Genomic DNA, 86,709 nt, shown 5'->3' on the forward strand with positions numbered 1-86,709 from the left:
GAGGGCGATGGCCAGGCCAGCGGCGGTGTGTGCGGGGGTCGGGTTCTGGCCGGTGGGGTGGTTATCGGTCATCGTGGTGGCCTTCCGGGGCGTGGTGGGTGGTGCTGGTGGACGATGGGGCCACCACGCCGGAAGGCCTCCTGGGGGAGGACCGGTTGGGAGTCGCACCGCGGGCCTTAGGCCTCGGAACCGGAGGCCCGGGTGCGCACCCAACATACCCACTCTCGTATTGCGTAGCAATACGGTTCGAGGTTCTATGTGTGGGCCATGTCGACAAACCGGCTGTAGTGCCCCTGGAACGCAACCGTGACCGTGGCAGTTGGCCCGTTGCGGTGCTTCGCCACGATGATGTCCGCCTCGCCGGCGCGCGGGGACTCCTTCTCGTACGCGTCCTCCCGATGGAGAAGCATCACGATGTCGGCGTCCTGCTCGATGGATCCCGATTCGCGGAGGTCGGACACCATGGGCTTCTTGTCGGTGCGCTGCTCCGGTCCGCGGTTGAGCTGTGACAGGGCGATGACGGGCATGTGGAGCTCCTTCGCGAGGAGCTTGAGGCCGCGAGAGATCTCGGAGACTTCCTGCTGGCGGCTCTCGGCGGCCTTCCCGCCGTTCTGCATGAGCTGCAGGTAGTCGATGACGATCATCTTGATGCCGTGGCGCTGAACCATGCGCCGGGCCTTGGCCCGGATGTCCATCATCGTGAGGTTCGGGGACGCGTCGATGTAGATCGGGGCCTGCTTGATCTCGGCCTGGGCGGTCGCGAGGCGCGTCCAGTCGTCCTCGGTCATCGATCCGCTGCGGATGTGGTGCAGGGCGACCTTCCCGGTGGCGGACAGCAGCCGGTAGTTGATCTCGCGGCGGCCCATCTCGAGAGAGAAGAACGCGGTCGGCATATCGCCCTTGACGGAGCAGGCGCGGATGAAGTCCATGGCGAGGGTGCTCTTGCCCATCGCGGGCCGTCCAGCGACGACGATGAACTGCTCGGGGTGGAACCCGGTGAGGAGCTGGTCGAGGTCCATGAACCCGGTGGGAAGGCCGGTGAGGTCGGTGCCGCGGCGTCCGATCTCCTCGATCCAGTCGATGTCCTCCTCGAGGGTGTCGCCGGCCAGGGCGTAGTCCTCGTCGGCGTTCTCGTCGGCGACCTGGAACAGCTCGGCGCCCGCGGTGTTCAGGTCGTCGGCGAGTTCACCGTCTGCGTAGCCGAGCTGGGTGATGCGGGTGCCCGCTTCGACGAGGCGGCGGCGGGTGGCGCGCTCCTTGACGATGTCGGCGTAGTACGAGGCGTTCGCCGCGGTGGGCACGGCCTGGACGAGGGTGTGGAGGTAGGTGGCGCCGCCGACCTTGGTGAGCATGCCGGTCTTGGCGAGCTCGGCGGCGGTGGTGATGGGGTCGGCAGGCTCGCCCTTCGCGTACAGGTTGAGGATCGCCGTGTAGACCATCTCGTGGGCGGGCCGGTAGAAGTCGCGGCCTTTCAGCTTCGCCTCGGTGACGACGTCCTCGATGGCGTCCTTGGACAGCAGCATGCCGCCGAGGACGGACTGCTCGGCGTCCAGGTCCTGCGGGGGCATCCGGTCGAACATGCCGCGGTCGCGGTGTGCGGGCTCGGCAGCCTGCGGGGGGATACTCATGGTGTGGCTCCTTCGGGAGTCCCGGAAGCAGCGGCCGGCCCTTGGACGGGGAATCACCGGCCGCTGCGCTCGTGTTCGGGGTCAGGCTCGGGCGAACTTCGGGTGGCACTCGGGGCACGGCACGTCACGCCCGTCAGGGAGCTCCCTGGTGCGCTGGTACGCGGCTGCGGGCCTCTCGCCGACGTTGCACACCCCACACCACTCCACAAGGCCGCCAGAAGCCGCCTGAGCCCCGGGAAGGGGCTTCTCCTCGACGCGGCGGCGCTTCAGGTTCCGCACCCGGTACGGCATAACCCTCGACGGGCGGGTCGCCGGCTTGTCCGCGTCGTCCTGGACCAGAACCAGCTCAAGGAACGTGTCGAACTCGTACCCCTGCGTGTGAGCTCTCGAGGCCAGCAGCGGGGCGAGCGCCCGCGCTTCGTCCGGACCCATCTGCCACTTCCCAGGGAGGTCCTGAAGGAACGCGTCAGCAGCCCGGATCTCCTCGGTGGTCGGCTGGTAGTCGTCAGCAGTCAGCGCGCACTGCTCGGCGTACCGGTCAGCCTTCGGCGCCCTTCCCTTGTTGCGGGGGTTAGGGGGAGGAGTACCTCCTCCTCCCTCCGGGGGGTGTGGGGGGGACGGCTCAATGCGTCCCGGAATTGGGGAAGCATTCTGACCTGCGGGAACACGCCTTCCACCACGTCCCGGAACTGGGGAACTGGTGTAACCGGATCCCTGGTTCCGGGAAGCATTCTGACCTGCGGCTTTCCCCGGTCGCCCAACTTCCCCATCCACCAGTTCCCTGGTTCCGGAACGTGTTCTGACCTGCGACTTCTCGGAGGGCTTCAGAGGGTCGCTGCCTACCTGGCGGGCCTGCCAGTCGGGGTTCCACGCCGGGTTGTCGTACAGCCTGTACGCGATTCGGCCCTTGCGGCCCGGGTGCTTCTCGTTCGGCAACTCGACCCGCAGCAAGTAGCCGGCCGCGATGATCCGGGTGAACGACTCGTACACCGAGTTCTTCCCGACGAGCTCCTCCCGATTCTTCGTCGACCGAATCCCGCGCTCCTTCAGTCGCTCCCACACCCTCAGCGGTGTGACGTCCATTCCGGAGGTGACGTCGAAGAGAACTTGCAGCAGCACGACGTAGTCGATGCCGTCCACAAGGTCGGAGCCCACACCCATGTGGGCAGGTACAGATACGCCGCTGACCGGCACTTTGGCGCGCGTGATGCCGCCGTTCTCGTTGAACTCCTCAGCCTGCGGTTTCACGCGGTCACCCCCGCCGTACGGAGGATCACAGAGCGTGGACTTGTTGGCGTGACTCTCGGGGCCGATACTGTGTGCATCGAGATCTGCTCTCTGAAGGTGGAGCTCGTTGATGCAGCGGGTTCCCGTCCGCTGTTGTGCTTGGAAGCCCGGTGGTCTGCGATCCGCCGGGCTTTCGCACGTCCAGGACTACCGCGTACCGCGGCTATGGCTGGACGTAAGCGGCTCACGACTCGCCGCCTGAAGCGCGGGGGTGCTCCCGGAAGAACGCGAGGAACGGCTCGGTCTCCATCACTGTGGCCTTGGCCAGTTCCCAGTACGGGTAGGGCCGGCCGTCGCCGAACGGCCAGTCCGGGTGTGTGGCTGCGATGTAGCGAATGCCCTGGTGGGTGATGTGCTCGACGATTCCGAGCTGGATGAGGAGTTGCGCGCCGCTCTGGTAGGTCACCGCGGGAGGGAGGCGGTGTTCGGTGGCGCTCACCACTGGTGGACGATCATGGAAGGGCACAAGTGTGCGCTGGTGGATCTCACTAGTAGGCTCCGGTGTGTGGGTTAACTCTTCGCGGGTTCTCTCACTGCTGCCGACTTCGCAGGTCGGTAGTGCTCAAAGGACGGCCGGGCGGGGTCGGTAGCCCCCTCGGCCGTTCGCGCGTCCGAGCTGGATGCCGGGACGCTTCAACGGTCAGGCGCCAACCCCCTCGGGACCGTCGCCCTCGATAGACCATCCATACCGCAGCGTCCACTGGTGCGTGGGCATGATGTGCTCGGTCACCTCGACGACGCGCCCCTCGGCGGTCCGGGCGATGTGGAGCAGCTCGTAGACGCGCGCGTCCTCGGCGAGCTCCAGAGCCTCGACCTCGGCCTGCGACGGAGGCCGGACGTTGATCTCCTCGGTAATGTCGGACTGCGCCTGACCCATCTCGGCAAGGCGGCTGATCATCCCTCCGGCCCCGGTGTCGATGTCCTCAAGGGCGCTCCCGAACCCGATGTCACCCGGCACGTAAGACGTGGCGAGCTGGACCGGGGTCTCGTCCGCGAGCATCCGGCGCGACCGCGAAAGGGTCGACACCTCGTCCGCTGACACTTCGAGCAGTTCGGCGATGCGCGCCGGCGGGGCGACCCGGTCAACGCTGACCTCGGACACGGCCCGCATCCCGAGCGCCTTCACCTCCGACGCAAAGGCGCCCCGAGACGGCGCCCCGTCGGCAGTGGCCTCCCGGAAGGTCTTCGTGTACCGGACGTTGGCGTCCCGGTGGATCTTGTTGAGCAGAGGGCTCACGGCGTAGTTGCGTCCTTTCTTGATCAGGTACCCCTCGGCCAGAAGCAGGCGGACTGCCTGACCAACGGTTCCTCGGTTGGTTTCGTACCGCGTGGCCAGCGTCGCGTCCCCAGGCAGTGAAGCGCCGGGCGCGAAGGTGCCGTCAGTGATGGCGGTACGCAACAGATCTGCGACATGGCGGTATGCCGGACGGTTGCTAGTCATGGTCAAAACCTTACCCGCAACACCTTTACTGGGCAACGCAATGCGAGCTATTGACATCGCATTGCGAGTTGGTGTTGAGTAGGTCACGTCGGAAACGGCGGGAGCCCTGAAATGCCAAACGGCCCTGGTGCTGAAGACACCAGAGCCGCTCAGGGGCCCGAAAGCCCGACGGACCGTGTTCCACCTGCTCAATCAGGAGGAGATCCGCGTGAATCAGCGTAGCCGCATCACCGGACAGACCGCACCCACCACCAGCAACGACATGGACGAGGCCCTCCGCCGCGTCCAGGGCCGACCCGCCCCCACCACGAGCCCCCGCCTCACCGCGACGGCGGTGGCGGCATGAGCTTCGTACCGGCCCCTCGCGTCGCCGACGTCTACGAGTCCCACGACCGGGAGCGCTTGCGCCTGAGGTCCGCGGCCTCCCCCTGCATGAACCCGATCCTCAGCGCCGAAGCGGCCGTAGCACAGACCGCGCTTCTGCTGGAGAACCTGACCCGGGAGCACGAGGAGAACCTCGACCGCCTCAACCGGGCACGCACTCTCCTCGGCCTGGACGCTGTCCCGCAGCCGATCTCGGCCCCGGAGCCGGCCCCCGCCACGCCACCGTCTTCCACGCAGCCCAAGACCACGCTGCCGCCGCGCCAGGCCAACATGCACCCGACGTACACCGACCACGCTGGTCGCATCACCAGCCGGGCCCGCCTCACCACCCTCACCAAGACCACCGGCTTCTTTCGCACCGCCACCGGCGAAACCTGGCGTTGGGTGGCCTCCGCCACCTACGTCGACCTCCTGGAGGAGCTGTTCGCCGGCGCACCGGTCGTCGCCACCCTCTTCGACCGCGGTGACGGATTCGTCGTCATCCAGGCGGTCCGCCCCGCGAGCCGCGTGGACTGGGACACCGACGAGTTCGACTTCAACGAGCACGCCGGACTGGGGCAGGCCACGGTCACCCACCGGCAGGGCATGAAGAAGATCCTCGCCAAGCAGAACGGCCTGGTCTGCGCGTCCTGCGACCGCAACCTCGGAAAGCACGCTCAGGCCGCCATCGCGGCAGAGCCCCTCAAGCCTACGGTCCTCATGTGCCGACCGTGCAAGGAGGACTGGCGCGACGCCCAGGCCGCCCGCCCCCTGAAGGCGGTGGCGTGATGGCCGCTCTCCCCGTCACCCCGCACCCGCGTCTCGTCGCGGAGATCGTCGACCTGGCCACCCAGTACGACTACGACGTCATCGACCTCATCGACAACGTCGAGTACGTGTTCGCGGTCATCGACCCCCAGTCGTACCTCGACGACGTGTTCGGCTCTCCCGACGCCGAAGCGTCCCTTGCCGCGTACGAGCAGCTGGTCACCGGCGAATGGGACGGCCGGCTGTGACCGCCGCCGAAGCCAACGCCAACGCTGCTACAGCGGCCGCGCTCGAAGCCGCCCGCGCCCAAGCCGCCCAGGACCTTGCGGCCGCCGAAGAAGCTGCCGCCCGCCTCCACCAGCTCACCGGAGGCGACCAGTGACCCCCAACCCCGTGCACACCGCCGGGAACGCGGTCCCCCCGCTCGACCCCGACCTCGCAGGTGTCCTCGACGACCTGGACGGCATCCACGCCGGCATCGACCTCATCCGCGACGGGATCCGCCTCCTCGCCCTCGACCGCCACACCCCGGACGGCACGCAGACGCTCCTCGCGACGCTCGCCGGTTCGGCCGGCGCCGACGTGGTCACCGCGGTGGCCCACCTCGTCGCCCGGTTGGCCAACGCCGACCTCAACCCCGCCCTCCACGGCCTCCCACTCGACACCCAGAAGACCACCCGCCACCTCGGCGAGCAGGCCGCCTACCACCTCGCCGACCCCGACCTCCACCAGCCCGCCTCCGAAGCCTCCGCCACCATTACCGGCACCTGAAAGGTCCGACATGTACGAGTGCGCGAACTGCGGGGCTTCCTGCGGCTACCGGCACCGGACCGGCGACCACCTGTTCTGCAGCGCCGACTGCCAGGCCGCAGCACCCAACGACGACACACCGATCTGGGACCCCCTGATCAAGGCACCGCCGACCGACACCACGAAGCGCCCGTTCTGACCCGACACCAGAAGGAGACCACCATGACCGCCACGAAGACCCTCACCGCCGACAGCCTCATCGCCGAGTACGCCGACGACATCGCGTTCGCCGCCGAAGAAGAGCAGCCCGCCACCACCGTTGACGACTTCGCCGCCCAGCTGCGGGACGCCATCCGGAACTTCGAACGCGCCGGAATCAACGGCGGAGACGAGCTGGAGAACGCGGCCACGTACCTGGTCGACGCCGCCACCAGCACCAACCCCACCGAGCAGGCCGTGTTCCTGAAGAAGGCCGCCAAGGGCCTGGCCTACGTCGACGACATGGTCTCCGAACTCCGCGACATGGTCTAACCCCCGCCCCCATCCGAAGCCTCCGCCGCCATCACCGGCACCTGAAAGGACCCGCACATGAGCACCCACGCCGACGCCATCGCCGCCGCCGACAACCTCCGCCGCGAACTCTCCGCCGCCGGAGCCCACCACGACCCCGCCGGCATGACCGACACCGACATCACCCGCATCACCGCCGCCGTACAGCACCTCGCCGCGGTCACCAACGGCAACCAGCACCAGACCCACGAAGCCATCCACACCGCCCACGCCGCCTGACCCGGCCCGCCCTGTCGTCACCAACCCCCACCGGTTGGTGACGGCATGGCAGCCCGGACCACCCCGGCCCTGCACCCCGCCACTCAACGACGAGAAAGGCACCCCGATGACCGCCACCGAATTCCGCCAGCAGCACGGAGACCCCACCACCTGGACCACCGCCGACATCGAAACCCAGCAGAACCTCGCCGCCTGCGACGCCCACCCCAACGACATCAAGGCCGCCGCCGACCGGCTCCGCGCACTCCTCGCCCCCGCCGCCTGACCGCCGCTACCCGCACCCGAAAGGACCGACCCGTGAAGCTCCTCCCGGCCAAGGCGACCAACCGGTCCCCCCTCCTCTGGCCCGCACTCGGCCTCTCCGCCGCCTCCCTCGCCTGGACCACCTGGAGCCTCGTCGACCTCCTCGGAGCAGGCCTCATCGGCGTCACCGTTGCCGCCGGCGCCGACGTCATCTGGGGATCCGTCATCATCGCCGAAGCCCGCGGCCTCCGCGTCGCCGTCGGCAAGAAGAAGAACCGCAACATCGTCTCCGCCTTCGGCTGGGCCTCCCTCCTCGTCGTCGCCGCCTTCCTCGCCCTCCACGGCATCCAGAAGGACAGCCTCGCCATGGCCGCCGCCGGCCCCTTCCTCCCCTTCGGCGCCAAGGCCGTCTGGGCCCTCGCCCTCGCCGACATGCGCGACCCCGCCGCCCTCACCGACAACGAGAAGAACACCCTCGCCGAGATGGAACGCCACATGGCGTTCGAGGAGGCGCAGCACCTCATCGAGATGCGGCGCCGCGAGATGGGCGCCGAACGCCAGATGTCCGAGGTGTCCGTCGACTTCGACATCGAACTGATGCGGCAGGACAAGACCCGCGAACTGATGCGCCGCCGCCCCCTGGAACTCACCGCCGGTGATGCGGCTGGCGATGCGCACCGCATCACTGATGCGCCGCACGACCGCCTCACCCCTGATACGGCCACTGGGTACTCCGCATCATCCGCCCAGCACACGATGCTCAACGCGGCCGCCCACCGCACCGACGCGGTTCGTGAAACCGCAGCTCAGACCCATGATGCGCCCCTGATGCGGACGACACGCGACCCGGCTGCGGCGCCCCGTATCGCCGGTGAGGCGCAGCACCTCGAAGGCCTCTCCAAGGCCGCCGCAGTCCGAGTGATGCGTGATGCGGACCCCACCGCATCAGCGCCGCAGATCGTGGAGCGCCTCGCGCATCACGGAATCGAAGCGGACCCCGGATACGTCCGCACCGTCCTTTCCCGCACTAAGCAGCAGCGCAACACCACGGAAGGCGGCTACCTGTGAGCCGCCACACCGCCCCGGCGCCGCAGACGGCCACCCCGTCTGCGGCCCGGACCCACGACCGCATCACCACCGCCCCGGTCACGCTCCAGCCAGCCATCGCCCCGGCCCCGCCGGCTGCCCCGGACTGGCCGACATGGGGGCAGCGGATCCTCCCCACCCCGCTCCGCGGTCTCCTCGTCGACCTCGGCATGTGGCAGGACCCCCAGCCCCTGCCGCCGTCCGGGCACCTCACCCAGACCATCGCAGTCCTCGACCGGTACGGATGGTGCCGGTCCCTCGACTACAGCCCCACCGGGCGGATGTGTATCCGCGGCGCCCAGAACCTCCTCGAAAAGACCGGCCACGTCACCCCCGCAGCCCGCGACCGGGCCGTCGACCACATGCAAACCGTCCTGTCCCGGCACGGCGTCACCATGCCGTTCCACGCTTGGAACGACCTCCCCCACCAGCAGTTTTCCAACATCCAGACCCTCCTCACCCGAGCCGCGTACACCGCACGAGCGAACGGAGAATGACCGTGACCGCCCCCGACAACCACGAGTTCGAGCGCATCATCCACGGCGGAATGCAGCCCCCCACCGCACCCCCCACCTGGGCCGACCCCACCCCCTACGGCACCTCCGCCGGGCACGCCCACACTGCCAAGACGGGTCTCACCACCCGCGGGAAAGCAGCCCTCGGACTCGGCGCCGCAGTCCTCGCCGGCGGCACCCTCCTCGGCTATCAGTCGTACTCCGCCAGCACCGCCCAGGCCGACCTCAAAGCCCAGGAACTCGCCCTCAAGTCCGAAGCTCTCGAGCTCGAGAAGCTCAAGGTCCTCAACGAGACGAAGACGGTCGCCGAGAGCAAGGCCACCGAGCAGGCCACAGCCCGTCAGACCGCGGTCGACACCTGCGTGAAGGGCCTCAAGAGCCAGGTCGGGAAGGGCTACGGCGCCCCGACGTACGGGGAGATCGTCGAGGACTGCCAGTCCCAGTACCCGGACACCTCCGCCACCACCGACATGCAGGCCGCCAGCTCGTCCAGCACCTCCTCCGGCAGCACCGGAGGAGGCATCAACGACGCCGCCGTCCTCGGCATCGGAGCCCTCGTCCTCCTCGGCGGGTTCGCCGTCCGGAAGAACACCCGCCCCAACCCTGCGTAACCAACCCGACCTACTACCTACCTCTTCCCGCGCCGAAAAGCCCCGGTCAACCCCCGCACAGGACGGGCAAGATCCGGGATTCTCCGGCGTGGGAAGTAGGAAGTAGGGACTACCGAGAGTGAGGAATGTGATGTCGGCAGACGCCGCACCGGCAGCCGCCACCACCCCCAGCATCGCGATTCCGCCTGCCCCGAACACCGCCCCCACGGCCACCGGGGCGGGCCCGCGGCAGAGCCTCCTCGCGTCCATGGTCGCCCCCGTCGAACCCGCCCGACCCGCCTTCACCCTCGACCCCGCAACCGCCGCACAGAACCCCACCCAGGGCGGCACCGACGTGCCCTCCGGAGGGGTCTCCAGCGCCTCCTTCCACGACGACACCACCCCCGCCGACACCAAGACGAACAACGCCTCCGGGAACGGCGCGGGGAAGCCGAAGCAGGGCATGATCCGGGCCCTCGTCCTCGCCGCCGCCGCACGGTGGGCGAAGGGCGGCGGCACCGCGAACAAGCGCCTCGACATGCACAAGGCCCGCGCCCAGGCCGACCAGGTCAAGGAGACCCGGCAGGTCACCGTGAACCGCAGCCCCGGCACCGGAGGGGGCACCGGAACCGGCAAGGGGGCCGGTGCCGGTGGGGGCCGCGACTCCAAGGGCTCCGGCACCGGCTCTGCGGGCGGGTCTGGCGGGAAGTCCCTGGACCGGAAGTCCTCCGGCGGCACCAAGAACAGCGGATCCACGGGGCCGAAGAACAACACCAGCCCGGCCAAGAGCCCGAAGAGTCCGTCAGCCTCCGACAAGAACAGCAACTCCCGCGGCTCCTCGGGGTCGTCGGGCTCCTCCGGGCGCGGTAGCACGGGCGGGACAGGGGCAGGCGGGTTCGGAGGCGGCAAGAACACGGGCGGCGGCCGGACCGACTCCAGCGCCACACCGAAGCCGACCAAGACCAAGGACACCGCGGCGAACACCCCGAAGCCCTCGGTCGCCCCGAAGGGCAGCGGCAAGACCAGCACCGGCGGCGGCGCGGCGTCCGGCGGGGCGAAGGGAAGCGCAGGCAGCGAGGGCAAGCCGGGGAAGGACGGCAAAGCCGGCCCCGCCCCGACCGCCCCCAAAGGGCCGTCCGCAGGCGGCAGCACCAACACCAAGGACGCCCCGGCCAGTCCCCGGATCCCGAAGCAGACCACCAACGACAAGAAGACCACCGACAAAGACGCCAGCGACACGGCCAAGGACCCCAAGGCCAAGCCGGACCTGACGAAGGACCAGAAGCCGAAGGACCCCGCCACCAAGGACAGCGACACCCCGAACAAGCCCGACCCGGCCGACAAGGCGACCGGCGACGAGAAGCAGCCCACCGGCAAGACCACCACCCCCGACCAGACCACTACCGCCGACGCCAGCGGGAAGCCCCTCGCCACCCAGCCAGCCCGCGAAACCGGCTACCGCGACGGCGCCCGTGCCGGAAAGGTCGCCGCCCACGTCCGCGCCTACCGTGACGGCGTGAAAGACGGCTGGGCCGACAGCCTCACCGCCGCCGACCACGAGAAGGCCCTCCTCGACGAGGCCCGCGAAGACCGCAAGCACAGCCGCGACGAAACCCGAGAGAGCGAGCAGCCCGTGGCCACCGTGATCGCCAGCAGCGCCGACCACCACGACACTGCCCCCGGCGGACCGCAGCCCATCCAAGTCGCCGGGATCGACGCCAAGAACCTCCACCTCGGCGACGGGGCCTCCCGCACCACCATCAGCCGCGGCGAAGTCCGCTCACTCAAGCAGTTCGAACGCCGCCTCGAGGAGCGGCTCGCCACCCTCCAGCAGACAGCCGACACCACCAAGCAGCTCCAGGCCCACGCCGAAGGCCAAGCCCAGCAGGCCCAGAACCTCCTCGAGCAGGCCAAGGGCGTCCAGGGCGGCGACAAGCTCGCCTCCGCCCTGTCCCGCCTCACAGAGGACGCCAAGAAGCAGGCCACCGAAGCCGAAGAGATCCACAAGCGGGCCGTACGGTCCGCCGACGCCTGCGCCGCCGTCCTCGCCAACGCTTCCACCCGCTACGGCGGCATGTACCAGGCCGTCGTCGACTCACCCGAAACACTCCCCGCCGAACTCACCTACTACCAGGGAGCCTGACCATGGCCACCGACATCCGGTTCCGGGAACTCCAGAAAGCCGTCAACGACCTCGGCAAGCAGGTCGTCCGCGCCTCCGAGATGATCCACCAGCACGGCGAGCACATCACCGGTGAAGCGCAGGACACCGCCCGCACCGCCGAAGGCATCGCCGCCATGGGCGTCGACCCCGAAACCGTCGCCGAGACCCAGCACCTCGCCCGCCTCATGGACGGACTGTCCGACTCCGCCCACGCCTACGTGTCCGCCGCCGACGCCACGGCCAAGTCCGCCCGCGCCGCCCACGCCCAGAACCAGGCCTCCCACGGCGGCATCGCCGAAGCCGTCGCCCGCTCCACGGTCCAGACCGACAACCTGCACCGCGAATGGCTCCGCGAGGAGTAACCCCACTGGGGCGGCCGCCCCGCCCCGGCCCCTTTCCCGCCCGGCACCCCCACCGTCAGGAGACCCCCATGACCACGCCCGCCACCACGACCACCCGGTCAGCCACCACCGAACGCGCCATCGCCATCGCCACCACCGCAGCCCCCATCGCCACCGGCATCCTCGCCCCCCTCCTCGACGGAGGCGCCGCCTTCACCGCAACCCTCGCCTACGGGGGAGCAGCCGGCTTCCTTGCCGCGAACTACATGGGCCGCCTCCCACCCGCCCTCCGCGCGAACCTCCCCGCCGCCGACATCGCGGAGGCTCACCGCGGCCCCCTCTTCATCTCAACGCTCACCACCGGCACTGCCCTCGCCATGGGCACCCTCATGGGCCCCGAAGGCTCCGACGCCCTCATGGCCGGCATCCTCGACCAGCCCACCATCCCCGGCATCGTCTCCCTCGGCTGGTGGGCCGCCGTCGCCCTCGTCCCCTTCAAGCTCCGCAATGTCCTTCGCCGCGTCCACCCCGCAGCCGCCCCCAGCCCTTCGGTCACCCCTCACGCAGCCCTGGCCACCGAAGCCGACCACATCGCCCAACGCTGGGGACACCACATCTCCCACCCCAAGACCGGCACCCACCGCGGCCAGATCCTCACCGTCAACACCGTCACCCCCACCCGCTGGGCCGGCATCATCACCGCCCCCGTCGGCGGCACCGTCACGGTCACCCCTGACGCCATCTCCTCCGTCTACCAAGTCCCCGCCGCCTGGATCACCCTCCAGCCCGGCGCGCACGCGGGGGAGCGGCAGATCACCGTCAACCTCACCCCACCCGCCGACGTCGACCCCACCACCCTTGCCGGGGCCTGGCGCAAGTGGGTCGCCAAGACCAACGGCATCATGGCCGGCACCCACCTCGAGGACGTCCAGGACGACCCCAACACTGGCGGCCAAGTCGCCTACGTCGTCGCCGGCGAGAACCTCGACCGGCTCCCCACCCCCGACCAGGCAAGCCTCGCCGGAGCCCTCCGCACCAACACGCTCCTCTGCTCCTACACCCACACGCCCGGAAACCCCCGCCGCGGCGAGATCCGCCTCATGAAGGAGAACCCGCTCCAGAGCGGCGTCCCCTTCCCCGGCCGCCACGTTCTCGAGATCAGCGCTGGCGGATACGTCCAAGTCGGCCGCCACGTTTCCGGCTTTCCCGCCCGCATCCAGTTCACCGACCCCACTCTCGGCGCCCGACACGTCTTCATCGCCGGCGTCACCGGCTCCGGCAAGGGCGGCCTCGTACAGATCGTCGCCCTCGCCGACCACGTCAACGGCCACGCCATTATCTACATCGACCCGAAGGGCTCCTCGAACCCCGACATCGAAACCATCGCCGCCTACTCAGGCCTCGGCGAAGAAGGCTCCATCCAGGGCCTCCGTGTCGCTTACGCCCTTATGCAGTGGCGGATCGCCGAGTCCGCCCGCCTCAAGATGAAGAACTTCGTCGCCACCCCGGAACGCCCCTGGGTCCGCGTCATCCTCGACGAAGCCCACGTGCCCCTTTCTGAACTCGAGGAGCACAAGAAGGAAGCCCAGACCATCCTCGAGGCGCTCGCAGCGAAAGCCCGCTCCCTCGGCATCATCCTCTGCATCGTCAACCAGGCCATGAACGCTGACAAGCTCGGCGGCTCCACCGCCCTGCGCACCAACGTCATCCAAGGCGGATCCCTCGTCATGCTCCGCACCGACTCCGGCCAGCAACACCTCGCCACCACCGGCTTCGAAGGCGTCGACCCCGGCCAGATCCCCGCCGCCTGGGACGTCGACCGCCCCCTCGTCTACGACTCCACCGTCACCCTCAAAGACCCCCGCACCACGTTCGGACTGGGCTACACCCTCGGCCCCGGCGGCACAGCCGAGATGATGCGCACCTTCATGCTCGAGTCCGCCGCCCCCCACATCGACAGCAGTGCGGTTGCGTACCCCGCAGACTGGCCCGACTGGGACAACCGGTACGACATTGCGAATACCCCGATCCTCGGAGGGGACCAGGCCGGCAGCGACTTCGACTTCCCTTCCACCCCCGGCACCCTCTCCGTTCCCCCGCCACCGAAGAAGCTGACCAGCACCGACGACAAGATCCTCCAAGCCCTTAAGGACGTCGCCGACCCCATCGGCCACGACACCGCGTACCTCCACAAGGACCAGCTCGCCACCATGACCGGATCCAGCGGATCCACCCTCGACAACGCCCTCACCCGCCTCACCAAGACGGGCCAGATCCACCGGCGCACCGAGGGCGACAAAGTCATCCGCGGCGAGTACGGGCCCGGCCCGGGGCCCGCAGACGACACCACGACCGAGACAGGCTGACCCTTGCCCCGCACCACCCGAACGGTCACCGCCCGCCTCCCCGGCGGGCGGTACCTCGTCGCCATCCTCGACCCTGACACCGCCGCCCAGCACAGCCCGCTGCGCCGCCACCTCCGCACCGAAGCGACCCAAGCGACCGAACGTCGGCAGGGACCGAAGGGGCCCGAAGCCGGAGAACTCCCGGCGGACGGCACCGGCCCAGGCTGACGATCCGGGGAAGAGCAGCCCGGACAAACCCTGATTCGTACGCCACGCTGGTACTGCACGGCCGGTCAGGGAGCCCCGGTGTCCCCGCGCCCACTCCCCGACCGGCCGGCCGCACACCGCGCCGCCCGGCCCCCAGCCGCCAGCGGCGCACAACGGCCCCTCCAGTACCCGAGGTCTGGAGGGGCCGCCGTACGTCCAGGACGTGGCCGGCTACTTCACCGGCTTCCACACCGCGCACCGCTCCGACGTGAACTGACCGTCAGACGACGCAATCGTCACCGTGATCGACCTGGCCGACGTCGCGAAATTGTTGTCGATGATGTCCCCGCCCTCCGACGTCCGCTCCCAATAGCAGTCCTCCACCCGGCCCGACGCCCGATACGTACCCGGCGGGATCGTCACCAGGTCCTCGTCCTCCTCCAACTGCTCCGCGGTCGGCTGCTTCGACGACACCACGTACGTGCCGTTCCCGAACCACCGCTCGTAGTCCCCGGACACGGCCTCCTTCACCGTCTTCGTCCACTTCGGGCACAGCTTCGGAACCCCCGCCAGCAGCATCGCTTCACCCGAGCCCTCCAGCATTCCGGACTCGACCAGCCACTGCGGCCGCGACGCCCCATCCACCGCGCTCACCGGCAGCGAGTCGCAGATGTCCCGCACGAACTCCGACGCCGACCCGTACAAGTCATCGACGATCCACCCCTTCTCGTCCGACATCCGGTCGATGTCACCCTCCGGCCCGGCCGCGTACACCGGCTCCGGATCTTCAGTCACCGGCGGCACCGTGCTCGGTACCACCTCCGGGCTCGACACCGCGGACGCCGGCTTCCCGTCGTCGCCCCCTCCACCGCACCCCGACACCAACACCACCGCAGCCAAACCAGCCGCCACGAACCCCACCCCACGCATCACTCTCATGCGCCGCAGAATGACACCCCACCAGAGCAGGGGGAAGGAAAACCGGGACATCGGGGATCATCAGTAACAGGCGCGGGGCCTAACCAGCACAACCACACACAGCGGGAGCCCTACCGCCATGGCAAAAGGAAAGCCCGTCGAAGCCGAAGTCTCCGCCCGCCGCGCCAAGCTCATCAGGCTGCGCCGCGAAGGCGTCCGCTACGACGACCCACGCATCCTGGACCTCGGATACAGCGACAGCGGTGCCGCCCGTAAGGACGTTATCCGCGCCCTTGAACGGAACCGCAACGAGGAAGCCGCCGAGGTCTCCGTCTACCGGCAGCAGGAGAACGAACGCCTCGACTCCCTCCTCGAAGCAGTCTGGGACAAAGCCACCACCCCCAGCCTCGTCTTCAACAAGGAGCGCGAGGTTGTCGCCGAGGAGATCGACCTCAAGGCCGTCGACACCGTCCTCAAGCTCATGGACCGCCGCGCCAAGCTCAACGGCCTGGACATGCCGCAGCGCACCGAACTCTCCGGGCCCGACGGCGGCGCGGTCCCGTTTGGCACCGGGTCCCTCGACGAGCTGAACGCCCTGATCGGCTTCGCCGGACAGAACACCCCCACGAAGGCGACCGCCAAGCCGAAGGACACCGGTGGCAACACCGACGGATGAGCTCCTCGAGGACGCACTGCTCCACGAATACCGGGAGCTGCCCGTCCCCGAACGGCGCCGTATCGCCCAAGCGGCCAGCCCCGACATCCGCCTCCGCCTCGCCTGGGTGGAGCGGCAGATGGCCATGGACCGCTCTCCGGGCGCCCTCGCATCCGTCCTTACCGAAGGCCGGGAGAAGCAGGCCCCGCACCTCGACATGATCGACGACGTGTTCCGGCGGATTGCCGCAGGGGAGCGAATGCAGGTGATGATCACCTGCCCGCCAAGGCACGGGAAGGCGCTGGCCCTTGAGACGCCCATTCCCACGCCGAAAGGCTGGACGACCATGGGCGAACTCAAGGCCGGCGATGAGGTCTTCGACGAGCTCGGGAAGCCGTGCACGGTCACCTGGACTTCGCCCACTTGGTACGACAGGCCGTGCTTTGACGTCGTCACCGACAGCGGCGGACACATCGTTGCGGACTACGCCCACGAGTGGAAGGCCAGCCTGGACCGGCGGTACCCCGATCGTCTCTACAACACCTGCGACCTCGCACGCACGCGCGCCAAGCAAGCAATGATCTGGACAGCGAACGCCCTCGAGCTCCCGGACCAAGAGCTCCCCGTACCGCCGTACCTGCTTGGAGCCTGGCTGGGAGATGGGCGCTCCGACGATGGCGGCATAACGGCGGACCCGGAGGACGCCAAGCATCTGCGAACCGTCATCCACGAGCTTGGCTACAAGACGGTCCAGTGGTCGAGGCCAACCGTCTTCGGTGTAGTCGGCTTGCGCAGCCAGCTCCGCAGTCTTGGAGTGCTCGGCAACAAGCACGTCCCGGCGCAGTACCTGCGAGGATCGATCGAACAGCGCAGGGCTCTGCTTCAAGGCCTCGTGGACACCGACGGGCATGTGGCCAAGGACGGGCAGGTCGAGTTTTGCAGTATCAAGCGAGGACTCGCGGAAGCCGTGCAGGAGCTGGTGTACAGCTTGGGCGGGAAAGCCTCGCTCATCACAGGAGACGCCACGCTCAACGGGCGCTTCATCTCCAAGAAGTACCGCGTGATGTTCTACATGGAGGGAGCCGCTCGGCTGCCACGCAAGGCAGCCAAGTGCCGTACCGGCATACGGAGCAACCGGCACTACGTCATGGCGATGCGGCGTAGCGCGACAGCCACCCGCTGTATCGAGGTCGACTCCCCATCACACCTCTTCCTGGCCGGTCGAGCCATGATCCCCACCCACAACAGCCAGCGCGCCTCCCGGTGGGGGCCGCTCTGGTACCTCCGCCGGAACCCGACCGCCCGGGTCATGCTCGCCTCGTACGGTGCCGAGCTCGCCGACGACCACGGGCGCTGGGTCCGCGACCAGCTACGCCTTCACGGCAACACCCTCGGCGTACGCCTCGACCCCGCCTCCCGGGCCGCGAACCGCTTCGACCTCGAAACTCCCCGCGGGTCATCCGTACGCGGCGGCATGGTCACTGCTGGCGTCGGAGGGTCGCTGACCGGCAAGGGATTTTCGCTCGGCGTCATCGACGACCCGTTCAAAGGTTCCGACGACGCGAACAGCCCTGCCCAGCGCCAACGCGTCTGGGACTGGTACCGGTCCGTGTTCTACACCCGCCGCGCCCCCGGCGCCTCCATCGTCCTCATTAACTGTATAGTGGGATCCATGAGAGCTTTGGGGGGAGATGGGCGCTGGAAGCCCATATCTGAGATTCGACCTGGCGACACGGTTGTGTCTCTGGCGGATGATCAGAAGACGCTTGTCACGGCCAAGGTCATGGGTCAGCGACTGTCCGGGGAGGACGCCACGCTCAACGTCGCGACGGATCGGCTGTCCCTTCGGGTGAACGGACGGCACCCCTTCGCCGTTCTTCGCTCGGACAAGGTGCGCCCTGATCCGCTGAAGGACCTCCACTGGGTCAGGGCGGAGGACTTGGAGGTGGGTGACCTCGTCATCACGACCAAGTCACTTCCGGACGACTACGTGGCGAGCGATGTCCTACCGGACGGGTCACCTGTCGATGAAGAACGCGCCTGGTTGCTCGGATACCTACTCGGAGACGGGTGGGCTGGGGAGAACAGACGAGCCAACGGCCGGATCAACTACTACGTGGCCTGCGCTAAGGGCAGCAGCCAGAAGGAGTGGAAGCAGGACCTGGATGATCGCTTGTTCGCAGCGCTGGATGGGTGGTCGCCGAACAAGGTCTACGAGACCAAGTTCGGGTACTGGCGGACCGAGTGGGCTGACGGAGGGCGACTCCTGCGCCAGATGGGTTATGGAAGCGGCGCGAGGGGCAAGCGCGTGCCGGACTGCGTTTGGGGCTGGTCTCCGAGTCTGCGGCGCGCGTTCCTGTTCGGATACGCAGAAGCTGACGGAGGGCTCCAGTACAAGGGGAAGAAGCGTGACACCGCGCCCGTGTGGCGTATCGGGTCGGTCAATAAGGAACTCCTCGATGACGTGCGGGACCTTGCGCTGACCTGCGGTGTCAGGCCGACCACCGTCTTCGTGGACAGGCCGCGTTGGCAGCAGCCTCCCGGGAGCCCGAAGCCGGTTCTCAGCACCCTCTGCAGCATCGGTCTCTCCTTCGGTCCATCCCACGCAGAAGGGCGGGGATCGATCCGAATCGGCTCACCACACCCGGCCCCTGAGCATCTGCGCTACGAGAGGATCAGGAGCATCACTCCCGGCCCTGCCTTGCCCGTATACGACCTTGCGGTCGAGGGAACGGAGAATTTCGTCGCCGAAGGGTTCGTGGTTCACAACACGCGCTGGCACGAGAAGGACCTCTCCGGGCAGATCCTCGACACCGAACCCGAGAACTGGACCCTGATCGACCTCCCCGCCCTCGCTCTCTCCGACACCGACCCCCTCGGCCGGCAACCCGGCGAAGCCCTCTGGCCCGAGCAGTACGACGAAGAGGAACTCGCCCGCACCAAACGAGCCGTCGGTGAACGTGTCTGGTGGGCCCTCTACCAACAGCAGCCCCGCCCCCTCGAAGGCGGCGTCTGGCAGTGGGCATGGATCACCGACAACCGCATCAACCCCGTTGCGTTCCGCGCCGTCGACCTCACCCGCGTCGTCGTCGCCCTTGACCCCGCGGGAGGCGACACCCCCGGGCACGACGAATCCGGGATCGTCGCCGCCGGCCGTTCCGCCGACGGCCACTACTACGTCCTCGCCGACCGCACCGGAAGCCATAGCGCCGAAGCCCGCGGCCGTGAAGCCTGCCTCCTCGCCCTTGAACTGCAAGCCGATGCCATCGCCGTCGAAACGAACTACGGCGGCGACATGGCCCGCCAGAACGTCATCCAGGCCTGGAACGAGCTCGAGCGGAATGGGCGCACCAAGGGGCAGCCGATGCCCCGGGTGGTGGACGTCACCGCGAAGAAAGGCAAACGCCTACGCGCCGAGCCCATTGCCCAGCTGTACGAGACGAACCTGGTGCACCACCTTGCCGAGTTCCCATCTCTCGAGACCCAGATGGTCACCTGGGTGCCCGGCATGGACTCACCCGACCGGCTCGACGCACTCGTCCACGCACTCACCGAGCTCGCCAACCCGGCCGCAGCGTCCGTCGGAACCAGTACGTACAGCGACCACCGCCTGACCGGGCGCCGCTGACCGGGGGCAGCACCAGAGCCCCGCGACCGTACGCTGATCACATGGCGCGGGGCCTGTCACAGAGGAGTTCTGGTGGGTCTCAGGCAGATCGCCATCCACGCATGGAGCTGGCTGAACTACAAGCCGGTGTACTCCGACGCGATGGGCATGCCCAACCGGCGGGCATTCCCCGAGGCCCAGGCCATGTGGGTGCCCGCCGAAGACGAGCGGCGCCTCGCCGCGTACAAGCTGCTGTCCGCGTACGACCACAACCAGGCCGCCGAGATCGCCGAGGTCGTCGACGGGGCATCCGCCCGCGACCGGCGCGAGTTCGGCGATCCGTCAATGTTCATCGACACGCTCGTCGCGAACGTCCTGGGGCGTGACCAGAAGATTGTGGTCCCCGGCGCCGAGCAGACCGCGGCAGGGGAGGCTGACGCAGCGTCTGTCGCCATGGCGGAACGCGTCCAGGACCTGTTGCGGGACTGGGCCAAGGCTGAGCTGCTGCCCATGCGCCTCCAGCAGTGCGAACGCAAGACCGTTGCCCTCGGGGACGGTGTGTACCGCATGGCGTGGGACCCGGCGAAGCGCCGGCCGACGCTGCGGGTCACAGACCCCGGGTTCTACTTCCCCGTGATCGGGGAGGACGACGACGGCGGCGAGTACCCGCGGCGCGTCCACTTCGCATGGGAGCTGCCCGCCGACCCCAAGCGGGGTCTCAAGGCCAGGTTGCGGCGCATCACGTACGAGCTGGACTGGATTCGGCCCCTCACCGTCGCAGGGGTCGACGAGACCGGCACGCGCGCCGTCCGAGCCCTGCCCCCGCCTCCCGACTCCGTCCCAAGCGACGCTGACGCCACCGAGCCCGTTGGCCCCGCCCTGACCCCTGGCGACATCATCGAGCCCGAGTCCGGGGCCATCGCCCGCCAGTACGCATGGAACGACGAGCCCTCCTACTTCACCTGCTACCTCACCGACGCCACCTGGATCATCGGCGACATCAAGGGCCCCGTCGACGTCGACTCCCTCCCCGCCGCCGGGGCCACCTACGCAACCCGGTCCGACGGAGAAGTCCTCGACCACCTCGACCTCCTTATCGACTTCATCCCGGTCGTTCATGTCCCCAACACGGTGCCGCCGGCCGAAGAGCACTGGGGGCAGTCGTCCCTCGCGAAGGCGTTGCAGGTCTTCGACGAGCTGGCCGGCTCCGACACCGACTCCGCCCGCGCGTCCGCAACCACCGGGCTGCCGATGCTCGCCGTGTCCGGCGTCAGTGACCCCCGGCAGGAACTGGCCGCGGGCCCCGGCATGGTCTTCAAGCTGGGGGACAACGGGCGCCTCACCGCCGTCGACACCTCCAACGCCCTGGCCGAACTCCGCAACCACGTCGCCGACCTCAAGGACCGGGCGTCAACGATCGTGCGCCTGCCTGCGGTGTCCCTGGGCACCCTCAGCCCGTCCGAGGTGCCGTCCGGGTTCGCCATGCAGATCAGCCTCGGCCCCCTCGACTCCCTCATCGGCAGCATGCGCCTGGCCCGCGAACACAAAGAAGCCCTCGTCCTCAAGTTCGCCCAACGCCTGTACATCGCAGGGCAGCACCCCGACTGGGTGGGCGTCACACCGCAGGACGCCGAACTGGTCCGCGGCCCGTACACGCCGACCGACAAGGCCGCTGTCCTCGAGCAGGTCGCCAACGGGGTAGAGAAGGGTGTTCTGTCTCTCGAGACGGGGGTGCGGATGCTCACCGACGCCGGTTTCCCCATCGACGACGTCGAGAGGGAGATCGAGCAGATTCAGTCCCGTCAGTTCGAGCAGGCCCGGTTCCTCGCCGACGCCCTCGGCAACGCGGAAGAGGTCGCCGACTTCCTCGGACGGCAGGCCCCGGAACAGCAGGAGGCTCCCGCCCCCGTCCTTCCCCCAGTCGGCAACGAGGGAGAAGAGGACGACGAAGACCCCCTGACCCAGGGGCAGCAGGGGAGCGGGGGCAACGAATGACGCAACCCGTGCTTTCCTTGGATCAAGGCGCGGGGCCTGGAACAAGTTTGGGAGGACTTGCGCTTATGCGTCGCCCCACGCAGCACCACCGCATCCCCACCACCCAGCCGGCGTGGATGCACCCCTACACCGGCGTGACCGCCCTCGGCGTGTTCTACAACGACGGCGGCACCCCCCCGGCCGGAGACTCGAACCCCCAGGACCCCCCGAAGCCCAGCCCGCCCGCCACACCCCGCACCTTCACCCAGGACGAACTCACCGCGCTCGCCGCGAAGGAGAAAGCCCAGGGGGAACGCGCCGGCGCGAGGGCCGCCCTCGAGAAGGTTGCCGCCGACCTCGGGTTCACGAACCTTGAGGACGCGAAGGCGTTCATCGAGGAAGGCCGCAGGGCCAAGGAAGCCCAGCTCACCGAGCAGGAGAAGCGGGAACGTGAACTCGCCGACCGCGAGGCCCGCGCTGACGCCCGCGAGAAGGCCGCCGCCGACCGGGAACGGGCCGCGACCCGTCGGGCCATCCTCGTCGGGCTCGGTGCGACCGGTGTAGACCTCGAGGACGCTGTCGCCCTTCTCCGTGTCCCCGACGACGCCGACGACACCGCGATCACCGAGGCTGCCGAAGCGCTCAAGGGGCGCCGCGGTGAGCTCTTCGGAGTCGCCCGCCCCAGTGACCCGGCGGCCGTCTCGGGGCTCCCCCCGGCCCCCGGCGGTGCACCCGCCGGAGGACCCCCCGCACGCCAGACCCCCACCGGTAAGCCCGGCGACCGAGGGCGCGAAATGGCCCGCCTGCGCGGCCACAAGCCCGCCGCATAACCACAGACTTCCCGGCCACTGGTCGGGGTTGGGACCACGCCCTCTCCTCGTGGACGCACACCCCACGGGGTGCAGCTGTCACCGCACGCCGCTTTCACGAGGAGAAGGCAGTGAACGACTTCCAGCCCTCCTCCTACACGGACAGCGTCACAGCCGACCGGCCGTGGCTCGCGTCCCTGGTAGGAGTCCAGGACACCAACACCATCACCCTCGACCTGAGCAAGTTCACCGCGGACACCCACTACGTGGTCTCCGCGAACCCGCTGCTCCAGGGTCGTACGGTCATGAAGTCCGGCATCCCTCTCGGGAAGATCACCGCGTCCGGGCTGTACGCCCCGTACGCGTCCGCTGCCGTGGACGGCAGCGAGGACCTCGCAGGGTTCCTGGTCTCCGAGATCAGCTTCAACCCCACCTCCGTGAAGGCTTCCGGTGCCCTTCTGTGGCACGGAGAAGTCTTCGCCGCAGAGCTCCCCGTCGCCCTCGACCCGGCCACCGTCACCTCCGTGGCGCCCGGCGTCAACATCCACTACCGGTAGAAGGAGGAGATCACTATGGAGGCTCTTGAGCTCCTCCTGCAGGACACCAACGACACCGACCTGACGGTGTTCGCCCGCTCCATCGACACCCCCGCGAACTACCGGCTCACCCAGGAAGTGCTGCCCGAGCGGCAGATCCAGGGCGTCCGGTTCAAGACGACGTCCGCGAAGCGGCGGGTCAACGCCGCGAAGTTCCGGGCGTACGACGCGCCGACGGCCATGGCGAAGCGCCAGGCCGAGCGAGTCGTGAACGAGGGCATGCTGCCCGCCCTGGGCCAGACCCTCGCCGTCTCCGAGATGGACCAGATCCTCCTCGACGTCGGCCACGGCCAGGACACCCAGCAGTACATCGACCTGCTGTACTCCGACGTGGAGCGGCACGTCGAATCCATCAAGACGGCACAGGAACTCGCCGCCGGCCAGCTCCTGGCCACCGGTGCGGTCAACCTCCCCGGCCTGGGCCTGGACGTCGACTGGAACGTCCCGGCGCTGAACATGCCGACCGCGGCAGTCCTGTGGGACGACCCGGCCGCCACCCCCCTGTCCGACGAGCGGGCGTGGATGGACTACCTCGTCGACAACGGCGCCCCCGCCCCGCGCGAGATCATCACCTCGCGTCGGGCTCGGGCACTCCTCGCGTCCAACGCCGAGTACCGGACCGCCTACTACGGCTCATCCACCGTGGGCGGAACCCCGACCGCGACGCTCGCACCGAACGAAGTCGACACGGTCCGAGCCCGCTACGGGCTCCCGCCGATCGTCACGTACGACGTGCAGGTGTGGAACGACGACGTCTACCAGCGTGTCCTCCCGGACAACAAGTGGATCATGGTGCCGAACGTTCCGGCCTCCGAGTGGGCACAGACCCAGTACGGAGTCACCCGCGAAGCCGCCAAGTTCACGTCCGGCACCAACCCGGCGCTCGTCCGGGAAGAGGCCCCCGGCATCGTCGTCGTCTCCAAGGTCGACGACAACCCCGTCCAGATCTACACCCGCGGCGCTGCGATTGGCATGCCCGTTCTGTACGTCCCGGACATCCACATCTCCGCGACCGTCCTCGGGGCGTGACCGCCATGGCCAAGCTCAGCAAGGCCGTGTACGTACGCGACCCGGAACGCCACCGAACCGTCGTCCTGCTCCCGGGCGAGGAACCCGCACCGCACCTTGCGGCACTGGTCACCAACCCCGACTGCTGGGAAGACGGCAAGGCGCCGTCCGCCCAGGACGACGCCGACACCCCGCCCAAGGACGAAACGGCCGCCAAGGGCGACGACTCCGAGGACACCAAGCAGGCCGCCCGTAAGACGGCGGCCAAGAAGCCGGCCCGGGGCCGGACGGCCGCCGATGAGGGCACCGGCGGCCAGTAAGCGGCGTGCGGGCCCGACCCCCTGGTGGGGCGCCAGGCCGGGCCCGCACCTGCACCCCTTCCCCCGCCCCTGACAGGAGGACCTGGTGGACACAGCCGTACAGGCCTGGCTGATCTCCCAGCTCGGCGCCGACACCGACCTCATAGACCTCACCGTCCGCTACACCCGCCTCGGCACCGCCCGTGCGGTGGCCCTCGAAGTGGTGCGCGAGCGCCTGGCCGCCCTGCTCGCCTCACCCGGCTCGGTGTCCGTGTCCGGGGTCGTCTCCGTCAACTTCGGCGCGAACATCACCGCGTACGAGCGGCAGATCCTGTCCCTCGAATCCGGTGAACCGCCCGCACCCGACGATCCGGACGACGGCGACACCAGGGACAGGCTCGGCATCATGTACCTCACCGAACGGCCCCGCCGATGAGCACCCCCACCCGGCGCCGCACCCTGCGCGCCCGCCTTCTGGACTTCATCCGCGGTGGAGTCAGCCGCCTTACAAGCGCGTGGCGGATCCTCACCGACGCCCAGAACCGGCTCCTCACCGCCCTCGCCTCCATCCGGCCCGGGCGCGCCGCGGCCGCCCGCATCCGCGCCGCCGTCCTCACCTTCCAGCAGGCCCTCGCCGCATTCAGCCGGGACACCGGGGCGTTCATCGAACGCTGGGCCGCCACCGACCTCCCCACCGCGTACCGCGACGGGTCCCTCGCCATGCTCGACCGGGCCGACCGCCCCCACCGCTCCTGGTCCTGGACCCGCCGGCACCAGAGCACCGTCACCACCCTGACCGCCCAGTATTACGCCGACCTCATGGGCCGCCTCCAGGAAGCCATCCGCCGGGGACAAGCCTTCCTCCGCGCCGCCCAGGACGCCGCCCGCGCGAGGGTCACCCAGTTTGACGCCGGGAGCTTCGACCCGGACGCTCTGCGCCAGCAGCACCCCCTCAACACCGTCATATACGTCAACGACGCCCGGCACCCCGTGGAGACGTGGGCGGGGGCCGCCTTGTCCTGGCAGGCCGTCACCACCGCCAACGCCGGGGCGGTCACCACGGCGTACGAGCAGCTCGGCTGCACCCGCGTCCAGGTCCGTGATGGGAACGGCTGTGGCTGGCAGAGCCACGACGACTCCGATCTTGCCGACGGCACCTACCGCAGCATCGACGACGCTCTCGCTCACCCCAGCGCGCACCCGAACTGCCAGCGCGAATTCCTCCCGCACTTCGACCGCCCCAACGCCCTAGGAGCCCTCGCATGATCAGCCCTGAGAAGTTCCGCAAGAAGCCCGTCGAGATTGAGGCCGTACACCTCACCAACGGCGTCGCTCCCGACGAAGTCGCCTCTTGGTGCGGGGGCCGAGTGGCCGCCCATCCTGAGCAGAACTACACCGGTGGAGCGATCGTCATCGAGATTGACACCCTCGAAGGCACCATGCGGGCCGAGCCCGGCGACTGGATCATCAAGGGAGTGGCAGGCGAGTTCTACCCCTGCAAGCCGGACATCTTCGAAGCCACCTATGAGGGGGCGGGCTCTACAGATGTCAGCTCGGATGCCGTTCGCTGCTGTGGTCGACCGCAGAACGGCATCTGCGTTCATGACGTCATCCAGCCTTCTCCGGGACGGTGAGCGTATGACCGCCCCGAGCATGGCCGATGAGCCCCGTCACGTCCGTATCACCGCCGACGGCGTCATGGGTTCCGTCGCAGTCGACGGCACCGACATCAGCAAGTCCGTCCAGGGTTACAACCTGGAACACCGCGTCGGCTCCGCCCCGCTCCTCGTCCTCTACGCCGCACCGCAGACCGGCGTGCAGTTCGACGGCCTCGCGCACGTCGCGGTCGGCGACCAGCAGGACCCCGGCGACACCGTCGCAGCGTTCCTCGCCAACATCGACCCCGCCGCCCTGAGCCGCGCCGCCCTGAACCGCGACGATCTCGACGGCACCCCCCACGAACTCACCCGCGCCATGCTCCAGACCCTCGCCGACATGGCCCTCGGCAAGGCAGGCACCTGATGGCCGGACTCGACCAAGCGCTCGCCGGCGTCACCCGATGGATCGGCAACAACCTCCTCATCGACACCGTCCGCGTCACCCGACCCGGCAGCGGCGAACCCGTCCTGAACACCAACACAGGCCAACTGGAGTACCCCGAAGGCGACGTCCTGTACGAGGGGCCGGGTGGGGTTTTCCCGTCCAGCGGTACCACTGAGCGGGCCGCTGTACCCGACGCGAGCCAGCCGTGGACACAGCAGCAGAAGCTCGCCTACTTCCTCTTCACCCCGCTGCCCGCGCCACCCCCGCCCGAGAGCGCCATTGTGTCCGTCGTCGCCGTGCACGACCCGGCCCGGACCGCGCTCCTCGGGCGCACCTGGACGTGCGCCGGACCGGGAATGGCCAGCACTGTCGAGGTCGTCCGCAAAACACCGCTGGACCAGAACACCATCCCGGCCGGCGTGGATGGTGGCATGTGACGCCCGATGAGATGGCCGACCGGCTCGACGCCGCCGCCGACAGCCTCGGCGACGCCATCGCCCGCCGCGTGGTGCACACCGCCGAACTCGGGCGCGGCATGATCCGTGCCAACGCCACCGGCCGCCCCGGCCCCAACGTCATCACCGGCAAATACCGGTCCTCGTGGGAAGTCGTCGGCCGGGCCATCCCGCACGGAGCACAGTGCACCATCGGCACCAACGCCCCCCAGGGCCGCCGCCTGGAGTACGGCTTCTGGGACATGACCGACAGCATCGGCCGGCACTTCTACCAGCCGCCGTACCCCCACGTCGGGCCCGCCGTACCCCGCATGGAAGCCGTCCTGCGTGAACAGATGCTCGGCGCCGTTCAGGAGGTGCTGGGATGATCGACCGCCTTCCCGTCACCATGGCCCTGTCAGCGCTCCTCGCCTCCGCCACCAGCCTGCCGGTCGGCCGGGGCAGCAAGCCGCCCAACATCCCACCCCCGTACTTCCTGCTGTACGCCATGCCCGCCGAACTGTCCGGTGCACCGCTGGCCGACGAACACGAGGACGCCTCGCTCGTCTACCAGGTGACCTCGGTGTCCGGACCGGACCCGTCGAAGCCAGACTCGCGGGGTGTCGCTGACCAGGCGGAGTGGATGGCCGACAAGGCGCGCAAGGCTTTCCTCGGGCGCGACCCGGCAACCGGATTGTGGCTGCGCACCCTCACCATCCCCGGCGTGAAAGTCACCGCCCGGTCCCTCGACGTTGAAGCGGGGGGAACGAATGATCCAGCCGATGCCATCATGAGTTACGTGCAGAGGTTCAGGTTCGACCTGACCCCCGCCTGACATCTGATCAGGCGTTTCACCGCACCGCGGCGGCCCCTTCGCGGACGTGCCACTCGTGGCCGACTCCCACACCGCATCGCATTCAGGGGCCACACGCCAGCAGGCACAGCCCCGGGACAAGGGGCCCACCATGGCCAGGTTTAACCGCAAGGGCGTCACGAAGATTCTCTTCGCCGACACGATCGCCGACACCGGATACATGCCGACGCTCGTCGAAGTCACCGGAGCCGAGGACTACACCAAGGCCATCGCCGCCGTCGACGGGTTCTCCATCGAGAACCAAGAGATCGACACCCCCGACATGGACTCCACGTTCGTGGCGAAGATCCCCGGCGACGACAGCGCAGCCGACAGCTCCCTGACGTTTTACGAGGACGACACCACCGACGACATCGAAACCGCCCTCGCCAAGGGCACCACCGGCTTCATCATCATCTGCCGCAAGGGCAAGGCCGCCAGCACCGCAGGCATGGACGTCTATCCGGTACGCGTCGCGTCGAACTCCGCGACGATCACCGCCGACAACGAGGCCGCGAAGATCGCCGTCCGGTTTTCCATCACCGACCGGCCGCTGCTCAACGCCACCGTCCCGGCTGCCTGACCCCCTCTCAGCTCCCGGCCGGGCCCGACAGCGTTTCGGGAAGGGGCGCCCGTTGGCGCCCGGCCGGGTCCCCTTCCCCTGACGGAGGACCCTCCTCATGACCACCGCACGAAAGACCGCCGCACCCAAGCCTCCCGCTGCCGCCGTAGCGCAGGATGCGCACTGGGCCGCGACTCGGGAGCGGCTCCTGGCCCGCGCCCGCCCCGTCCTGAAGCTGACGATCTGCGACGACGACGGGGCGAAGCAGGCCGTGTACGCCGCCCGGGCCGCCGAGCTGGAGGCCAAGGGGGAGGCGGAGCGCAGCCCGGAGGACGAAGCCGCCCAGGCCGCCCACCGGGTGGCCGCCGCCGCCCTTGCCGACGCGCAGGCAGCCCTCGACGCCGTGTCGATCCCGCTCCGCTTCCAGGCACTGGACCGCAAGACGTACAAGGAGCTTCTCGCCGCGCACCGGCCGACGGAGGAGCAGGCCGAGGACGGCTACGACTTCAACCTCGACACCCTCGGTCCCGTGCTCATCGCCGCCGCCTCCCTCGACGGGATCACCGAGGAGGACGCGCAGACGTTCCTCGATGACTGGTCGAAGGCGGAAGCCGAATCGCTCCTGAACACGGCCTTCGGGGTGCAGCGCGAAGAGCGCATGGACCTGGGAAAAGGCTGATCGCCGATGAAGCCTTTCGTGTCGAACTGGCCCTCTGCGACCGGTGGGGTATCCCGCACTCCCAGTTCCGGGGTGCAGGCGACGGCACGTGGACGGCACGCGACCGGGAGAAGGCACTGGCCTACCAGGAGTACCTCTCCACGGTGTGCCCGCAGTGCCGGACCCGGCACGACGACTGGGACCACGGCGGCCCCGACGAAGAGGACGCCTGGGCGGCCACCGTGCAGCTGTGCATCGGCTGCCAGGTCATCGCCGACAAGCAGGCCGAACTGTCCCGCGACAAGGGCGACGACACCCACGGACTCAAGGTCGCACTGATCCCCGCAGCGACCGCCGCGGCGATCGAAGCCGAACGAGAGCAGAAAGCACACCGCCGCCGGCACGGCGGCTGACAACGAAGACGAGAGGAGGGCGGCCGGTGGCCCACTGGAATCTCGACGTGTCCTTGCGCGGGCAGGGCAACAACCTTTCCCGCAAGCTCAAGACGGCGGCCGCCGACGCCCGCGACCTGGCCGACGCCGCCCGCGACGCCCAGAGCGAGGTCACCCAGCTCGGCACCGTATCAACCGCCACCGGGAAGGCCGTCAAGAAGCTCGGCACCGCCTCCGAAGCGGCAACCGCCCGGCTCCTCGCGATGGGAGCCCAGGCCAAGTCCGCTGCAAAGGACATGCGGAAGCTGGAACGGGACCTGGCGTCCGCGGACGCCCAGATCCGGGCCATGGCCAACGAGGTCAGCATCCGTGCTGAGCTCGACGACCAGACCGCTACCGGCACCGCGTCAGTACGGGCATCACTCGCCACCCTGGCAGGGCTCAGCCCCATCGGCCTGCGGGCCACCCTCGACGACGACACCGGGCTCGGGATTGCGGCCGTCACTGCTGCCCTCGCCAACCTGCGCGCCCAGAGCCCCGTCGACATCACCGCGACCTTCACCGGCGACAGCAGTCAGATGGTGACCGCCGCCACCGCCATCGGCGACCTGCGCGACCGGGCCGACAGCGCGGACACAGCCCTGGCCGCACTTGCCGCACAGTCCGCCACCACCGCGGCCGCCCTGAACACCGTCCAGCAGGAAGCCCGCGACGCCTCCCGCGCCCTCCGCACGCTGCGCGCCCGTGCCGCCGCCGCTGCCGAGGCGCTCGAGGAGCTCGGCAGCCGGGCCATCCTCGCCGCGACCGGGCTGCGCAGTCTCGGCGACGGGGCGAACACCGCCAACGGCAACCTGACCGCCCTGTCCGGGAACACCCGGACCCTGCGCGGCGACATGGACGACCTCGACGGCACCCTCACACGCGTCACCGGGCGCCTTGGAGGGCTGAGCGGGTCCCTCGGCACGGTCAGCACCACCAGCAGTGGCACGACCGGCAACATGCGGAACCTCATGGTCGCCGCGGTCGCCCTCGGTACCGCCCTCATCCCCATTGCCGCAGCCACCGCCCCGATCGCCGCCGGGCTCGCCGCATCCGGGGCCGCGATCGGAGCGTTCGGCCTAGCGGTAGGCGGTCAGATCGCCGCGCTCGCCGAAGCGTCCGAGGCCGAGACGAAATACCAGGACGCGGTCGACGAGCACGGCAAGTCCTCCGAAGAGGCCGCCAAGGCCGAGGCGGAGTACCTGCGGACCCTGGCCGACATGCCCCCCGCCGCCCGGGAATCCGCCGCCGCCCTGGCCGTCCTCAAGGACGAGTACAAAGACTGGTCGAACGCTCTGGCCGGCGACACCATGCCCGTCGTCACCAAATCCATGGGCCTCTTCCGTGCGCTCCTCCCGCACACCACCGGCCTCGTCAAGGGCACCTCCCGGGAGCTCGACCGGCTCCTCAACGTCGCCGCCGGCGGCATGACCACCCCCGGCTTCGACCGGTTCATCAAATCCTTCACGGCCTTCGCCACCGGGGCCCTGGCCCGCGGCACCACCCACCTGACGGGCTTCATCCAGGCCCTCAACACCGGCGAGATTGGTGCCGACCTCCGTGAGTTCATGGCCTACGCCCGCGAGCACGGGCCCCTTGTCGGTGAAACGCTGATGAACCTCGCGAAGGCCGTCATGACCCTGCTGGTCGCAGCCTCCGACATGGGCGTCAGCGTCCTTACCGCCGTCAACGCCCTCGCCCAGCTCGTCAACGCCATCCCCCCCGAGGCCCTGTCCACGTTCATCCAGCTGTACGCGGTCATGAAACTCGTGACGCTCGGCATGGCCGCCATGGGCGCCGTCGCAGGCGGGGCCGCGCTCGCCAACGTCACCGCGTTCGGCCGCGCCATGATGTTCGGTGGGGTCCGCCCGGCGATCGGCGGCGTCATCCAGGGCATGTCGGGGCTCCAGAAGGCTGCCGTTGCCCTCGGTGTTCTCGGCGTCGTGGCGATCGGCCTCGACATGCTGACCGACAAGGTCCGCGACGCGCCGCCGGATGTCGACAAGATGACGAGCAGCCTGGCCCGCTTCGCCGATTCAGGCCGCGTGGCCGGCGAGATGTCCCGCGTTTTCGGCAAGGACCTGTCCGGCCTGGTCGACACCCTCAGCGTGATGGGTTCGAAAGGTAAGGGTGCCGACTTCTTCGCGGCCTTCGAGAAGAGCCCGGTCAACCTGAAGGAGTCGAAGAAGGAGTTCGAGGCGTTCGACAAGAGCCTCGCTTCCCTCGTCACCGGCGGCAAGGCCGACCTTGCGGCGGCCGGGCTGGCCCGCGTCAAGGCGATGATGGAGGCGGCGGGGAAGCCGACGGCCGGAATGAAGGATCGGCTCACCGAGTACAAGGAGGCGCTGGCTGCCGCAGCGTTCGAGCAGCAACTTGCCGCCGACGGCATGGGCCTGTTCGGCCAGCAGGCGCAGGCGGTGCAGACGAAGCTGGACGCGCAAAAGGCAAGCACCGACGGTCTACGCCAGTCGATCGTCGCTTTGAACGAGACGAACCGGGCCGCGCTCGGCGGGATGATCGGATTCGAGGCCAGCATCGACGCCGCCGCGAAAGCGGCGAAGGAGAACGCCGGGGCCCTCAAGATGGTCAACGGCGAGCTCGACCTGAACTCCCCGAAGGCCCAGGCCGCAGCGACTGCTCTCCAGGACCTTGGGGCGAAGACCGACGAAGCAGCAACCGCCGCCCTCGACTCCGGAAAGTCGTGGGAGTACGCGAACGGGATCTACGAACGCGGCGAGCAGGCCATCATCAAGTCCGGCCAGGCGATGGGCCTCACCAAGGCCCAGGCCCAGGCCCTCGCCGCCACCGTGCTGACCATCCCGGAGAAGAAGGTCAGCACGATCGAGATGCGGCGCGAGGACGCCATCGCCGGTCTCGACGCCGTCATCGCGAAGATCAAGGCCACCCCCGGCAACAAATCCGTCACCGTGAAGGCCCTCACCGCTGACGCCCGCGCACTGCTCGACGAACTCGGCTACAAGACGAAGACACTGCCCGACGGCAGCGTCCAGGTCACCGCCCGCACCGGTAGCGCCCTGTCCGGTCTGCAGCAGGTCAAGTACGCCCGCGACAGCCTCTCCGACAAGACGATCACCATCACCACGAACTACCGCGTCACCGGCTCCACCGCCCGGCGTGAGGGCGCGCACGGATCCCAGCTCCGGGAAGCCGACGGCGGGATCGTCGACTACTACGCCGACGGCGGTATCCGCGGCCGCGCCACCCGGCACTTCGCCGACGGGTCCGAGAACCACGTCGCCCAGATTGCCCCTGCCGGCGCAATGCGGGTGTGGGCCGAGCCGGAGACCGGCGGGGAAGGGTACGTCCCGTTCTCTCCGTCGAAGCGCCCCCGGTCCCGGGCCATCACCGAGGAGATCGTGCGCCGCCTCGGAGGCGACCCCGCAGCGATCCAGTGGAACGCGGACGGGAACGTCACCGACTGGCGGTACGACCCCGCCAGCGGGTCCCTGTACTCGCCCACGGACGCAGGGCAGGCCGGGCACAAGACGAAGAAGGTGAAGGTCAAGGGCAAGAACGGCAAGACCACCACCAAAGACGTCGAATACTTCTCCCTGGCCGCAGTTGAGAAGCAGCTCAAGGCCAACTCGAAGGCCACCCGGGTCTGGAACAAGGACCTCGAGAAGGTCGCCGACCGGGTTGGTGGTGACGTCGCAGACGCCCTGGCCGCTATGGGCAAGGACGGTGTGGCCCTCGCGAAGAAGATGGCGAACGGGTCGACGAAGTACATCAACGAGATGGCGGCCGCCCTCCGTGGCCTGTCCGCGACGGCCAAGGCCAGCCTCACGGACTACACCCGGCAGCTCGACAAGGCCACCGGCGCCGACTCCGCGTTCACTCGCAATCTCGCCACCCTCGCGGCCCGCGGGTACGGGGACCTCGCCAAGCAGCTCGCCGCCCAGGGCGACACCGCAGCCCAGCAGCTTGCCGCCTCCGCCGTTGCCGACACCAAGAAGGCCGGCAAGGCGAACACCGCGGCGAAGAAGGCCAACACCGCCCTCACCGGCGACGAGGTCGACCAGCTCATCGCGATCATCGCCGCGATCAAGACCAGCAAGACGGGCATCCACACCGTCTCCGATGCCACCGGGCTCGGCGAGGACGCCATCATCGCCACCGCCACGAAGGCCCAGGCCCAGATCAAGTCGTCCCTCGGCGCCCGCGCGGCAAAGTTCATCGCCGACCTGGCCCGCGCCAACAAGGGGCTCAGCTACGAGAACGGCGGGATCCGGGAGGGCATCTACTCCACCCGCGGCGGCGCGGTGACCTTCGCTGAACCGTCCACCGGCGGCGAGGCGTACATCCCCCTCGGAGCCGCGAAGCGCGGCCCGGCCACGAACGTCCTCCGAGACGTGGCCTCCCGCTTCGGAGTCGGCCTCACCGACGCCACCAGCAGCCGCCCCATGGTCATCGTCCGCGAGGGCGGCGACACCAACGTCACCGTCCACACCGTCCGCACCGGGGCATCCGCCTCGGACATCGGCGCCCAGGTCGGGCGCAGCGTCCGCAGGGCGCGCAGGGGAGGGGTGAGCGCCCGTGCCGCCGCTTGAGCTGACGGACTGGCAGTACGACCTGGGCGGATTCCTCATGGGCGCCGGAACCTCTATCCAGGTCCTGGAGACTACCGGCCTCGGCCGGCCCCCGGTCCGGGACAACGACGTTGACCAGCCGTCCATGGACGGAGTGTTCGCCGGTCCGGACTACTACGGGGCCCGGCAGGTGCAGATCGACGCCGCGATCCGTATCCCCGGCGACCCTGCCGCCTGCCACGACGTCGTAGCCGCCCTCCAGGCCGACGCCGACGACCCCGCGGTCCGGCTGGCCGGCGGGGTAACGATGCCGCTGCGGATCCTGCGCCCCGGCCGTTCAGTGAAGCGCCTGGACGGCCGGCTGCGCCGAGTCGACCCCGAGTACCGGCAGGTCATCCACGGCTACGTGCCCCTGGACATCGAGTTCATCGCCACCGACCCCGGCTTCTACGCCGACGAGGAGACCACCACCGAGATCCCCCTCGGCTGGCTCACCGGCGGCGGGTTCGCGGCCCCGATCGTCGCCCCGATCTTCGTCCAGTCAGGCACCACCGCCGCCGACCGTCCCGGGTGGGCCATCAACGCGGGGACCGGGCACGCCTGGCCCGTCATCCGCATCACCGGGCCCGTCGCCAACGTGTCCGTCATCCACTCCACGTCCGGCCGCCGCCTCGACCTCCCCACCCTCAACCTGACCGCGGGCCAGTGGGTGGAGATCGACACCCGACCCGGCTACCGAACCGTCACCCGGGAGAACGGCGGCAACGCCTCCACGCTGCTCACCCCCACCTCCCGCATCGACCTCTTCAGCCTGCCCCCGGGCCAGTCCGAGTTCCGGTGGACCGGCTTCGACGCCACCAACACGTCCCGTCTCCGCCTGACCTGGCGCGACGCCTACACCGCCCTCTGAGGAGCACACCATGCCGCTGTACCCAGTGCCGATCCTCACCGACGGCGCCACCCACTCCGCAGAGCAGTTCCGCGCCATGGTCCAGGACCTCGCCCGCGGCGCCGAGGGCATCACCCAGGGCACCGACCTCAAGGTCACCCAACTCGGCACCCCCGGCGGCAGCGTCCAGGTCGCCAGCGGGTCCGGTGTCGTCCGCGGCCGGGTCAACGCTTTCCAGGGCAGCTACGCCGTACGCAACCAGGGCACCGACACCGTGACCGTCGCCTCCACCGGCGGATCGCCGCGCTCCGACATGCTGATCCTCCGGGTGGAGGACCCTCAGTACGAAGGCACCCTCAACCCCGAAGTCGACAACATCAACTACTTCCAGATCATCTCGAACGTGTCCTCCAGCGCCACGACGATCCCCGACGGGCGCACCGGTATCCCCTTGGCCCGGATCGACATCCCTGCGTCCACGTCCACGATCACCGACGCCATGATCAAGGATCTGCGGACGATCGCGAACCCTCGCCGTGACCGGCAGATGTTCCCGCACTCTCCGTCCTCGGCCTCTACCGAGATCACTGGCAGTGCCAGCAGCTGGGGGTACTTCACCACCGAGGCCGGCTGGAGCCTGGCCGTCCCGACATGGGCCAGCAAGGCCCTGGTCCGCATCGACATGTACAGCGTCCGCGTCTCCACCGCGAACTTCTACGGTGCGGTCCGCGCCGTCTTCGGGTCCTCCCTCCTCGTCGTCCAGGCGGTGTCCGTGGACGACAACCAGGGAACCGCGATCCGCCGCATCAACGTAGGCATCGCCGACACCATCACCATTCCCGACGCCTACCGGGGCACCACCCAGCTCCTGCGCCCCCAGGCCGCCGGGTACTCCGGCAATACCGGCCGGATCAGCGTCGACGGGTCCTCGACCTTCGTGTACGAGGTCGAGTTCTACGAGGGGCCCCGATGACCACAACCCCGGGCCGGGTCCTCACGCAGCACGCGCTGACGGGGGAGTGGCTGTCCACGGCCCTGCCGCTGAGCGATCTGGAGTACGGGCCCGAACTCAACGGGCCCGGCTCCCTCTCCGGGACCCTGTCGCCCCGTCTGCTGTCTCAGCACCCCACCCTCATCGACCCCGGCACCACCCTCATCTACGTCGAGGAGGACGGGGAACTCCGGTGGGGCGGCCTGGTGTGGCACCTGGAGATGCAGGGCGACCGCCTCTCCCTGGAGGCCGCCTCGTGGTCGTCGTACCTGCAGAAGCGCCGGGATCTCGACGGAAACTATGGGGGCCGCGGGCCGTACGTGTACGCCGACCCGTGCACCGTGATCCGGGACATCTGGGCGTACGCGCAGTCCATCCCCGACGGTGATCTCGGAGTCACCGTTGACTCGACCACGTCGACGGCGAAGGTCGGCACCCCCGCCGAGCCGCTCGCCTCACCTTTCTGGGAGAAACCGGTCCTTGGGGAGGCCGCCGACAACCTCGTCTCCGGTGAGGCCACCCCCGACTACACCTGCTCTGTGGCCTGGAACCCGGCCAAGACCGCACCCGTCCGCCGCGTGCGCCTCGGCTGGCCGCGCCTTGGGGCCCGCCGCACCGACATCACCTTCAGCTCCGGCGTGAACATCATCGAGGACCCCCCGGTCACGATGGCCGCCGACGACTACGCCCAGGTCGTCATCGCCACCGGCGAAGGCGACGGCTCCGCGAAACCCTCCGAGATCTCCGCCGTGCGCAACGGTCGGCTCCGCCTGGAGCACCTCATCGACATCCCCGACGTCAAAGGGCGCGACATCCTCGCCTCCCGCGCCGCTGCTGAACGGACCCGCCGGCAGAACCTCGGCTCCGTCGACCAGATCACCATCCGCAACACCCCCGCCGCCCCGTTCGGCTCCTGGCAGGTCGGCGACGACGTGTACACCCGCGTCAACAACGCCTGGACCAGCTACGTCGGCTGGCGGCGCATCACCGGCTGGCGGACCCAGCCCCACGCCAACGGCGGGCCCCGCGCCGTCATCGACCTCCAACCCGCCGACTCCTACCAGTACGGAGGCGTCACCTCATGACCGTCGACATCGGGCGTATCCTCGCCGACATCGGACGCCGCCTGGCAAAGGTCGAGGCACAGTCCCGCCTCAAGTCCGCCTCGATAGACGACGCCGCACTCCTGGTCCGCGACGGCACCGGTTCCCTGCGCGGCATCGTCGGACAGCAGGGCGACGGCACCACCGCAGTCACCATCGTCAACGGCCCGCCCCCGCCACAACCGTCAGCACCGATCGTCACCTCCGTCCTCGGAGGGGTCGCCGCCTCATGGGACGGCCAGTTCACCGACGGCCAGGTACTGCCCCTGGACTGGTCCCGCGTGGAAGTCCACGCCTCGACGGACCCCGGATTCGTCCCGTTCGCTGGCACGCTGCACTCAACGATCGAAACCGCCCAGGGCGCCACGGTCATCGTCGCGACCGACGACCCGGTGTACGTACGGCTCCTCGCCCGCAGCACATCCGGCACCGCCTCCCCGCCCTCCACCCCAACCGGACCGCACGGGCCGACACCCGTGGTCGCCACCGAACTCCTCGACGGCATCGTCACCACCGTCAAGCTCGCCGACGACGCGGTCACCGCCGCCAAGGTCGCCGCCGCCGCCGTCACCCCCGACGCGCTCGCCCCGGTCCTCGCCGACACCGTGTCCCAGCGGTGGGTCGACACGATGGACGACCCCGCAGCGTGGACCCTCGTCGCCCAGGAAACCGGAGCCACCTGGTCACACCAAACCGTCACCGACGCCTCAGTCGGCGGCGGCAGTGTCGGGCAGGCCGCCGGATACGTTGGGGTACGCGGCACCACCCTCATCCCGCACGACCCCTCCACCATGTACCGCATCTCCGTGCGCATCCGGGCCAGCCCCGAGCCGGCCGCCGGCCCCGACACCTGCTACCTCGGCCTCATTGGATTTGCCGCAGACAGGACCACCATGGTCAACCGGGCCGGTGCGGACAGCGTCGACTCCCAGTACTACCCCGTAGCCAGGCTCCAGGCGGTGGCCGCCGCCGACGGGTGGACCGTGTACACCGGATTCATCCAAGGTCGCGGCGCCCCGGCCACCAGCGTCGGCGGCGGCCCGGCCCCGGACCCCTTGGCACCCGAACCGCTCCACAGCCAGGTCCGGTTCATCACCCCGTACCTGCTGCTCAACTACACGCGCCGCGACAACGCAGGCATCATGCAGGTCGACACAGTGTCAGTCGAGGCCCTGCGTACTGGTGTGGTGACCGCCGCGTACCTGGCGGCGGGAAGCGTCTCCACGTCGAAGCTCGTCGCCGGCGCCGTGCAGACCGCGCAGCTTGACGCGGAGGCTGTCAACGCCTCGAAGATCGCCGCCGGGGCCGTCACCACAGCGAAGCTCGACGCGCTGGCCGTGACTGCTGACAAGATCGCGGCGAACACCATCACCACAGCGAAGCTCGCCGCCGGGTCCGTAGACGCCACTGCTCTGAAAGCCGACGCGATCACCGGCAAGACCATCACTGGTGGCGTCATCAACGGCGCCGAATTCCACTCCGATGATGGTGCGGGCGGCCTCGTCGACATCGAGAGTGGAACCGTCCTGACGACAGCCTCCACTGGTTGGCGGATCGCCATCGACCCCAGTAAGCCTCAGCCCGCCGTCGTCTGGCTCAACGACACCGGGGTCATCGCCGGAGAGATCAACGGCATGGGTGACTCCACCCGCCCCGGCCTCGTCCTGTCCTCCGGGCCCTTCACCGACGGAGCTGTCACCGACTGGCGGTGGGCCACCCGCTCCGGAGCCGACGGAGCCATCAACGGGTGGCGCACCGGGCGTTTCCGCGAATCCGACCAGAACACCATCCTCGGCGGCTATATCAACCTCGCCCCCGACAAGGCCACCCTGGCCTGGATCGACACCGCCAACTCCGCCACGAACACCATTCTCCAGATCAGCCAAGGCCTCTTTGTGTTCGACGAAGGCCGCTTCGTCATCGAGCCACCCGTCTCATCGGCGCCAGCCTTCCACCTAGCTGCGCAGACCGGCCATACCGGACACCTCATCAGAGCCCAGGTCAACCTCGTCAACCAGTTCGTCGTCACCGCAGGCGGGGCAGTCACCGCCACCGGATCCGTCACCGGGGCCAGCTTCACCACGGCGGGATCAGTCAACGCAGCCACCGTCACCACCACCAGTAATGCCACAGTTGGTGGCACTCTCGGCATAGCCAACGCCACCGTCTCCGGGCAGATCACCAAGGACGCCACCTGGTCCACCCTCAGCACCGGAACCGGTTGGGCCGGATACGGCGGCGCCTACGGCATCGGACGCTACCGGCGTATGCCTGACGGCAGCGTCGTCATCCGCGACCTCATCAACCGCACCGCCTCCACCACCATCCCCAGCGGCGAGATCGTTGCAACCCTCCCCGTCGGCTACCGCCCCGTCACCCAGGTCCAGCAGAACATTTTCGTCGGCGGCTCCTCCGGCGGCTCCCTCTCCATCAACATCAACACGAACGGCACTATCACCCTCACCAACATCACCCCCGGGGCCGTCACCTACCTCTCCACCGGCAGCGGCTACATCAGCCTGAACGGCTACCAGTTCTTCACCGACTGACCGCCGACCAGGGGGAGTGCCCGGCCCGCACACCCGTACGCTGATCCGTAGGGCGACCCTCCGCCCGCGCTTCACACCCGAGGGACTGCCACCCGGCCCCGGCCGGCGCAGCACGCCAATCAGTCAGCTCGGGCGCGGGGAGTGCAGGAGCAGGCGTTGCCGGACACCTACGTCCGCGAGTACACCCCGGCCGGGCACCTCGGCCGCCACATGGCCTTGGACTCGCGGAGTCTCGCCTACCGGCGCCCGTACGACGGGCAACCCCTACGCGCCACCGCGTGGGAACCCCGCCTGCCCGTCCTCGACCAGACACGGCTCCTCTCCCAGGGCATCCACACCGCAGAGGCCTACGGTCTCGAGTCGGATGCCGACGCACTGGCCTCCTGTACCGGGAACGCGGCCACCGCCCTCCTGTCGGTCCTTCTCACCCCCGAGCAGGCGCACGCCGCCGCCCTGAACCTGGCGGACCCGGCGATGGCGCAGCATTTCGCGATCGGCCTGTACGCCGACGCCACGACCTGTGACCAGTGGTCCGAACTCGCCTGGCCTGACCAGGACGTTGGCTCGTCCGGGCTCGGCGTCGCCAAGGTCATGCGCGCACGCGGGCTGATCGACCAGTACGGGCACGCCACCACCGCCGAGGAGGTGTGCACGCTCCTGCAGACCGGCCCGGTGCTCCTCGGAATGCCGTGGCACGCCGCGTTCTCCGACCCTGACCTGGATGGGTTCATTGACGCTGACCCTGCCTGGGCGGACTCGCCATTGGAGGGCGGCCACGAGGTGTGCGTCACCGCCCTTGAAGCCGTCGCCCTCAACGACGGCACCCTCATGCCGGAGCACACGATCCTGCGCTTCAGAAACTCCCATGGCGCCGCGTGGGGAGACCACGGCGACGGCCGGCTCCGCCTCTCCACGTACCTGGCCATCCGCGACCAGGCCGACGTCATCCAGCCCCGCCTCGACTCCTGGAGAACCCGATGAGCCGCCTCAGCAAGCCCGACACCACCGACTCCCCTGACACCCCCAGCGCCAGCACGCCGGAGGAGACGCCCGCCCGTACCTCGGCGGCCTCCGGCGCACCGGAGCCCACAACGGCGACTGACGCCACCAGCGCGTACGAGCCGTACCCCGGCGCCCACTACTTCCACGGCGGCCGCCACAGCCAGATCGTCCACGCCATGGCCCGCCGCCTCGTCCAGGAAGGCCACTGGACCACCACCCAGCCTGCCGGGCCGGACTGGACGAACGGACACAAGCGGGCCTTCGCCGCCTTCCAGCACACCCTTCGCCCCAAGGAGGGCGGTGACGTCAGCGGCATTCCCGACGAGGTGGCGTGGGACCGGCTGCAGGTGCCCCGTGTCAGCCCCGTCCCGATCAGGGAGAACTGACCGTGGCCACTCCGCTGTCCGCCGAGCGGCAACTCGCGGCTCTGCGCACCGAGGGTGTGAAGGTCTCGGAGCACCGCAGTTGGCGCACCCACAACCGCAACCACAAGGGAGCATGGGGCCCGGTCCACGGGGTGATGATCCACCACACCGTCAGCTCCGGCGACGACTCCTCAGTGGCCCTCTGTTACAACGGCCACTCCGCCCTGCCCGGCCCGCTGTGCCACGGAGTCGGCCGCAACGATGGCACCGTCGCGCTCGTATCGTCCGGCCGTGCGAACCACGCTGGCTCCGGCGACGGTGACGTGCTGCGCGCCGTCATCAACGAGACCGCCCTGCCCCCGGCCAACGAGGCGAACACCGACGGGAACCGGCACTACTACGGGCTGGAGATCGTCAACCTCGGCAACAACAAGGACACCTACACCCGCGCCCAGTACCGGGCCGCGGTGCTGTGGGCGGCCGCCCTATGCCGGGCGCACGGCTGGTCGGAGCGCTCGGTCATCGGCCACAAGGAGTGGCAGCCCGGAAAAATCGACCCCCGCGGCCCGATCGAGGGCGGCGGCTCCTTCTCGATGACCCAGTTCCGCGCCGACGTGCGAGCACAACTGGCGACGAAGCCGGGCAGCGACCCGACGCCGACCGCCCCCACCAAGCCGACGGCGCCGACGCCAGCCGTCAAGGAGGAACCGCCCGTGCCCGCCACGAAGGTCATCACCGAGTCCGTACCCGCGTCCGACCGACTCCCCGCCGGCGAGTACACGCTGATCAAGCTCGCCAAGGACACGGCCGCGCTCCAGGGCCCGTGCACCTACGTCGTCACCGCCTACGCCACGATCACCGGCACCCCCGGCACCAGGGTCACCGCCCGGTACCACGACCTGCCACTCGCCACCGGCCGCCCATCCCTCGACCTCCCAATCGACGGCGGCGTCATCGGCCCGGACGGCACCCTCAACCTCTCCGCCACCCGCAACGGAGGCCTCGACGCGAAGGAGCAACTCCGCCTGGAGCTGCGGGCCGACGCCGACGCCACCGTCACCCGACGTGTCCTGCGCGCCCTGCGCACCGACGCCTGACCCAGAAGGAGTACCCCATGAGCGACACTCCGTTCCCTCTCCCGTCCACCGAGACCGTCATCAAGGGAGCGCGCACCTACGCCCGCGACCTGGCCGAGCGCGTCACCGCAACGTTCCTTCAGACCTTCGTCGGCGGGCTGGTGCTGACTCAGCCGTTCGATATCGGCATGTGGGAGGCCGCCGCTGTCGGCGGTGTCGGCGCCGCGCTCTCTCTGCTGAAGGGGCTGGTCGCGCGGTGGCGGGACGTCACCCATTCCGCGTCGCTCGCCAAGGGTGTCTGACCCACCTCGCACCAGGAGGCATGTACGTGGACGCTGCGACCATCGGCGCCGTCGGAACGATCGTCGTCGGGCTCGCAGCGGCTGCGGCTGCTCTGATCGGACAGCGCACCAACGCGAGGGCCACCCACCAAGGGGTTGTGATGACCGGGTTCGGTGGGCTCGTCAACGAGCTCCAGGAGGAACGGGCCGACCTCCGCGAGAAGCTCGCCCAAGCGCACGCCGAGCTGGCTGGGGAACGCTCCGACAAGGCCCAGCTGCACGCGCAGATCGCACAGTTGCAAGCCGAGATCGCCGAACGTGACCGCCAGATCGCCGCCCTACGGAGGACCGCCCCGTGACCCGCCATCGCCCTGAAGGGATACTCGCTCGCCGCTGGCGGTCGCTCGCCGTCGCCGCGGTGCTTGCCGTGTTGTCCGGCGCGATCGTGCTGGTGTGGCTGCGCATCGATGCTGAGGCGCAGCGCACCGCGAATGTGGCGGCTGAGGCGGACCGGCGCGGTGACGCGGTGTCGACGCTGGCCGGGGACGTGCGCACCCTACGCGCGCAGATCCAGGCCGAGGGCGGCACCCCTGCTGCACCGGACCCGGCGGCGGCGGTCGATGACCTGCCGGACCGGGTCGAGGTCCCGGTGCCGATCCCCGGGCCGTCGGGCCCGCGCGGGCAGAAGGGCGAGGCGGGCACTCCTGGGAAGGACGGTACGGACGGGGAGCCGGGCGCGGCTGGGTCGCCGGGTCCGGCAGTCACGGGAGAGCCCGGCCGGGACGGGGTGAACGGCGCCGACGGAACCGACGGAGCACAGGGAATCCAGGGTGAGCGCGGCGAGAAGGGCGAGCCCGGCGAGCGCGGCCAGGCGGGTCCTCCTGGCCCGGCCTGCCCCGACGGATTCAGTCTCCAGCCGCCGCCGGGTGATCCGGATGGGCTGATGTGCCGGCGTGATGGTGCGCCACCGCCGGAGACTCCTGCCGGGTCACCGAGCCCGCTCGCTCTGGCGCTCGATCCGCGCCGCCAGTACCCATGATCGCGACGTGAAAGGGGCGGTCTGCCTGCCTACCTGTCCTATAGTTTTGCGACTTTAATAACGTGATCTTGCTCAGATCTCCGGCCACGCTCCGCCGCTCATCGGCAATCCCCGGGTTACCGCAAAGCCGCTGGTCAGAACGGATTGTCAGTGGTCCCGTCTACCGTGGATTGGGTACGGACTGCCGGGAAGCCACGGGGCTTCGGGAGCACGTCAGTCCCTGGCCCGGGGAGGCCGCATGGCAAGGAGCAAGGTCACGTTCGACTCGAACGCGTTCCGCCGGAACCTGAACAAGGTCGCGAACGAGGCGGCAGGGAAGGTCGGGGCGAAGATCTCGGCGGTGCTGAATGGCATGTCGTCGGAGTTCGAGGGCCGGCCGGTGGAGGAGATCAAGCCGGTGTTGCAGCAGCGTTGGGCTGGTGTGGCTGGTGGGTCGATTACGGATCCGGAGTTGTCGGAATATGCAGCGAAGATCGCGGCGGGTGAGACGTTCGACGTGAAGGTCAACGTACGCTGACACGGTGATGCCCCCGGCCACTTGTCCTGGCCGGGGCATCACGCTGTGCGGGCTACTGCTCGGTTACGAGGAGGGCGGCAGGGGTTCCACCGGCGCTCCGGATCGGGGACACCTTCCACCCCTCGCCCTCCAGGGCGTACCTGATCTCATCGGCCCCGAGGCCTGCGCGCCCGAGGTGCACAGTGACCCTCCCGTTATCCGGGACTCCGGGGGTGGCGTGCTCGATTCGCTCGATCAGGTGTCGCTGATCGGCTACGAACGCAGCATCGGCAACGGCTTCGATTGAAGGCATGGTCGTGGTCCTCACCGCTCGGGGCCGAGGGCTCGGATGGTGGTGCACGGCCAGCTGATGTCGCCGTGGTTGGAGCACACGTCACAGTAGGCCCCGGTTCCGGCGTCGGAGTCGCGCTTCTCGTGGAGTGCACGCACCCGCTGGATGGCGTCGCGCTGCTCGGCGAGCTTGGTGACGAACTGGGGGATGGTGTGGGTGTTCAGGTGCTCCAGGAGCACGGCGTCGATCTGTTCGATGTGGAGCCGTGCGGTGTCGGCCGCCATGCGCGTTACGACGTCGGAGATCGTCTCGCTGGGGCCCTGGGTGTAGCGGTTGGGGTTGTCTTCGGCGGTGGCCTGGGGTGCGTCGTGGTGCCACCCGCAGTCGAGTGGGCATTGGTAGCGCATCGTCGGGCCGTAGGTCTGCATGGTGGTCCTCACTGGTCGCTCTTGTGGGGCTTCTTCTCGTGGTTGCGCATGCTGGCCGGTGCTCCGATGTAGCCGCATCGCTCGCACTCTTCCCACCCGGCGTCTTCGCGTGCTTTGTGGGTGACGGAGTGGCTGGGGCCGAAGCCCTTGGCGTGGAGCATCTGGGCGACGGAGCCGCCGTATTCGACGGCGATGAGGGCGGCTTCGGCGACCTTGTCGTGGCCTCGGGCGAAGAAGCTGCCGAGGCCGATGTCGGTGCCGCAGCCGCAGAAACACTTGCCGGTGGGGATGAGGCGGGGGAGGCTCTTCGTCATGCAGACCAAGGTAGCGCTTCTTGGTTGGCATTCATAGTCACTTTTCAAGAATGTGGGGCGGTCGGGGGCAGCAACTCGCCCCATCGGGCGCACCCTTGAACCATGAGCACTGACTCGACTCCCCGCGAGGTCGAGGCGCCCAGCCCCGACGACACCGCGCACCCCGGCGAACCACCCGACCCGCCGGAGCGGCCGCGCGAACCGGGCGCCCGGCCGGCCCCGCTGTCCCGGCTGCTGTTCCCGTGACGCGGATGCTGGGCGCCTGGTCGTCGCCGTGGTGCCCGTACTGTCGTGGCCCGGCGGGGGTGGACTGCCCGGACCGGTCGTGGTCGAAGAAGCAGCAGCGGGCGCGGGAGGAACGGGCCTGGCGGCGGGAACTTTTCCAATTCCCCCTCTACACTATTAAGGTCGACGAAATGTAAAGGGTGGGGCACAGCATCATGCCGCGAGCGCTGACCGATGAGCAGGTCGAGGAAGTCCGCGCCCTGTACGCCCAAGGGGTCAGGACCGTAGAGATCGCTGAGCGGTACGGCGTTTCCCGCCCCACCGTCCTCAAGGCCGTCCCTGCGGAGGAACGGCGGCCGCGAGGCCCATGGAAGCCGTTCACGGAAGCCGAGGAGGTGGTCGCGAAGTACCGGAGCGGTCAGACCATCGTTGCCCTCGCCGAGGCATACGGCGTCGACACGACGAAGATCCGCCGGATTCTCATAGATGCTGGCGTCGAGAGGCGGCCCGCTAAGCCCCCTGCGCTTGACCTGCCAGCGAAGGAGATCGCCGACGCCTATCGCTCGGGTAAGACACTTCGCGCGATCGCCGCCGTCTACGGCGTTACTCCTGACCCGATCCGGCGTGTGCTGGCCGAGCAGGGCGTGGAGACGAGGTCGACCGGGTACGCCCCCTCGCTCAGCAGCGAGCAGAAGGAGGAGGCCCGCAGGCTGCGCGAGCAAGGTGCCAGCACCCTCGAACTCGCGGAACGGTTCAGTGTGTCGCGAGCCGTCATGCAGGCAGCCGTTCGAGGTGTCCGAGGTCCCAACTCGGGCGAGAAGACTCGTCAGACAGACGCCGAGATCGTTGCCGCCTACGAACGAGGGGTAAGCATCCAGGAGCTAGCGCGCCGCAATGGAATGGCTCACCCCACCGTTACCAAGGTACTGAAGGACGCAGGTGTGGCGCTCCGTGGACGTGGCGCTCCTCGAAAAGGCCTGCCGGAGCACGAGATCCTTGAGAGAGCCAATTCGGGTGAGAAGCTGACTGATCTGGCCAAGGCGTACGGCATCAGCGATCCGACCCTCCGGCGCGTGCTCCGGGAGGGCGGGTTCCGCTTTCAGCGCTCCCGTTGAGCCTGGCCGCGAATCGGGGCGATCCTTAGGATCGCGCACACAGCAGAAACGGCGGCGACCTCCGGATGCGGACCCGCGATAAGCTCACTTGCGTCCACTTAGCCTGATTCGTGAGGGTTCCATGGTCCAGCACGCTGCTACGTGCCCGCTCTACCCGACTCACTGGCTCCGGTTCGCCGTGGCCACGACCGGACTCCTCCTCCAGGACCCGCCCGACCCGGGCGGAGACCGGATCTCGGCGATGATGCTGACCGACGCGCTCGCCCACCTTGCCGAGCTCCCGAATTGGGAGACCGTCACCCTGAAGGATGTCGTGGACCAGGTGGACTGGGTGGAGAGTTCTCCCAACCGCGAGTGGCTGCGGTCGCAGTGCACCTGCGGAGCTCTGGACGGCTGAGCCAGCGTCGCACCTGAGCAGGCGGACCGTTGCGTCTCACCTCGGATAACCTTTCGTTATCCGATCACTCAGGAGGATCGCGTGGGAAACGCCCCCGCACCCATCCCGGAGTCCGACGAGGCGCTCACGCTCCGCTGGGCCGAACGACACGGCGTCGACACTGCCCGCCGGCTGGTCGACGCGGAGAACCTCGCCGACGCAGTTGCGCGCGAGATCACCCCCGACAACACGATCGACACCTACGCCAAGTCCTGGCGCGTGTGGAAACGGTTCTGCGTGTCCCAGAACTTCCCCCTCACCGAAGGAACCCGCGGCTCCCTCGTCGCCTTCGCCGTCTGGATGCTCCGCGAGGGCCGACAGGACGGCACCGGCTACGCACCCACCGCCGCCAAGACCCACCTGGCGGCCACCGCTGTGGGGTTGCGCCAGCGGGGCCACCCGGTGAGCAAGGACGTATTTGCTGAAGCCCGCGACGCCCTCGACGGCCTGGCCGTGCAACTCCTCAAGGCGGGTGAACGTCGGGGCCGCGGCAAGGCAGTGGCCGCCAGCGTCGATGGGTTGAGCATGATTGTCCGCGCCTGCCCGCCCGACCTGACCGGGCTCAGGGACAAGGCCCTCGTGCTCACCGGCTTCAACTTCGCCTCGCGCGCCTCCGAACCGGCAGGACTGCTGGCCGGTGACATCACGGTGCAGCCGCGCGGCATGGTCGTCTCCGTCCTCACCGGCAAAACGCGGTACTCCGTACGGGAAGCGAAGATCCCGTACTCGCAGACACCTGAACTCTGCCCGGTACGGGCTTGGATCGCCTACCGCGAGCAGCTCGTCGCCGAGCACGGGTCGAAGTGGGCCGCCCCCTCCACGCCGGCCTTCGTCGCCATCAGCCGCTGGGGAAAGGTAACGGGAGGCCTCGGTCCGGACGGCGTCACCCGTGCCATCAAGCGGATCTCCGCCCGCGCCCAGGTCCCGATCGTCTGGACCGGCCACTCTCTGCGCGCCGGCCTCGCGACCGAGGGACGCAGGAAGGGCAAGGACGCTGTCTCCATCTCCCGCCAGGGTGGATGGGCTCCCAACAGCCGCGAGATGCTCGGGTACATGCGAACGGCTGACGAATGGGACGACAATGCCTCCGCGGGACTGACCTGATGCCTACGAGTGGAGCCGACGTGACCCCGAAGGTGTACGAGGCGGCGTCGGTGCGGCAGCTGTCCGCGGTGGTGGACGGCATGACCGGCACGGTGTCCGACAGCCGACTGCGGCAGTTGCGGATGGTCGTCGGCATGTTCGACCGGGCGGTGGGCCGGGACGAGATGCCGGGCAGGGCGTCCCGGTCAGCAGCCCAGTTGTTCACGTGGGCGGCGCTACGCCCGTTCTGGGAGCTGGCGGCCGCCGGGGAACTGCGGCATTGGGAGAAGGACATCGGGAAACCGCTGCCGGTGACCACGCTGCGGGTGGTGCGGAACTGCTTGGAGGTTCTGGCTGGCCGGGTGCTGCCTGCGGGTCGGCGGGTGCGGTTGCCGGAGCTGGAGGCGCCTGTGCTGAAGTCGACGGTGGATGACCGGTCGTTGGCCGCCTTGTATCGGGGGATGGTGGATCTGGCGGCGACAGGGCCGTTGGTGCGGGACGGGACGGCCCTGTCGCCGGAAGACCGGGCGCGGACGTTGGCGATGGTGGCGGTGCTGCTGGATGCGGGGCTGCGGTCGGGGGAGATGGCCGCGCAGACGTTGTCGGACCTGGCACCGGGGGTGGCGGCGGTGGGGGTGCGCCGGCGGGCCCAGCGGCGGGACGAGGCTCGGGCCGGGGAGGTTGCCGCGGTGACAGGGCTGCACCCGTCGACCGTGACGAAGGTGTTGTCCGGGTTGGGGCATGACCGGTCGTTGGCGACGGAGGCCCGGGTCCTGGAGGCTGCCGCGGCGTTGCCGCCGGTGCCGGAGGTGGAGTGGTTCGAGCTGCGGGAGGGGTCCCGGGTGGCGGTGCGCCGGTGGCTGGCCGTGCGGGAGCTGCTGGTGTCGGAGGATGTGCCGTTGACGGGGCAGCGGACAGCGTTGTGGGTGACGTTGACGCCGTCGAAGGCGGGGCCGATCGGGATCCCGCTGCGTCCACAGGGGCTCAGGCAGGCGTATGCGCGGGGGATCACGGCGTTGAACTGGGTGATGGCCGCGTCGCATGGGTGGGAGCCGTTGCCGACGACGATGGAGCAGGTGCGCCGGTCGGTGGACGTGGTGCCGCTGCTGGACCCGCCCGGGGTGTGAGCGGGTCAGGTGCCGGGGATGGTGTCCTGGTCGACTTCGTGGGGTGCGGCGGCTTGTGGCCGGCGGGCGGGATCGCAGTCCGGCCCCCATCCGTTCAGGCGTGAGCTGAGCGCGGTCAGCGGGCGTCCGCAGCGTCGGCAGTACCGGTGTCGGTAGCCGGTTGCGGGGTCGTTGATGAGGGTGGGCTGCTGGTTCCGGTGGGTGCGGGCCATGGGTTCAGTGTCCGGTGTGGTGGCGGCTGGTGCGAGGTGCGGTCTACAATCGCCGTGATCTCACGGTTGTGCCCGTGAGCGAGGCCACCACCCAAACGGGGCGGTGGCCTTCGGCGTTCACGGGGTCAGGCGGCCCGGTGGAGTGCGAGGCAGTCCGGGCACCAGCGCTCGTTCTCCTTCACCAGCCGGACCGGCACGTCCTGCTTCGGCCCGGGCGCTACGATCCCCTCTTCCTTGCTGCACGCGATGGGGTGGAAGTCGCATTCCCCGGTGCACCGGTGGCCGGGGGCGGGCTTGTGCCAGACGGTCTGGTCGGGGGTGCGGCCGTAGCCGGGGACACGTTCCGAGACGGCGAGCATGGCTTCTCCTTCGGCGTTCACGGGGTCAGGCGCCCCGAGTGGCGCTGGCGTCCTGCGCGGCAACACGGAGGCGGGCATATCGCAGGGGCGACTTGGCCTGGAAGAAGTGGCCGCGACGGTACTCCCGAACCTGCTCCCCGCCCTCATCGGTCAGGGCCAGGTAGCTGATGGAGCCGTAGGCGCTGAAGAGCCGGATGGCGGCCTCTTCGGCTGCCGACTCGCTCTCAACCGGGCGGGGCTCGATGTGGGGTGTCGGGTACTGCTGGTGCCGTCCGTCGCGGATGCCGCCGGTCATGGGGTGCAGGGTGAGCATGGTGTTCTCCTTATGCGGCGAGGCTGGTGTGAGTCTGGTCGATGCGGCGGCTCGGGAGGTAGTCCCGGCCGAGTTCGCGGGCGATGAGTTGTGCGGGGCTACGCACCACGATGACCGCACCCGCCGGGGTCGTTGCCTCCGGGCGGTCCAGGACGAACGCCATGCGGTGCAGGGTGTAGCTGACGATCTTGTGGACCAGGAAGCCCCGGGCCTCTCCCCGGAGGCGGCACATGGCGCGGACCTCGATGCGGCCGGACTTCGTGGTGCGGATGTCATACGGCTCGATCGTCCGGATGGACTCGGTGCCGTCCTGGTCGAGGTAGGTGATGGTGACGGCTTCGGCGCGGTCCAGGGCTCGGTACAGGTCGGTGAGGGTCTTGGTGCTGGTCTGCTGGTTGGTGTGTCGCATCTTGTGCCCCCGCGTCTCGTGGTGTTGTGAAGACAGTACCTATATTCCATGGCGTACGCAATAGGAATGGGGTACGGTGGTCACACCAGGAACCGCCTGGAGTACCCGCAAGCCCAACAGCTGTGGCGTACGCACTACAAAAAGGAGGACACTGGCGTGGCACACACCCCCATCACGCGCCCGCCTGGCCGCCCCCGGTCCGATCGGCGCGCGTCGCCGAGAGGACCCCGCCCCGTGGCACTCCGCCCCGAAGACCAGAAGCGCGTCAACGACCTCACCGAAGCCGCCCAGCACCTCCGTACCACCGGTGCCCCACAGCTCGCGGACAGCGTTGACTACGTCCTGTCCATGGACGGTCTCGCGTTCATCGGCCGACTGAGGTTGGAGCGCATGCACACGCAGGCCGCCGAGGGTGACCTCGACCCGAACCTGCCGATGGCGATGCCGCGCCCCGTCCGGGACCAGATCAAGTCGACGGCCCGTCAGCAGGGTCGGGATTTGACAGCGGAGGCGCACAAGGCGCTGGAGGAGTTTTGCGCTGGCCGGTTCACTCCGGACCGCCCGGTTCGCGCCGCACATGGTTCGGGCGAGGTGAAGGTGAACCTGAATCTTCGGGTTAACGCCGACCTGCGGGCCCGGGCGGAGAAGCACGGTAAGGACGTGGCCGCCGAGCTGGGCTGGGCGCCGCGCGCTTCGCATGTCATCACTGGCTGGCTGATCCGGGAGTTCACCGGGGCCAGTAGGTAGTGCCCACCCCGTGACGGGGTGGGTTCGGACGCCGACACCCGGGCCTGCCCCCGCACAGCGATAACCCCATAGGAGACCTCATGGCCACGGCCACCGAGGCCCCCGCCAGCGTCACGGCGGAGGGCCCCACCTCGCACACCCAAAACCAGGCAGTCCCCAGCATCTACCAGCTCATGGCCCTGGTCATGCGCGACGTCCGCGACGTCGGCAAGAACGGCTTCAACGACCACCAGAAGTACAAGTTCCGTGGTGTCGACGACTTCATCGGCGCCCTCGCCCAGCCGCTCCGTGACCACGGCGTGTTCATGATGACGGAGATCCTCGACTTCCAGACCTCGGTCCGCGGAAAGATGAACGCCGTCCACATGCGGGTCGCGTTCCACTTCCACGGCCCGGCCGGCGACAAGGTCACCACCAGCACCCTGGGCGAGGCGTCCGACACGGCGGACAAGGCGTCGAACAAGGCAATGTCCGCGGCGCTGAAGTACGCCCTGATGCAGACGTTCATGATCCCGGTCGACGCAGGGTCGCTCGACGACGGAGACCGGGACCACCCAGTGGGCCAGCGGTCACCGGCGGACGCGTACCTGGAGCGGCTGCGGAAGCCCACGGTGTGGAACAACGTGACGGCGCTGACCGCGATGCACGCGGAGGCGAAGGGTGACGGCCTCTTGGGTTCGGCGGTGCAGGGCCCGGATGGGGAGACGACGCTTGGGGATCTGATCGTGTCCCGCGGCCGGCAGCTCAAGGACGAGTTGGCGGCCCGGGAGGAGCGCCAGGCGCAGGAGGCTCCGGTGGCGGCCGCGCAGGTGGCTGCCGAGCACGGTGCTGGCCCGGACCCGATCGACAACCTCGTCGGCCAGGTGCAGCGCGGGTGGAACGACGCCACGGAGCTCACGAAGGTCCTTGCGGAGGCGGGGCGCCGAAATCAGCTGCTCCGGGAGGTCGACGGTCCGACCGGCGGCATGGTCCAGTTCGGCGACATGGTGACGGCCCGCGTACAGGAGCTCAAGGAGCAGGCTCGGCAGGCCGAGCGGAACGGGCACACCGACACCCACGAGAGGAGCGCCGCCTGATGACCGCCTCTCAGGAGCGGGAGCACGGGTACGCGCGGTACAAGCTGGACAAGTGCCGCTGTTACACCTGCGCGTGGGAGGTGTCCCAGTACGTCGAGGCCCGCGCCCGGGCCATCGCCTACGGAACGTGGCAGCCGTTCGTTGACGCCGAGCCCGTCCGGCAGCACCTCCAGAACCTTCAGTCGTGCGGTATCGGCCTGCGCCGCATAGCCGAAGCCGTCGGCGTGGACAGGAAGAGGCTGCAAGCGGTCCTGACTGGCCGGCCAGAACGGGGTACGGGCCCGCAGGAGCGGGTGCGCCCGGAGTTCGCGGCGGCGGTCCTGGCTTTGGAGCATTCACTGGAACTGATGGGCCCCACCACCCCCATCAACGCGGCCGGTACCCACCGGAGGCTTCAGGCCCTGATGGTCGCCGGGTGGCCTGTGGAGCGGATTGCTGAGGCTCTGGGGCAGCGAACCTCCAACATGGCGGCCTTGATGCTTCGCCCGCGGGTCATTGTCCGTACGGCCCTCACGGTCCAGGGCTTGTACGACCAGTGGTGGAAGTCCGACCCGCGTATGCACGGTGTCGACGTTCAGGCGTACACCGAGACCCGGAAGCACGCCGCCCGCCTGGGGTGGGCTCCGGTCGGCGCGTGGGACGACGACACCATCGACGACCCGGCCGCGGTACCGGACCTGGGCGAGCAGGTCACGCGGACTGAAGCGATCGCCGAGGACGCCACCTGGCTGATGGAGAGCTTCGGCTACGACCGGCAGGCCGCCGCGGATCGTCTCGGCATCTCGAAGAACGGTGTCGCGCAGGCACTGTCGAGAACGGCGCGCGCAAGCGCCAACGGTTCAGCACCGACAGAACGGCCGGTGCTGACGTGGGAGCCCCCGAAGTGTGGCGAGGCACGCATGTACCGGCAGCATCTGCGCCGCGGCGAGTCCTGCGAGGAGTGCCGCGGTGCCAACGCTGCCGCGGATCGCCGGTACCGGCTGACAGGAAGCCGCGCGGAGGCGTCCTAGCCGCCTGTTCAGCCACTGCATCACCGGCCGGTCCCACCCCGGGGCCGGCCGAAGTCGTCTCCATCACCTGTTGGGAGGCCCGCCATGGGCGTTGTCCTGCTGTACCTGTCCGTCTCTCTGCTGCTGTCGGCGCCGTTCGGTGTGGCCGCGTGGCGGCACTGGTCGGACCGAATGCCCGACCGGCCCGGCGTCCCCCCGTTGTCCGAATCTGGGCCGCGATGACTCGACCCATGACCCAGCTGTACCGGAGCCCCGGAGAGGAGGCGATGACCATGACCACCACCCAGCAGTACACCGCGATGGCCGCGGTGCTCGTCGTCCTGGCGGGCGCCGGCCGGGTCTGGTGGCAGATGCACCGGTTGCGGCGGCTCCTGCGGTCGGAGCGTGCCGCCGCACTGCTGACCGATGCCACGCACCACCGGGACATGGAGGCGTTCCGGGCCAGGGTCGCCCGCGCGGTCGCCGAGCAGCGGGCCGCGGAGGAGTTCACAGCCCGGTTCCTGGACGACCTGGCGGTCATGGCCGCCGCCGACGAGGTGGTGGCCGCCGAGCTGGCCCGCACCACACACCACAACCCGCAGGAAGGGGACACCCCATGACCACGACCGTCGATGCGATTGCCGCCCGGCAGCGCCTGGTGGACGACCGGCACTACCGGTACCGCGGGTGCGCCCCCGACCCTGACACCCCGGGCATGTCCGCGGGGGACCCTGATGTGCCGCTGGACGCGTGGGGCCCGTACACGGGTGACGGTGCGGAGGCGCAGAAGACTCGCCTGGACCGGGAGAAGACCGCCCTGCAGATTTGCGGCAGGTGCCCGGTGCTGGCGCTGTGCCGCACCTACGCCAACACCACCACCGTGGAGGTCGATGCGAACGGCCGGCAGGTCGAGCACCTCGTCGAGCCGGAAGGGGTCATGGGCGGGCAGAAGGCGCTGGCCCGGCACAAGGCACTCATCGAACGCAAGCACGTGGAGGCCGCCACCGCCGTGGCGCCTGTGCGGGATCTGGCCGACGCCCGCACTCCGCAGAAGGTCGCGGTCCTGCTCGCCCTGGCCGCCGAGGTGGCGGACGTACGGGTGGCACACCGTGCCGGTATGGACCTGCGGACGTGCAACTGGCACCGCAGCGCCCTGTGCTCTCTCCTCGACCTGGACAAGGAGACCGCGACCCGCGACGAACTCCTTACGGTCGCGGTCCTGCGGGGGTTGCTGCCGTCGGCGGCCGGGGTGGTGTGGGACGGGCTGTGGCCTGTCGCCGCAGCTCCTACGACGGACGGTGTGCGCCAGCGGCGGATAGCCCCGGACATGCCGTTGACCGCCCTCATCCCGCGGCCGCGCACCCGACGCCGGAAGCCGCCGGCCACCGACACCCGGCTGCGCGTGCGGTACGTCGCGGTGCCTCTCTTCCCGGTGGCGCTGGTCGCCCCGGCCCCTACCCGAGCCCTGGAGCCCGCAGCATGAACCAGCCCACCACCACCGCGGCGGCCGACGCCTCGTCACCGGCCCACGTCGACCGTGCCCTCGCCGACCGGTGCCAGACCTCCGGCGACTACATCGCCGGCCTCATCGCCCACGGCCACCTCGAAGCCGCCGGCACACCCCGCAAGCTCCCCGCCGCCCTCTTCCCCGACCAGGACCCCGCCGCCGTGCAGCAGGTGTGGGACGCGGCGCTGGCGGTCGGGTACCGGGCCGGGCAGCTGTCCGTACGACCCACGTGGACGAGGGACGCCCTGGACCGTCTCCAGGCCGCCCTCGACGGGGCCGGGTTCGTGGCGATGGGACGTCTGGCCGCACGGTCCGCGACCCTGCACCCGCCCCGGCACCCCGCCGACGGCGAGCACCCCGCCGGGCATGACGAGGACGACACCACGGCGCGGGACGGGGGCACTGGTGACCGCCCCCCGCCGCGGCCGGCCCGCCGTGTTCGCGCCCCCCGCCCAGACCGCCTACCTCGACCTCGTACACCACGGGATGCGGCTGGGGGACGCCGCCGAACACCTGGGCATCAACCGGGCCGTGCCCACCCGGCACGCCCGCACCGACCCCGAGTTCGCCACCCTGCTCGACGAAGCGAAGGCCGTGGGGGCGAAGGTACGGCGGGAGGGAGTACCGCACGACGAGTACCGGTACAACGTGCTCGGCTGCCGCTGCCCGGACTGCGGCCTGGCCGCCAGGGTCGGCCGCGCCGGACGCCGTACGGACGCAACCGCCGACGAACCCCCGGGCGGTGACACCACCGGGGACGTCCACCCGATCCGACTGGACGGGGCCGTCGTTGGCGACTCTTCTCTTCCTTCCTTTTTGCTGGCCAGGGCTTCTTGAGGGGTACCGGGGAAGCTCAGCAAGATCACGTTATTAAAGTCGCAAAAGTATAGGACAGCGCCCCTGGCCCGTACGGCTGTGCGATGAGCCGCATACCTGACGACAAGTCGGATGAACAACACGATCAGCAAGGAGGCAGACAAGTGGCGAGAGGAACGGGTAGGCTGCGCTTGACGCCAGACGACCACTCAGGTCCCGGGTGTGCACAGACAAATAGAACGGCCTCGCTCCCCCGGCTGGTAACCGGGATCGACGCGAGGCCGGTGCCGCAGACAGTCCCTGAAGACTCCTACGGCCGGCCGACACACAACAACGACGAAGGTGCCGACATGGCGAAGCGTACCCGGGAATCATGCCCCGCAGACAGTAGGCCCCGCAGTTCCGGCGTGAAGATCACACCGCCGACGCACGCGGGCCCTGTCGCCACTACCAACCACGTCGCGTGACCGCCGCCGTCCGGCAGCTTCGCCGGACAGTGCCGCACGTCGCTGCTCAGCCGACCAACAGCAGCCCTGACACCACCGAGGCGCACGGCCTCCCAGGTGGAGACTGCCTCTGTGGTCGCGGTGAGACCATCGGCACCTGCATCGTCACGGGCGACCGACTGTGGTTCCGGGCTTTCCGAGACTCGCCCGCCGCCTACCACTTCCAGCGCGTCACCGACTGGGCCTGCGTGGACTGTGTAGCCGACGCCGCCCTGGACGTGGCCACCGGAGTGATCCGCAACCAGATGCGTGAGCAGGCCCGCGAGCGCGCGGCAGAGATGAACGCACTGATGCGGACCAAGGCCATGCGACAGGAGGCTGGTCTGCCGCCCGTCTCTGCGGCCATCCCTGAGGGTTGCGACTGGCCGGAGGGCGAGCGATGACCCTCGACCCTGCAGCGCAGCAGCGCTACCAGCGACTCGAAGCCCAAATCGCAACCCTCGGCGGCGAAGACGTGCCGATGACAACCGAGGAACTGCGCGACCTCCTCGGCGCGATCATCCACGGCCACAGCCACAGGGATCGCACGGACTTCGACCTCAACCTCGCGATGATCGGCGTCGAGAGGCACGTCGAACTCCGCATCCAAGACTTCCTGGCCAAGCAGGCACAGGAGCAGACCTCGCCCAGCAAGGGGGATCAGGTGACCTAGCGATCTTCTAAGCGGGAGGTCCTGGGCCCCTTGGCGGGGGCACTTCCTCTACCGCTGGCCGCTGATGTTGGCGCATCGTGCGCGGCCACTTCCTACGGCTCGGTTTGGCGACCGAGCTAAGGCCCGACTTCCGACTTCCGGTTTGGCGACCGGGGCCGATCAGGTCGAGCGACTACTGGGTTCCCACCCATTCACGAGGACCCCATCGGGGCTCTCGCTTTCATCCATCCCAAGAAGAGGACGGGTACATAGTGCAGTACGACGCACCTGCTTGTCAGCTTGAGCGCGCAAACGATGGCGATTCGCGGCAAAAGTCCACCCCAGAACTCGGCACCCAGTGCCCCACCCTGGCCCCGTGGGCGCCCGTCAGTGCCACCGCCATGGAGGTCGGCACCACCACCTCCCGGCACACCGGCCCCCGGAACTGGCTCCGCTCCGTCGAGTGGCTTATCGCCGCCGGCCTCCACCCCAAGGCCAACCACACCACCCTCGCCGTCGCCCAGGACCTCGCCAAGCGCATGGACTACAGCACGGGGCACGTCCGCTACGGACTCGAGGACATGGCCGTACGGCTCGACCTTGACCGGTCCAGCGTCGCCCGGCACGTGAAGTACCTCCGTCAGCTCGGCGCTCTCGTGTGGGCGCAGCACGGCTCCCGCAGCAACATCAAGCGCATCCTCGGCCGCCCCGGGTACGCAGCCACCGCCACCGTGTACGCCGCGACGATCCCGGCCGCCTACGACCACGCCATGGGCCACCGCGTCCTCGGCGAGGGGTACGAGGCGCGGGCCATCGCGGTCCGCCAGGAGACCGCCGTTGCCGGGGGTGCGAATGGGGCCGAATCGGCTGTGGACAACTCCCTTTCGGGCCCTGTGGATAACCCCGCTAAACGATCTCTTGCGACCCCTTCCCTTACCCCAGCCACCTATGGGGTTCAGGTTCAGATGGTGGGGGGTGTAACTACTACCGCGACGCGGCAGCAAACCACCCCCAGCCCCCCCTCCCGGACGGCCAAAACCAACAGCGGCAGCAAGAAGCGGGCCACGATCCTCGGCAACACGGTCACCGCGACCGGCATGCGCCTCGGAGACCGCCTCGCCCACGCCATCCGCCGCGCCGTTCCGTGGACCCGCCGCGCCACCCACGACCAGCTCCGGTGGATCTGCGCCGACATGGGCGAGCAGCAGTGGACCGAGGACCAGGCCGTACGGTTCACCGTCGAGACCGGCCACCAGCACGCCGCCGGATACGCCTGGAACCCCCACCAGCCCCACCGCGTCCTCGCTGCCGCCCTCCGCACCGCCGACGCCGACCAGCTCGAGGACATCCCCCTCGACTCGGCGCACACCGTGGCGTACGAGGACTCCACCGTCGCCCGCAACCGGGCCTCCCTTGAAGCGCTGTTCGCCCTGATCCCCGCTGACGCTGCCCCGGAGCTCGAGGAGATTCCGGCCGACAGGTACACCAACGAGGACCGGCTCCGCGCCCGCCTCAACTGGAACGACTGGCCCGAGGTCGCCCGCCACTACGCCGACGACCCCGACGACGCCCTCGACCTCTACGGCACCAAGCTCTGCACCTACGCCGTCGGCCGGGACGCCCGCGCCAACAACAGCACCCTCACCCACATCTGACAGGAGCCCGCATGCCCAAGCACGAGGACGCCAACCTCACCGCCGTACGCAACACGGTCAGCGAGAACATCAGCTTCTCCGAGGCTGCGAACCTGTCCGAGACCCCCGACACCCTCACCGACGCCCTTCACGCGCAGGCTCTCCTCCAGGCCGCCCGCATCGTCACCGCCACAGCCACTCCGGGCAGTTCACTGACCGAGGTAGTCGAAGGGGTCGTGCGTGCACTTCACCGAGAAGCCGCCCGCCTGACCGCACCTGAGGCCGCTGGCACCGCCGACCCGAACCTCGCGGCCATGGAGAAGGCGTCCCGGGAGCTGTCCCCCGCACTTAGGCAGTCACGCGCGCAGCTAGCCGACGATGCCGAACGATGCCCGGAGTGCACCACCAGCCTGGCTGCCTACTCCACCCACGAACTCGTCCACGTGCGTATGGAGCCGCGCCCGTTCTGCTCTGGCGAATGCGCCATTGAGTTCGACGCCCGTCGCAGCGACGCCGCCGTTTACCACCGAGCCTGGGACGTCGTCCGTAAGGGAGACCGCTCGTGACCCAGCCGAAGACGGCTGCCGGGGCGGACCTCGCCCGCCAGGCCCTCGCCGCCTACAAAGCCACCGCACCCAGACAAGGCGCCCCCAAACCCCGCCACCGCGCCCGGCGTGCAAACCGAGGCGCCGGCCGCGACCCCGTCGGCCTCAGCGGACTCCTCGGCCACCTCAACACCGAACAAGGCTGGGAACTCTCCCTCTCCGCCGGAAGCATCACCGACCGGTGGGCCGCCCTGTGCCCCGAACTCGTCGGCCACGTCGAACCTGTCGCCTACGACCCCGACCGAGGACGCCTCGACCTCCGCCCCGCCACCCATGCCTACGCCGCCCACCTCCGCCTCCTCGGCGGACAGATCGCCAAGCGCATCAACGACCAGCTCGGCCGCCAGGTCGTCCGCACCATCCGGCCCCTGCCCGTCGGCCCCATCACCGCCACCCCCGCGGCGGCCGCGCCCGGCCGACCCACCGTGCAACGCCCCATCCGCACCCGGGACACAGCGTGCGACGGGTACAAGGAAGCCCTCGCCGCGATCCGCCGAGCCGAGAAGCCCACGGTCAACCCGAAGGCCGCTGCGGCGATCGAGCGGCAGAACCAGGCGATGGCCCGCGAGCCCGAGGGCCAGTTCGCCGACGCCGTTGTCGCGGCCGAGGAAGCAGCCGGCCCGCAGCTGTCCGACTCCGAACGCGCCCGCCAAGCCGCCATCGCCCACAAGCACACCGGCGGCCACACCGCGCCCGTACGACGCGTCTTCGACGTCGCCTGAGTTTTACGGCCGTAAAACTCGCCCCGCCCAGAGCCCTCTCCGAAGACACCCGACCGGTCTGACAGACTGCCCCCAGTCCGGAGTACCGGAACATCGGGAAGTATTCGGAGAGAACCACATGCCCTACATCACTGTGCTCTTGAACAGGAAGGGCGGAGTGGGCAAATCGCTCATCACCGTCAACCTGGCCGCCGTCCTCGCCGAGATCGTCGGCGAAGACCAGTCCGTCGCCGTCGTGTCGATAGACCCCCAGGCCACCAGCGTCGAGCACGCCGAAGAAGTCCGGAAGCAGGGCCGCGAAGTCCCCTTCCGCGTCGTCAACGCCAGCCGCAACGTCGAGCAGCTCCGCAAGCTCCGACGCGCCAAGGCCGACTTCGTCATCGTCGACACCCCCGGCTTCATGCCCCTCAACGAGGAAGAGGAAGACGACGACTCGATCGACCCCCTCGGCGACGGCACCGTCGGAGACGCCCTCCGCGCCGTCCTCGACGTAGCCGACGACGTCATCGTCCCCCTCGAAGCCGAAGGGTCCGCCTTCCGCCCCACCCGCACCACCATCGAACGCGTCCTCATGCCCCGGCAGATCCCCTACGGCGTCGTCGTCAACAACTGGGATCCCCGCGACGGCGAGATCGACCGCGACCGGACCATCAGCATGGTCAAGAAGCGCGGCTGGAACCTCTACAACACGACGCTCCGCCACTACAAGCCCCACACCCGCGGCATCACCAACGGACGCTTCTGCACCCAGTACGAGTCCAACCACACCGCCACCAAGGCCAAGCAGGACTTCGTCGCCCTCGCCCTCGAGCACCAGATCCGCCGCCAGAAGCAGGCGACCCTCTGATGGCGATGAACCCCAACGAGTTCGACGACTTCCTCGAGGACGACGACGCCCCCGACCACGTCATCGACACCCGGGCCGACGGCCGGCTCCTCCGTGTCCCCCTCGGCCGCATCTCGCCGAACCTCGTGAACCCGCGGAAAGACTTCGGCACCGAAGACGACCTCAAGGACTTCGGGCGCAGCCTGAAGCGCCGACAAATCCAGGCCGTCCCCGTCGTGACCCGCAAGGCGTACCTCAACCTCTGGCCCGACCACAAAGACGGAATCGGCAACGTCGACGTCGTCATCGTCAGCGGGGAGCGCCGCTACCGCGGAGCCAGCGCCGTAGACCTGCCGGCGCTCGAGTGCGTCATCAACGACGGGTACGCCGAGTCCCGCAAGACGTTCCTCGACGCGGTCGTCTCGGAGAACATCGACCGGCAGAACTTCGACGCCATCGAGGAAGCCAACGCCGTCGAGGTCCTCGTCGAAGCGTTCGGCACCGCCCGGGCAGTGGCCGAGCACTACGAACGGGTCGACGGCTGGGTATCGCAACGCCGGATCCTGCTCCGCCTCGCCCCCGAAGCGCAGGAGCTCGTGCGCCGCCAGAGCATGCCGCTCGACGCGGCACGCAAGCTCGGCAAGCTCGTCAAGGACTACCAGTGGTCCGCCTCGGACCAGTTGCAGTGGTGGGAGGACGAACAGCAGGAGCGAGCGAAGAAGGCGGCGGCGAAGAAGGCGGCCCGCGCTGCGGAGCGAAAGGCCGCCGCTCAGGCCGCTCCGATGCCACCGAGTTTTACGGCCGTAAAACCGGTTGGTGTGGCACCGGCCCCGGACCCGGGCATTCCGCAGCGCGTCGAGCCGGAGCAGAGCAGCCCCGCCCCGACACCGGACCCGGCCCCGGCCGCTCTTCCGGTTCAACGGGAGACGGCACCCTCGCCGACTCCAACACCATCAGAGGCCCCACTCAACGTTGCCACGCCCGCAGTGAGACCGACAGGACCCATTCGGCAGTCCGTAGCCGCTGAGCCCTCTGTCCGGGTGCAGCAGCTGCCGACGCACGACTGGCAGCAGCTCGCGGACATCGTCATCGCCGAACTCCCCCGAGCAGCACTGCAAAACCTGACCGAGCGACTCCTCGAGGCGGCTACAAGCCGTTCCGCCTGACCCAACAGAACCGGCCCCGCCCTCACCATCACGGTGCGGGCGGGGCCGGTTTCGTGTGCGGTCGGTTTCGGTCGCATTCCGGCACCTTGCCGGGGTTTTTCGGTCACACGTCCGAGTGACTCCACGACCCGCCCCTTCCCACCTGCGGCCGGTCGTGACTTGGCTGGAAACGCCGTGCGCCCAAACCGGGTACGGCAGCAGGGGCAGGGGCGCCCCCGCCCGGGTTCGCAGCACCCCTGCCCCTGCCCCAGCTCTCACCAGGAACCTTGCCCAACGCATTCCGCTGACGAGAGCCGAGGTCTACAATCGCCATCATCTGATGGGCATGCCCCGTGAGGTCTCAAGCCCCCGCAAGACCGGAAGCTGGCGTCGGCGAAAGCACCAGCCCCCGACCGCGGGGGCTTCCTCATGCCCACACCCAGACAGCAGCACGACCCTCCCGGACACCTGACCAAGGACTGGCCGGGACCCTACCCCAGCAGGGGCGCACCGGTATCAAAATCCAGACCTGCCTTACCCACGTGGCCAAATCAGTGTCACAGTGAACATCCCCCGGTATAGGCCACCGGCAGCCAGCCGGGGGAGGCCGCACGGACTGCGATCGTGTGGTCGCCCTTCCCAATGCCGGAGGAGCGGAGACGCCCCATGCCCTCATCAGTCGAGCCCGCCCCCACCACGGGCCACCACACACCCGGGCCCCCAGGCCCCGACACCACGCGCCCGCCTGGCGATACGTCCAACCGGGTCATCCCGTTCGGCCGGCGCACCACCCGCACCGGGCGCGGCCGCCGCACCCCGCAGCCCGCCCTGCCGGAACGCGTCGTCGCCCCAGACAGCCCTCAGCAGCGCCTCGCCGAAACCGCCGAAGCATGGTTCCTCGCCCGCGGCGCCACCCTGACCGACGAGACGACCGCCGACACCTACCGGGCCACCCTCGACCTGGTGCAGCTCATGATCGACGGATCCCGCGCCGAGAACCTTGTCGGCGAGGACGAACACCAGACCCTGACCGGCATGATGCGCGGCCTCCGAGACACCCCCGACGTGCTGTGAATATGCCAACCACCAATGCGGTTCGATGGGTGGCGACTCGACCACAGTCACACACAGCCCGTTGATCACTTAGCACTTTCTGTTCAACACGGGACCAATACGTGCCATCATGGGCGTCCGGAACTACCCGGAGTCACACTCTCCGGCCACCGGCGCGCGCCCCGGCCCCACACCGCACGCCCCGCGCCCCCGGCCGGTTTCCAACGGGATCGGGGACACCATGCTGGGAGACGACACCACCACCGAACGTAGACTCCGGCTCCTCCAGGCGGAGTTTACCCAGCTTGAGCAACGCGGGCCCGGTGACGGGCGCACCGCCACCCGCACCGAATCACCCGCACCCCTCAACCTCGCCGTCATCGACCGCATCCGCGCCGCTGTGTACGAGGTCGAAACCCACACCCGCGCCGCCGTGCCCGACGCCGGCCCCCTCCCGGCGGACGCCGCCCGCGTCTACGACTGGGCACGCCAGCACACCGCAGACCTCGAGCCTCAACGCCAGCAGGCCCGCGAGACCCTGATCTACCGACAAGGCCTCGAGCACGCCATCGAGATGGGTGACGCCAGCGTCATCCGCAAGCACCCCTGCCCCGGCTGCGGATGCTGGGGACTCATCTGGCGGCCCGCCGCCCACCGCGCCGCCTGCGTCAACCGGTACTGCGTGGACCACGACGGGCTCTCCCACACCTGGCCACTCAAGACGCTCGCCCACCACCACGTCGCCCGCCAATTCGCCACGAAGACCAGCGCAACCTGACCGCCCTCCCGACGGTCAAACAACCAGCACCCCCCGCAACAACCTCATCACGCACAACCCTCACGGGCCCACCAGCCCACCCCGTGTCGGCCGCCGGAGCTGCGAACGATGGCCGCCCGACCCCGGGAGCACCATGGCCGTCGAGCACTTCGTCCCTCACCCGGCACCGAACGACCTGATGCCCCTGCCGGCCATCTACGACCTCCTCCAGGACACCGGTCATCCCGCGTCCGAGTCAACGATCCGCCGGTGGATCGCCCAGGCGGAGGCCCGCGGTGAGGCCATGTACGTCGAGCGCCGGCTGTCCTTCGCCGGGCGCCGGCGGGATCTCGTGTCCGTCTCCGACATCCTGATGGCTCACCGTGACTGGGTGAACGGCACCGTGCCCTGACTGGGCGTCACCCGCAGAGACCAGCCCTCACCCCTTTCCCCCGGGGGTGGGGGCTTTCTCATGCCATCACCCCGAACGTATTGCATAGCAATACGAGAATGGGTACTGTGGTGTCACCGGAAGGGAGAACACCCCCACCGGACCACCACCCCAACCAGGAGGCCGCCATGGGCCACGCCGTGATGACGCACGCCCCCAACCGGGCCACCACCGTCAACTACGCCGACCTCACCGCCCTCGCACAGGACGCCTTCGACCACCACATGGAGCAGGCCGACAACGCCCGCACCAACACCGACTACCGCCAGGCCATGACCTGCGCCGCCCTCACCGCCGGAATCCCCCTCCCCACCGGAGGCGAGATCGCCCTCTGCGCCTGCCCCAACTGCTGGGACTGCGACCGCATCTTCAACGCCAACGACCCCGACGCCCACCCCTTCGGGCAGTCCACCGGCTACAACCTCGGCCGCATCCAGTGCCCCCACTGCACCGACGCGCACCGCGCGACCGACGAGCAGTAACCCACCGGCCCCCGCTCCTGCCAACCGCGACGTGGCAGGACCGGGCCAACCCCGGCCCCGAGTCGAGCACCACACCCCATGGGTGCGCAGTAGCTCCCGGGGCCGGGTGAACACCCCCAACCTCACCACCCGGGAGACCGCCATGCCCACCGACCCCACCAAGCACCTCCTTGGCTACGGGCGCCAGGACACAACCACAGGCATGCTGCACGGCCACATCCGTTGGCCCAACGGACAACCGCCGACCCCGTTCGGATGCCGCTGGTGCGGAACCGCTCAGAACGTCCACGGCAAGCGCTGGATGCCAGGCAAGGCACTGCATACCTGGGAACGCCCCACCACCGCACAAATCAAGGCCCGCATGCTGGCCCGCCGCAACGCCTACAAAGACGTCTGCCGGTGCCCGCGGGACGACGAATGGCGCCCGTTCGCCCCGGTCTTCGACCCGTACGCCTGCGAAGCCTCCAACTGCCACGGCTACACCTCCGAGACCAGCCCGTTTGGCGGCGGCCTGTACTCGCGATCTGTCACCACGACCAGCGCCGAGGTGTCCCGGAAGTGCAGTACGTGCGGCTGGCGGACGTCGGTGTGGCACGTCGATGACGGGTCTGCGGAAGAAGAGCTGCACCGCCACGTCACCCGCGTCCACGCCTGACCTCCACCACTCGGGAGACCGCCATGCCTGCATCCAGCACCGGCACCATCCTCCGCACCACCGCCCACATCCTGAACTACTACGGCCTCCACACCGGCAAGCAGTTCGCCACCCACGACGGGCGCCTCGACATCACCGCCGCGATTTTCCGCGCCACCACCGGCAAAACCCCCAACTGCTTCCTGACTAACGAGAACGCCTCGCTCCTCCAGATCCAGGTGTGCGAGCCCGCCATGGACGCCATCCGCATGGTCTCCGCCGTCCTCCCCACCGAGCCGTCCACCGACCCGGCCACAGGGCGCGACGACCACATCGAGCACGTCAGCAACTGGGCCGGCCCCACCCGCCCCGACACGGATGCACCCACCCACCCCGAGGTCATCGGCGTGCTCCTCCGCGCCGCCACGGCCGCCGACAGCATCACCGCCTTCCCCCACCAGACCGAACGGAGCGCCGCCTGATGGACACCCGCATCGCCGTCACGATCACCGTCACCGCCACCAACCTCACCGAGGCCGACGTCGACACCATGCGCCAGGAGATCGAGGACGCAGCAGCTGCCTACAAGGGCGACGTCACCGTCGACTCCCGCACCTACGAGGCCGACTAGCCCACCTGACCGTCGCCCGCCCGGGGCCATCGCACCCCGGGCCCCACACCGGAACAGGACACCCCCATGACCACCATGACCATCGCCCCCGCCCTCACCGGCGGCCACGACCCCGCCTACTACGCCGGCCGCGCCGACGCCTACGACGACCACCAGGACGGCACCACGCTCCAGGTCCTCACCGTCCGCCTCAGCTACCTCATCGACCAGCACCCCGACGTCCACTACGTCACCGGCTACGCCGCCCGCGTTCTCGAAATCGACGCCGAGCAGCGCCACATCACCACCAACGACACCTACTGGGAGACCGCCGCATGAACGCTCGCGACAGCATCGAGAACCTGTGGGACCGGGCAACACCGGTTGGGCCACTCCTCGACGCCTACCGCCTTGCGGTTATCGCCGAGCGGGACGCCCAGATCATCGCGTGGCTGGAGAAGAAGGCGCGCGAGGAAGGTTCCTCGAACAAGGAGCGCCGCTCCCGCGCGGAGGTCCTCTTCCGCATGGCCGACAAGATGTCGCGCGGTGCCGTACGACCGCCCTTGTCGAAGGGCCCGGACGCGACTCCTCCGACACGTTCCGAGGTACTGCACGAAGCTGCCGACCTTGGGCGCGAGCTCAGCCGCCAGGGCTACTCCGCGCAGGAGATCGCGAAGCGCCTGGACCGCATGGCAGACGAGGCCACCACCACGTGATCTGGCCGCCCACCGCACCCGCTGTCATTGCCGCCGTGCTCGGATTCATCGCCATCGCCATGATCTGCGCCTCCCAGCACGGCCACGGCACCACCCCGAACCCCCCAGACACGAAGGAGCACCCCCAGCCATGAGCACCCAGCCCACCCCCCACCTCGACGACGAGCAGATCACCGCCCTCTCCGACACCCTCTACGACGCCCTGTACGCCATCACCCCGTACGCCGAACCCCACTTCGCCGACGAGACCGAGGGACTGAAGAACGCCGTCCGCGCAGTCCTCGCCGAAGCCGCTGCCCCCGCCCCGGGTGTCATCGAGTACGGCACCGCGTTCCGCGCGACGGAGCAGGCCGCCATCGAGGTGCACTCCCCGACCGCGAGCCGTGATGAGGCGGCCGCCCGAGCGGACCGCTACCGCGACATGTACCCGGTCGTGCACCTCGTTCAGCGGACGGTGCACTACGGCGAGTGGACCGACTGCGCCGGAGGCCCCCGTGGCTGAGACACACGACCAGACGTACATCGCGATCCTCGGTGCCGCCCTCGCCCAGATGAACCGCAACGCCCTCGTCCTCGCCGAGAACGGCAACAACCAGCTCGGCCGGCCCCACCCCAGCCACCCCGGCTGGCGCATCTGGAACGGCAACCTCTGCCAAATCGGCCACCACCAGCCCACCCCGTTCGTCCTCGAAGCGAACGCGATCCTCCCCGGCCGCATGTACGCCGACCGCGCCCACCACTGGCACGCCCACCTCAACAACAACCAGTGGACCCCCTGCGCACCCACCGCCGACGGAGCCGTCCCCCTCACCATCACCATCACCCAAACCCGGGAGCCGTGATGGCCTGCCCCACCGGCAAACAGCGCTTCCGCGACGACTTCGAAGCCAAGCTCGCCCTCCACCGAGTCACCACCAGCAACTCCCCCCGACGCCAAGAGAAGCGCGCCTACCACTGCCCCCACTGCCACGGATGGCACCTCACCAGCCAACCCAAGAAGCACAGGAAGGCCCGCCAGTGACCACCACCCTCACCCGCCCCAACACCTGGCGGCTCGCACTCCCCGTCAACACCCTCCTCATCAACGCCAACCAGAACCTCCACTACCGCAAGAAGACCGAACTCATCAAAGCCCTCCGCCAGACCGCATGGGCCACTGCCCGTGCAGCCAACCTCCCCGCCCTCCAACGCGCCCACATCTTCTACGTCATCCACCCCGACACCAAGACCCGCCGCCGCGACCCCGGCAACTGGTCCCCCTCCGTCAAAGCCGTAGTCGACGGCCTCGTAGACGCCGGAATCCTCCCCGACGACAACCACCACCACCTCCTCGGCCCCGACCCCCGACTCGGCACCCCCATCAAGGGCTCCCAACTCGTCCTCTGGATCACCGACCTCGACCAGCTGGCACCCGACCACACCGCGTTCCTCAACCCGCCCGGAGACCCGTCATGACCATCATCGAAACCGAAACGTGCCGCGCCACAACGAATGCCGCGTCCGGCCGGGACTGGCGGTTCAGTGCCGCCTGCGCCAGCGTCGACCCCGACCTGTTCTTCCCCCGCCGGGCGGAGGACCGGCCGCTCGCCCAGGTCGCTGAGGCCAAGCTGGTGTGCGGCGGGTGCCCGGTTCGGCAGGAGTGCCTGGACTGGGCGTTGGAGACCCGGCAGGACTCGGGTGTGTGGGGTGGCCTGTCGGAGAACGAGCGGCGCTCCATGCACCGCCGGGTCCGCCGGTACGACACCAGGGGGCCGGGCATGCCGGAGCAGATCATTCAGCACCGTCTGCCCGAGTTTCGGGCTGCGGTCGCGGCCGGTGGCGGGGTGGGCAAGGTGGCCCGGGCGCTGGGGACGAACGTGCAGACCGTGAACACCGTCCTCGCCCTACTGGAAGACCGGAAGCAGCTGGACGCGGCCGTCGAGGAGGTGGCGTCATGACGCGGACGTTTCAGGAGAGGGCGGCGCACGCCCGGTGGGCGTCGCGCCGGCGGGAGCAGAAGCGTCTCGGGGTGTGGAAGCCGTTCGTGCCAGCCGCCCCGGTAAGGGAGCATCTGGAGCGGGTCCGTGAGGCGGGTATGCCTGTGCGGGCTACCGCAGTCCGGTTGGGGTTGCCGTACACGGCGTTCGAGTACCTGGTGTGGGGTGACCAGAACAACCCGCCGGGGGAACTGGTCCGTACGGAGACCGCGGAACTTATCCTCGGGTACTGGCCGACGCTGGCCGACTTCCCGGACGGGTCCCGGATCGACCCGACGGGCACCAGGCGCCGGGTGCACGCCCTGGAGACGCTGGGGTTCAGCCAGAAGTTCATCGCTGACCGGCTGGGCATTCAGAACTCGAACTTCGCCCGGTCGATGGTCGTCGACCGTGTGACGGCCCGTGTCGCCCGCGGGGTGGCCGCCCAGTACGACCTGCTGTGGAACAAGCGCCCGGAGGACTTCGGGGTGAAGCAGTGGGTCGCTGACCGGACACGCCGTATGGCGGCCCGCCAGGGGTGGGCACCGCCGTTGGCGTGGGACGACGACACGATCGACGACCCGACCGCGGTCCCGCAGATGGACGCACCCGTACCGGGGTTCACGGAAGGCGATGACGTGGTGGCCCGGTTCCTGCTGGGCGAGTCCGTCGTCCTGGACCGTGCGGCGCAGCGTGAGGTGATCAGCCACCTCATGGAGTGGAGCAACGAAACCCCGGAGGAGATCGGGGCCCGTTTGGGGATGACGGGCCCCGCGGTGGGTCAGACGTGGGTGCGGATGAACCGTGAGGCCCGTGCGGCGGGCCGGCCGGTGCCGTGGCGGCGCGTGTACATCCCCCGGAACGAAATCAACCAGAACGACATGAGGAGTGCGGCATGAGCTTGCCGACGATGCACGGAACAGCCCGCTTGATCGATGACCCGGAGCTTCGGTTCGGGGCCGGGTCGGGGAAGGCGGTGGTGCGGGTGCGCCTGGCGTTCAACTCGCGGAAGAAGGACAAGGCCACGAACGAGTGGGTCGACGGTGACACGTTCTTCGTGGACGGGAAGGCGTTCGATCAGGCGGCGGAGCACATCGCGGAGTCGTTGTCGCGAGGGATGGAGGTGGTGGTGTCGGGCCGACTCCGTACGGAGAAGTGGGAGACGGGTCAGGGTGAGAAGCGGTCGGCGTCGGCGCTGCTGATCGACTCGATCGGTCCGAGTCTGGCCCGTGCGACGGCGAAGGTGACGAAGGTGTCCTCGAGCGGTTCCGGCGGCCAGGGTCAGGGCCGGAGTCAGGGGAGGTCGCAGCAGGGTGCGGCGTCGGCGGAGGATCCGTGGGCGTCGAACAACCCGGGGACGTCCGCCGGTGCGCCGGCTGGTGGTGGGTGGGGGAGGGGTTCCCAGGGTGGGGGTTACTCCGACGAGCCGCCTTTCTGAGGCAGCTTCGGCGCGGCACAGGGTCCGGTCCTTTCGGGGGTCGGGCCCTTTGCCGTGCCTGGTCTCCCCCTGGACCGTGAAACGTATTGCTATGCAATACGAAACTGGGTATGGTGGTGGCACCGCACAACACCACCCCGAAGGGGCCACCCGTGCAGGAACTCCGCCTTCTTGACCCCGACGGATACACCGTCCCTTGCAGCGTCACCCGGGTCACCCCCACCACCGAACCCAAAGCCCGCACCGCCCTCCAGGCGCTCGCCCGCGACCACGCCGAACAGTGGGCATGGGCCCGCTACGACTACCGCAACTACCGCATCATCACCACCCCGGAAGGACCCCGATGACCACGCCCTCCGCCCCCGTGTTCGAGCTCCAGACCTACGACTACTCCGCCAACAGGTGGGAGACGGCCGGCACGTATGACACCGCCACCGACAACCGGGCTGAAGGCAACGCGTACTACGCCTACCAGGTGCATTCGGCGGCCGGCCCGACCCGGCTCCTGAAGGACGGTGCCACCCACCAGGGCTACGACAACCCGGACGACTACTACACGCGGTAGCCGCTCTTTCCCGGGGCCGCCCGACGGGCGGGCCCACCCCTAACCCGGAAGGACCCCGATGACCGACGTCCTTGCCCCTCTGCCCACTGCCGAGCAGCTCGCAGATCTGCTCCTCACCCCCGGCCGCAGCGAGGCCGCACTGACCGCGGAGTTGACCGCCCAGGCGGGCGCCCGGCCTGCCCGCCGGCTGCTGGCCGCCGCCCACAGCATCGCCGCGGAACGCCTGTGGGCTGCGGCATGACGTACCTGTTACTCACCGCCGTGTTCATCGTCGCCATGCGAATCGCCGCTGGCGTCATCCTCACCAACCGCAAGGAGAACTGACCCATGACCAGCATCCAGAACCCCACCCCTTGGTCCGACTACGACTTCCTCGAGTTCGAGTGCTTCGTCTCCAAGGTCGGCATCGAGGGCTTCTCGTACGCCGCCGAGCACTACGGGCCCGAGTTCGAGAACGCCGAGCTCCAGAAGGTCACCGACGACCTGGGCACCCTGCGGGCTTTCTACCGGGAGCACTTCCCGAAGGTCGGCGCCTGGTACGAGACGGTCGGCGGTGAGCGCGCCTGCAACCTTCACAACGCGCACGTCGATGAGGCCCGGAAGCGGGAGGAGGACTCCTGCCTGTTCGCTGTCCGCTGCACCGACGGGCACGTCATCACCTACCGGACGGCCCCGGCCCGCGACACGCACGCCCAGTACCTCCTGGACAACCGGGGCAAGGGGTGGCGTGAGCCGGCCACGATGCTGCGCCGCCTGGTCCCGGGCGGGGAGTGGGCCGAGGAGCGTGCCGCATGACCACAACGGTTCCTACTGCTGACACTGCCCTGGCGAAGGCCCGCCTGATCCGTGACTGGCACGACAGCGGGGCCGGCCGCCACGCCGACCTGACCGACTGGGTGCAGTCGACCACCGCGGACGGTCTGCCGATGATGTCCGCCCGTCTGGACGTGCTGCCGCCCGCCGGGGCGCTGGCGGTGTTCGCGGCCCGGCAGGAGGTGGAGGTCGCCCGGCGGTCGGGTGCGGGGGATGTGCTGCCCGCCCTGGACTACAGCGTGCCGGACCGTACGGCATGTGTGTGGCGCGAGGGCGGGGTGTGGGTGGAGGTGTGGCACCCGAACATCCCGGAACCGCCTGCGTCCCGCCCAGGGCCTCCCACGGCTGTCACAGCACCGCCCCGGCCCGTACCGGCTCCCCCACCGCGACCGCCCGCCGTCACCCCATCCGCGCCCCTCCCACGACGACCCGCCAACCGCTTCCGCCGCACACCCAAGGACCTCACGTGATGCCCGTCATCCGTCACCGGACCGCCCCGAACCCGGACGGGTGCCGGTGGTGCGGCTACGACAACCCGCACGGCTGGCAGTACCTGCCCGGGAAGGGCGGCCACCAGTGGGAGCAGCCCACCAACGCCCAACGACTCGCCCGCATGCGCGCCCGCCGGGCCCGCCGCGCCTACCGCAAGGAGAGCTGACCATGTCGTACGCGCAGTACCTCACCGCCGAGGAGAAGCTCGAACAGGGCAAGCAGGCCCTCGGCATCCCCCGCATCGTCGTCATCTGCGGCAGCACCCGGTTTATGGCCGACATGCAGGAGGCGAACCTCCGGGAGACCGCGGCCGGCCACATCGTCGTCGCGCCGGGCTGCAACCTGAAGGAGCCGCACCCCTTGTGGGCCGGCGACATGCTGATGGCGCCGCTCAAAATCCGCCTGGACGACCTGCACCGGGCGAAAATCCGCCTCGCGGACGAGGTCCTGGTGGTGGGGGACTACATCGGCGACAGCACCCGTGCGGAGATCCAGTACGCGGCATCGCTGCGCAAGCCGATCCGCTACACCCACCCCGACGTCAACCCGCTGCTGGACGGTGCCGCATGACCGACCGTGCCGCCGTGTTGGCGTACCTCCAGCAGGCCGGGCTCAGCACACCCCGCGCGAACGCCCACATCGAGGGGAGCGGCTCCGCAACGCGCTCTCTTCCGGGGAGGGCGCGGACTGGAACTGGTGGGACGCAGCCGTGATCCCCGGAGAGTGCGCAAACCTCATCGACCCGCCCGCCGACACCGCACCGAAGGAGCACTGACCCATGACCGGTCCCGAGCACTACCGCAAGGCTGAGGGAATCCTCGACGATCTCCGACGCGCCAGCTCCAACATCATGGGGCAGGCCAGGCCCGAAACTGTCACCCGGATGCTCACTGAAGCCCAGGTGCACGCCACGCTGGCCCTTGCTGCGGTCACCGCCCACCACATGGTCGCGACCTCCGGCAACGACCGCGACGAGTGGAGCGTGGCCATCCACGGTCGCGCCGTTGTTTGCGTGCACCCGGAGCACTACGAGGGCGAGTGCCCGTGCCCGCCGTCCTGCATCTGCTGCGGTTCTACCCCCGCCCCGCCTGCCGGGCCCGAGAGCTTGCCGTGTGGCCCCGTGCCGGACGTCTGCGACGCCGAGGCGGGCGACCCGTGCCGGAACCACGAACGGGAGCAGGCTCACGGCGAGGGCGAGCACGCCTTCTGCGGGCCCGAGTGCACCGGCGTCGCCGAACCCGCTGCCAGCACCCTCGCGGCGTGGCTGAACCAGAGGTTCGACCCGCGCGGTCCGAGCTGGGACCGGCTCGACGAGGATGACCGCTCGTACTGGGAGCACCACGCCCGTGCTGTCCGCCGGGCCGTCGCACGCGGCGGGTTCAAGACGCCCGCCGACCCTGCTGCACCCGAGGCGACTCCGTGACCGCCCCTGCCCGGGTGGGCCCGTCGCCTTCGGGTGGCGGGCCCGCCGCATCCCCGGACCTCGACGACCTGGCCGCCGACATCGGTGACCGCATCCGTGCCGAACGGCTGCACCGCGGCTGGTCCCAAGCCGAGCTTGGCGCCCGGGCCGGCGTGACCAAGAAGTACGTCGGGCTCGCCGAAGCCGGGCACACCAGTCTCCCCGTGGCCCGCCTCGCCCAGCTGTGCCACGGCCTACGCATGTCGATGAGCGACCTGCTGTCCGACGAGTGGCAGATGCCCGAGCGGAAGCAGCAGCCGGTCCTGACGCCCCGGCAGGTGCAGATCCTGGCCGAAGCCCGCACTGGGGCGCCGTTGTCCCGGATCGCGGTGCGGGTCGGCATGTCCCGGGAGTCAGTGTCCGCCCGGATGTCGGAGGTGTACCGGCAGTTGGACGTAGCGCACCTGCCGTACGGGCGCCGGGAGGCTGCGGTGCGGGTCGCGGTGGAGCGGGGACTGCTCGAACCGGCTGTTCTCGACGACGCAGCGTGACCGACGGCGTGTGTCGTTGCCCGCCCCTCCCTCGATTCCTTGATCGATCTATCCCCTTGGCCCCGGGCGGAGACGCCTACCCACCGGTAGGGCCCGCCCGGGACACCCCGAGCCGTAACCCACCGTCACATCACCCTGGAGTCCCTGTGATCCGCAAGCACCGTTCGAGCAGCGTCTACCTGTCCCTCCTCATCCTCTGCGCCGTCCCGTACGGGGTGTTCATCAGCGCCATGCGCGCCCCGATGTGGCTGCACCTGATCGTGAGCGCTGTGGGTGGTCTCGCCATAGCCGTGGCGATGGCGCCGCTGGCCCGGGTGATTCTGCGGCGTCTGGATGACCGGGCGCTGGTCCGCCAGTCCCGGCCCGATGACGGCCCCCGGTGACCGCCCGGCGCGGGTGGTGCGCGTACTGCCACCGGCTCATCACCGTCACCGCAGCCGGCCTGTGGCCCCACGGCCCCGGACGGGACTGCCGCGGCAACCACACCCTGCCCGCCGTGTATGACACCCGGCCCCGCCGCTACTGGCCGACCTGGCACAACGGCCGACGGGTGCACACCATCCCCGGACCCGACACCTGGAACCCCAAGGAGACCGCAGCATGATTCAGCAGCCTGAATCGTCCCCCTTCGTCCTCGACAACACGAAGCTCATGCAGATCACGGCCGTGGACGTCAGATCAACCGCGAGCATCAGCATCCCCGGAGCCAACGGCCCGCTCGTCACTATCCACCCTGACGGTCGCCTGGAGTACGGGCCCGGTTACGAGCCCGACGAGGCGGCCCGCCTGTTCTGGGACGCGATGCGCCGGTGGGCCCCGTCGCCTATGGAGAAGCAGTTCGGGCGGCCGCTCACGGAACGGATCAACGCCAACCTGGCACGTGGCCAGAAGGCCGAGGAGACGTTGCGGACGCTGGCCCTGATGTTCGAGGGTTTGCAGCGTCTCCTGGCCACCAGTTCCCGGGACTGGGGTGAGTACCGGGTCGACGCGTGGTTGTGGGCGGTGCTGCTCGGCTGGGACTGCAAGGAGGACGTACACGACGAGACGTGCGTCCACGGGGCCATGGAGGAAATGCAGCAGCGGCACGGCTGGGATGACGCCGCCGTTGCGAAGGCCCGCCGATACCGAGCTGCGGTGCGTGCCGTCGAAGCGTTCGCCGAGGAGCATCCCGCCGCCGGCCACGTGTACCTGTCGACGGGCTGCTTGCACGGTGAGCACGCGTACTGCCAGTCGATGACAGGGCAGCAGGGGGAAAAGCGGCCGGGTCGGTGCAAGTTCTGCGACGCCCGGTGCACCTGCTCGTGCCACGGCGAGGCGGAGGGGGCGGCATGACCGAGACAGCTGAGGACCTGACGCGCCGGTATCTGGTGCCGGTGGCCCGCCTGAATCTGCCCTCCGAGCCGGACGTGATCCACCTGTCCGTGTACCAGTGGCTGCCTGCGTTCGATGCGTGGGCGACGGGCCCGGCGATCTGCGGCAGTTCCACTCAGCAGGGGCCGCTGCTGAAGGCGACGGTGACATGCGAGGGCTGCCTGGCGTACCGGGGACGGTACGAGCGGATGCTGGCCCCCGGGTACCGGCCGGAGGACGACGACCCGGAAGTTCTGCGGGAGCGCCTGACGGCCGCCGTGGACGAGCGGGACCGGGCCCGGCGGTGGGCGGTCAGCCTGGAGAACGAGAACCGGCACCTTGGCGATCAGACCCGTGAAGCGAAGGAGCAGGCCCGGGTCGCTACGGTCGCCGCCCTGAACCTGCAACGCCAGACGCCGGACGCCGCGCAACGCACCCTGGGCCGTATCCGGAAGGCGCGGACGTGGACGGCGGTGTGGGTCGAGCTGGGCCAGTACTTCGGGTTGACGGCGGAGCAGTGCGGTCTGGAGGCGCGGGCGCGCCGTCGGGGGGAGTCGCTGTGATGGGCCGGAACAGTGCGGCCGCCCAGGCTGCTGTCCTGCGCGCGCAGAAGGCGGATGGCTTGGCCGCCCAATGGGAGCACGGGGCGAAGGGCGAGAAGGCCACTGAGCGGCTCCTGCGCGCGCTGAACGGCCCGTGGTGGCGTCGGTGGCTTCGGAAGGCACTGGGGCGGCCGGGATGGGTGATCCGGCACGACCTCCGGTTACGGGGCCGCCGGTTCAACATCGATCACGTTGCCGTGTCGCCGTGCGGTACTGCGGTAGTCGCCCTGGACACGAAGAACTGGCACTGCGGCCGCACCACGACGGAAGTGTCGGGGCGGGTGTTCTGCGGGGACGAGGACCGGCACGACCAGGTCGAGAAGGTTGTGAACTACGCGCGGCTGATCGAGGCGGCGCTGGGCATGCCGGGGGTGTCGGTGCTGCCGCTGGTGGTGGTGCACGGCTCCCTGGTGGCCGGCGGGTTTCTTGAGGCCCGGGTGGATGGCTGGAGCGGTCCGGTTTACGTCCTGGGGCCGGCCCGTCTGGTGCCGACGTTGGCCGCCGCCCCGAAGGTTCACGACCCGGCCCGGGCAGCTGCGGTGGCGGCCCGGGTGGACAGGGTGTTGCTGCCTTACGTCCCGGGGCCGCGCCGCGTACGGTGATCGTGAGGGTGCCGCCCTGCTTGTGGCCCACTGCCCCGCTTGGGGTGGTGGGCCACTTTCGTTGCGTCCGGACCCTCCATGCGGTGTTGCCGTACCGGTCGTACGCTGGGGTTATGAGCGTCCAGACCGGCCCGTGCGCCTCCTGCCAGCAGCCCACCCACCGGTACGGGCACGGCGGGAACCCGCTGTGTGCGTCGTGCCGGGCGCTCCTCCCCGCGAGGAAGCCGACCGCGGCCTGACCGGTCGGCCCGCGGGAGCAACGGAAGGCCTTCGACAAGGTGGCGTTATCCGGAGGCGCTGACCGGGTGTAGATCCTGGTTCTACGATGAGTGCTCGCGTCGAGCTGGGAGGCCGCTGATGGCTGCCGTTGAGCACACTCCGGACTACCCGCCGAAGACCCCGCCACCGCCGAAGCGCCCCGTGTCGCCGCCGCGCCCGGAGGCGAGCCTGGTGGGTACGGCCCGGGCGCGGATGCAGGTGCGGAATCGGCGTAGCGCGAACTGGTCCCTGGAGGCCGCGGCCTGGTCCCCGCAGAAGGCGTCCGCCCACGTGCTGGGCCGGTTGCACGAGTGGGGGTACCGGGAGGTCGACGAGGCGGCGTCCTCGTTGACGGAGCTGCTGGTGCGGACCGCGGTCGCGGACGGCGGCCGGCGCGTCTCCGTACACCTCGCGGACCAGAACCGGCAGGCGTTGATCGTGGCCCTATCGCACCGGCCGGGGTTGGCGGTCGCCGACGACGCGGTGCTGCCGGAGCTGACGGGGCTGGGTGCGGTGTCGTGCGGGACGGACACGGCGGAGGACGGGCGCAGGGTGTGGGCGGTGCTCGACCTGTAGTGGGTCGGCTCTCGCCCCCGTCACCCTTCCGGGTGAATCCTAGGAGCCCCCTTGCTTTCAATCTTAGGGGGGTGCTAACTTTGAGTTGTCGGCGGGGGAAGCCCCGAACAACCCGAGGAGATCACCATGCTGCGAGTCATTCGCTCCACCATTCAGGGCCTCAACATCGACGCCGACCTCGAAGACGACTACGCAGCAGCCGCCGAAGCCGGAGAACTCCTCCACGAGACGCACACCAGCGACAAGAACCTCACCATCGAGGTCCGCGCCTACACCGACCCCGCCGGCCAGAACCGGTTCGCCGTCCTCTACACCCACGGCGCGGACCTCGACTGGCATGACACCAGCGACTACACCGAAGCCCGCAACTCCTACGAGGAGAGCGTCCGCGAGACCGAGAAGGGCGTGACACTCGACGTCGACGATGACGACAACGAGATCCCGCTCTTCGACACCACCGACGTACGCGGCGTCGCCAACTACGAGGAAGGCTCCGAGGAGTCGGGCGAGGCCGAGGCGTACTTGCTGCTCGCCGAGTGGGCCACCGCCGAGGCCGAGAAGGCGCAGGAGATCGCCGCCGAGAAGACGCAGGCCCGGCAGGCCGCCTACGCCCTCGCCATCGACACCTTCGGCCGCGGCGGCAACGCCGTCCTGGCCCGCCGCGTTGGGAAGAGCGAGCCGACCGTGAAGGACATCGCCGACCGGGGCCGGCTGATCCTGGAGGCACAGCGCCGGGAGCAGTTCTCCGTCGACCTGTTCGAGGACAACGCGGGCGGCCTGTACCTGCGCAAGGCCGGTGACACCACCGGCTGGTCCCTGGGTGCCGGGGCCGAGCACACCTGCGGGCCATTCACGGATGACGCGAAGGCCTGGCGCGACGGCGACTGGGAGCCGAACCAGGGCGACGGCCAGACCCCGAACTACGGCATGGACGTCACCAACCTGACCCACATCGCCACGTGGTCCGCCAAGAAGGGGCTGAAGGTCATCAACGGTCAGGCCGGAGGTCCGGCAGCAGGGGCGGCGGGCAGCATCTACCTGAAGCTGACCCGGCACGCCACGACGCTCGGAGCCTGGGGGAACTACACCCCTCACGGCACGATCGAGGAGAGTGCCATCGCGGCCCTGGGCGACGCCGCCGGGCAGTACAACATTGCAGGCATCGCTCGGGACTGGCGGCAGGCGGTCAACGAGGCCCTCCCGGACGGGGTGTCGCTTACGAACGTGGCGTTCACGGGCCCGGTGTACCCGAACTTCCCGATGGAGGGCCTTGAGCTCGACGCGGTGATCAACGAGGTGGACTTCCAGAAGATCGCCGCCCGGCACAAGCTGTAGAAAACGCTGCGCACGCAGAGCGGCCCCTGCCCGTCTGGGTGGGGGCCGCTCTGCTGTGTGTCCGGTGGTGGCATCGGCTTCGAGGCGGGACCACCCCGTGGTTTTGTTCACGACTTCGAGCAGCACTTGTTCACGGTTTCGGGAGGCGCCCGGTGCCCCCGCGAGTCGATGTTCACGAGAACGGGAGGCACGTGCCCGCGGTCGGCAACGGCGCGATGGCCACCACTGCACTCGCCCGTGGCCAGCGCTTTTGCTCGGGCCGCCGCGGCGCGGACGACGGCGAGCGGACGGTCGCCACCGTGGTGCTGTCCGTTCTCGTGAACATCGGACGCGGGCGGGTGCCTCCCGAACTGCTGCCGAAACGCTGCTCTGCGACGTGAACAGAGCCAGGGGCGCGGGTAACGATCCAGTCGGGTCCCGCCGCCTCAATGCGAACGCAGCGGTGGTGGTCGCGGCCGAAGGCGCCGTGGGCAAATCCGTGGATGCCGTCGCCGACCGCGAGAGGACGGTTCGCCGGGCTGGGATGGGAAGGGCTCATGTCTTCCATGCTGTGCCCGCTGGCGCGGTTTGTTGCCCCCGATCGGGTGCGGGCCGACGCGGGGGCGCGGGGCGGGTCAGGCGTGCCAGGTGCCGCGGATAGCCGCGGTGTTGAAACCGGGCCCGTAGGCGACCATGACGCCGCGGGCGCCGGCCGCCGGGGGTTCGGTGTGGGTGCGCTCCAGGATCCGCAGGACGGACGGCCCGCCAAGGTTGCCTTCCTGGGCGAGGGTGTCGGTGCTGTGCCGGGTGTCGTGGGCGTCGAGGCCCAACGCGCGGGCGGTGTCGTCGATGATGCGCTGGCTGCCGGGGTGGATGACCCCGAAGTCGACGAGGTCGGGGCCCAGCCACTTCAACAGGTCGGGGAGGACATCATCGGCGGCGGTGAGCGCGGCCTTCGTGCTGTCGAAGTGGAACCCGGCCGCGTCGACCCTGCCGTTGTAGCGGGTGAGGCTGTCGGGGAGGACGTGCTCGTACGTGTCGTCGGGGGTGGCGACGTGGAGGCCGGGGCCGCAGGGTTCGCCGGTGACGATGGTCGCGGCGGCGGAGTCACCGAAGAGCGCTTTGTAGATCATGTGCTCGACGGCGTTGTCCTGGTGGTTGTAGACGGCGGAGATGGTCTCGGCGGCGACGACGAGGATGCGGGTGCCGGGGCGTGCGGCAATCATGTCGACGGCGCGGATCAACGCCTGGGTGCCGCCGGCGCAGGCCAGGGTGGTGAGGGCGATACGGCGGACGTCAGCACGGAGCCCGAGTCGCTCCACCAGGTGGATGTCCATGTTGGGGACGGCCCAGCCGGTGGAGTGGGTGGTGATGACCGCGTCCACATCGACCGGGGCGAGGTGGTGTGCGGTGAGGGTTCGGCGGGCTGCCTCGGTGGCGAGGTCGAGGGCGTCACCGAACGCTGTGGCCGCCCGGTCGCCGACCCCGGCCTCGCCGGACACGGTGGGGGCGTCCAGGGGGCGGGTGAAGTACCGGGTGTTCACCCCGGTATTCGCGACGATGCGGAGGATTGCCGCGAGCTTGGGGTGGTCGGGGTGGTGGTGGCGGATGTCGTCGGCGATTTGGGTGGTGGTGATCTGGTGCTGGGGGAACACGGTGGTGGGGCGGGCTATGTAGGCGGGCACGACATCCTCCGGCAGGCCTGGGCGGCGGTGGTCAGCACAACCTATGGCACGTGTCACGCAGCATTCCCCCTGATCAGGGGCTTGAAGAACGGGGCGTACGGTCTGTTTCCGGTTGTCGGGGCGGGTGTGACCGGTGGTACGGGAGGGGTGGCGCCTTCGGTTCCCAGGCTGGTTCGGGGCATGGGGAAGCCCCCTGCGCGATGGGGGTGGAGCGTGCAGGGGGCTTCGTCTGAGGGGTCGTCGGCCGGGGCCGCGGCGACCGTGCACTGAGGCTGCGGGCCGACCGCCGGCCGGGCGGTGGGTCAGGGGGCCCGGAGGGCGGGGGTACGGGCGTGAGCCCGCTGCTCCCCAGCATGGAACACGAGGACGATCAGGCGGGCCCCGGGGGCCGTCATCGGCTGGGCGGCGCACATCGTGACCCAGCCCGGCCCGTCTTCGGCGTGCAGCAGGGGCCGTTCGTCGCCGTCGGGGTGGATGTGGGCGACGGCCCCGGTCCAGATGGGGGCGCAGTCCGGGTCGGCGAGGACATCCCGTTCGAGGCGGCGGAGGATCGGGTCGTCGGGGCGTGAGGCCAGGGCGGCCCGGAGTTGGGGGAGGACGAGGGGCGCCCAGGCGGTGTGCCAGTCGGTGAGCATGTGGCGGCCGCCGGGCTCGAGGGCCATCCACCGCATGGTGTTGCGGGGTACAGCGCCGTCGGGGAACAGGCGAGCGAACTCCTTGTTGTGGGCTATGAGCTCCCAGGAGGCGTCGGTGACATAGGCGGGGTGGAGCATGCCGTCGACTGCTTCCTGCCATACGCCGGGGACCTGCTTCCCGGAGGCGGGGGTAAGGGGCCCGGGCGGGTCTCCGATACCGGCGTACCGGCACAGGGACGTCCATTCCTGTTCGTTCAGGGCGAAGAGGGTCGCAACGTCGCGGAGGTAGTCGACGCGCGGGTTCGGGTACCGGCCGGACTCGAGGCGCCGGTACGTGCCTGCTGTGCGGTCCGTCAGTTCGTCGACTTGCTGCTGGGTCAGCCCGGGGGCGCGTCGGCCTTGCTTGCTGGGGCGGGAAAAGCCGTGGCCTGCGGGGTCGATCAGCGCCCGACGCTCCGTCAGGAGTTTACGAAGGGCTGCCTTACTCGCCTTGCTCATGTTCCTACTTTCCCCCGGTGTATGAGGCATCTGGTGCTGTTGAAATCCTAGATGGCGTCATGGTTTTTAGCGCTAAAAACTAACCCTAGAAAACCGGCTGTTTACCCGTGATGCTGAGCTGGTGTCCCGCTGGCCTGCGGAGTCTCGCAGCGTCCTGGGCGGGCGGGGCATGTGTGGGAATCCCGACCAAACCGTGAACGGTGTTCGGTTTGGTCCGTGCAGCAGGGAATTACCCACTACCTGTCCGGAATGTGGCGGGGAGTTCTCGGAACGCTTGTGCGTATCGCAGCGCGGCAGGCGGTTCGGGGCTTCCCGCCATTTCTCTGATCCCAGTTCAGGGGGTCGGGGCGGGGCAGGGGTGAGGCGCGGCCGGTCACTTAGGTGCCGGCCGCGCCTTCGTTGTGTCCGGGTGCCGGGGCGGTGGTTGCGCGCCTGGTGGCGGTGGCGGCCCGGCATCGGGGGTACGGGCAGCCGGCCACCGGCGGGGCGTGGTGCTTCTCGCACATGGCTCGGGAGTCGAGGCACTGCCCGGCGGTCAGGCGGGCCACCTCGGCCTCCAGCTCGCGGACACGGGCGTCGAGGTCGTCGATGCGGGCGTTGGCCTTCCACCACCGGGCGCGCGACTCCTTCCACGCGTTCCTGACCCGGTCGCGTTCGTCGTACAGGGCGTCGAGTGCGTGGCTGGTGAGGTCGTCGAGCGGGATGCGGGGCTGGATGGGGTGAGCTTGGCCCATGTCGGGGATGGCTACGACGGCGAGCGTCATGCCGCAGAGGGTGAGGATGCGGTCGGCCCAGTCCAGGGTGAGGGTGGCGCGGCCGGTGAGCATGTGGCTCATGTGCTTGGTGCTGAGGTCGAGGCGGCGGGCGGCTTCGGCTTGGCTCATGCGTGCGGTGGCGAGGGCGGCTTTCACCTGTGCGCGGAGGTCGCGGTCGGGCTGGGTGGTCACCGGACCCCCTCTGTGGTGGCGTGCTCGTCGCACGTTGGGCGGTTACATGGGCGCCCCAGGGGCAGCCAGTAGGCGCGGTGCGCGACCAGCCCGGCGGCCAACCAGTCATCCCCCGCGAGGTACTGGGGGCGTCGCTCCGCCCAGAATGCGCGGGCCTGCGTCAGGGGCGCCTGCTCGTACATGGCGCTGAACCCGTGGCTCTTGATCAATCGAATCCATGAGTTGCGGGCGTTGTCGTAGGAAGTGCGGGACGTGCTGTAGCCGGAGGCCGGGTCGATGTCGTTGACCGTGTTGCCTATGGCGATGCAGAGGGCGATGCGTGCGTCGGCCATCGACGTTCGGTGGTCCGCAACCTGTTCGGGGGTCCAGCCCATGGCCTGTTGCTCGTGGTGAGACATGGCGAGTCGTTTGATACGGCTGGCCGCTTCGTACCGAGGCTTCCGGTCGTCCTGTTGCTGCTGCTCGGGCAAGGGTGCAGCCTCGCCGGGACGGGCTGGTGCCTGCGGGTAGTCGGACAGGTCGAACAGAACGTCCGTCTGCCGTCCGGCAAGGGTGCGTTGCACGGTCGTGGTCCTTCCGGGTTTGGGGTGGCCGCCGGGTGGGGCGGCCACCCACAGGGGCAGGGGCGTCAGACGGCGGGGGTGCGGCGGTAGGCGTCCAGCGCGGAGTGCCCGTTGACGACGACGTGCGGAGCGGCCTTCCGCGCGAGACGGAGCGCGGTGGTGAGGTCGAACCGGTGGGCCCTCAGCCAGTCGTCGCCACGGTCGTGGGGCTTGATCCCCTCCGCCCATTCGCCGTCGCTGCCGAGGCACATGCCGTGCCGGGTGATCGCCCACTGGTCGACACCCCGGTACTCCACGGTGATGGCGAAGACGTGTCGGTTGATGTCGCCCTCGGGAAGGATCGACACCTCGTACTCGGTGGGCTGGACGATGGCGTCGGGGATGCCGGGGGTGACGTGGCCGAGGGCTTCTCGGATCTGGCGCATGGTCATGGCGGTCATGTGGTGTCTCCTCGGTGGGCCGGGATCACCCGGCAGCAGGGGCGGGGCGGTGGTCTTCGAGGCGCGGGATACCAGCGGCCACGTGGTCCGCGCGGTCAGCGGCGGCGAGCAGCGCCATGGCCAGGTGCCGGGCGTCGGAGGCGTACAGCGGGACGAAGTCCAGCCCGGGGTACATCGATTCCGGGGAGGAGATGTAGACCAGCCCGTCGGCTGTGTTCTGCTCGTCGACGGTGCGGATCACCCAGACCTTCTCCTTGGTGCCGCCGCGCGGGGTCATCTCGCGCAGGTCCCATTCGTGGCCGGGCCACTGGTGGTCGGGGCCGTTGATGCGGGTGGGCTTGGGCCGTTCGGCGCTGCCCGCGAGGGAGGTGAGGCGTTGCAGCTCGGCCCGGATCGCTTCGAGGCTGAGGTCGGGCGTGGTCATCGTGTGGGCTCCTCGGGCGCGGCAGGGGCAGCGGGCGTGGTGGCCAGCGCGTCCATGACCCGCAGCGCGGTCCCGGCGAACAGGCCCTTGGCGGCGTCCCGGATCTGGTGGACGGCGGTGGTGTGGCTGTTCTGCCGGTACTCGGTGGGGGTCATGCCGAGTGCGGTGGCCCGGTCGGCGGTGGTGGGTTGCTGCTCCCCGGCGGCAGCCTCACCGGCCACGTCACGGAGCTCGGCCGCGGCGGCGCGCACAGCCTGATCCCAGGTCTCGTCGCGCTCGCTGGCCGCCGGAGTGACGGAGTGGATGAGCGCCTGCTCGATCAGGCCGGCACCCTCGCGCAGGGTCGTGGCCCGGCGCAGGTCCCGGTTCGCCAGGGCGGCTTGCCGCCACCGGGCGATCACCTGACGGGCGTCTTGGGGCTCGATGTAGTCGCCGCAGTCGCAGGCCTGGCAGGCGTCCTCGAAGTGCTGCTGCTCGGGGTGCCCGCAGATGCAGGTCGCGGCCCGGTCGGCAGGCGCGGGCGGGGCAGCGGGGACGTGCGGGTCGTCCGGCCAGCGGCCAGCGCGGTGGTCGGCGTCCTTCTCGCACCGGCCGCCGGGGGTCATCACCGGGCAGCGGCCGTCCCCGCCCTCGGTGGTGCCGAGGAGCTGCCGGGCCACCGCCAGGGCGGCCTCCCACATGCCGTAGCCCGGCTCGTTGTCACGGTACGGGGCCAGCCACGCCAGGGCGTTGGCGGTCGCGTCCAGCCAGTCGGCGAGCAGCGGGTCACCAGCGGCCCGGCGGAGGTCGGCGGCCTGCTGGAGAGGCTCGGCGGTCGGCCACGTGGTGCGGCCGTCGGCGGGGCGGTCAGCGGGGGTGGGGGTGGTGTCGGTCATCGGGGGCTCCAGGTGGTGGTGTGCGGGGCTGGCGGGGCGCCCGCCCGGCTACGACCCGGGCGGGCGCGGACGTGGTTACGGGGCCTACGCGGCTTCACGGGCGGCCAGGATCGGGTCGAGGGTTTGCCGCATCCACATGCGATACCTCTCGCCCGTCAGGTCGCCTTGGGTGACGCTTGCCGCCTCGTGCACGAGGCTCTCGACGTCGATGTCGTCCTCGTCGAGGGTTTCGGCCGCGTCTTCCAGGGCCCGCTTGAAAGCCTCAGCGGGCGGCATGTCCTCGTAGCTGTCGGCGAAGAGACCGAACGCGTCGATGAGGCGGGGCATGTAGGTGGCGATCAGGGTCTCGAAGGTGTCGGGCATCAGGGGCTCCAGGTGGCGGTGTGGGCTCGCTGGGCGGTTGGGGCCCGGGGAAGGGGGCTATTCCAGGGTCAGCCCGTGGCGGCCGGATGCTCCCCCTGCTCGTGCGGGCGATGCCCCATGATACCGCGAAACGTATTGCATAGCCATGCGAATGAGGGGTTTGGGTTCCCCGCGCCTTACCACCCGCCCGGCAGCAGCCTCAACGGGTTCGGGGATCATCAGAGGCCTGTGCCAAGCTCCCGCCATGACCACCGCAACCCCAGACGACGAGTACGAGATCAGCCCCGAACTCGCCCAGCACATCGCCGAGATCACACCCGAGCAAACCGAGAACCTCGCCGCGGCCCTCGACCGGCTCCTCCCTGCGCTGACTTTCATGAGCGACGAGGTATCGGCAGGGATCACCAACGTGATCCAGCCGACCGTCCTCAACTTCTCCCGGGTTCTGTCCGAGGTCAGCCTTCCCGTGCTGGACACCTCGTGGGCGGAGCGCCTGATCGAATCCGTGCAGGGCCTGCGCCTGAGCGACAGTGCTTACGCGGGGATGACGGACACGCTGGCCCGTGTCGCGGAGATGGCCGCATCCCTGGACCTGGACGCCGAGCTGCCGGATGCTGCCGGCGGGGACCTGGAGGAGCTGGGCGTCCAGGGCGTCACGTTCGCCACGACGCAGGGCGCCGGACTGTCCCGGGAGGCTCAGCGGAAGCTGGCGCTGTACTTCGTCGGGGCGTTGGTGTTCATGCTTCTGATGCAGGGGATGGTGCAGAGCGAGGCGGTGAACGACCTCGTGCAGAAGGCCGGTGTGGCTGGTCCGGCTGCTGCTCTCGCGATGGCGGTGACGGCCCGCCAGTTCGACAAACTGTTCCCGCCGCCCCCCGGCGACGACGAGACCGCGGAGTAACCGCACGCCCACCACACAGCACTGAGCCCCCGACCATGCTGCAGTCGGGGGCTTCGGTCTGCGTCGCGGCGCGGCTACGCGTTGGTGTCCGTGTCCTCGAGCTGGTCGTCGCCCAGCCAGTGGCCGGCCATGTTCGACGACACCTGCACTGCGGACCGCAGGTGTGTCTGGGCGAGGAGCATGGACTGCCGGGCGTCAATCAGCGACCGCAGCAGCCGGGACACGGCCTCGCCGGGCTCATCGCCGTTGGCCATGCGAATGGCCTGCTGTTCCTCGACGTGCCGTACGGCGGACGCGGTCTGGTCGACGGCCTGGGGGAGGCGTTCGAAGAGGACGTACAGGGCACCGACGGCTTCCCCGATGTTGGGGGGCGCGTGGTTGATGATCTGGTGCTCGCCGTAGAACGCCTCGGGGCCGTTGATGGTGAGGTGGTTGTACTCGCGGATGTTGTCGGCGGCGTCACGGATGCTGCGGTGCGGGTCACGGGTCAGGTCCATCGGAGGTCTCCTCGCTGCTCGGCTGCCTGAACCCAGTTTCGCCACGCGGCCTGAACTTTCTGGAGCAGCTTGGCCGCGTGATCGGTCGCGGCGGTCACCTCGCGCAGGGTGCGGTGGGCGCGGATGAGGAAGCTGATGGCGCGCTGAAGCCGGCTGGGCTGCTCGGGCTCGGTGGTGGGGCGTTGAGTCACGGGCGGTCTCCTCGGTGCGGTGAGCGGTTGTGCTGGGCTTACTGTGGCATCGGGGGCTGACAGGCCGGGCGGAAACACGTCGCCCCCCACCCGAACCGGGCAGGGGGCGATGGGGCGACCGACGCGTCAGTCGTCGAGGCCGACCAGGAATCGCCGGTTGCATTCCTCGTTGCCCAGGACCGCCTGACGTCACGGGCTGAGCCACTCGCCCCACCGGCAGCCCAGGCACAGCCACGCCGGGCCCGACCGGCCGTGAGCGGCATGCTCGGCCTGGTACTCGATCTCGCTGCCGCACTCCGGGCAGGCGTCGGGCCGGTCAGCAGGCTCGGCCGGGTCCGGCTTCGGGTCGTCCATGGGCTCGGGGTCGTTCACCGGGTAGTCGTGGGCCACCCGGTAGCTGGCCGCCCGGTACTTGGCGAGCAGCGTGTCGACGGCGGGGCGTCCCTGCTCGCTGTCCTCGTCGTCGCCCCCGTCTACGCGGACGGTGTAGCCGTCGGTCCACAGCTCGATGTGGACGTCCTCGCGGTCCTGGTCGGGGTGGGTGAGGATCCACTGGTGCTGAACGTGGGCGTCGGAGTCGGTTGCAGGCATTCTCTTCTCCAGGTCGGGTGAGGCCATTCTGCAAGTGCCGGAGGAAGCAAACTCACGTCCGCCGGCCGAGTCCGGCCGCCATGGGCCAGACGCCGCCCAGGACGGCGACGGCGCCACCGAGGTGCTGGAGCTGCTCGCCGGTGAGGGTGAGCAGTCCGCAGAGGGCGATGGCCAGGCCAGCGGCGGTGTGTGCGGGGGTCGGGTTCTGGCCGGTGGGGTGGTTATCGGTCATCGTGGTGGCCTTCCGGGGCGTGGTGGG

The 86,709-nt window shown here is 69.5% G+C and carries 121 protein-coding genes and 1 pseudogene; 98 read left to right on the top strand and 24 right to left on the bottom strand.

Annotation, left to right across the window (positions count from 1 at the left end; translation table 11 throughout):
• Nucleotides 1–254: 254 nt before the first annotated feature.
• From dnaB to CR470_RS01705, 4 genes are all read right to left on the bottom strand, one after another.
• On the bottom strand, nt 255–1,628 hold the full coding sequence (gene dnaB / locus CR470_RS01690) for a replicative DNA helicase (RefSeq protein ID WP_257138340.1): 1,374 nt from the start codon (nt 1,626–1,628) through the stop codon (nt 255–257).
• Between the two features lie 81 nt (nt 1,629–1,709).
• Nucleotides 1,710–2,876, bottom strand: a complete 1,167-nt coding sequence (locus CR470_RS39260; RefSeq protein ID WP_179892092.1) for a hypothetical protein — start codon at nt 2,874–2,876, stop codon at nt 1,710–1,712.
• A gap of 223 nt (nt 2,877–3,099) precedes the next feature.
• Nucleotides 3,100–3,354: a hypothetical protein gene (locus tag CR470_RS01700; protein WP_143663744.1), complete on the bottom strand. Its 255-nt coding sequence runs from the start codon at nt 3,352–3,354 to the stop codon at nt 3,100–3,102.
• Nucleotides 3,355–3,555: 201 nt separating this feature from the next.
• Nucleotides 3,556–4,356: a GntR family transcriptional regulator gene (locus tag CR470_RS01705; RefSeq protein WP_257138355.1), complete on the bottom strand. Its 801-nt coding sequence runs from the start codon at nt 4,354–4,356 to the stop codon at nt 3,556–3,558.
• A gap of 208 nt (nt 4,357–4,564) precedes the next feature.
• Between CR470_RS01705 and CR470_RS39265 the strand changes: the two genes are divergently transcribed.
• From CR470_RS39265 to CR470_RS01765, 16 genes are all read left to right on the top strand, one after another.
• On the top strand, nt 4,565–4,702 hold the full coding sequence (locus tag CR470_RS39265) for a hypothetical protein (RefSeq protein ID WP_179892094.1): 138 nt from the start codon (nt 4,565–4,567) through the stop codon (nt 4,700–4,702).
• Complete coding sequence (locus tag CR470_RS01710; RefSeq protein WP_097865789.1) at nt 4,699–5,508, top strand: hypothetical protein; 810 nt, start codon at nt 4,699–4,701, stop codon at nt 5,506–5,508. Before CR470_RS39265 ends, CR470_RS01710 begins: the two co-directional genes overlap by 4 nt.
• Nucleotides 5,508–5,735, top strand: coding sequence for a hypothetical protein (locus tag CR470_RS01715; RefSeq protein WP_097865790.1), 228 nt, complete (start codon nt 5,508–5,510; stop codon nt 5,733–5,735). Before CR470_RS01710 ends, CR470_RS01715 begins: the two co-directional genes overlap by 1 nt.
• Nucleotides 5,732–5,869, top strand: a complete 138-nt coding sequence (locus tag CR470_RS39270; RefSeq protein ID WP_179892095.1) for a hypothetical protein — start codon at nt 5,732–5,734, stop codon at nt 5,867–5,869. Before CR470_RS01715 ends, CR470_RS39270 begins: the two co-directional genes overlap by 4 nt.
• Nucleotides 5,866–6,258, top strand: coding sequence for a hypothetical protein (locus CR470_RS39275; RefSeq protein ID WP_097865791.1), 393 nt, complete (start codon nt 5,866–5,868; stop codon nt 6,256–6,258). The genes CR470_RS39270 and CR470_RS39275 overlap by 4 nt, the downstream gene beginning before the upstream one ends.
• Before the next feature lie 10 nt (nt 6,259–6,268).
• A complete protein-coding gene (locus CR470_RS39280) occupies nt 6,269–6,436 on the top strand; it encodes a hypothetical protein (RefSeq protein WP_179892096.1) in 168 nt (55 codons plus the stop codon).
• Between the two features lie 23 nt (nt 6,437–6,459).
• Nucleotides 6,460–6,768 (top strand): hypothetical protein, encoded by a 309-nt coding sequence (locus CR470_RS01725; RefSeq protein ID WP_097865792.1) that lies wholly within the window; start codon nt 6,460–6,462, stop codon nt 6,766–6,768.
• A 57-nt stretch (nt 6,769–6,825) separates the two neighbouring features.
• On the top strand, nt 6,826–7,026 hold the full coding sequence (locus CR470_RS01730) for a hypothetical protein (RefSeq protein ID WP_097865793.1): 201 nt from the start codon (nt 6,826–6,828) through the stop codon (nt 7,024–7,026).
• A 106-nt stretch (nt 7,027–7,132) separates the two neighbouring features.
• On the top strand, nt 7,133–7,291 hold the full coding sequence (locus CR470_RS39285; protein WP_179892097.1) for a hypothetical protein: 159 nt from the start codon (nt 7,133–7,135) through the stop codon (nt 7,289–7,291).
• Between the two features lie 32 nt (nt 7,292–7,323).
• Nucleotides 7,324–8,337 carry a hypothetical protein gene (locus CR470_RS01735; protein WP_097865794.1) on the top strand — a complete coding sequence of 338 codons (1,014 nt, stop codon included), beginning with the start codon at nt 7,324–7,326 and terminating at the stop codon, nt 8,335–8,337.
• Entirely contained in the window at nt 8,334–8,852 is a 519-nt protein-coding gene (locus CR470_RS01740; protein ID WP_257138341.1) for a DUF6197 family protein, read from the top strand. Before CR470_RS01735 ends, CR470_RS01740 begins: the two co-directional genes overlap by 4 nt.
• A gap of 2 nt (nt 8,853–8,854) precedes the next feature.
• Nucleotides 8,855–9,481 carry a hypothetical protein gene (locus tag CR470_RS01745; RefSeq protein WP_143663746.1) on the top strand — a complete coding sequence of 209 codons (627 nt, stop codon included), beginning with the start codon at nt 8,855–8,857 and terminating at the stop codon, nt 9,479–9,481.
• Nucleotides 9,482–9,611: 130 nt separating this feature from the next.
• Nucleotides 9,612–11,603, top strand: coding sequence for a hypothetical protein (locus CR470_RS01750; RefSeq protein WP_097865796.1), 1,992 nt, complete (start codon nt 9,612–9,614; stop codon nt 11,601–11,603).
• A gap of 2 nt (nt 11,604–11,605) precedes the next feature.
• Nucleotides 11,606–11,986, top strand: coding sequence for a hypothetical protein (locus CR470_RS01755; RefSeq protein ID WP_097865797.1), 381 nt, complete (start codon nt 11,606–11,608; stop codon nt 11,984–11,986).
• Nucleotides 11,987–12,054: 68 nt separating this feature from the next.
• On the top strand, nt 12,055–14,331 hold the full coding sequence (locus tag CR470_RS01760; RefSeq protein WP_097865798.1) for a type IV secretory system conjugative DNA transfer family protein: 2,277 nt from the start codon (nt 12,055–12,057) through the stop codon (nt 14,329–14,331).
• Between the two features lie 3 nt (nt 14,332–14,334).
• Nucleotides 14,335–14,538, top strand: a complete 204-nt coding sequence (locus tag CR470_RS01765; protein WP_097865799.1) for a hypothetical protein — start codon at nt 14,335–14,337, stop codon at nt 14,536–14,538.
• Nucleotides 14,539–14,748: 210 nt separating this feature from the next.
• Here the strand turns inward: CR470_RS01765 and CR470_RS01770 are convergent, their stop codons facing one another.
• The gene (locus tag CR470_RS01770) at nt 14,749–15,312 is read right to left on the bottom strand and encodes a hypothetical protein (RefSeq protein ID WP_143663748.1); all 564 of its coding nucleotides are present in this window, start codon (nt 15,310–15,312) and stop codon (nt 14,749–14,751) included.
• Nucleotides 15,313–15,574: 262 nt separating this feature from the next.
• Here CR470_RS01770 and CR470_RS01775 point away from each other — a divergent pair, with 262 nt between their 5' ends.
• The 30 genes from CR470_RS01775 (at nt 15,575) to CR470_RS39025 (ending at nt 44,009) form a co-directional block, all read left to right on the top strand.
• Nucleotides 15,575–16,111 (top strand): hypothetical protein, encoded by a 537-nt coding sequence (locus CR470_RS01775; protein WP_097865801.1) that lies wholly within the window; start codon nt 15,575–15,577, stop codon nt 16,109–16,111.
• A complete protein-coding gene (locus tag CR470_RS39290) occupies nt 16,092–19,718 on the top strand; it encodes an LAGLIDADG family homing endonuclease (RefSeq protein ID WP_097865802.1) in 3,627 nt (1,208 codons plus the stop codon). The genes CR470_RS01775 and CR470_RS39290 overlap by 20 nt, the downstream gene beginning before the upstream one ends.
• 72 nt (nt 19,719–19,790) lie before the next feature.
• Nucleotides 19,791–21,692: a hypothetical protein gene (locus tag CR470_RS01785; protein ID WP_097865803.1), complete on the top strand. Its 1,902-nt coding sequence runs from the start codon at nt 19,791–19,793 to the stop codon at nt 21,690–21,692.
• Nucleotides 21,693–21,757: 65 nt separating this feature from the next.
• The gene (locus CR470_RS01790; protein WP_097865804.1) at nt 21,758–22,501 is read left to right on the top strand and encodes a hypothetical protein; all 744 of its coding nucleotides are present in this window, start codon (nt 21,758–21,760) and stop codon (nt 22,499–22,501) included.
• A gap of 110 nt (nt 22,502–22,611) precedes the next feature.
• Nucleotides 22,612–23,037: a head decoration protein gene (locus CR470_RS01795; RefSeq protein ID WP_179892098.1), complete on the top strand. Its 426-nt coding sequence runs from the start codon at nt 22,612–22,614 to the stop codon at nt 23,035–23,037.
• Between the two features lie 15 nt (nt 23,038–23,052).
• Nucleotides 23,053–24,105: a major capsid protein gene (locus CR470_RS01800; protein ID WP_097865806.1), complete on the top strand. Its 1,053-nt coding sequence runs from the start codon at nt 23,053–23,055 to the stop codon at nt 24,103–24,105.
• Nucleotides 24,102–24,404, top strand: coding sequence for a hypothetical protein (locus CR470_RS01805; protein WP_097865807.1), 303 nt, complete (start codon nt 24,102–24,104; stop codon nt 24,402–24,404). The genes CR470_RS01800 and CR470_RS01805 overlap by 4 nt, the downstream gene beginning before the upstream one ends.
• A gap of 85 nt (nt 24,405–24,489) precedes the next feature.
• On the top strand, nt 24,490–24,819 hold the full coding sequence (locus CR470_RS01810; protein WP_097865808.1) for a hypothetical protein: 330 nt from the start codon (nt 24,490–24,492) through the stop codon (nt 24,817–24,819).
• Nucleotides 24,816–25,649, top strand: coding sequence for a hypothetical protein (locus CR470_RS01815; RefSeq protein WP_097865809.1), 834 nt, complete (start codon nt 24,816–24,818; stop codon nt 25,647–25,649). Before CR470_RS01810 ends, CR470_RS01815 begins: the two co-directional genes overlap by 4 nt.
• On the top strand, nt 25,646–26,017 hold the full coding sequence (locus CR470_RS01820) for a hypothetical protein (RefSeq protein ID WP_218923747.1): 372 nt from the start codon (nt 25,646–25,648) through the stop codon (nt 26,015–26,017). The genes CR470_RS01815 and CR470_RS01820 overlap by 4 nt, the downstream gene beginning before the upstream one ends.
• A gap of 4 nt (nt 26,018–26,021) precedes the next feature.
• Entirely contained in the window at nt 26,022–26,405 is a 384-nt protein-coding gene (locus tag CR470_RS01825; protein ID WP_097865810.1) for a hypothetical protein, read from the top strand.
• Entirely contained in the window at nt 26,405–26,863 is a 459-nt protein-coding gene (locus CR470_RS01830) for a DUF6093 family protein (protein WP_097865811.1), read from the top strand. The genes CR470_RS01825 and CR470_RS01830 overlap by 1 nt, the downstream gene beginning before the upstream one ends.
• Nucleotides 26,860–27,249: an HK97 gp10 family phage protein gene (locus CR470_RS01835; protein WP_097865812.1), complete on the top strand. Its 390-nt coding sequence runs from the start codon at nt 26,860–26,862 to the stop codon at nt 27,247–27,249. The genes CR470_RS01830 and CR470_RS01835 overlap by 4 nt, the downstream gene beginning before the upstream one ends.
• Nucleotides 27,246–27,695 (top strand): hypothetical protein, encoded by a 450-nt coding sequence (locus CR470_RS01840; protein ID WP_097865813.1) that lies wholly within the window; start codon nt 27,246–27,248, stop codon nt 27,693–27,695. Before CR470_RS01835 ends, CR470_RS01840 begins: the two co-directional genes overlap by 4 nt.
• 130 nt (nt 27,696–27,825) lie before the next feature.
• A complete protein-coding gene (locus CR470_RS01845) occupies nt 27,826–28,296 on the top strand; it encodes a phage tail tube protein (RefSeq protein WP_097865814.1) in 471 nt (156 codons plus the stop codon).
• Nucleotides 28,297–28,393: 97 nt separating this feature from the next.
• Entirely contained in the window at nt 28,394–28,954 is a 561-nt protein-coding gene (locus CR470_RS39295) for a hypothetical protein (RefSeq protein WP_097865815.1), read from the top strand.
• Nucleotides 28,955–29,097: 143 nt separating this feature from the next.
• On the top strand, nt 29,098–29,346 hold the full coding sequence (locus CR470_RS40210) for a hypothetical protein (RefSeq protein ID WP_257138344.1): 249 nt from the start codon (nt 29,098–29,100) through the stop codon (nt 29,344–29,346).
• Between the two features lie 26 nt (nt 29,347–29,372).
• A complete protein-coding gene (locus tag CR470_RS01860) occupies nt 29,373–33,932 on the top strand; it encodes a hypothetical protein (protein ID WP_097865817.1) in 4,560 nt (1,519 codons plus the stop codon).
• The gene (locus CR470_RS01865) at nt 33,919–34,821 is read left to right on the top strand and encodes a phage tail domain-containing protein (protein WP_097865818.1); all 903 of its coding nucleotides are present in this window, start codon (nt 33,919–33,921) and stop codon (nt 34,819–34,821) included. The genes CR470_RS01860 and CR470_RS01865 overlap by 14 nt, the downstream gene beginning before the upstream one ends.
• A gap of 10 nt (nt 34,822–34,831) precedes the next feature.
• Nucleotides 34,832–35,773 carry a hypothetical protein gene (locus tag CR470_RS41085; protein WP_097865819.1) on the top strand — a complete coding sequence of 314 codons (942 nt, stop codon included), beginning with the start codon at nt 34,832–34,834 and terminating at the stop codon, nt 35,771–35,773.
• A complete protein-coding gene (locus tag CR470_RS01875; RefSeq protein ID WP_097865820.1) occupies nt 35,770–36,876 on the top strand; it encodes a hypothetical protein in 1,107 nt (368 codons plus the stop codon). The genes CR470_RS41085 and CR470_RS01875 overlap by 4 nt, the downstream gene beginning before the upstream one ends.
• Nucleotides 36,873–39,443, top strand: a complete 2,571-nt coding sequence (locus CR470_RS01880) for a hypothetical protein (RefSeq protein ID WP_097865821.1) — start codon at nt 36,873–36,875, stop codon at nt 39,441–39,443. Before CR470_RS01875 ends, CR470_RS01880 begins: the two co-directional genes overlap by 4 nt.
• Nucleotides 39,444–39,599: 156 nt before the next feature.
• Entirely contained in the window at nt 39,600–40,424 is an 825-nt protein-coding gene (locus tag CR470_RS01885) for a hypothetical protein (protein WP_097865822.1), read from the top strand.
• Nucleotides 40,421–40,831, top strand: a complete 411-nt coding sequence (locus CR470_RS01890) for a peptidoglycan-binding protein (RefSeq protein ID WP_097865823.1) — start codon at nt 40,421–40,423, stop codon at nt 40,829–40,831. Before CR470_RS01885 ends, CR470_RS01890 begins: the two co-directional genes overlap by 4 nt.
• Nucleotides 40,832–40,833: 2 nt before the next feature.
• Entirely contained in the window at nt 40,834–41,907 is a 1,074-nt protein-coding gene (locus CR470_RS40220; protein ID WP_257138345.1) for an N-acetylmuramoyl-L-alanine amidase, read from the top strand.
• 17 nt (nt 41,908–41,924) lie between these two features.
• On the top strand, nt 41,925–42,188 hold the full coding sequence (locus tag CR470_RS01900) for a hypothetical protein (protein WP_097865824.1): 264 nt from the start codon (nt 41,925–41,927) through the stop codon (nt 42,186–42,188).
• A gap of 26 nt (nt 42,189–42,214) precedes the next feature.
• A complete protein-coding gene (locus tag CR470_RS01905) occupies nt 42,215–42,526 on the top strand; it encodes a hypothetical protein (RefSeq protein ID WP_097865895.1) in 312 nt (103 codons plus the stop codon).
• The gene (locus CR470_RS01910) at nt 42,523–43,206 is read left to right on the top strand and encodes a collagen-like protein (protein WP_097865825.1); all 684 of its coding nucleotides are present in this window, start codon (nt 42,523–42,525) and stop codon (nt 43,204–43,206) included. Before CR470_RS01905 ends, CR470_RS01910 begins: the two co-directional genes overlap by 4 nt.
• Before the next feature lie 238 nt (nt 43,207–43,444).
• A complete protein-coding gene (locus CR470_RS01915) occupies nt 43,445–43,723 on the top strand; it encodes a hypothetical protein (protein ID WP_097865826.1) in 279 nt (92 codons plus the stop codon).
• Nucleotides 43,724–43,727: 4 nt separating this feature from the next.
• The gene (locus CR470_RS39025; RefSeq protein WP_143663749.1) at nt 43,728–44,009 is read left to right on the top strand and encodes a hypothetical protein; all 282 of its coding nucleotides are present in this window, start codon (nt 43,728–43,730) and stop codon (nt 44,007–44,009) included.
• Nucleotides 44,010–44,026: 17 nt separating this feature from the next.
• On the opposite strand, the gene CR470_RS01925 is transcribed toward CR470_RS39025, so the two are convergent.
• Both CR470_RS01925 and CR470_RS01930 read right to left on the bottom strand, forming a co-directional pair.
• The gene (locus tag CR470_RS01925; protein ID WP_143663750.1) at nt 44,027–44,422 is read right to left on the bottom strand and encodes a hypothetical protein; all 396 of its coding nucleotides are present in this window, start codon (nt 44,420–44,422) and stop codon (nt 44,027–44,029) included.
• A gap of 8 nt (nt 44,423–44,430) precedes the next feature.
• The gene (locus tag CR470_RS01930) at nt 44,431–44,736 is read right to left on the bottom strand and encodes a hypothetical protein (protein WP_097865829.1); all 306 of its coding nucleotides are present in this window, start codon (nt 44,734–44,736) and stop codon (nt 44,431–44,433) included.
• Between the two features lie 102 nt (nt 44,737–44,838).
• Between CR470_RS01930 and CR470_RS39300 the strand changes: the two genes are divergently transcribed.
• The 5 genes from CR470_RS39300 to CR470_RS01950 all read left to right on the top strand — a co-directional run bounded on the left by CR470_RS39300 (nt 44,839) and on the right by CR470_RS01950 (nt 48,722).
• A complete protein-coding gene (locus CR470_RS39300) occupies nt 44,839–44,982 on the top strand; it encodes a hypothetical protein (protein ID WP_179892099.1) in 144 nt (47 codons plus the stop codon).
• 194 nt (nt 44,983–45,176) lie between these two features.
• The gene (locus CR470_RS01935) at nt 45,177–46,076 is read left to right on the top strand and encodes a helix-turn-helix domain-containing protein (RefSeq protein WP_107489436.1); all 900 of its coding nucleotides are present in this window, start codon (nt 45,177–45,179) and stop codon (nt 46,074–46,076) included.
• A 121-nt stretch (nt 46,077–46,197) separates the two neighbouring features.
• Nucleotides 46,198–46,473 (top strand): hypothetical protein, encoded by a 276-nt coding sequence (locus CR470_RS01940; protein WP_097865831.1) that lies wholly within the window; start codon nt 46,198–46,200, stop codon nt 46,471–46,473.
• 81 nt (nt 46,474–46,554) lie between these two features.
• Nucleotides 46,555–47,616, top strand: coding sequence for a tyrosine-type recombinase/integrase (locus tag CR470_RS01945; RefSeq protein WP_257138347.1), 1,062 nt, complete (start codon nt 46,555–46,557; stop codon nt 47,614–47,616).
• Between the two features lie 32 nt (nt 47,617–47,648).
• Nucleotides 47,649–48,722, top strand: a complete 1,074-nt coding sequence (locus CR470_RS01950; RefSeq protein ID WP_143663751.1) for a hypothetical protein — start codon at nt 47,649–47,651, stop codon at nt 48,720–48,722.
• Between the two features lie 5 nt (nt 48,723–48,727).
• Here CR470_RS01950 and CR470_RS01955 read toward each other — a convergent pair whose 3' ends face one another.
• The 4 genes from CR470_RS01955 to CR470_RS01970 all read right to left on the bottom strand — a co-directional run bounded on the left by CR470_RS01955 (nt 48,728) and on the right by CR470_RS01970 (nt 50,015).
• Nucleotides 48,728–48,934, bottom strand: a complete 207-nt coding sequence (locus tag CR470_RS01955) for a DUF6011 domain-containing protein (RefSeq protein ID WP_097865833.1) — start codon at nt 48,932–48,934, stop codon at nt 48,728–48,730.
• Nucleotides 48,935–49,059: 125 nt separating this feature from the next.
• Complete coding sequence (locus CR470_RS01960) at nt 49,060–49,293, bottom strand: hypothetical protein (protein WP_097865834.1); 234 nt, start codon at nt 49,291–49,293, stop codon at nt 49,060–49,062.
• Between the two features lie 25 nt (nt 49,294–49,318).
• On the bottom strand, nt 49,319–49,606 hold the full coding sequence (locus tag CR470_RS01965; RefSeq protein WP_097865835.1) for a hypothetical protein: 288 nt from the start codon (nt 49,604–49,606) through the stop codon (nt 49,319–49,321).
• A gap of 10 nt (nt 49,607–49,616) precedes the next feature.
• Nucleotides 49,617–50,015 carry a WYL domain-containing protein gene (locus CR470_RS01970; protein ID WP_097865836.1) on the bottom strand — a complete coding sequence of 133 codons (399 nt, stop codon included), beginning with the start codon at nt 50,013–50,015 and terminating at the stop codon, nt 49,617–49,619.
• A 234-nt stretch (nt 50,016–50,249) separates the two neighbouring features.
• On the opposite strand from CR470_RS01970, the gene CR470_RS01975 reads away from it, so the two are divergent.
• The 5 genes from CR470_RS01975 to CR470_RS01995 all read left to right on the top strand — a co-directional run bounded on the left by CR470_RS01975 (nt 50,250) and on the right by CR470_RS01995 (nt 54,310).
• Nucleotides 50,250–50,762 (top strand): hypothetical protein, encoded by a 513-nt coding sequence (locus CR470_RS01975; RefSeq protein WP_097865837.1) that lies wholly within the window; start codon nt 50,250–50,252, stop codon nt 50,760–50,762.
• An 80-nt stretch (nt 50,763–50,842) separates the two neighbouring features.
• Entirely contained in the window at nt 50,843–51,838 is a 996-nt protein-coding gene (locus tag CR470_RS01980; protein WP_097865838.1) for an ERF family protein, read from the top strand.
• Complete coding sequence (locus CR470_RS01985; protein ID WP_097865839.1) at nt 51,838–52,848, top strand: hypothetical protein; 1,011 nt, start codon at nt 51,838–51,840, stop codon at nt 52,846–52,848. The genes CR470_RS01980 and CR470_RS01985 overlap by 1 nt, the downstream gene beginning before the upstream one ends.
• Nucleotides 52,849–53,078: 230 nt before the next feature.
• Nucleotides 53,079–53,447, top strand: a complete 369-nt coding sequence (locus tag CR470_RS01990) for a hypothetical protein (protein WP_097865840.1) — start codon at nt 53,079–53,081, stop codon at nt 53,445–53,447.
• Complete coding sequence (locus CR470_RS01995) at nt 53,444–54,310, top strand: hypothetical protein (protein ID WP_097865841.1); 867 nt, start codon at nt 53,444–53,446, stop codon at nt 54,308–54,310. Before CR470_RS01990 ends, CR470_RS01995 begins: the two co-directional genes overlap by 4 nt.
• A 35-nt stretch (nt 54,311–54,345) precedes the next feature.
• On the opposite strand, the gene CR470_RS02000 is transcribed toward CR470_RS01995, so the two are convergent.
• Nucleotides 54,346–54,702, bottom strand: a complete 357-nt coding sequence (locus CR470_RS02000) for a hypothetical protein (RefSeq protein ID WP_097865842.1) — start codon at nt 54,700–54,702, stop codon at nt 54,346–54,348.
• Nucleotides 54,703–54,739: 37 nt separating this feature from the next.
• On the opposite strand from CR470_RS02000, the gene CR470_RS02005 reads away from it, so the two are divergent.
• From CR470_RS02005 to CR470_RS39325, 41 genes and pseudogenes are all read left to right on the top strand, one after another.
• On the top strand, nt 54,740–55,171 hold the full coding sequence (locus tag CR470_RS02005; RefSeq protein ID WP_097865843.1) for a hypothetical protein: 432 nt from the start codon (nt 54,740–54,742) through the stop codon (nt 55,169–55,171).
• 442 nt (nt 55,172–55,613) lie between these two features.
• Nucleotides 55,614–56,039, top strand: coding sequence for a hypothetical protein (locus CR470_RS02010; protein WP_143663752.1), 426 nt, complete (start codon nt 55,614–55,616; stop codon nt 56,037–56,039).
• On the top strand, nt 56,036–56,308 hold the full coding sequence (locus CR470_RS02015) for a hypothetical protein (RefSeq protein WP_097865845.1): 273 nt from the start codon (nt 56,036–56,038) through the stop codon (nt 56,306–56,308). The genes CR470_RS02010 and CR470_RS02015 overlap by 4 nt, the downstream gene beginning before the upstream one ends.
• 380 nt (nt 56,309–56,688) lie before the next feature.
• Nucleotides 56,689–57,942 (top strand): hypothetical protein, encoded by a 1,254-nt coding sequence (locus CR470_RS02020; RefSeq protein WP_097865846.1) that lies wholly within the window; start codon nt 56,689–56,691, stop codon nt 57,940–57,942.
• Between the two features lie 11 nt (nt 57,943–57,953).
• Complete coding sequence (locus CR470_RS02025; protein WP_097865847.1) at nt 57,954–58,487, top strand: hypothetical protein; 534 nt, start codon at nt 57,954–57,956, stop codon at nt 58,485–58,487.
• Entirely contained in the window at nt 58,484–59,248 is a 765-nt protein-coding gene (locus CR470_RS02030) for a DciA family protein (RefSeq protein ID WP_097865848.1), read from the top strand. Before CR470_RS02025 ends, CR470_RS02030 begins: the two co-directional genes overlap by 4 nt.
• 118 nt (nt 59,249–59,366) lie before the next feature.
• The gene (locus tag CR470_RS02035) at nt 59,367–60,095 is read left to right on the top strand and encodes a ParA family protein (protein ID WP_179892100.1); all 729 of its coding nucleotides are present in this window, start codon (nt 59,367–59,369) and stop codon (nt 60,093–60,095) included.
• Entirely contained in the window at nt 60,095–61,240 is a 1,146-nt protein-coding gene (locus CR470_RS02040; RefSeq protein ID WP_097865849.1) for a ParB/RepB/Spo0J family partition protein, read from the top strand. Before CR470_RS02035 ends, CR470_RS02040 begins: the two co-directional genes overlap by 1 nt.
• A gap of 645 nt (nt 61,241–61,885) precedes the next feature.
• Nucleotides 61,886–62,293 (top strand): hypothetical protein, encoded by a 408-nt coding sequence (locus CR470_RS02045; protein WP_097865850.1) that lies wholly within the window; start codon nt 61,886–61,888, stop codon nt 62,291–62,293.
• A 220-nt stretch (nt 62,294–62,513) separates the two neighbouring features.
• A complete protein-coding gene (locus tag CR470_RS02050) occupies nt 62,514–63,050 on the top strand; it encodes a hypothetical protein (protein ID WP_097865851.1) in 537 nt (178 codons plus the stop codon).
• A 133-nt stretch (nt 63,051–63,183) separates the two neighbouring features.
• The gene (locus CR470_RS02055) at nt 63,184–63,441 is read left to right on the top strand and encodes a hypothetical protein (protein ID WP_097865852.1); all 258 of its coding nucleotides are present in this window, start codon (nt 63,184–63,186) and stop codon (nt 63,439–63,441) included.
• Between the two features lie 98 nt (nt 63,442–63,539).
• Nucleotides 63,540–63,962 carry a hypothetical protein gene (locus tag CR470_RS39305; protein WP_179892101.1) on the top strand — a complete coding sequence of 141 codons (423 nt, stop codon included), beginning with the start codon at nt 63,540–63,542 and terminating at the stop codon, nt 63,960–63,962.
• 82 nt (nt 63,963–64,044) lie between these two features.
• Entirely contained in the window at nt 64,045–64,617 is a 573-nt protein-coding gene (locus CR470_RS39310; RefSeq protein ID WP_179892102.1) for a hypothetical protein, read from the top strand.
• Between the two features lie 23 nt (nt 64,618–64,640).
• Nucleotides 64,641–65,078, top strand: a complete 438-nt coding sequence (locus tag CR470_RS02070) for a DUF6197 family protein (RefSeq protein ID WP_097865853.1) — start codon at nt 64,641–64,643, stop codon at nt 65,076–65,078.
• Complete coding sequence (locus CR470_RS39315; protein WP_179892103.1) at nt 65,078–65,227, top strand: hypothetical protein; 150 nt, start codon at nt 65,078–65,080, stop codon at nt 65,225–65,227. The genes CR470_RS02070 and CR470_RS39315 overlap by 1 nt, the downstream gene beginning before the upstream one ends.
• A 66-nt stretch (nt 65,228–65,293) precedes the next feature.
• A complete protein-coding gene (locus CR470_RS02075; RefSeq protein ID WP_097865854.1) occupies nt 65,294–65,545 on the top strand; it encodes a hypothetical protein in 252 nt (83 codons plus the stop codon).
• Entirely contained in the window at nt 65,542–65,922 is a 381-nt protein-coding gene (locus CR470_RS02080; RefSeq protein ID WP_097865855.1) for a hypothetical protein, read from the top strand. The genes CR470_RS02075 and CR470_RS02080 overlap by 4 nt, the downstream gene beginning before the upstream one ends.
• A 130-nt stretch (nt 65,923–66,052) precedes the next feature.
• A complete protein-coding gene (locus tag CR470_RS02085) occupies nt 66,053–66,424 on the top strand; it encodes a hypothetical protein (RefSeq protein ID WP_097865856.1) in 372 nt (123 codons plus the stop codon).
• Nucleotides 66,417–66,764 (top strand): hypothetical protein, encoded by a 348-nt coding sequence (locus tag CR470_RS02090; RefSeq protein WP_097865857.1) that lies wholly within the window; start codon nt 66,417–66,419, stop codon nt 66,762–66,764. The genes CR470_RS02085 and CR470_RS02090 overlap by 8 nt, the downstream gene beginning before the upstream one ends.
• A 175-nt stretch (nt 66,765–66,939) precedes the next feature.
• Nucleotides 66,940–67,377: a hypothetical protein gene (locus tag CR470_RS02100; protein WP_097865859.1), complete on the top strand. Its 438-nt coding sequence runs from the start codon at nt 66,940–66,942 to the stop codon at nt 67,375–67,377.
• A pseudogene (locus CR470_RS40225) lies at nt 67,374–67,670 on the top strand (WhiB family transcriptional regulator); the annotation flags it as partial. The gene CR470_RS02100 and the pseudogene CR470_RS40225, both read left to right, overlap by 4 nt.
• 185 nt (nt 67,671–67,855) lie before the next feature.
• The gene (locus CR470_RS02110) at nt 67,856–68,776 is read left to right on the top strand and encodes a hypothetical protein (protein ID WP_097865861.1); all 921 of its coding nucleotides are present in this window, start codon (nt 67,856–67,858) and stop codon (nt 68,774–68,776) included.
• Nucleotides 68,773–69,315, top strand: coding sequence for a single-stranded DNA-binding protein (gene ssb, locus CR470_RS02115; protein ID WP_097865862.1), 543 nt, complete (start codon nt 68,773–68,775; stop codon nt 69,313–69,315). Before CR470_RS02110 ends, ssb begins: the two co-directional genes overlap by 4 nt.
• A 110-nt stretch (nt 69,316–69,425) precedes the next feature.
• Nucleotides 69,426–69,662: a hypothetical protein gene (locus tag CR470_RS02120; protein WP_097865863.1), complete on the top strand. Its 237-nt coding sequence runs from the start codon at nt 69,426–69,428 to the stop codon at nt 69,660–69,662.
• Nucleotides 69,659–69,880: a hypothetical protein gene (locus CR470_RS02125; RefSeq protein WP_097865864.1), complete on the top strand. Its 222-nt coding sequence runs from the start codon at nt 69,659–69,661 to the stop codon at nt 69,878–69,880. The genes CR470_RS02120 and CR470_RS02125 overlap by 4 nt, the downstream gene beginning before the upstream one ends.
• 58 nt (nt 69,881–69,938) lie before the next feature.
• The gene (locus CR470_RS02130; protein WP_097865865.1) at nt 69,939–70,121 is read left to right on the top strand and encodes a hypothetical protein; all 183 of its coding nucleotides are present in this window, start codon (nt 69,939–69,941) and stop codon (nt 70,119–70,121) included.
• 86 nt (nt 70,122–70,207) lie between these two features.
• Entirely contained in the window at nt 70,208–70,675 is a 468-nt protein-coding gene (locus CR470_RS02135) for a hypothetical protein (RefSeq protein WP_097865866.1), read from the top strand.
• Nucleotides 70,672–71,163 (top strand): hypothetical protein, encoded by a 492-nt coding sequence (locus CR470_RS02140; protein ID WP_097865867.1) that lies wholly within the window; start codon nt 70,672–70,674, stop codon nt 71,161–71,163. The genes CR470_RS02135 and CR470_RS02140 overlap by 4 nt, the downstream gene beginning before the upstream one ends.
• Nucleotides 71,163–71,351 carry a hypothetical protein gene (locus tag CR470_RS02145; RefSeq protein ID WP_257138349.1) on the top strand — a complete coding sequence of 63 codons (189 nt, stop codon included), beginning with the start codon at nt 71,163–71,165 and terminating at the stop codon, nt 71,349–71,351. The genes CR470_RS02140 and CR470_RS02145 overlap by 1 nt, the downstream gene beginning before the upstream one ends.
• A 2-nt stretch (nt 71,352–71,353) precedes the next feature.
• Nucleotides 71,354–71,755, top strand: coding sequence for a hypothetical protein (locus CR470_RS02150; RefSeq protein WP_097865869.1), 402 nt, complete (start codon nt 71,354–71,356; stop codon nt 71,753–71,755).
• 208 nt (nt 71,756–71,963) lie between these two features.
• On the top strand, nt 71,964–72,608 hold the full coding sequence (locus CR470_RS02155) for a hypothetical protein (protein WP_097865870.1): 645 nt from the start codon (nt 71,964–71,966) through the stop codon (nt 72,606–72,608).
• The gene (locus tag CR470_RS02160) at nt 72,605–73,138 is read left to right on the top strand and encodes a helix-turn-helix domain-containing protein (protein WP_097865871.1); all 534 of its coding nucleotides are present in this window, start codon (nt 72,605–72,607) and stop codon (nt 73,136–73,138) included. The genes CR470_RS02155 and CR470_RS02160 overlap by 4 nt, the downstream gene beginning before the upstream one ends.
• 146 nt (nt 73,139–73,284) lie before the next feature.
• Nucleotides 73,285–73,521 carry a hypothetical protein gene (locus CR470_RS02165; protein ID WP_097865872.1) on the top strand — a complete coding sequence of 79 codons (237 nt, stop codon included), beginning with the start codon at nt 73,285–73,287 and terminating at the stop codon, nt 73,519–73,521.
• Complete coding sequence (locus tag CR470_RS02170) at nt 73,518–73,742, top strand: hypothetical protein (RefSeq protein ID WP_097865873.1); 225 nt, start codon at nt 73,518–73,520, stop codon at nt 73,740–73,742. The genes CR470_RS02165 and CR470_RS02170 overlap by 4 nt, the downstream gene beginning before the upstream one ends.
• Nucleotides 73,739–74,470: a hypothetical protein gene (locus CR470_RS02175; protein ID WP_097865874.1), complete on the top strand. Its 732-nt coding sequence runs from the start codon at nt 73,739–73,741 to the stop codon at nt 74,468–74,470. The genes CR470_RS02170 and CR470_RS02175 overlap by 4 nt, the downstream gene beginning before the upstream one ends.
• A complete protein-coding gene (locus CR470_RS02180) occupies nt 74,467–75,051 on the top strand; it encodes a hypothetical protein (RefSeq protein WP_097865875.1) in 585 nt (194 codons plus the stop codon). The genes CR470_RS02175 and CR470_RS02180 overlap by 4 nt, the downstream gene beginning before the upstream one ends.
• Nucleotides 75,051–75,692 carry a nuclease-related domain-containing protein gene (locus CR470_RS02185; protein ID WP_097865876.1) on the top strand — a complete coding sequence of 214 codons (642 nt, stop codon included), beginning with the start codon at nt 75,051–75,053 and terminating at the stop codon, nt 75,690–75,692. The genes CR470_RS02180 and CR470_RS02185 overlap by 1 nt, the downstream gene beginning before the upstream one ends.
• A gap of 113 nt (nt 75,693–75,805) precedes the next feature.
• The gene (locus CR470_RS40230) at nt 75,806–75,931 is read left to right on the top strand and encodes a hypothetical protein (RefSeq protein WP_257138352.1); all 126 of its coding nucleotides are present in this window, start codon (nt 75,806–75,808) and stop codon (nt 75,929–75,931) included.
• Nucleotides 75,932–76,049: 118 nt separating this feature from the next.
• Complete coding sequence (locus CR470_RS40235; RefSeq protein ID WP_097865877.1) at nt 76,050–76,526, top strand: hypothetical protein; 477 nt, start codon at nt 76,050–76,052, stop codon at nt 76,524–76,526.
• A 126-nt stretch (nt 76,527–76,652) separates the two neighbouring features.
• Complete coding sequence (locus CR470_RS02195) at nt 76,653–77,861, top strand: hypothetical protein (protein WP_097865878.1); 1,209 nt, start codon at nt 76,653–76,655, stop codon at nt 77,859–77,861.
• Between the two features lie 215 nt (nt 77,862–78,076).
• Nucleotides 78,077–78,241 (top strand): hypothetical protein, encoded by a 165-nt coding sequence (locus CR470_RS39325; RefSeq protein ID WP_179892104.1) that lies wholly within the window; start codon nt 78,077–78,079, stop codon nt 78,239–78,241.
• 234 nt (nt 78,242–78,475) lie between these two features.
• Here the strand turns inward: CR470_RS39325 and CR470_RS02205 are convergent, their stop codons facing one another.
• The 8 genes from CR470_RS02205 to CR470_RS02240 form a co-directional block, all read right to left on the bottom strand.
• Complete coding sequence (locus CR470_RS02205; protein WP_097865880.1) at nt 78,476–79,525, bottom strand: PhlD; 1,050 nt, start codon at nt 79,523–79,525, stop codon at nt 78,476–78,478.
• A gap of 302 nt (nt 79,526–79,827) precedes the next feature.
• On the bottom strand, nt 79,828–80,658 hold the full coding sequence (locus tag CR470_RS02210; RefSeq protein WP_097865881.1) for an MmyB family transcriptional regulator: 831 nt from the start codon (nt 80,656–80,658) through the stop codon (nt 79,828–79,830).
• Between the two features lie 377 nt (nt 80,659–81,035).
• The gene (locus tag CR470_RS02215) at nt 81,036–81,605 is read right to left on the bottom strand and encodes a helix-turn-helix domain-containing protein (protein ID WP_097865882.1); all 570 of its coding nucleotides are present in this window, start codon (nt 81,603–81,605) and stop codon (nt 81,036–81,038) included.
• Nucleotides 81,602–82,168: a hypothetical protein gene (locus CR470_RS02220; protein WP_097865883.1), complete on the bottom strand. Its 567-nt coding sequence runs from the start codon at nt 82,166–82,168 to the stop codon at nt 81,602–81,604. The genes CR470_RS02215 and CR470_RS02220 overlap by 4 nt, the downstream gene beginning before the upstream one ends.
• Nucleotides 82,169–82,233: 65 nt before the next feature.
• Complete coding sequence (locus tag CR470_RS02225) at nt 82,234–82,608, bottom strand: hypothetical protein (RefSeq protein ID WP_097865884.1); 375 nt, start codon at nt 82,606–82,608, stop codon at nt 82,234–82,236.
• A 25-nt stretch (nt 82,609–82,633) separates the two neighbouring features.
• Entirely contained in the window at nt 82,634–83,032 is a 399-nt protein-coding gene (locus CR470_RS02230) for a hypothetical protein (RefSeq protein ID WP_097865885.1), read from the bottom strand.
• Nucleotides 83,029–83,907: a hypothetical protein gene (locus CR470_RS02235; protein ID WP_097865886.1), complete on the bottom strand. Its 879-nt coding sequence runs from the start codon at nt 83,905–83,907 to the stop codon at nt 83,029–83,031. The genes CR470_RS02230 and CR470_RS02235 overlap by 4 nt, the downstream gene beginning before the upstream one ends.
• 84 nt (nt 83,908–83,991) lie before the next feature.
• Nucleotides 83,992–84,270, bottom strand: a complete 279-nt coding sequence (locus CR470_RS02240; protein WP_097865887.1) for a hypothetical protein — start codon at nt 84,268–84,270, stop codon at nt 83,992–83,994.
• 244 nt (nt 84,271–84,514) lie between these two features.
• Between CR470_RS02240 and CR470_RS02245 the strand changes: the two genes are divergently transcribed.
• Complete coding sequence (locus CR470_RS02245; protein ID WP_097865888.1) at nt 84,515–85,171, top strand: hypothetical protein; 657 nt, start codon at nt 84,515–84,517, stop codon at nt 85,169–85,171.
• A gap of 74 nt (nt 85,172–85,245) precedes the next feature.
• On the opposite strand, the gene CR470_RS02250 is transcribed toward CR470_RS02245, so the two are convergent.
• The 4 genes from CR470_RS02250 to CR470_RS02265 all read right to left on the bottom strand — a co-directional run.
• Entirely contained in the window at nt 85,246–85,668 is a 423-nt protein-coding gene (locus CR470_RS02250; RefSeq protein WP_097865889.1) for a hypothetical protein, read from the bottom strand.
• Complete coding sequence (locus CR470_RS02255; RefSeq protein WP_097865890.1) at nt 85,659–85,859, bottom strand: hypothetical protein; 201 nt, start codon at nt 85,857–85,859, stop codon at nt 85,659–85,661. Before CR470_RS02255 ends, CR470_RS02250 begins: the two co-directional genes overlap by 10 nt.
• Nucleotides 85,860–86,048: 189 nt before the next feature.
• Nucleotides 86,049–86,450: a hypothetical protein gene (locus CR470_RS02260; protein ID WP_097865891.1), complete on the bottom strand. Its 402-nt coding sequence runs from the start codon at nt 86,448–86,450 to the stop codon at nt 86,049–86,051.
• Nucleotides 86,451–86,502: 52 nt separating this feature from the next.
• On the bottom strand, nt 86,503–86,709 hold a 207-nt coding region (locus CR470_RS02265; RefSeq protein WP_218923748.1), incomplete at its 5' end, for a hypothetical protein.

Origin of the sequence: Streptomyces sp. rh34 (assembly GCF_002551245.1) — a bacterium.
Lineage (GTDB): Bacteria > Actinomycetota > Actinomycetes > Streptomycetales > Streptomycetaceae > Streptomyces.

What these genes read in the sequence shown, in the direction of transcription:
- dnaB (WP_257138340.1), bottom strand. Translation starts at nt 1,628, where the DNA reads ATGAGTATCCCCCCGCAGGCTGCCGAGCCCGCACACCGCGACCGCGGC.
- CR470_RS01705 (WP_257138355.1), bottom strand. Translation starts at nt 4,356, where the DNA reads ATGACTAGCAACCGTCCGGCATACCGCCATGTCGCAGATCTGTTGCGT.
- CR470_RS01710 (WP_097865789.1), top strand. Translation starts at nt 4,699, where the DNA reads ATGAGCTTCGTACCGGCCCCTCGCGTCGCCGACGTCTACGAGTCCCAC.
- CR470_RS01715 (WP_097865790.1), top strand. Translation starts at nt 5,508, where the DNA reads ATGGCCGCTCTCCCCGTCACCCCGCACCCGCGTCTCGTCGCGGAGATC.
- CR470_RS39280 (WP_179892096.1), top strand. Translation starts at nt 6,269, where the DNA reads ATGTACGAGTGCGCGAACTGCGGGGCTTCCTGCGGCTACCGGCACCGG.
- CR470_RS01725 (WP_097865792.1), top strand. Translation starts at nt 6,460, where the DNA reads ATGACCGCCACGAAGACCCTCACCGCCGACAGCCTCATCGCCGAGTAC.
- CR470_RS01730 (WP_097865793.1), top strand. Translation starts at nt 6,826, where the DNA reads ATGAGCACCCACGCCGACGCCATCGCCGCCGCCGACAACCTCCGCCGC.
- CR470_RS39285 (WP_179892097.1), top strand. Translation starts at nt 7,133, where the DNA reads ATGACCGCCACCGAATTCCGCCAGCAGCACGGAGACCCCACCACCTGG.
- CR470_RS01750 (WP_097865796.1), top strand. Translation starts at nt 9,612, where the DNA reads ATGTCGGCAGACGCCGCACCGGCAGCCGCCACCACCCCCAGCATCGCG.
- CR470_RS01755 (WP_097865797.1), top strand. Translation starts at nt 11,606, where the DNA reads ATGGCCACCGACATCCGGTTCCGGGAACTCCAGAAAGCCGTCAACGAC.
- CR470_RS01760 (WP_097865798.1), top strand. Translation starts at nt 12,055, where the DNA reads ATGACCACGCCCGCCACCACGACCACCCGGTCAGCCACCACCGAACGC.
- CR470_RS01775 (WP_097865801.1), top strand. Translation starts at nt 15,575, where the DNA reads ATGGCAAAAGGAAAGCCCGTCGAAGCCGAAGTCTCCGCCCGCCGCGCC.
- CR470_RS01790 (WP_097865804.1), top strand. Translation starts at nt 21,758, where the DNA reads ATGCGTCGCCCCACGCAGCACCACCGCATCCCCACCACCCAGCCGGCG.
- CR470_RS01800 (WP_097865806.1), top strand. Translation starts at nt 23,053, where the DNA reads ATGGAGGCTCTTGAGCTCCTCCTGCAGGACACCAACGACACCGACCTG.
- CR470_RS01815 (WP_097865809.1), top strand. Translation starts at nt 24,816, where the DNA reads ATGAGCACCCCCACCCGGCGCCGCACCCTGCGCGCCCGCCTTCTGGAC.
- CR470_RS01820 (WP_218923747.1), top strand. Translation starts at nt 25,646, where the DNA reads ATGATCAGCCCTGAGAAGTTCCGCAAGAAGCCCGTCGAGATTGAGGCC.
- CR470_RS01825 (WP_097865810.1), top strand. Translation starts at nt 26,022, where the DNA reads ATGACCGCCCCGAGCATGGCCGATGAGCCCCGTCACGTCCGTATCACC.
- CR470_RS01830 (WP_097865811.1), top strand. Translation starts at nt 26,405, where the DNA reads ATGGCCGGACTCGACCAAGCGCTCGCCGGCGTCACCCGATGGATCGGC.
- CR470_RS01840 (WP_097865813.1), top strand. Translation starts at nt 27,246, where the DNA reads ATGATCGACCGCCTTCCCGTCACCATGGCCCTGTCAGCGCTCCTCGCC.
- CR470_RS01845 (WP_097865814.1), top strand. Translation starts at nt 27,826, where the DNA reads ATGGCCAGGTTTAACCGCAAGGGCGTCACGAAGATTCTCTTCGCCGAC.
- CR470_RS39295 (WP_097865815.1), top strand. Translation starts at nt 28,394, where the DNA reads ATGACCACCGCACGAAAGACCGCCGCACCCAAGCCTCCCGCTGCCGCC.
- CR470_RS41085 (WP_097865819.1), top strand. Translation starts at nt 34,832, where the DNA reads ATGCCGCTGTACCCAGTGCCGATCCTCACCGACGGCGCCACCCACTCC.
- CR470_RS01875 (WP_097865820.1), top strand. Translation starts at nt 35,770, where the DNA reads ATGACCACAACCCCGGGCCGGGTCCTCACGCAGCACGCGCTGACGGGG.
- CR470_RS01880 (WP_097865821.1), top strand. Translation starts at nt 36,873, where the DNA reads ATGACCGTCGACATCGGGCGTATCCTCGCCGACATCGGACGCCGCCTG.
- CR470_RS01890 (WP_097865823.1), top strand. Translation starts at nt 40,421, where the DNA reads ATGAGCCGCCTCAGCAAGCCCGACACCACCGACTCCCCTGACACCCCC.
- CR470_RS01900 (WP_097865824.1), top strand. Translation starts at nt 41,925, where the DNA reads ATGAGCGACACTCCGTTCCCTCTCCCGTCCACCGAGACCGTCATCAAG.
- CR470_RS01915 (WP_097865826.1), top strand. Translation starts at nt 43,445, where the DNA reads ATGGCAAGGAGCAAGGTCACGTTCGACTCGAACGCGTTCCGCCGGAAC.
- CR470_RS01925 (WP_143663750.1), bottom strand. Translation starts at nt 44,422, where the DNA reads ATGCAGACCTACGGCCCGACGATGCGCTACCAATGCCCACTCGACTGC.
- CR470_RS01930 (WP_097865829.1), bottom strand. Translation starts at nt 44,736, where the DNA reads ATGACGAAGAGCCTCCCCCGCCTCATCCCCACCGGCAAGTGTTTCTGC.
- CR470_RS39300 (WP_179892099.1), top strand. Translation starts at nt 44,839, where the DNA reads ATGAGCACTGACTCGACTCCCCGCGAGGTCGAGGCGCCCAGCCCCGAC.
- CR470_RS01935 (WP_107489436.1), top strand. Translation starts at nt 45,177, where the DNA reads ATGCCGCGAGCGCTGACCGATGAGCAGGTCGAGGAAGTCCGCGCCCTG.
- CR470_RS01940 (WP_097865831.1), top strand. Translation starts at nt 46,198, where the DNA reads ATGGTCCAGCACGCTGCTACGTGCCCGCTCTACCCGACTCACTGGCTC.
- CR470_RS01955 (WP_097865833.1), bottom strand. Translation starts at nt 48,934, where the DNA reads ATGGCCCGCACCCACCGGAACCAGCAGCCCACCCTCATCAACGACCCC.
- CR470_RS01960 (WP_097865834.1), bottom strand. Translation starts at nt 49,293, where the DNA reads ATGCTCGCCGTCTCGGAACGTGTCCCCGGCTACGGCCGCACCCCCGAC.
- CR470_RS01965 (WP_097865835.1), bottom strand. Translation starts at nt 49,606, where the DNA reads ATGCTCACCCTGCACCCCATGACCGGCGGCATCCGCGACGGACGGCAC.
- CR470_RS01970 (WP_097865836.1), bottom strand. Translation starts at nt 50,015, where the DNA reads ATGCGACACACCAACCAGCAGACCAGCACCAAGACCCTCACCGACCTG.
- CR470_RS01980 (WP_097865838.1), top strand. Translation starts at nt 50,843, where the DNA reads ATGGCCACGGCCACCGAGGCCCCCGCCAGCGTCACGGCGGAGGGCCCC.
- CR470_RS01985 (WP_097865839.1), top strand. Translation starts at nt 51,838, where the DNA reads ATGACCGCCTCTCAGGAGCGGGAGCACGGGTACGCGCGGTACAAGCTG.
- CR470_RS01990 (WP_097865840.1), top strand. Translation starts at nt 53,079, where the DNA reads ATGACCCAGCTGTACCGGAGCCCCGGAGAGGAGGCGATGACCATGACC.
- CR470_RS01995 (WP_097865841.1), top strand. Translation starts at nt 53,444, where the DNA reads ATGACCACGACCGTCGATGCGATTGCCGCCCGGCAGCGCCTGGTGGAC.
- CR470_RS02000 (WP_097865842.1), bottom strand. Translation starts at nt 54,702, where the DNA reads ATGCCCGGCGGGGTGCTCGCCGTCGGCGGGGTGCCGGGGCGGGTGCAG.
- CR470_RS02015 (WP_097865845.1), top strand. Translation starts at nt 56,036, where the DNA reads ATGACCCTCGACCCTGCAGCGCAGCAGCGCTACCAGCGACTCGAAGCC.
- CR470_RS02020 (WP_097865846.1), top strand. Translation starts at nt 56,689, where the DNA reads ATGGAGGTCGGCACCACCACCTCCCGGCACACCGGCCCCCGGAACTGG.
- CR470_RS02025 (WP_097865847.1), top strand. Translation starts at nt 57,954, where the DNA reads ATGCCCAAGCACGAGGACGCCAACCTCACCGCCGTACGCAACACGGTC.
- CR470_RS02035 (WP_179892100.1), top strand. Translation starts at nt 59,367, where the DNA reads ATGCCCTACATCACTGTGCTCTTGAACAGGAAGGGCGGAGTGGGCAAA.
- CR470_RS02040 (WP_097865849.1), top strand. Translation starts at nt 60,095, where the DNA reads ATGGCGATGAACCCCAACGAGTTCGACGACTTCCTCGAGGACGACGAC.
- CR470_RS02045 (WP_097865850.1), top strand. Translation starts at nt 61,886, where the DNA reads ATGCCCTCATCAGTCGAGCCCGCCCCCACCACGGGCCACCACACACCC.
- CR470_RS02050 (WP_097865851.1), top strand. Translation starts at nt 62,514, where the DNA reads ATGCTGGGAGACGACACCACCACCGAACGTAGACTCCGGCTCCTCCAG.
- CR470_RS02055 (WP_097865852.1), top strand. Translation starts at nt 63,184, where the DNA reads ATGGCCGTCGAGCACTTCGTCCCTCACCCGGCACCGAACGACCTGATG.
- CR470_RS39305 (WP_179892101.1), top strand. Translation starts at nt 63,540, where the DNA reads ATGGGTACTGTGGTGTCACCGGAAGGGAGAACACCCCCACCGGACCAC.
- CR470_RS02070 (WP_097865853.1), top strand. Translation starts at nt 64,641, where the DNA reads ATGCCTGCATCCAGCACCGGCACCATCCTCCGCACCACCGCCCACATC.
- CR470_RS39315 (WP_179892103.1), top strand. Translation starts at nt 65,078, where the DNA reads ATGGACACCCGCATCGCCGTCACGATCACCGTCACCGCCACCAACCTC.
- CR470_RS02075 (WP_097865854.1), top strand. Translation starts at nt 65,294, where the DNA reads ATGACCACCATGACCATCGCCCCCGCCCTCACCGGCGGCCACGACCCC.
- CR470_RS02080 (WP_097865855.1), top strand. Translation starts at nt 65,542, where the DNA reads ATGAACGCTCGCGACAGCATCGAGAACCTGTGGGACCGGGCAACACCG.
- CR470_RS02085 (WP_097865856.1), top strand. Translation starts at nt 66,053, where the DNA reads ATGAGCACCCAGCCCACCCCCCACCTCGACGACGAGCAGATCACCGCC.
- CR470_RS02110 (WP_097865861.1), top strand. Translation starts at nt 67,856, where the DNA reads ATGACGCGGACGTTTCAGGAGAGGGCGGCGCACGCCCGGTGGGCGTCG.
- ssb (WP_097865862.1), top strand. Translation starts at nt 68,773, where the DNA reads ATGAGCTTGCCGACGATGCACGGAACAGCCCGCTTGATCGATGACCCG.
- CR470_RS02120 (WP_097865863.1), top strand. Translation starts at nt 69,426, where the DNA reads ATGGTGGTGGCACCGCACAACACCACCCCGAAGGGGCCACCCGTGCAG.
- CR470_RS02125 (WP_097865864.1), top strand. Translation starts at nt 69,659, where the DNA reads ATGACCACGCCCTCCGCCCCCGTGTTCGAGCTCCAGACCTACGACTAC.
- CR470_RS02130 (WP_097865865.1), top strand. Translation starts at nt 69,939, where the DNA reads ATGACCGACGTCCTTGCCCCTCTGCCCACTGCCGAGCAGCTCGCAGAT.
- CR470_RS02135 (WP_097865866.1), top strand. Translation starts at nt 70,208, where the DNA reads ATGACCAGCATCCAGAACCCCACCCCTTGGTCCGACTACGACTTCCTC.
- CR470_RS02140 (WP_097865867.1), top strand. Translation starts at nt 70,672, where the DNA reads ATGACCACAACGGTTCCTACTGCTGACACTGCCCTGGCGAAGGCCCGC.
- CR470_RS02145 (WP_257138349.1), top strand. Translation starts at nt 71,163, where the DNA reads ATGCCCGTCATCCGTCACCGGACCGCCCCGAACCCGGACGGGTGCCGG.
- CR470_RS02150 (WP_097865869.1), top strand. Translation starts at nt 71,354, where the DNA reads ATGTCGTACGCGCAGTACCTCACCGCCGAGGAGAAGCTCGAACAGGGC.
- CR470_RS02155 (WP_097865870.1), top strand. Translation starts at nt 71,964, where the DNA reads ATGACCGGTCCCGAGCACTACCGCAAGGCTGAGGGAATCCTCGACGAT.
- CR470_RS02175 (WP_097865874.1), top strand. Translation starts at nt 73,739, where the DNA reads ATGATTCAGCAGCCTGAATCGTCCCCCTTCGTCCTCGACAACACGAAG.
- CR470_RS02180 (WP_097865875.1), top strand. Translation starts at nt 74,467, where the DNA reads ATGACCGAGACAGCTGAGGACCTGACGCGCCGGTATCTGGTGCCGGTG.
- CR470_RS02185 (WP_097865876.1), top strand. Translation starts at nt 75,051, where the DNA reads ATGGGCCGGAACAGTGCGGCCGCCCAGGCTGCTGTCCTGCGCGCGCAG.
- CR470_RS40230 (WP_257138352.1), top strand. Translation starts at nt 75,806, where the DNA reads ATGAGCGTCCAGACCGGCCCGTGCGCCTCCTGCCAGCAGCCCACCCAC.
- CR470_RS40235 (WP_097865877.1), top strand. Translation starts at nt 76,050, where the DNA reads ATGGCTGCCGTTGAGCACACTCCGGACTACCCGCCGAAGACCCCGCCA.
- CR470_RS02195 (WP_097865878.1), top strand. Translation starts at nt 76,653, where the DNA reads ATGCTGCGAGTCATTCGCTCCACCATTCAGGGCCTCAACATCGACGCC.
- CR470_RS39325 (WP_179892104.1), top strand. Translation starts at nt 78,077, where the DNA reads ATGGCCACCACTGCACTCGCCCGTGGCCAGCGCTTTTGCTCGGGCCGC.
- CR470_RS02210 (WP_097865881.1), bottom strand. Translation starts at nt 80,658, where the DNA reads ATGAGCAAGGCGAGTAAGGCAGCCCTTCGTAAACTCCTGACGGAGCGT.
- CR470_RS02225 (WP_097865884.1), bottom strand. Translation starts at nt 82,608, where the DNA reads ATGACCGCCATGACCATGCGCCAGATCCGAGAAGCCCTCGGCCACGTC.
- CR470_RS02230 (WP_097865885.1), bottom strand. Translation starts at nt 83,032, where the DNA reads ATGACCACGCCCGACCTCAGCCTCGAAGCGATCCGGGCCGAGCTGCAA.
- CR470_RS02235 (WP_097865886.1), bottom strand. Translation starts at nt 83,907, where the DNA reads ATGACCGACACCACCCCCACCCCCGCTGACCGCCCCGCCGACGGCCGC.
- CR470_RS02240 (WP_097865887.1), bottom strand. Translation starts at nt 84,270, where the DNA reads ATGCCCGACACCTTCGAGACCCTGATCGCCACCTACATGCCCCGCCTC.
- CR470_RS02245 (WP_097865888.1), top strand. Translation starts at nt 84,515, where the DNA reads ATGACCACCGCAACCCCAGACGACGAGTACGAGATCAGCCCCGAACTC.
- CR470_RS02250 (WP_097865889.1), bottom strand. Translation starts at nt 85,668, where the DNA reads ATGGACCTGACCCGTGACCCGCACCGCAGCATCCGTGACGCCGCCGAC.
- CR470_RS02260 (WP_097865891.1), bottom strand. Translation starts at nt 86,450, where the DNA reads ATGCCTGCAACCGACTCCGACGCCCACGTTCAGCACCAGTGGATCCTC.